The sequence below is a fragment of the Pelagibacterium flavum genome (assembly GCF_025854335.1).
Lineage (GTDB): Bacteria > Pseudomonadota > Alphaproteobacteria > Rhizobiales > Devosiaceae > Pelagibacterium > Pelagibacterium flavum.
Window position 1 is genome coordinate 959,885 of record NZ_CP107716.1, and the last position, 115,343, is coordinate 1,075,227.

Annotated in this window: 108 protein-coding genes, 1 tRNA gene, 2 pseudogenes and 1 other annotated feature (1 of these 112 cut by a window edge); of the genes and pseudogenes, 76 read left to right on the forward strand and 35 right to left on the reverse strand. The window is 60.2% G+C overall.

The genetic code is table 11. The features are described from left to right. On the reverse strand, positions 1–933 hold the 5' portion of the coding sequence (locus OF122_RS04795) for a flagellar hook-length control protein FliK (protein WP_264226674.1). It extends 489 nt beyond the left edge of the window; the window shows 933 of its 1,422 coding nt (coding positions 1–933); it begins with the start codon at positions 931–933; its stop codon lies off the left edge, out of view. Between the two features lie 277 nt (positions 934–1,210). Between OF122_RS04795 and mnmA the strand changes: the two genes are divergently transcribed. Beyond that, positions 1,211–2,359 carry a tRNA 2-thiouridine(34) synthase MnmA gene (gene mnmA, locus OF122_RS04800; RefSeq protein ID WP_264226675.1) on the forward strand — a complete coding sequence of 383 codons (1,149 nt, stop codon included), beginning with the start codon at positions 1,211–1,213 and terminating at the stop codon, positions 2,357–2,359. A 10-nt stretch (positions 2,360–2,369) separates the two neighbouring features. Here mnmA and OF122_RS04805 read toward each other — a convergent pair whose 3' ends face one another. Then, a complete protein-coding gene (locus tag OF122_RS04805) occupies positions 2,370–2,588 on the reverse strand; it encodes a hypothetical protein (protein WP_264226676.1) in 219 nt (72 codons plus the stop codon). A gap of 131 nt (positions 2,589–2,719) precedes the next feature. Between OF122_RS04805 and OF122_RS04810 the strand changes: the two genes are divergently transcribed. Both OF122_RS04810 and OF122_RS04815 read left to right on the forward strand, forming a co-directional pair. After that, positions 2,720–3,247, forward strand: coding sequence for an RNA polymerase sigma factor (locus OF122_RS04810; protein ID WP_264226677.1), 528 nt, complete (start codon positions 2,720–2,722; stop codon positions 3,245–3,247). Between the two features lie 2 nt (positions 3,248–3,249). Then, the gene (locus OF122_RS04815) at positions 3,250–5,181 is read left to right on the forward strand and encodes a vWA domain-containing protein (RefSeq protein ID WP_264226678.1); all 1,932 of its coding nucleotides are present in this window, start codon (positions 3,250–3,252) and stop codon (positions 5,179–5,181) included. A 48-nt stretch (positions 5,182–5,229) separates the two neighbouring features. Here the strand turns inward: OF122_RS04815 and OF122_RS04820 are convergent, their stop codons facing one another. Continuing rightward, positions 5,230–6,183, reverse strand: a complete 954-nt coding sequence (locus tag OF122_RS04820) for a ring-cleaving dioxygenase (RefSeq protein WP_264226679.1) — start codon at positions 6,181–6,183, stop codon at positions 5,230–5,232. Positions 6,184–6,409: 226 nt separating this feature from the next. On the opposite strand from OF122_RS04820, the gene OF122_RS04825 reads away from it, so the two are divergent. From OF122_RS04825 to OF122_RS04915, 19 genes are all read left to right on the forward strand, one after another. Continuing rightward, complete coding sequence (locus OF122_RS04825; protein ID WP_264226680.1) at positions 6,410–7,087, forward strand: UdgX family uracil-DNA binding protein; 678 nt, start codon at positions 6,410–6,412, stop codon at positions 7,085–7,087. Positions 7,088–7,185: 98 nt separating this feature from the next. Then, a tRNA-Met gene (locus OF122_RS04830) sits at positions 7,186–7,262 on the forward strand. 626 nt (positions 7,263–7,888) lie between these two features. Next, positions 7,889–8,643, forward strand: a protein-coding gene (locus OF122_RS04835; RefSeq protein ID WP_408636240.1) for an IS5 family transposase whose coding sequence is annotated in 2 segments (ribosomal slippage) — positions 7,889–8,230 and positions 8,233–8,643 — 753 coding nt in all. Because the reading frame shifts where the segments join, the coding sequence is not laid out codon by codon here. Positions 8,644–9,333: 690 nt separating this feature from the next. Continuing rightward, the gene (locus OF122_RS04840; protein ID WP_264226681.1) at positions 9,334–10,032 is read left to right on the forward strand and encodes a GntR family transcriptional regulator; all 699 of its coding nucleotides are present in this window, start codon (positions 9,334–9,336) and stop codon (positions 10,030–10,032) included. Positions 10,033–10,270: 238 nt separating this feature from the next. Beyond that, positions 10,271–11,464, forward strand: coding sequence for a CaiB/BaiF CoA transferase family protein (locus OF122_RS04845; RefSeq protein ID WP_264226682.1), 1,194 nt, complete (start codon positions 10,271–10,273; stop codon positions 11,462–11,464). Next, positions 11,461–12,234: an enoyl-CoA hydratase/isomerase family protein gene (locus tag OF122_RS04850; protein WP_264226683.1), complete on the forward strand. Its 774-nt coding sequence runs from the start codon at positions 11,461–11,463 to the stop codon at positions 12,232–12,234. The genes OF122_RS04845 and OF122_RS04850 overlap by 4 nt, the downstream gene beginning before the upstream one ends. Positions 12,235–12,302: 68 nt before the next feature. Continuing rightward, the gene (locus tag OF122_RS04855) at positions 12,303–13,376 is read left to right on the forward strand and encodes an ABC transporter substrate-binding protein (RefSeq protein WP_264226684.1); all 1,074 of its coding nucleotides are present in this window, start codon (positions 12,303–12,305) and stop codon (positions 13,374–13,376) included. A gap of 41 nt (positions 13,377–13,417) precedes the next feature. Continuing rightward, entirely contained in the window at positions 13,418–13,876 is a 459-nt protein-coding gene (locus OF122_RS04860; protein WP_264226685.1) for a cupin domain-containing protein, read from the forward strand. 10 nt (positions 13,877–13,886) lie between these two features. After that, complete coding sequence (locus OF122_RS04865; RefSeq protein ID WP_264226686.1) at positions 13,887–14,720, forward strand: ABC transporter ATP-binding protein; 834 nt, start codon at positions 13,887–13,889, stop codon at positions 14,718–14,720. Beyond that, complete coding sequence (locus OF122_RS04870; protein ID WP_264226687.1) at positions 14,717–15,550, forward strand: ABC transporter permease; 834 nt, start codon at positions 14,717–14,719, stop codon at positions 15,548–15,550. The genes OF122_RS04865 and OF122_RS04870 overlap by 4 nt, the downstream gene beginning before the upstream one ends. Then, on the forward strand, positions 15,547–16,368 hold the full coding sequence (locus tag OF122_RS04875; protein ID WP_264226688.1) for an ABC transporter permease: 822 nt from the start codon (positions 15,547–15,549) through the stop codon (positions 16,366–16,368). The genes OF122_RS04870 and OF122_RS04875 overlap by 4 nt, the downstream gene beginning before the upstream one ends. A 3-nt stretch (positions 16,369–16,371) precedes the next feature. Beyond that, a complete protein-coding gene (locus OF122_RS04880) occupies positions 16,372–16,725 on the forward strand; it encodes a hypothetical protein (RefSeq protein WP_264226689.1) in 354 nt (117 codons plus the stop codon). Then, positions 16,722–17,900, forward strand: a complete 1,179-nt coding sequence (locus OF122_RS04885) for an MFS transporter (protein WP_264226690.1) — start codon at positions 16,722–16,724, stop codon at positions 17,898–17,900. Before OF122_RS04880 ends, OF122_RS04885 begins: the two co-directional genes overlap by 4 nt. Then, positions 17,897–18,733: an amidohydrolase family protein gene (locus OF122_RS04890; RefSeq protein WP_264226691.1), complete on the forward strand. Its 837-nt coding sequence runs from the start codon at positions 17,897–17,899 to the stop codon at positions 18,731–18,733. The genes OF122_RS04885 and OF122_RS04890 overlap by 4 nt, the downstream gene beginning before the upstream one ends. A gap of 14 nt (positions 18,734–18,747) precedes the next feature. Beyond that, entirely contained in the window at positions 18,748–19,509 is a 762-nt protein-coding gene (locus OF122_RS04895) for an SDR family NAD(P)-dependent oxidoreductase (RefSeq protein ID WP_264226692.1), read from the forward strand. A 28-nt stretch (positions 19,510–19,537) separates the two neighbouring features. Beyond that, positions 19,538–19,864, forward strand: coding sequence for a Dabb family protein (locus OF122_RS04900; RefSeq protein ID WP_264226693.1), 327 nt, complete (start codon positions 19,538–19,540; stop codon positions 19,862–19,864). A 25-nt stretch (positions 19,865–19,889) separates the two neighbouring features. Then, positions 19,890–20,849, forward strand: coding sequence for a C-terminal binding protein (locus OF122_RS04905; protein ID WP_264226694.1), 960 nt, complete (start codon positions 19,890–19,892; stop codon positions 20,847–20,849). A gap of 25 nt (positions 20,850–20,874) precedes the next feature. Next, entirely contained in the window at positions 20,875–22,071 is a 1,197-nt protein-coding gene (locus OF122_RS04910; protein WP_264226695.1) for a fumarylacetoacetate hydrolase family protein, read from the forward strand. After that, entirely contained in the window at positions 22,068–22,619 is a 552-nt protein-coding gene (locus tag OF122_RS04915) for a gamma carbonic anhydrase family protein (protein ID WP_264226696.1), read from the forward strand. The genes OF122_RS04910 and OF122_RS04915 overlap by 4 nt, the downstream gene beginning before the upstream one ends. A gap of 290 nt (positions 22,620–22,909) precedes the next feature. On the opposite strand, the gene OF122_RS04920 is transcribed toward OF122_RS04915, so the two are convergent. Beyond that, positions 22,910–24,802 (reverse strand): bifunctional sugar phosphate isomerase/epimerase/4-hydroxyphenylpyruvate dioxygenase family protein, encoded by a 1,893-nt coding sequence (locus tag OF122_RS04920; RefSeq protein WP_264226697.1) that lies wholly within the window; start codon positions 24,800–24,802, stop codon positions 22,910–22,912. Positions 24,803–24,904: 102 nt separating this feature from the next. Beyond that, positions 24,905–25,567 carry a TetR family transcriptional regulator gene (locus tag OF122_RS04925; protein WP_264226698.1) on the reverse strand — a complete coding sequence of 221 codons (663 nt, stop codon included), beginning with the start codon at positions 25,565–25,567 and terminating at the stop codon, positions 24,905–24,907. A gap of 176 nt (positions 25,568–25,743) precedes the next feature. Here OF122_RS04925 and OF122_RS04930 point away from each other — a divergent pair, with 176 nt between their 5' ends. Continuing rightward, a complete protein-coding gene (locus tag OF122_RS04930) occupies positions 25,744–26,625 on the forward strand; it encodes a shikimate dehydrogenase (protein WP_264226699.1) in 882 nt (293 codons plus the stop codon). A 10-nt stretch (positions 26,626–26,635) separates the two neighbouring features. Here the strand turns inward: OF122_RS04930 and OF122_RS04935 are convergent, their stop codons facing one another. Then, entirely contained in the window at positions 26,636–27,325 is a 690-nt protein-coding gene (locus OF122_RS04935) for a GntR family transcriptional regulator (RefSeq protein WP_264226700.1), read from the reverse strand. 266 nt (positions 27,326–27,591) lie between these two features. On the opposite strand from OF122_RS04935, the gene dctP reads away from it, so the two are divergent. The 17 genes from dctP (at position 27,592) to OF122_RS05020 (ending at position 43,198) form a co-directional block, all read left to right on the forward strand. Beyond that, positions 27,592–28,578 (forward strand): TRAP transporter substrate-binding protein DctP, encoded by a 987-nt coding sequence (gene dctP, locus OF122_RS04940; RefSeq protein WP_264226701.1) that lies wholly within the window; start codon positions 27,592–27,594, stop codon positions 28,576–28,578. 86 nt (positions 28,579–28,664) lie between these two features. Continuing rightward, the gene (locus OF122_RS04945; RefSeq protein WP_264226702.1) at positions 28,665–29,171 is read left to right on the forward strand and encodes a TRAP transporter small permease; all 507 of its coding nucleotides are present in this window, start codon (positions 28,665–28,667) and stop codon (positions 29,169–29,171) included. Beyond that, complete coding sequence (locus OF122_RS04950; protein WP_264226703.1) at positions 29,168–30,469, forward strand: TRAP transporter large permease; 1,302 nt, start codon at positions 29,168–29,170, stop codon at positions 30,467–30,469. Before OF122_RS04945 ends, OF122_RS04950 begins: the two co-directional genes overlap by 4 nt. Positions 30,470–30,487: 18 nt before the next feature. After that, a complete protein-coding gene (locus tag OF122_RS04955) occupies positions 30,488–30,928 on the forward strand; it encodes a type II 3-dehydroquinate dehydratase (protein ID WP_264226704.1) in 441 nt (146 codons plus the stop codon). A 2-nt stretch (positions 30,929–30,930) separates the two neighbouring features. After that, positions 30,931–31,347, forward strand: a complete 417-nt coding sequence (locus OF122_RS04960; protein ID WP_264226705.1) for a GlcG/HbpS family heme-binding protein — start codon at positions 30,931–30,933, stop codon at positions 31,345–31,347. A gap of 290 nt (positions 31,348–31,637) precedes the next feature. After that, entirely contained in the window at positions 31,638–32,531 is an 894-nt protein-coding gene (locus OF122_RS04965) for a ThuA domain-containing protein (protein ID WP_264226706.1), read from the forward strand. A 91-nt stretch (positions 32,532–32,622) separates the two neighbouring features. Next, complete coding sequence (locus OF122_RS04970; RefSeq protein WP_264226707.1) at positions 32,623–33,066, forward strand: c-type cytochrome; 444 nt, start codon at positions 32,623–32,625, stop codon at positions 33,064–33,066. A 60-nt stretch (positions 33,067–33,126) separates the two neighbouring features. After that, positions 33,127–34,821 (forward strand): pyrroloquinoline quinone-dependent dehydrogenase, encoded by a 1,695-nt coding sequence (locus OF122_RS04975; protein WP_264226708.1) that lies wholly within the window; start codon positions 33,127–33,129, stop codon positions 34,819–34,821. A 98-nt stretch (positions 34,822–34,919) separates the two neighbouring features. Then, positions 34,920–35,708, forward strand: coding sequence for a substrate-binding periplasmic protein (locus tag OF122_RS04980; RefSeq protein WP_264226709.1), 789 nt, complete (start codon positions 34,920–34,922; stop codon positions 35,706–35,708). A 189-nt stretch (positions 35,709–35,897) separates the two neighbouring features. Beyond that, on the forward strand, positions 35,898–36,506 hold the full coding sequence (locus tag OF122_RS04985; protein ID WP_264226710.1) for a zinc metalloprotease: 609 nt from the start codon (positions 35,898–35,900) through the stop codon (positions 36,504–36,506). A 160-nt stretch (positions 36,507–36,666) separates the two neighbouring features. Continuing rightward, positions 36,667–37,632 carry an ABC transporter ATP-binding protein gene (locus tag OF122_RS04990; protein WP_264226711.1) on the forward strand — a complete coding sequence of 322 codons (966 nt, stop codon included), beginning with the start codon at positions 36,667–36,669 and terminating at the stop codon, positions 37,630–37,632. Further along, complete coding sequence (locus OF122_RS04995; protein WP_264226712.1) at positions 37,629–38,423, forward strand: ABC transporter permease; 795 nt, start codon at positions 37,629–37,631, stop codon at positions 38,421–38,423. Before OF122_RS04990 ends, OF122_RS04995 begins: the two co-directional genes overlap by 4 nt. 20 nt (positions 38,424–38,443) lie before the next feature. Continuing rightward, positions 38,444–39,478 (forward strand): ABC transporter substrate-binding protein, encoded by a 1,035-nt coding sequence (locus OF122_RS05000; protein WP_264226713.1) that lies wholly within the window; start codon positions 38,444–38,446, stop codon positions 39,476–39,478. A 29-nt stretch (positions 39,479–39,507) separates the two neighbouring features. After that, on the forward strand, positions 39,508–40,332 hold the full coding sequence (locus tag OF122_RS05005) for an ABC transporter ATP-binding protein (protein WP_264226714.1): 825 nt from the start codon (positions 39,508–39,510) through the stop codon (positions 40,330–40,332). A 9-nt stretch (positions 40,333–40,341) separates the two neighbouring features. After that, positions 40,342–41,154 (forward strand): ABC transporter permease, encoded by an 813-nt coding sequence (locus OF122_RS05010; RefSeq protein WP_264226716.1) that lies wholly within the window; start codon positions 40,342–40,344, stop codon positions 41,152–41,154. Beyond that, positions 41,154–41,987 carry a substrate-binding periplasmic protein gene (locus OF122_RS05015; protein WP_264226717.1) on the forward strand — a complete coding sequence of 278 codons (834 nt, stop codon included), beginning with the start codon at positions 41,154–41,156 and terminating at the stop codon, positions 41,985–41,987. The genes OF122_RS05010 and OF122_RS05015 overlap by 1 nt, the downstream gene beginning before the upstream one ends. Positions 41,988–42,286: 299 nt before the next feature. Then, positions 42,287–43,198, forward strand: a complete 912-nt coding sequence (locus tag OF122_RS05020; protein ID WP_264226718.1) for an agmatinase — start codon at positions 42,287–42,289, stop codon at positions 43,196–43,198. Positions 43,199–43,378: 180 nt separating this feature from the next. Here the strand turns inward: OF122_RS05020 and OF122_RS05025 are convergent, their stop codons facing one another. Then, the gene (locus OF122_RS05025; RefSeq protein WP_264226719.1) at positions 43,379–43,600 is read right to left on the reverse strand and encodes a GyrI-like domain-containing protein; all 222 of its coding nucleotides are present in this window, start codon (positions 43,598–43,600) and stop codon (positions 43,379–43,381) included. A 176-nt stretch (positions 43,601–43,776) separates the two neighbouring features. Between OF122_RS05025 and istA the strand changes: the two genes are divergently transcribed. The 3 genes from istA to OF122_RS05040 all read left to right on the forward strand — a co-directional run bounded on the left by istA (position 43,777) and on the right by OF122_RS05040 (position 47,224). Beyond that, positions 43,777–45,303 carry an IS21 family transposase gene (istA, locus tag OF122_RS05030; RefSeq protein ID WP_264224548.1) on the forward strand — a complete coding sequence of 509 codons (1,527 nt, stop codon included), beginning with the start codon at positions 43,777–43,779 and terminating at the stop codon, positions 45,301–45,303. Continuing rightward, positions 45,293–46,084, forward strand: coding sequence for an IS21-like element helper ATPase IstB (istB, locus tag OF122_RS05035; protein WP_264224549.1), 792 nt, complete (start codon positions 45,293–45,295; stop codon positions 46,082–46,084). The genes istA and istB overlap by 11 nt, the downstream gene beginning before the upstream one ends. Before the next feature lie 420 nt (positions 46,085–46,504). Next, positions 46,505–47,224, forward strand: coding sequence for a polyamine aminopropyltransferase (locus tag OF122_RS05040; RefSeq protein WP_264226720.1), 720 nt, complete (start codon positions 46,505–46,507; stop codon positions 47,222–47,224). A 31-nt stretch (positions 47,225–47,255) separates the two neighbouring features. On the opposite strand, the gene OF122_RS05045 is transcribed toward OF122_RS05040, so the two are convergent. Then, complete coding sequence (locus OF122_RS05045; protein WP_264226721.1) at positions 47,256–48,107, reverse strand: universal stress protein; 852 nt, start codon at positions 48,105–48,107, stop codon at positions 47,256–47,258. A gap of 11 nt (positions 48,108–48,118) precedes the next feature. Next, positions 48,119–49,603, reverse strand: a complete 1,485-nt coding sequence (locus tag OF122_RS05050) for a SulP family inorganic anion transporter (protein ID WP_264226722.1) — start codon at positions 49,601–49,603, stop codon at positions 48,119–48,121. 63 nt (positions 49,604–49,666) lie between these two features. Continuing rightward, positions 49,667–49,723: a sequence feature (sul1 is cis-regulatory element that is thought to sense ions involved in sulfur or methionine metabolism; They are found in Alphaproteobacteria), on the reverse strand. A 228-nt stretch (positions 49,724–49,951) separates the two neighbouring features. Here OF122_RS05050 and OF122_RS05055 point away from each other — a divergent pair. The 4 genes from OF122_RS05055 to OF122_RS05070 are packed head-to-tail and all read left to right on the forward strand — an operon-like array spanning position 49,952 to position 54,879. Then, on the forward strand, positions 49,952–51,010 hold the full coding sequence (locus tag OF122_RS05055) for an ABC transporter ATP-binding protein (protein WP_264226723.1): 1,059 nt from the start codon (positions 49,952–49,954) through the stop codon (positions 51,008–51,010). Then, positions 51,007–52,131 (forward strand): MBL fold metallo-hydrolase, encoded by a 1,125-nt coding sequence (locus OF122_RS05060; RefSeq protein ID WP_264226724.1) that lies wholly within the window; start codon positions 51,007–51,009, stop codon positions 52,129–52,131. The genes OF122_RS05055 and OF122_RS05060 overlap by 4 nt, the downstream gene beginning before the upstream one ends. A gap of 35 nt (positions 52,132–52,166) precedes the next feature. Continuing rightward, entirely contained in the window at positions 52,167–53,156 is a 990-nt protein-coding gene (locus OF122_RS05065; RefSeq protein WP_264226725.1) for an ABC transporter substrate-binding protein, read from the forward strand. Between the two features lie 40 nt (positions 53,157–53,196). Continuing rightward, positions 53,197–54,879, forward strand: coding sequence for an ABC transporter permease (locus tag OF122_RS05070; RefSeq protein WP_264226726.1), 1,683 nt, complete (start codon positions 53,197–53,199; stop codon positions 54,877–54,879). A 57-nt stretch (positions 54,880–54,936) separates the two neighbouring features. Here the strand turns inward: OF122_RS05070 and OF122_RS05075 are convergent, their stop codons facing one another. The 6 genes from OF122_RS05075 to OF122_RS05100 form a co-directional block, all read right to left on the reverse strand. Beyond that, positions 54,937–55,788: a BKACE family enzyme gene (locus OF122_RS05075; RefSeq protein ID WP_264226727.1), complete on the reverse strand. Its 852-nt coding sequence runs from the start codon at positions 55,786–55,788 to the stop codon at positions 54,937–54,939. Between the two features lie 3 nt (positions 55,789–55,791). Beyond that, positions 55,792–57,123, reverse strand: a complete 1,332-nt coding sequence (locus tag OF122_RS05080; protein ID WP_264226728.1) for an aspartate aminotransferase family protein — start codon at positions 57,121–57,123, stop codon at positions 55,792–55,794. A gap of 26 nt (positions 57,124–57,149) precedes the next feature. Further along, positions 57,150–57,584 (reverse strand): universal stress protein, encoded by a 435-nt coding sequence (locus OF122_RS05085; protein WP_264226729.1) that lies wholly within the window; start codon positions 57,582–57,584, stop codon positions 57,150–57,152. A 9-nt stretch (positions 57,585–57,593) separates the two neighbouring features. Continuing rightward, positions 57,594–60,365 carry a TRAP transporter permease gene (locus OF122_RS05090; RefSeq protein WP_264226730.1) on the reverse strand — a complete coding sequence of 924 codons (2,772 nt, stop codon included), beginning with the start codon at positions 60,363–60,365 and terminating at the stop codon, positions 57,594–57,596. 72 nt (positions 60,366–60,437) lie between these two features. Then, complete coding sequence (locus tag OF122_RS05095) at positions 60,438–61,430, reverse strand: TAXI family TRAP transporter solute-binding subunit (RefSeq protein WP_264226731.1); 993 nt, start codon at positions 61,428–61,430, stop codon at positions 60,438–60,440. Positions 61,431–61,618: 188 nt separating this feature from the next. Continuing rightward, positions 61,619–62,176 (reverse strand): alpha-ketoglutarate-dependent dioxygenase AlkB, encoded by a 558-nt coding sequence (locus OF122_RS05100; RefSeq protein WP_264226732.1) that lies wholly within the window; start codon positions 62,174–62,176, stop codon positions 61,619–61,621. Between the two features lie 386 nt (positions 62,177–62,562). On the opposite strand from OF122_RS05100, the gene OF122_RS05105 reads away from it, so the two are divergent. Both OF122_RS05105 and OF122_RS05110 read left to right on the forward strand, forming a co-directional pair. Next, entirely contained in the window at positions 62,563–62,859 is a 297-nt protein-coding gene (locus OF122_RS05105; RefSeq protein ID WP_264226733.1) for an ATP-binding cassette domain-containing protein, read from the forward strand. Between the two features lie 39 nt (positions 62,860–62,898). Beyond that, positions 62,899–63,911, forward strand: a pseudogene (locus OF122_RS05110) (helix-turn-helix domain-containing protein); the annotation flags it as partial. Positions 63,912–64,121: 210 nt separating this feature from the next. On the opposite strand, the gene OF122_RS05115 reads toward OF122_RS05110, so the two are convergent. Continuing rightward, positions 64,122–65,411: an IS110 family RNA-guided transposase gene (locus tag OF122_RS05115; protein ID WP_264225600.1), complete on the reverse strand. Its 1,290-nt coding sequence runs from the start codon at positions 65,409–65,411 to the stop codon at positions 64,122–64,124. A gap of 134 nt (positions 65,412–65,545) precedes the next feature. Between OF122_RS05115 and OF122_RS05120 the strand changes: the two are divergent. The 4 genes and pseudogenes from OF122_RS05120 to OF122_RS05135 form a co-directional block, all read left to right on the forward strand. Next, positions 65,546–65,896 (forward strand): annotated as a pseudogene (locus tag OF122_RS05120) (integrase core domain-containing protein); the annotation flags it as partial. A 95-nt stretch (positions 65,897–65,991) separates the two neighbouring features. Then, positions 65,992–66,501, forward strand: coding sequence for a TroA family protein (locus tag OF122_RS05125; protein ID WP_408636327.1), 510 nt, complete (start codon positions 65,992–65,994; stop codon positions 66,499–66,501). Positions 66,502–66,524: 23 nt separating this feature from the next. Further along, complete coding sequence (locus OF122_RS05130) at positions 66,525–67,484, forward strand: ABC transporter substrate-binding protein (protein WP_264226735.1); 960 nt, start codon at positions 66,525–66,527, stop codon at positions 67,482–67,484. 32 nt (positions 67,485–67,516) lie between these two features. Further along, on the forward strand, positions 67,517–68,488 hold the full coding sequence (locus tag OF122_RS05135; RefSeq protein ID WP_264226736.1) for an ABC transporter substrate-binding protein: 972 nt from the start codon (positions 67,517–67,519) through the stop codon (positions 68,486–68,488). A gap of 40 nt (positions 68,489–68,528) precedes the next feature. Here OF122_RS05135 and arsH read toward each other — a convergent pair whose 3' ends face one another. The 9 genes from arsH to OF122_RS05180 all read right to left on the reverse strand — a co-directional run bounded on the left by arsH (position 68,529) and on the right by OF122_RS05180 (position 76,087). Further along, positions 68,529–69,248: an arsenical resistance protein ArsH gene (gene arsH, locus OF122_RS05140; RefSeq protein ID WP_264226737.1), complete on the reverse strand. Its 720-nt coding sequence runs from the start codon at positions 69,246–69,248 to the stop codon at positions 68,529–68,531. Continuing rightward, positions 69,241–69,663 carry an arsenate reductase (glutaredoxin) gene (gene arsC / locus OF122_RS05145; protein WP_264226738.1) on the reverse strand — a complete coding sequence of 141 codons (423 nt, stop codon included), beginning with the start codon at positions 69,661–69,663 and terminating at the stop codon, positions 69,241–69,243. The genes arsH and arsC overlap by 8 nt, the downstream gene beginning before the upstream one ends. Before the next feature lies 1 nt (position 69,664). Next, positions 69,665–70,732, reverse strand: coding sequence for an ACR3 family arsenite efflux transporter (arsB, locus tag OF122_RS05150; protein ID WP_264226739.1), 1,068 nt, complete (start codon positions 70,730–70,732; stop codon positions 69,665–69,667). A 4-nt stretch (positions 70,733–70,736) separates the two neighbouring features. After that, on the reverse strand, positions 70,737–71,237 hold the full coding sequence (locus tag OF122_RS05155; RefSeq protein ID WP_264226740.1) for an arsenate reductase ArsC: 501 nt from the start codon (positions 71,235–71,237) through the stop codon (positions 70,737–70,739). Then, the gene (locus OF122_RS05160) at positions 71,230–71,589 is read right to left on the reverse strand and encodes an ArsR/SmtB family transcription factor (RefSeq protein ID WP_264226741.1); all 360 of its coding nucleotides are present in this window, start codon (positions 71,587–71,589) and stop codon (positions 71,230–71,232) included. Before OF122_RS05160 ends, OF122_RS05155 begins: the two co-directional genes overlap by 8 nt. Positions 71,590–71,765: 176 nt before the next feature. Next, complete coding sequence (chrA, locus tag OF122_RS05165; protein ID WP_264226742.1) at positions 71,766–73,136, reverse strand: chromate efflux transporter; 1,371 nt, start codon at positions 73,134–73,136, stop codon at positions 71,766–71,768. Positions 73,137–73,310: 174 nt separating this feature from the next. Then, complete coding sequence (locus tag OF122_RS05170) at positions 73,311–74,282, reverse strand: PDR/VanB family oxidoreductase (protein ID WP_264226743.1); 972 nt, start codon at positions 74,280–74,282, stop codon at positions 73,311–73,313. 12 nt (positions 74,283–74,294) lie between these two features. Next, entirely contained in the window at positions 74,295–75,038 is a 744-nt protein-coding gene (locus tag OF122_RS05175; RefSeq protein ID WP_264226745.1) for a GntR family transcriptional regulator, read from the reverse strand. Between the two features lie 2 nt (positions 75,039–75,040). Then, positions 75,041–76,087, reverse strand: a complete 1,047-nt coding sequence (locus OF122_RS05180) for an aromatic ring-hydroxylating dioxygenase subunit alpha (RefSeq protein ID WP_264226746.1) — start codon at positions 76,085–76,087, stop codon at positions 75,041–75,043. A gap of 180 nt (positions 76,088–76,267) precedes the next feature. Between OF122_RS05180 and OF122_RS05185 the strand changes: the two genes are divergently transcribed. The 16 genes from OF122_RS05185 (at position 76,268) to OF122_RS05260 (ending at position 96,788) form a co-directional block, all read left to right on the forward strand. Beyond that, positions 76,268–76,855 carry an ANTAR domain-containing response regulator gene (locus tag OF122_RS05185; RefSeq protein ID WP_264226747.1) on the forward strand — a complete coding sequence of 196 codons (588 nt, stop codon included), beginning with the start codon at positions 76,268–76,270 and terminating at the stop codon, positions 76,853–76,855. A gap of 16 nt (positions 76,856–76,871) precedes the next feature. Then, positions 76,872–78,104: a CmpA/NrtA family ABC transporter substrate-binding protein gene (locus OF122_RS05190; RefSeq protein WP_264226748.1), complete on the forward strand. Its 1,233-nt coding sequence runs from the start codon at positions 76,872–76,874 to the stop codon at positions 78,102–78,104. Between the two features lie 383 nt (positions 78,105–78,487). Beyond that, entirely contained in the window at positions 78,488–79,882 is a 1,395-nt protein-coding gene (locus OF122_RS05195; protein WP_264226749.1) for a CmpA/NrtA family ABC transporter substrate-binding protein, read from the forward strand. 68 nt (positions 79,883–79,950) lie between these two features. Further along, entirely contained in the window at positions 79,951–81,030 is a 1,080-nt protein-coding gene (locus tag OF122_RS05200) for an ABC transporter permease (RefSeq protein WP_264226750.1), read from the forward strand. A gap of 9 nt (positions 81,031–81,039) precedes the next feature. Beyond that, positions 81,040–82,773: an ABC transporter ATP-binding protein gene (locus OF122_RS05205; RefSeq protein ID WP_264226751.1), complete on the forward strand. Its 1,734-nt coding sequence runs from the start codon at positions 81,040–81,042 to the stop codon at positions 82,771–82,773. Between the two features lie 13 nt (positions 82,774–82,786). Continuing rightward, positions 82,787–85,234: a nitrite reductase large subunit NirB gene (nirB, locus tag OF122_RS05210; protein ID WP_264226752.1), complete on the forward strand. Its 2,448-nt coding sequence runs from the start codon at positions 82,787–82,789 to the stop codon at positions 85,232–85,234. A gap of 4 nt (positions 85,235–85,238) precedes the next feature. Beyond that, positions 85,239–85,574, forward strand: coding sequence for a nitrite reductase small subunit NirD (nirD, locus tag OF122_RS05215; protein ID WP_264226753.1), 336 nt, complete (start codon positions 85,239–85,241; stop codon positions 85,572–85,574). A gap of 4 nt (positions 85,575–85,578) precedes the next feature. Continuing rightward, positions 85,579–88,209: a nitrate reductase gene (locus tag OF122_RS05220; RefSeq protein WP_264226754.1), complete on the forward strand. Its 2,631-nt coding sequence runs from the start codon at positions 85,579–85,581 to the stop codon at positions 88,207–88,209. Then, positions 88,181–89,629 (forward strand): siroheme synthase CysG, encoded by a 1,449-nt coding sequence (gene cysG, locus OF122_RS05225; RefSeq protein ID WP_264226755.1) that lies wholly within the window; start codon positions 88,181–88,183, stop codon positions 89,627–89,629. The genes OF122_RS05220 and cysG overlap by 29 nt, the downstream gene beginning before the upstream one ends. Positions 89,630–89,700: 71 nt before the next feature. Continuing rightward, entirely contained in the window at positions 89,701–91,563 is a 1,863-nt protein-coding gene (locus OF122_RS05230; protein WP_264226756.1) for a feruloyl-CoA synthase, read from the forward strand. A gap of 3 nt (positions 91,564–91,566) precedes the next feature. Beyond that, on the forward strand, positions 91,567–92,808 hold the full coding sequence (locus OF122_RS05235; RefSeq protein WP_264226757.1) for a thiolase family protein: 1,242 nt from the start codon (positions 91,567–91,569) through the stop codon (positions 92,806–92,808). Continuing rightward, entirely contained in the window at positions 92,808–93,569 is a 762-nt protein-coding gene (locus OF122_RS05240; RefSeq protein ID WP_264226758.1) for an SDR family NAD(P)-dependent oxidoreductase, read from the forward strand. Before OF122_RS05235 ends, OF122_RS05240 begins: the two co-directional genes overlap by 1 nt. 9 nt (positions 93,570–93,578) lie before the next feature. Continuing rightward, a complete protein-coding gene (locus OF122_RS05245; protein ID WP_264226759.1) occupies positions 93,579–93,995 on the forward strand; it encodes an acyl-CoA thioesterase in 417 nt (138 codons plus the stop codon). 50 nt (positions 93,996–94,045) lie between these two features. After that, the gene (locus OF122_RS05250) at positions 94,046–94,819 is read left to right on the forward strand and encodes a crotonase/enoyl-CoA hydratase family protein (protein WP_264226760.1); all 774 of its coding nucleotides are present in this window, start codon (positions 94,046–94,048) and stop codon (positions 94,817–94,819) included. A 98-nt stretch (positions 94,820–94,917) separates the two neighbouring features. Further along, positions 94,918–95,454, forward strand: coding sequence for a PadR family transcriptional regulator (locus tag OF122_RS05255; RefSeq protein ID WP_264226761.1), 537 nt, complete (start codon positions 94,918–94,920; stop codon positions 95,452–95,454). Between the two features lie 62 nt (positions 95,455–95,516). After that, positions 95,517–96,788 carry a glycerate kinase type-2 family protein gene (locus OF122_RS05260; RefSeq protein ID WP_264226762.1) on the forward strand — a complete coding sequence of 424 codons (1,272 nt, stop codon included), beginning with the start codon at positions 95,517–95,519 and terminating at the stop codon, positions 96,786–96,788. Here the strand turns inward: OF122_RS05260 and OF122_RS05265 are convergent. After that, positions 96,766–97,389 carry a helix-turn-helix transcriptional regulator gene (locus OF122_RS05265; protein ID WP_264226763.1) on the reverse strand — a complete coding sequence of 208 codons (624 nt, stop codon included), beginning with the start codon at positions 97,387–97,389 and terminating at the stop codon, positions 96,766–96,768. The genes OF122_RS05260 and OF122_RS05265 overlap by 23 nt on opposite strands. Before the next feature lie 76 nt (positions 97,390–97,465). On the opposite strand from OF122_RS05265, the gene OF122_RS05270 reads away from it, so the two are divergent. Together OF122_RS05270 and OF122_RS05275 are read left to right on the forward strand one after the other, a co-directional pair. After that, the gene (locus OF122_RS05270; RefSeq protein ID WP_264226764.1) at positions 97,466–98,641 is read left to right on the forward strand and encodes an acetyl-CoA C-acetyltransferase; all 1,176 of its coding nucleotides are present in this window, start codon (positions 97,466–97,468) and stop codon (positions 98,639–98,641) included. A gap of 252 nt (positions 98,642–98,893) precedes the next feature. After that, positions 98,894–100,855 (forward strand): acetoacetate--CoA ligase, encoded by a 1,962-nt coding sequence (locus OF122_RS05275; RefSeq protein WP_264226765.1) that lies wholly within the window; start codon positions 98,894–98,896, stop codon positions 100,853–100,855. Positions 100,856–101,200: 345 nt separating this feature from the next. On the opposite strand, the gene OF122_RS05280 is transcribed toward OF122_RS05275, so the two are convergent. From OF122_RS05280 to OF122_RS05300, 5 genes are all read right to left on the reverse strand, one after another. Next, positions 101,201–101,485, reverse strand: coding sequence for a GIY-YIG nuclease family protein (locus OF122_RS05280; protein WP_264226766.1), 285 nt, complete (start codon positions 101,483–101,485; stop codon positions 101,201–101,203). 402 nt (positions 101,486–101,887) lie between these two features. Continuing rightward, positions 101,888–103,033, reverse strand: coding sequence for a metal ABC transporter permease (locus OF122_RS05285; protein WP_264226767.1), 1,146 nt, complete (start codon positions 103,031–103,033; stop codon positions 101,888–101,890). Further along, positions 103,030–104,151, reverse strand: coding sequence for a metal ABC transporter permease (locus OF122_RS05290; RefSeq protein ID WP_264226768.1), 1,122 nt, complete (start codon positions 104,149–104,151; stop codon positions 103,030–103,032). The genes OF122_RS05285 and OF122_RS05290 overlap by 4 nt, the downstream gene beginning before the upstream one ends. A 1-nt stretch (position 104,152) precedes the next feature. After that, entirely contained in the window at positions 104,153–104,938 is a 786-nt protein-coding gene (locus OF122_RS05295) for a metal ABC transporter ATP-binding protein (RefSeq protein WP_264226769.1), read from the reverse strand. Next, positions 104,923–105,891, reverse strand: coding sequence for a metal ABC transporter solute-binding protein, Zn/Mn family (locus tag OF122_RS05300; protein WP_264226770.1), 969 nt, complete (start codon positions 105,889–105,891; stop codon positions 104,923–104,925). Before OF122_RS05300 ends, OF122_RS05295 begins: the two co-directional genes overlap by 16 nt. Before the next feature lie 634 nt (positions 105,892–106,525). Here OF122_RS05300 and OF122_RS05305 point away from each other — a divergent pair. After that, positions 106,526–107,191, forward strand: coding sequence for a type I restriction enzyme HsdR N-terminal domain-containing protein (locus OF122_RS05305; protein WP_264226771.1), 666 nt, complete (start codon positions 106,526–106,528; stop codon positions 107,189–107,191). Between the two features lie 18 nt (positions 107,192–107,209). On the opposite strand, the gene OF122_RS05310 is transcribed toward OF122_RS05305, so the two are convergent. Then, the gene (locus tag OF122_RS05310) at positions 107,210–107,899 is read right to left on the reverse strand and encodes a winged helix-turn-helix transcriptional regulator (RefSeq protein ID WP_264226772.1); all 690 of its coding nucleotides are present in this window, start codon (positions 107,897–107,899) and stop codon (positions 107,210–107,212) included. A gap of 142 nt (positions 107,900–108,041) precedes the next feature. On the opposite strand from OF122_RS05310, the gene OF122_RS05315 reads away from it, so the two are divergent. From OF122_RS05315 to OF122_RS05330, 4 genes are all read left to right on the forward strand, one after another. Beyond that, a complete protein-coding gene (locus OF122_RS05315) occupies positions 108,042–108,470 on the forward strand; it encodes a GFA family protein (RefSeq protein ID WP_264226773.1) in 429 nt (142 codons plus the stop codon). A gap of 34 nt (positions 108,471–108,504) precedes the next feature. Further along, positions 108,505–109,440 carry a carbon-nitrogen hydrolase family protein gene (locus OF122_RS05320; protein WP_264226774.1) on the forward strand — a complete coding sequence of 312 codons (936 nt, stop codon included), beginning with the start codon at positions 108,505–108,507 and terminating at the stop codon, positions 109,438–109,440. A gap of 365 nt (positions 109,441–109,805) precedes the next feature. Further along, positions 109,806–110,642: an HlyD family efflux transporter periplasmic adaptor subunit gene (locus OF122_RS05325; protein ID WP_264226775.1), complete on the forward strand. Its 837-nt coding sequence runs from the start codon at positions 109,806–109,808 to the stop codon at positions 110,640–110,642. 4 nt (positions 110,643–110,646) lie between these two features. After that, a complete protein-coding gene (locus OF122_RS05330; protein ID WP_264227611.1) occupies positions 110,647–112,620 on the forward strand; it encodes a glycosyltransferase family 2 protein in 1,974 nt (657 codons plus the stop codon). A 1-nt stretch (position 112,621) separates the two neighbouring features. Here the strand turns inward: OF122_RS05330 and OF122_RS05335 are convergent, their stop codons facing one another. From OF122_RS05335 to OF122_RS19735, 3 genes are all read right to left on the reverse strand, one after another. Then, positions 112,622–113,734, reverse strand: a complete 1,113-nt coding sequence (locus OF122_RS05335) for a cache domain-containing protein (RefSeq protein WP_264226776.1) — start codon at positions 113,732–113,734, stop codon at positions 112,622–112,624. 402 nt (positions 113,735–114,136) lie between these two features. Continuing rightward, positions 114,137–114,508: a hypothetical protein gene (locus OF122_RS05340; protein WP_264227612.1), complete on the reverse strand. Its 372-nt coding sequence runs from the start codon at positions 114,506–114,508 to the stop codon at positions 114,137–114,139. A 375-nt stretch (positions 114,509–114,883) separates the two neighbouring features. Beyond that, entirely contained in the window at positions 114,884–115,249 is a 366-nt protein-coding gene (locus OF122_RS19735) for a nitroreductase family protein (protein WP_408636306.1), read from the reverse strand. Between the last annotated feature and the right edge of the window lie 94 nt (positions 115,250–115,343).

Consider the following 115,343-nt stretch of genomic DNA (forward strand, 5'->3'; position numbering starts at 1 on the left):
TGTTGCGGGCTGCGGCTGCCCAGGCTGGATGGTAAGCCCGTCCGGTGTTTCGAGATTGTCCTGCGGAGCAGTTGCGGCCGGGCCGCCTGCGGCACCATTTTGCTGCGTGGTCGATTTTGTCTCGTTGCCGGCGGTCGGCTGAGCGGATGGGCTACTCTGAGCGAGCGAACGTTCGGAATTGCCCGAACCGTCGCTTTTCGGGGCCGCGACCGGTGCTTTTTCGGATGTGTCGGTTGCGCCGCTCTCTTCGGCTTGAGCGGCGATGGTTGCGGCGGGGTTGAGGCGCATTTCGCTTTCAACGTGCTTGAGGGCGATCGTTGCCTGCGACTGCTCATCGGCCATGGCGCTCTGGATGGTCGCAACGTGGCTATCGAGCGTCCTGGCAAGTCCGGTCAGCTGTGCCGCGATTTCGGGTGCGTCATCGCGCAGCGTTTCGGCAATGCGGGACGAGAGCGCCGCAAGGGTATCGAGCGGCTCGAAATCTTCCCCGGTATCCAGCCCAAGTTCGGCAGCGAGATCGGAAAGCGCCGTCAGGGCAGGTGAGCCAAGCGGGGGCAGTGGAGCTCCCTGGTTGAGCAGGTCTTCTATTCCTGCCAGCAGGTTCTCGAGTTCGTCGAGATCTGATTGGTCGATCGGCTCGCCGTCCTTGAGTTTGCCGGACAGCGCAGCCAGATTTTCAAGAAGCACTGATAATTCGGTTCCCAACTCGGCGGCCAGTTCCGTGCCTCCCAGTGGATCGGTCGCTGGGACGGAGGGCGCCAAGCCAGGGCCAATCTGATTGCCAGTGCCGGTGCCGGGCACCGGGCTCTGTTCAAGTGCGATAAGGCTCGAAAAGTCAATTGCGGCACCGGACTGGGTCGCGGATACCGGTTTGGCCGGAATGACGGCGGGCGCGGGGGAAGGTTTTGTTCCGATGCTGATCGCGTTGGTCACTTGGTTCGAACTCTTGTGCGCACAATTGGTCGATTACCGCGTTGCAAGAGGAATGCCAGTTTGAGGTTCTCCGCATTTCCTTTTTAAATCAGTGGCTTGGTTGAGACCGCATGATGCGCTTTTCGGTTCGGGCGGCAGGTTTGACCGGGGAAGCGGCAAAAAATGCCGCTCCGCGTTGCGGTTCAAGCCGCAAGGGAGTAAAAGCCGCCATCTGTGCCGGATGGGAACGCCATCCGGTTTGTCCGCTGGCCCTTGACCCCAACCGGATGAGAGAGAAATGGTGAACTCCCTTGGTTTCGACCGGCCCCCCGGCGAAACACGCGTCGTCGTCGCAATGTCGGGCGGCGTCGATTCTTCAGTCGTTGCCGGACTTCTGGCCCGTGAGGGTTATGAGGTGATTGGCGTTACCCTGCAGCTTTACGATCATGGTGAAGCCACGTTCCGCAAGGGATCGTGTTGTGCGGGGCAGGATATTCATGATGCCCGCCGCGTGTCGGCGACCCTTGGCATTCCCCACTACGTGCTCGATTACGAGGAGCGTTTCCGCAAAGCAGTGATCGAGCCGTTCGCCGAAAGCTACGCACTGGGCGAGACGCCCATTCCGTGCGTTTCGTGCAACCAGTCCGTCAAGTTCGTGGATCTGATGGAAGTGGCCCGCGATCTGGGCGCCGATTGTCTGGCGACCGGTCATTATGTCCGCTCACGCATTGTCGATGGCAAGCGCCAGCTTTTGCGCCCGCTCGATGGCGACAAGGACCAGACCTATTTCCTGTTTGCCACGACAGCGGGCCAGCTCGATTTCCTGCGCTTTCCGCTGGGCAACATGACCAAGGACGAAACGCGGGAATTGGCACGCGACATGGGGCTGGTGGTTGCCGAAAAAAGCGACAGCCAGGACATCTGTTTCGTGCCCAAGGGCTCTTATTCCGATGTGATCAAGAAGCTGATGCCCGAAGCCGAAAAGCCCGGCGATATCGTCGATGCCCATGGCCGCGTACTCGGGCGCCACAAGGGGATCATCCATTACACCATCGGGCAGCGGCGCGGCCTGGGCATTGCTTCGGGCGACCCGCTCTATGTGTTGCGGCTGGACGCCAAAACCCAGCAGGTGGTGGTGGGACCGAAATCTGCGCTCACGGCGCGGACGGTGCGGCTGCGTGACCTCAACTGGCTCGGGCCGCGTCCGCTGGCGGAAATGGCAGATGGCAATGGGCTGGCGCTCGAAGCCAAGGTGCGCTCGACGCGCGCGCCGCAGGAAGCCGTGGTCAATATTCGGGACGGCGAGGTCTATGTCACGCTGATCGCCGGGGAAACCGGCATCGCGCCGGGGCAGGCCTGCGTTCTTTATTCCGACGACAGCGCAGATGCACAGGTTCTGGGCGGCGGGTTCATTGCCGAGGCGGTGCCGTCGGCGCTGGTCGCCTGACATAGCATCGCTATTGGGCGTCCTGAATCTCTTCTGGCGTTTCGGCGGCGGGCTCTGAGCCCGGTTCGATCGTCGAAAGGTCCTCGACTGCTGTCGATCCGGCGACATTGCCTTCGCCCCATTCATTGATGGTTGCGATGATTGTTGCACCAATGGTGATGACGGCCAGGGCGCCAAAGATCAGAAGGATGATGCGATTGCCCCAATTGGGCTTTTCGGTCTCGGCCATGGCGTTCTCCTTGCTGAAGGCAGGTTGGTGCCTCTGACATAAGGCCGTGCGAGAAAAAATTCCAAGGATATTGCCGCGCCAATCGTCACACGTGCAAATAGACGTCGCGCGTGGCAGCTGAAAGGGCAGGGGTGGATCAGATTCTGGCAACAGAGGATACCATCGCCCGCGCGGCGAAGGGCGACCGCGCGGCCTTTGCCGCGCTGGTCTCGCTCCATTACGATTTTCTCTACCGCACGGCGTATAAATGGTGCGGAAATCGCGAAGACGCTGAAGACGTAACCCAGGATGTCTGCATCAAGCTGGCAACGGCGATTTCCGGTTTCGACGGGCGGTCTGCCTTTACCAGTTGGCTCTATCGGATCGTGCTCAACGCGGTGCGGGACCGGCAGCGACAGGGTGTTCGGCGCAGTCGACAGAGCGAAGCCCTCGCGCATGTGACGGCAAGCGAAATGGCGCCCGAACAGGAAAGTGTCGCCACCCAATCGCAAATCTGGGACGCCGTCCGCAAGCTTCCGGAAAAGCAACGTGATGCGGTTCTGCTGGTCTATGGGGAGGATATGGCGCATGCGGAGGCTGCGGCCATCATGGGAACCAGGGAATCCACCGTCTCCTGGTATGTTCATGAGGCCAAAAAGGCCCTGAAAGGCTTGGTTTAGATATGGACGACAAGCTCAAATCCGCACTCGGCGGCGTGACGCCTCCCCCGGCCTCCAGCGACGCGCGCGAACTGGCGCTGGCCGCCGCCATGACCGCCTTCGATGATGCGCAAGAGCAGAAAAATGCGCATGGCGTCCAAGGAATGCGCTCGGGTGAGCGTCTCAGGTCCATCGTTTCCAAGATCAAAGGGACATGGACAATGGATATGCGTATTCCGCTCGGCGCGACATTCGCCGCGCTTTTGGTGCTGCCGCTCGGCGTCGCCATGATGAACCGGACGCCGCTGACGCCTCTCGACCAGCTTTTCGAACGGCCCGAACAGGAAAGCGCCGGACGCGAAAGGGTGCAGGCCGAAGCGCCGCAAGCGGAGACATCGGCTGGCGTGTCATCCGATATGGAGATGGCCGATACCATGATTGCCGAACCGGCGCCCATGCCTGCGGCCGCGCCGGCCCCGGTGATGACGCAGAGACTGTCCAATGTCATGCCCTCGGGCGCCCAGGAATTCGGAGGTGCAGCGAGCGGTGTGTCAGGAGACCGGTTTACCGCGTTCGATGAAGGCGGCGTGCAGATCGTTGCCGACAATCCGGTTTCGACCTTCTCGATCGATGTGGACACCGCCGCCTATGCCTATGTCCGTCGTTCGCTGGAAATGGGGCAAATCCCACCGGCCGACGCGGTGCGGGTCGAGGAACTCGTCAACTATTTCGACTACAATTATCCCGCTCCGGTCGGCGACGCGCCATTCGAGACATCTGTGGCTGTGACGGAATCGCCGTGGAACCCGGAGAACCGGCTGGTTCATATCGGAATACAAGGCGAACCCGTTGATCTTGACGCCGTGCCGCCAGCCAATCTGGTGCTGCTGATCGACACGTCGGGTTCGATGGACGAGGCGAGCAAGCTGCCGTTGCTCAAGCGGGCGTTTGCGCTGCTGGTCAACGAAATGGGAGCCGAGGATTCGATCTCGATCGTGACCTATGCGGGAAGAGCGGGGGTTGTGCTCGAGCCGACGCCGGCGAGCGACAAGGCGACGATCCTGCAAGCGATCGAAGATCTGGTGCCGGGCGGGTCGACCGCGGGGGCGCAAGGGATCGAGGCGGCTTACGATCTGGCTGAAAGAGCGATGATCGACAGCGGAACCAATCGCGTGCTGCTGGCAACTGATGGCGATTTCAACGTGGGGCTGTCCGACCCTGATGGGCTCGAGAGCTTCATCGAGACCAAGCGCGATGAGGGGATTTTCCTTTCGGTCCTGGGGTTCGGCACAGGCAATTACAATGACGCTGTCATGCAATCGCTCGCCCAGGCCGGAAACGGCAACGCTGCCTATATCGACAGTTATTCCGAAGCCCGGAAGGTTCTGGTCGAAGAGATGGGCGGCACGCTTTTGACCATTGCCAAGGACGTTAAAATTCAGGTCGAATTCAATCCACAGACGGTCTCGGAATATCGGCTGATCGGCTATGAAACGAGGGGCCTGGCGCGCGAGGATTTCAATGACGATGCCGTGGACGCAGGCGATATCGGGGCAGGGCACACGGTGACGGCGATCTACGAGATCACTCCGGCCGGCGCACGCGGGTCGGTCGATCCGTTGCGGTATGGCAGCGATGTGGCTGTGGCACCTGACGGCAATGACGACGAGCTGGGGTTCCTGAAGCTGCGCTACAAGGCGCCCGATGGCGATGTGTCCGAACTGATCGAAAAGCCGATCCGGCTCGATACGGGCACGGCCATGGCAAGCGGCGATTTGAACTTTGCAACCGCCGTTGCGGCCTTCGGGCAAAAGCTCAAAGGGTCGACGCATCTGCGCACAATGAGTTGGCCCGAGATCAGGGCACTGGCTGCTTCGGCGATTGAAGACGATCCGACGGGGCGGCGCGCGGAATTTTTAGGGCTGGTCGATATCGCCGAAAGCCTTGCGAACTGAACAAAAGGCCCAGGATTGTCCCGGGCCTTTCTCTGTAATATCCGCACTCTAGTCTATCGGCTTAAGACCCGCTTCGATCTGGGCGCGCTTGGGTTCGAGGAAAGGCGGCAGGGCGAGGTGTTCGCCTAAAGTTTCCATCGGTTCATCGACATCGAATCCGGGGCCGTCGGTTGCGATTTCAAACAGGATGCCATTGGGCTCGCGGAAATAGAGCGAGGTGAAGTAGTATCGCGCGACTTCGCCGGAGGTGCGTAGGCCCGCCTGGGTTGCACGTGCCACCCATTGATCGAACTGTTTTTTGTCCGGTGTGCGGAAGGCGACGTGATGTACGCCACCTGCACCGGGCCGGGCAAAGGGCAGATCGGGCTCGACGGCAACGTGCAGTTCGGCCGAAGCGCCGCCATCGCCCATGGCAAAGACATGCACCTCGCCCTGAATGTCGGTCGCGGGATGGGTGCGGACTTTGCGCATGTTCATGACGGTCGTCAGCACGGCCTCGGAGCGCTTGAGATCGGGCACGCTCATGGTGATCGGGCCCAGCCCCTTGATCTGGCGTTCCATGGGCACCGGGCTTTTGTCCCATGGGTTTGCGCCTCCGGCCCGCGTGTCGTTGACCAGCCGCAAGCGCTGGCCCTCGGGGTCTTCGAAATCGAGAGACATGTGACCGGCCCGTTCAGCGATATCGGAGGTCTTGACGCCATTGGCTTCGAGGCGGGTCTTCCACCAGTCGAGCGCTGTTTCGCCCTCTACCCGGAATGCGGTGCGCACGATGGAATGGGTGCCACGTTGCTCGGGGGCGGCGGGCCAATCAAAGAAGGTGATATCGGAGCCTGGCGAAGCTTTGCCGTCGCCATAAAACAGATGATAGGCGGTCGTATCGTCCTGATTGACGGTGCGCTTGACCAGCCGCAGACCGAGCACCTGCGTGTAGAACCGCAGATTTTCGCGCGCGTTGGCGGTTACGGCGGTCAGATGGTGCAGTCCGGTAAGTTCGAGGGCCATGACGGTCTCCAAAAGCGAGTGTTGTTGCACCTAACATAGATCGCGTCGGGGTTTGCCAAAACGGGTGCAAACCTAATTCATTATTCGACACCGGCGAACGACGTAACCTGCCGATTCTGTCTAGGCGTCCATGCACGAGCGCGCTTTGCCGAGTCTTTGCGCAACCTGTCATGGTTCAAATCGTTCCTGACCTGAACCGCGCGACACAGCAAAGGGAGGCGGCATCATGACAAGCGCGAACGAGCGGCAGGCTGGCTCGAAGGAAACTGACGAGGGGATTGATGCCGAGACGAGCGAGCCCTTCTCGTCTCTCGAGGACGCGGAAAAAGCCGCGCAGAACTGCAGACGCTGTCCGCTGTACAAGAATGCGACCCAGGTTGTTTTCGGAGAGGGGCCTGAGCATGCTCCCATCATGCTGGTGGGAGAACAACCGGGCGATCGCGAGGATATTGAGGGTTATCCCTTCGTGGGGCCGGCTGGAAAATTGCTTGACGAGGTGCTGGCCGAAGCGGGGATCGACCGTACGAAAGTGTTCGTGACCAATGCCGTTAAGCATTTCAAGTTCATGCCACGTGGCAAACGGCGGCTGCACCAAAAACCCAATCGTGGGGAGATATCGGCTTGCCGGTTCTGGCTTGATCGCGAGCGGGCGCTGGTTGGCCCCGAGGTCGTCGTGGCACTTGGAGCGACGGCGGCACAAAGCCTGTTGGGATCGGGCGCGACAATATCGAAACTCCGCGATTCACCGAGCGAAATGGACGATGGAATGATGGTTTTCGTGACCGTACATCCGGCCTATCTGCTGCGTATGCCTGACCGCGCAAAGGCCGCCGAAGAGAGAAAGGCTTTCGCGCGCGATCTCGCTGCGATCAAGCAGTACATGGAAAGCATAAACGAGGGGTAGCGTGGCGCTTGACAGCGCGAACGCCGATCCCTAATAAGCCTCGTGCCGGCAGCCCTTCGCGCAGACGGCACGCCGCCCGCGCGGCCAAGCCTCAATGGGGCGGAGTAGCTCAGCTGGTTAGAGCAGCGGAATCATAATCCGCGTGTCGGGGGTTCAAGTCCCTCCTCCGCTACCAATTCGTACGCGATAGTGCGATAAGGTACTCAAGAAACACGATTTTTTGTGAAAGCGCACTACTACGACGATGTGTCTGTTGGTAGCGGTCGGCGGAGATGAGGAACTGGAATGCATGGTGAATGGCGAGTGGGACGGCAATGCGCTTGGTCGGCCGGCCATTTGGTTAAAGTCCGCTTTGCGCCCTCATGTCGGCCATTCGCGATCCATCGTTTTCATCCCAGAAGCTGCTATTTGCTGCAGGAGATTAATGCCCTAAGAGGGCATCCAAATCCCTAAGGTCTTTGGAACTTGGCAACGCAATTTCGGGCCGACTAGCGTGTAAGCGTAGAGGTTCGTTGAGTACCGCTAGGTCATCGCGTTTGGTCTTGAGTCATTGACATCAAAATGCGTTCGCCTACCCAGTTTACGTGCGGCCAAGTTCAATCGCAATCGGTCATATTTCCGCTTTTCCAGCGGCGTGTTTTGGCGCCAACCTCTTTCAATATTCTGCGGACAACTGGCTGATTGCGAAGCTTGGTCGCTGGAAGGATTGCAAATACGAGTTCTAGGGTCCATACCCAATCAGTTTGTTGAATAGACGCTGCAAATCAGATTCTCTGGCTTTAGATGAGTTCGGAGGTATCGATGAGCAGACTATTTTGGTTGAGTGATGCAGCTTGGGCGGCCATTGAGCCACATCTCCCCAAGAACCAGCCTGGAGCACGTCGAGTGGATGACCGGCGGGTAATTTCGGGGATCGTTCATATGCTCAAGTGCGGCGGACGCTGGGCTGATTGCCCTGCCGAGTATGGCCCCTCGACAACAGTCTACAATCGCTGGAACCGCTGGAGTCGCCGCGGCGTATGGGCACGCATTCTCGCGGCTCTGACCGAACAAGGCTGGATTGCGGAAACCGCCCAGATCGACAGCAGCTATATCAAAGCCCATCGCTGTGCAGGCGGGGGAAAAGGGGGGCGCGAACCAATGCCATTGGCATCTCGCGTGGTGGCCGGACCACCAAGATCCATGCGCTCGTCGACGTTATCGGCAGACCGATCCGCCTCATCCTGACGCCCGGCAATGCCTCGGACATGAAGGGGGCCGATCTGCTCATCGCCCACACGATGGGCATGAAGAGAGTTATTGCTGACCGCGGCTATGATGCCAACCGCCTTCGTTCCACTCTGCGCAACCAGAAGACAATCCCGGTCATCCCTGGCCGCAAGAACCGGAAGCGCAAAATCAAATACGACGAGAAACGCTACAAAGACCGCTGGCGTGTCGAGGCCATGTTCTGCCGGCTCAAGGATTTCCGCCGCGTTGCCACCCGATACGACAAGCTTGCCCGAAACTATCTATCTGCTGTCATGCTCGCAGCGGCAGTCGCATACTGGCTATGAACGAGTCTCGACCCTAGAAAGTTCGGATTGGATCACTGCAAGGTTTAATCGACATTATATTAATGTCATCGGAATAGATCGACGGCCTCGAGAGCCTGAAACGTTGGTACTGCATGATATGCTGCCAGTCTGCGCGATAGGAGCCCAGTGCGATATCGCTAAAGAAGGCAAGAAGACCGGCATTCGAAGCTGCCTGAATGACATTGATCATTAGGTAACACTGGTCAGTTGGATCAGATACTTCATCGCGTCCGATACGCCGACGTTCGCGTCCTAAAAGACCGGAAAAGAAACCATAGCTTCCTTAGCTGTTGCGGCCTGCTTCAGAGACCCAATAATGGCCGGGTCGGCGATGAGCGCTCGGAGCAAGTCGGGTCGAACCAGATCGTTGGACTGTCTGAGGCGATGAAGCAGGGCTCATCATAGCACATGATGGATACTGTAACCTGGTACAGTATGTGAAGTTCGAAGACTCCAACTTTACATCAGAATTTGCGCGCGGATCTGAGCCTGCCGTCGCTCTTCCCTTTGAGAAGTACTGGACGTCAGAAGCTTTCTTTTGTGACGCTCGGCAACATCCATGGTGGCCCACCCGAGTTTTTTGGATGCCTCTAGCTTTGAGGCGGGACGTGATAGGCGTGGACAAGTTCCCTCTTGCAATGAAAGCTGGTAGCGTATACGATAATGAACATGGAAGCGAATTCGATAACTCAGACAAGAACTGAGAAGGCGGGCGGCTCGTCGACGCGGTCGGCCTATGCCACCATCAAGCGCAAGATCATGGACAATGAGTTTGCGCCCGGAATGCAGATGCCCGAGCAGCAGCTCGCCGATTATCTCGGTCTGTCGCGTACGCCGGTGCGGGAAGCACTGATCCGGCTGGCCCAGGAAGGTCTTATCGAAGTTATCCCCCGGCACGGCATGCGCGTTCTGCCCGTGTCGGTGGCGGATATGAAAGAGATTTACGAGGTTCTGGTCAGTCTGGAGCCGATGGCGACCGAACTGCTTGCCAAACGCCGCCCAGACGAAAAGGAGATGTCGCGGCTGATCGAGGCCTGTGCCGAAATGGAAGCGGCGCTTGAAGCCGATGATCTCCAGACCTGGGCCAAGGCCGACGAGAAATTTCATTTCGAGCTCGTTCAGCTTTGCGGCAACAGGCGTCTGGCATCGATGGTGATGGGTGTCTGGGAGCAATCGCACCGGGCGCGGATGATCACGCTCCGGATGCGGCCTAAACCTTATGAATCAACGCGCGAGCATCGCGCGGTTGTAGAAGCAATTCTGGCCGGTGACGCCGCGCAGGCGCGCGAGCTTTACCGGCAGCACAGGAGCAAGGCGGCCAATGCGATGATTTCGATTATCGAGCAGATGGGTATGTCCCAGCTCTAAAGGGTAGCGCCGGGACGGCGCGTTGAGAACGCACAAAAGGAAAACAGTGGATCGCGCGGGAATGTGAGCGGTCCAAGGGAAGAGTGTTGCTGAAATTGGAGTTGGCGCGGGCGGATCGCCTGAGGCGCTGACCTGGGAGAAAGTACGGTATGATCTGGTGCTCAAAAGCGCCGCGGCATCGTCGCGGCGAGCGGAGAGACTTTACGAAAATTCGGGCCCTGCCTGCGGGAGGCGTGCAATGACTTTGCCGCTCGAAGGTATGCGCGTGCTCGATGTCAGCCAGGTTATGGCCGGGCCGTTCTGCTGCATGATGCTCGGTGACATGGGTGCGGACGTTATCAAGATCGAACCGCCCGTCACAGGAGACCAGACGCGCCGTTCGATGGGCTTTCGGCTCAATAGTGACGACAGCCCCGGTTTTCTCGCTCTCAATCGCAACAAGCGCAGCATTGCGATCAATCTCAAATCCAAGGCCGGTCTCGAGATATTCTACCGGCTGGTGGAAACCGCCGATGTCCTTGTCGAGAACAACCGGCCCGGCGTCGCAAAACGCCTCGGCATCGATTACGAGACCGTGCGCAAGATCAACCCGAGGCTGATCTATGCCTCCATTTCGGGCTTCGGCCAAACCGGCCCTTATGCGGACAGGCCCGGATTCGATCTGATCGCGCAGGCCATGTCGGGCGTATTGAGCGTCACGGGATCCCCGGGCGGGGAGCCGGTCAAGTCGAGCGTTCCGGTTGGTGATCTGGGTGCCGGTCTTTTCACAATCTATGGCATTCTCAGCGCTTATATCGGGCGCCAGACGAGCGGGGTCGGTCAATATATCGATTCCTCGCTGATCGAAGCGGCAATGGCGCTTTCGGTCTGGGAAGTCACCGAATTCTGGGGCACGGGCAAGGTGCCCCAGCCACTTGGAACGGCCAATCGCATGAGCGCGCCCTATCAGGCGGTCAAGGCGAGCGATGGCTATATCGTTGTCGGTGCCGCCAACCAAAAACTCTGGAAGGCGTTCTGTGATGTTCTGGGGCGGCCCGAATTGTTCGAAGATCCGCGTTTTGCCTCCAATGTGGAGCGGCTTGCCAACCGCGCCGAGTTGATTGCGGAATTCGAGCCGATCTTTGCAACAAAACCCGCCGAACACTGGGTTTCAGCATTGCTGGCGGCGGGCGTTCCGGCTGCGCCTGTCAACAATTTTGAGGAATCGCTTGGCAGCGAGCACGCCAAGGTGCGCGAGATGGTCATGGAAATCGATCATCCGGCGGAAGGTAAGATCAAGGCGCTCGGCTTTCCGGTCAAGATGCGCGGCACGCCACAGGAAGTCCGCTATCCGCCACCAATGCTGGGCGAGCATCGTGACCAGATCCTCGCTGAAATCGGATTGAGCGGCAAGGTCGAGGACCTTGAGGCGGGGGATGCGTTCTCGAAATGAGCAGCGGAACCGTCAGACTGGATATTGTAGGGTCGGTTGCAAGGGTCACTTTCGACCGCCCCGAAGCGCGCAACGCCATGACCTGGGCGATGTATGAGCAGCTCGAAGCGGCCTGCGACCGCATTGCGGCCGAACCGGCATTGCGTTGCGCAATATTGCGCGGGGCGGGCGGCAAGGCATTCGTCGCCGGCACCGATATTGCCCAGTTCACGGCATTCACAGGCGCCGAGGATGGCATTCGTTACGAGGACGCCATGGAGCCGATATTGTCCAAGCTGGCCGGGCTGCCGGTTCCGACCCTTGCCGTCGTCGAGGGCTGGGCGGTGGGTGGCGGACTGGCGCTGGCGTCGCTCTGCGATCTGCGCATTGCAACAGATGATGCGCGGTTCGGTCTACCCATTGCCCGTACGCTCGGCAATTGCCTTTCAATGCGCAATGTGGCGCGGCTCAATGCCCTGCTCGGACCGGCGCGTATCAAGCGCATCGTCATGCTGGCCGAAATGCTGGGCGCCGAGGAACTCAAGGCCTGCGGCTATCTCGCCGATGTCGCATCACGCGAGACGCTCGATGAGAAGGTATCCGCGCTCGTTGAAAAGATTTTGTCGCACGCGCCGCTCACCTTGCGCGTGACCAAGCAGGCCCTGTTGCGGCTCGAAGGCGAAATGCCTGCCGACCGCGATCTGATCGAGACCTGCTACGGCAGCAATGATTTCAAGCTCGGTGTCGCCGGGTTCGGAACCAAGACGGTTCCGGACTGGACGGGGTCATAGCGGGCGAACGTGCCGATGGCCGCCTTGGGGAAGTCGGCCAAAACGGAGACATCAACAAGGAGGAAACGATGTCCAAGACCAGAATACCAAAGGACTTTCTAATCGCAGGCATGGCCGTAGCGCTCGGCCTTTCCGTCATACCCGCCTTTGCGCAGGACTTCGAGGAAGTGACCTTCGTTGTCGGCAACAATCTGTTCTCGACCCCTGCCTTCATCGCCGTTGAGAACGGATACTGGGTCGATCGCGGTCTCAATGTGCAGCTGCGCCTTGTGGGCAGCGGACGTGAAATCACCCAGGCGCTCAATGCGGGTGAGGCCGAATTGGGCGGCGCCAATATGGGCACGACCACGGCCAGTGCACGTGCCAGCGGCAACATGCTCAAGGGCGTGATCCCCTATTACAACAACGCGCTCTATATCTCGATTGCCGGCGGGCGCGGTATTGTTGGTCGTGCTGACAGCGGCATCACCAGCGATCCTTCCTCATTTGTCGGCAAGACGGTTGGCAGCCTCAATGGCAGCACGCAGGAAGTCTATCTGCGCCAGTTCCTCGCCTCTGGCGGGGTCGCCTATGAGGACGTCGAGGTTATCAATGTTCCGGTGCCGGACATGCCGATCAGCCTCGCGCAGGGACTTGTCGATGCCACGGTGCCCTGGGAGCCCTATCTCAGCCAGAGCCTGCGTGAACTTGGCGACAATGGCGTCGAGGTGAGCCGTGCTGCGCCGGGTTATGTTGCCGACGTTATCGGCGTGCTGGCCAATGAGGAATTCATCGCCGCTAACCCCGAACTGCTCGAGCAGTTTGCGCTCGGCATGCTCGAAGCGACCCGGTTCGTGCGTCAGAACCCCGAGGATGCGGCACAGATCGCCACCTATTATCTCGACGGTCTCAATCTCGATGATGCTTCGTCGGGCATTCGCTACATGTCCTGGGACCCGCGCATTTCGATCTGCACCGATGAAGGTCTGATGCAGACAGGCAATGAGATGATCGAAGACGGGCTAATCGTTGCCGATCCGTTTGTCGCCGAAGATTTCGCGGACCGCGCTGTGCTCGACAAGGTGCTCGGTGAAAATCCGGAATTGACCAGCGATCTGGCGGCTCTGCCGACCGATCTGGCTGATTGTCAGGGCGCGCTCTAGCGCCCTGACTACCCTTCCCCGACCACATCAAGGAGTAGAATATGGTCCCCTATGACAAGCAGGTGGTGACGGTCGTTCGCCAGGGCAATATCGGTACTGATACCGATTACGAGCCGCCCCTGCGCATCGGCTTCGGCATAAATGACAAGACGGTAGACAGTCCGAACGCGACGATGGGCCGGTCAATCCTTGTTCCTGGCGCCGGTCCCAACCCCACGCACTACCATGCCGCCAATGATGTGGTCTGGTACATCCTTTATGGCCAGGTCAAACTCTGGCACGCCAAATCGGACGCGGCCGACCGTCAGGAAGTCATGCTGCAGGCTGGCGATTTCGTTTATGTGCCGGCCGGTGCCATTCATGTGATCTCGAACGCTTCGGAGACCGAAGAGGCTTCGCTGATCTTCTGCTATATCGGTGTACCCAACACCGATGCGGCCAAGACCGTGTGGCTTACCGAAGACGGCACGGCTCCAATCGAGAAAAAAGCCAGCGCCTAAGGAGGCTGCAATGAGCGAGACCCTCGCCCGCGACAAGATCGTCGTTGAAAACTTCCAGCACATCTTCGAGACGGCCGACGGTCCCGTTCAGGCCACCGGCAAGATCGATCTCGAAATTCCCGCGGCCCAGTTCGTGACCCTTGTGGGTCCGAGCGGCTGCGGCAAGACAACACTGCTCAAGGCCATAGCGGGGTTCATAAACCCGACGCATGGCCGAATCCTGTGCAATGGGGAGCCTGTTACCGGTCCCGGCCGCGATCGCGGCGTGGTGTTCCAGGAACTGGCGATACTGCCCTGGCGCACGGTGCGGCGGAACATTGCTCACGGGCTTGAAATCGCACGTGTGCAGCAGACGGAAATCGATACAGCGGTCGACCGGCTGATTTCACTGACCGGGCTGACCGGGTTCGAGGATCGCTATCCTCACGAATTGTCCGGCGGCATGAAGCAGCGCGTGGCGGTTGCGCGGACATGGGCCGCCGACCCCGACATCATCCTGATGGACGAGCCGTTCGCGGCGGTCGATGCGATGACGCGCCTCACCTTGCAGGAAGAGCTCGCCTCGCTGAGCTATTCGACCAAAAAGACGGTATTCTTCATCACCCACTCGGTCGATGAGGCCGTGTTCCTTGCCGACCGAGTCCTTGTCATGAGCCGGCGGCCAGGAACCATCAAGGCCAGCATCGACGTGCCGCGGCGCAAGCCGGGCGGGCGCGACTGGGAAAGCTTTACTACCGACACCGAGATGCAGACCATCGTCGAACGCGTGCTGCGTCTGGTCCGCGAGGAAAAGGCCGAACAGTCCCAGGCGTCCAAACCCAAAACACTGGAGGCGGTGGGATGAGTTCGGTGGGTACATCGAACCCGCGTACGGTCACGGCATTCGATCCGTTCAGGATTGGCGGTTTCAGCCTCGTCGCGGGACGATTCAAATTCCTTTTGCCTTTCGCGGTGCTGATCGCGATCTGGTGGGGCATCAAGATCGCGTTCGGATTGTCCGACCGGGTTCTGGTCTCGCCCCCCGATGTTCTGACGGCGCTCTGGACCCTGTTCTCGCGCGGCATTCTCGCCGACTACGCATCGACAAGTCTTTATGCGATCGGGATTTCGATCGTGATCTCGACGCTGGTCGGGGTGCCTTTGGGCTTTGCGGTGGGCGCCAACAAATATGCGGCGCGATCGCTGGATCTTTTCCTGCGCTTTTTCCAGGGCGTGTCGGGCATTTCCTGGCTGCCGCTGGCCATCATTTGGTTCGGCTTCTCCCAGACCACCGTACTCGTAATCGTCGTCTATACGCTCGTCGTGCCGGTTATCTTCAATACCATGATCGGGGTGCGCTCGATTCCGCGCGAATATGCGCTGGCTCTGCGCACGCTGGGGGCCGGGCGCCTCCGGGTGGTCAAGGATGTCTATCTTCCGGGTGCCTTGCCGAGCATCCTTGTCGGGCTGCGGCTGGGCATGGGCTATGGCTGGCGCGCCCTGATCGCCGCGGAAATGCTGGTGCGTGAAGGCGGCCTTGGCGACCTCATCTTCGGGGCGAGGACCTTTGGCCAGATCGACCGCATCATGGGCGGCATGATCATTATCGGCCTGCTCTACATCATCGTGGACCGACTGATCGTTCAGCCGATCGAGGAATTGACCTTCGCACGCTGGGGGGTAATCCAGAAATGACCAATATCAGCGCAAACCGCCGCGCGGGATTGACTTCGCGCGAAATCGTCTGGTTCCTCTTGCCTGCCTTGCCCTTCGTGCTGCTTGCCCTTGGCTGGACGCTCTACTGGGGTATTGCCAAGCCCAATATCGGGACGCTGCCGCCCATCTGGACGGTGTTCACGACACTCTGGCAGATTACGGCAAGCGGTGAGCTGTTCGCTCATATCATTGCCAGTCTCGGGCGTCTGCTCGCCGGCGTCTCAGTCGGCATCATTTCAGGTGTGCTGCTCGGATTTGTCGTCGGGCTGAACAAGAGGGCATCGGACTTCTTTTATCCGCTGGTCATCTTTTTCAGCGCCATTTCGGGCATTGTCTGGCTGCCGCTTGTGATCGGCTGGCTTGGTCTCGGGGCCTCGCTGTTCATATTCCTGATCTGGAACACGGTGTTTTTCCTCGTGTTCCAGAACACGGTGCTCGGCGTGCAGCTGGTGCCGAATGTTCTCGAGCTTGGCGTCAGAACGCTGGGCGGCAGCCGTTTGCACACCATTCTCAACGTCACGGCCTATGGGGCGCTGCCCTATATCCTTTCGGGCATCCGGTCAGGGATCGGGTTCGGCTGGCGTGCGCTGATCGCTGCGGAACTTGTGGGTGCATCGTCGGGTCTTGGCCAGATGATTTTCCGGGCCGCCGAGTTTCACAGGGCCGATATCATTCTTGCCGGCTGTATCGTCATCGGCCTCCTCAGTCTCCTGATGGACCGCCTTCTGCTCGTGCCGCTGGAACGCCGCACGATCGAGCGCTGGGGCCTCGTTTCCCCGTCTGCAAAAGGAGCATGATCCATGTCTGGCAATAGTGCACAGAAATTGCGGCGCAGGATCTTCAACGTTTCGACCGGCAAACTTGCCATCGGCGTTCTCCTGATCTGGGGGATCATCTCGGGTCAGGGCCTTGCGGGGTACCTCACCAAGGACAGCCGGCTGTCGCCGGGTCTGTTGGGACAGGATGCGGTGGATGTCGTTGTCGTTCTCGATTTTGCGCCCGAACGGTTCCATAACGAGCAGATCGCGCGTTACGGCGTGTTCAGCGGCAGGGATGGCGACGTCACCCGGTTCAGGCTCCGAAACGTATCTCCCGGGCAGCTCGAAGCGCTTTCCAGCCTCGTGTGGATTTCAAGGATCGAGCCTCTGACATGAGCGAGATCGTAGTGGGTGGTCCCGCTGCGCTCGGGTTGGCTCTCGGCGCGCAGACGACGGTGATGCTGCCCGTATTTCTACTCGGATCGCTCTCACCGCTGATTATGGCGGATGTCGGGATTGATGCTTTCGGTCTCGGGATGGGCGTGGGGCTGTTCTATGCCGCCGCCGCGCTCGGTTCGGCGCTGCTTGCGCCGCTGGCCGATCGTGCCGATGCCTGGAAAGTCACTCGGTATTGCCTCCTGGCCGTGGCCATAGCCGGGCTGGCGATTGCAACGCTCGGCAGTGCGGCCTGGATCATCTTTGCCGGCCTTCTGGTCTCGGGATTGACGAACGGCGTCATCCAGCCAGCGACCAATGTCGTCGTCTCCCGTTTCGTGCCGGCTGCCCGGCAGGGGCTGGCGTTCGGGATCAAGCAGTCCTCGATACCGCTCGCCACCATGCTGGGTGGATTTGCCGTGCCGGTCATAGGGGTCAGTCTGGGCTGGAAATGGGCCTATGCCATCGCGGCGCTGACGGCACTGCTCGTTGCCGCATTGCTACCCAAACGCCGTGAGGGAACGAGGAGTTCAAGCAGCACGAAAGGGCGCTTGCTGCCCTGGCATATGCTGATTCTTCTGGCGGTCATGTCCGGGCTTGGCGCCGCAAGTGCCAATTCGATGGCGGCGTTTCTCGCGCCATCAATGGTGGCGGGCGGGCATTCGGCGGAAATCGCAGGGATCGTTCTGGCGCTCGGCAGCGCCGTATCGATCAGCGTAAGGCTGGGCATGGGATATGCCGCGGACAGAGGCGCAGTGCCGCTTCTGCCGAGCGTTGCAATCCTTTTTGCCGGTGGCGCTTTCGCATATGTGCTTTTGACACTCTCGACGGCATTGCCGGTCTTCATCGTCGGTTCGCTGCTTGCCTTCGGGATGGGCTGGGGCTGGTCGGGTATTTCGGTACTTGCCATCGTTCGCGCCAACCTGGGCGCGGCAGGTTCCGCCACCGGGGTCACCCAGGTCGGGGTGTTTTCAGGCGCTGTTCTGGGGCCGATGAGTTTTGGCTGGCTGGCGGTCAATGCCGGCTATCCGGCGGCATGGGCCATGATGGGCATAATGACTTTCGCGGCGGCGTGCTGCGCTGTGGGCAGCGAATATCTGGTTTCGCGACATCTGGCTGCGGGGGCCGCGCAATGATCGACGCGCATCTTCATTTCTGGAATGCCGAGCATGCGGTGCATAACTGGCCCGAAAGCGTCACCGGCAAACTCCGGTGCGCCTTCACGCCCGACGATCTCAAGCCGCAATTGGCAGAAGCGGGCGTCGAGTCCGTCGTTCTGATGCAATCGCGGAACGATTTCGAGGAATCCCTGCATTTTTCGCGTTTGGCGGGCGAGCATGATTTTATCGGTGCATTGGTGGGTTGGGTCGATCTTGCCGATCCCGACAATGTCGATGCGGCGCTCGACCGGCTTGCCCAATGCGGAAAGCTGCGCGGGGTCCGTCACCTTATTAATTTCGAACCCGATCCCGACTGGCTGCGCGCCGATCCGGTTCAGCGCTCGGTGGCGCGGATCGCGGCGCGGGGTCTCGTCTTTGATGTGGTTCCGACAGACGACCGGAAGTTCGCGGCGGTGCTCGATCTGGCGCGCGACCATCCCGGCCTCAAGGTCCTGATCGACCATATGGGGCGGCCGCCGGTGGGGCGGGAGCGCGGCAAATGGTTCGCACAGATCGAAGCGGCCAGCGCACTCGCCAATGTCACGATCAAGCTCTCGGTTGGCCTCGATGTTCTCATTGGCTGGACGTGGTCGACCGGTGCGCTTGAGCCCTATGCGCGGCAAATCTTCGACTGTTTCGGACCCGATCGGGTGCTGGCGGCCAGCAACTGGCCGGTCGTTCTCGCTTCGGCCCCGCGCTACGCCGATCTCTGGCGCGAACTGCCCGGGCTGTTGACGCATCTTGATGACCGGCAGCGGGCTGCGGTGCTGGGCGAGAACGCCCGTGCGCTTTTTTCAATCGGATCGTGAGAGCGGGAATGGCGATGAATTTGTTTGATCTGGCTGGACGCAGCGTACTTGTCACCGGCGGCAGCCGGGGGCTGGGCCGGGAAATGGCGCTGGGCTTGGCGCAGGCCGGTGCACATGTCGCGATTGCCGGGCGCAATCGGGATGAACTCGATGCGACTGTCTCCGATATCGAGGCGGCGGGTGGCAAATGCACAGCCATCAAGGCCGATCTGCTCGATGCGAATGGACCGAAATCGCTGGTAGCCAATGCCGTCTCGGCGCTGGGGTGGCTCGATATCGTTCTGCATGCGGCGGGCCATCAGGTGCGCAAGCCCCTCGCAGAGCTGTCGATCGATGAATGGGACGATATTCAGGCCATCCATCTGCGTGCCGCCTTTCTGCTCGCCCAGGGCGCCATTCGTCATTTCCGCGCCAAGGGCATGCCCGGCAAAATCGTCTTTGTCGGTTCGCTCAATTCCCATATCGGCATTGCCAATGTCGGCGCCTATGCCGCGGCCAAAAGCGGGCTTGCGGGATTGGCGCGGGTATTGTCGGCAGAAAATGCGGAAGCGGGGATTTGCGTCAATACAATCATCCCGGGCTATTTCCACACAGCGCTCACCAATGATCTCTTCGCCGACAAGGCGCGGCACGACTGGGTGATGTCGCGCATACCCATGAAGCGGTTGGGTACGCCACAGGACCTTGTGGGTGCCGCAATCTATTTCTCATCGCCAGCCTCCGACTATGTCACCGGCGCGGAAATCCGCGTCGATGGCGGCTGGCTTGCAACCTGATCCAACATTCAAAACAAAGGAGACGACAATGTTCCGGCACATGGCCATTCTGAGGTTCAAGGACAATGCAGACCCCAAGGCGATCGATGCCTATATGGCGGCCTTTCCCGGCTTTGCCTCGAGCCTCCCCATGATCAATCACTGGTATATCGGCCGCAATGAAGGCGCGGGCGGGGAATCTCATGTCAAGCGTCACAGCCTGAGCGGCAATTACGATGTCGGTCTGGTGCTCGAGTTCGATTCGCCAGCCGATTATCTCAGCTACGCCGAATCCAAGGAGCATCAGGCCTTCTTCGAAGAATATTGCGCGCCGATCTTTGCCGAGCGCGTCGTGGTGCAATTCCACCCCGATTGATTGTGCAGAATTTTTGGAGACTGCCGTGAAGGCCGTAATAACCGATACGGAAATCGAGAACCCTGATATCGAGTTCGGACTGCTCAAGGCGGCAGGATTCGAAGTCGAACGGGCCCAAGCGCGGACACCTGAAGAGGTTATCCGCGCCTGCGCCGGCTCGGATGCTGCGCTCGTGCAATATGCCCCTTTCACACGGGATGTGTTCGAGGCGCTGCCCGACCTCAAGATCATCAGCCGGTACGGGATCGGCGTCGATTCCATCGATCTCAAGGCCGCGCGCGAGCATGGCGTGTGGGTGTCCAATGTTCCGGCCTATGGCACGGACGAAGTGCCAACACATGCGCTGGCCATGCTGCTGTCGCTGATGCGGCATCTGCCTTTCCATGATCGCGCCATCCGCGACGGGGTCTGGCATTTCGCCCATACCGGGGAATTCGAATCCCTTGGCGATACAACCCTCGGGATTATCGGCATGGGGCGGTTGGGCCAGCAGGTCGCGCATCTGGCACGGCCCCTGTTCGGGACTGTGCTTGGCTATGATGCGATGCTGCCCGATACTGCCTGGCTAGATTTCGTCGAGCGGCTCGAGCTCCAAGAGCTCGTTTCCCGTTCGCACGCGCTGACGCTGCATGTTCCGCTGACCGATGAGACCCAGAATCTGGTCGATCGCGATTTTCTGTCCAGTATCCGGTCCGGCGGCGCCTATCTTGTCAATACGGCGCGGGGCGGGCTCGTCGATCTCGATGCGGTGCTCGCGGCATTGGACAGCGGGGTCCTCAAAGGCGTAGGTCTCGACGTGCTGCCGGTCGAGCCGCCGCCGATGGGTCACGCGATCCTCCACCATCCGCGTACGCTCATCAGTCCGCACACGGCCTGGTATTCGCGGGCATCGATGGTCGATCTGCGCACGAAATACACACAAAACATCACACAATGGGCCGCACGCGGTGAGGCGGACAATGCCGTCGTCCGCGGCACGCGGTAATCCGCCAGTCTGGAGACTTCAAGAGATGACAACACTTCACCAATCGAGCAAAGAGGCCCTGCCTGTCGATGCCGACGATGCAACGCTTGTCGGCCGGGTCTGGCTTCCCGATGCCAATGGGCCCGCCGTCGTTAAGATCGAGACTGGCCATGTCATCGATATCTCGACCGTTTTCCCGACGATGAGCGATCTCTGCGAGGCGCAGGAGCCGGCTGGAGCCGTGCGCGCAGCCAAAGGCGAGGCCATCGGTTCGCTCGATGACATTCTGGCCAATACGCCGGACAAGGCGCGCGATGACACAAAGCCACATCTTCTTGCGCCTGTCGATCTGCAGGCGATCAAGGCGGCGGGGGTGACCTTTGCCGTTTCCATGCTTGAGCGCGTGATTGAGGAAAGAGCGCGCGGGGCCGCTGAGGACGCGGCACGGTTCCGGGCCGAGATCGAGTCGCTTGTCGGCACCGATCTCGGCGCGCTCCGGCCCGGCAGCGATGAGGCCATGGCGCTCAAGGCCATGCTGATCGAAAAGGGCGCCTGGAGCCAGTATCTCGAGGTGGGTATCGGCCCCGATGCGGAGATCTTCACCAAATCCCAGCCCATGTCCTCGGTCGGGACCGGGGCGGTGTGCGGTCTGCACCCCAATTCCAAATGGAACAATCCCGAGCCTGAAGTGGCACTGGCGGTATCGTCCAAAGGCCGTGTCGTGGGCGCCATGCTGGGCAATGACGTCAATCTGCGCGATGTCGAAGGGCGTTCGGCGCTGTTGCTGGGCAAGGCCAAGGACAACAATGCCTCATGCTCGCTGGGGCCTCTGCTGCGTCTCTTCGACAAGGAGTTCACGCTCGATGATGTTCGGAAAATGGACATTGAACTCACAATCGAGGGCGAGGACGGCTTCCGGCTCGAAGGCCGGTCCTCGCTGAGCAAGATCAGCCGCGACCCCGAGGATCTGGTGGGGCAGGCGATTGGCGCGCATCACCAATATCCCGATGGGCTGGTGCTGTTCCTTGGGACAATGTTCGCGCCGATCGAGGATCGCCATGAGCCCGGTTCGGGGTTCACCCATGAATATGGAGACATGGTAACCATCGCAACGCCGCTGCTGGGCCGTCTCGTCAATGAGATGCAGGCAACCGATAGCTGTCCGCCCTGGACATACGGAACGCGGGCATTGATGCGCAATCTCGCGCAGCGCGGACTTCTTGAGGGAGTTGGAACGGCATGACGGTACATTCGCTCGGCAATCTCGAACCCCAAATTGCCGCAGATGCGGGTTTTATTGCTCACAATGCAACGATCGTCGGCAATGTGCGGATTGCCGCGCGTGCTAGCGTGTGGTTTGGGGCGGTGATCAGGGGCGACAATGAGCTGATCGAGATCGGTGAGTCGTCAAACGTGCAGGACAATGCCGTCATGCACACCGATCCAGGCTTTCCGTTGACTATCGGGTCGGGTTGTACAATCGGCCATCTCGCTTGTCTGCACGGCTGTACGATAGGAGATGGTAGCTTGGTGGGAATGCGTGCAGTCATTCTTAATGGCGCAAAAATTGGAAAGTACTGCCTGATAGGGGCAGGGTCGTTGGTCACCGAAACCATGCTTGTTCCTGATTGTAGCTTGGTGATCGGCGTCCCAGGAAAAGTTGTCCGTACCCTGTCTGAGGAACAAATCGCCGATCTAGGTAAATCGGCGAGTACCTATCTATCACGATCCGAACGTTTCACGCGTCAATTTGTTGAAAACCCAAAGGAAATTAAATTTTGGCCGGCGTAGATGTTGATCTGGGTCAAGCGGGGCGATGCGGGCCCCGGTCTTGCCACTCTCGCTTACTGATTGAGCGGCAGCTTTGGAAAGATCGAGACATTGGGCGTCTGCCGACACGATATTCCGACCGGAAGGGTTGGAAACGGCCGGATGCCGAATGTCAGCTTTCCCTGATTCCCTGCTACAACCCGACAGGCAGCTAGCGGCCCCCAATCCGCCACCAACGTCATGTTCGAACCCGTCATGGTGGTCCACAAATACCGATGTGGATAGGGTTGCCAGGAAACGAGTGCGATCGCCTACCGCTTTGGCATGCTTTTGCCTCTGAGATCACGTTTCTGTGCTGCTGTCCTGAATTGTGCGTTAGCTGCGCCGTACCCATTGTAGCCATTTCGACGCTCGACAATTTCAAAGAAAAAGCCGTCGCCGTAAAGGCGCGAATAGAGCTGAAGATATTCCCCGCCGGTGTCGTCGCGATCATAGAGGATGTTGCCGGTCCTGAGCTGGTCAACGAACGCGTCATCCAGCCCAAATCTGGCCTGTAGATCGGCAAAGTAGTTGGGGGAGATTTCAAGGAAGGCGAAGCCGGTGGCCCTGAGCGCTTGTGCGGTCTCTAAAATGTCGGAAGAGGCGAACGCGATATGCTGGACTGACGAACCGAAGCTTTCCGAAATGAAATGCCCGGCGAGCGTCGAGCGTTGGTCGGCGCCGTTGAGTGTGAACCGGATAGTGCCGTTATCGTTCTCGATGACCTGCGATCGCACCAGACCCGCGGGGTCGACAACGTCGAGCATCGGGGTTTTGTGTGTGTCGAACAGCGTGGTGTAGAACAGCAGCCAAGTGAGCAGTTCTTCGTAATTCATGGTCTGGCCGACATGATCAACATGCGTAATGCCCATGTCAGGAGCGTCCAGCGTGCCGACCGGAGTGAATTCCGTCTCCCAGACCCTTGCCAGTTCGGTCTTGCCATCCACGAAATGCATGAGCCCGCCGCCTACCCCGCGAATGGCGGGGATTTTGAGCTCGCCCGGCCCCACCGGCTGCTCGAACGGTTCGGCCCCCAGCGCCCGCGCACGTTCGACGGTCGCTCGCGCGTCTTCGACCTTGAGGCCGATATCGCACACACAGGTACCATGCATGAGATAGGCCGAATGGGCAAAGCCCTCGCGCTCTGTGTTTATGACGATATTGACCCCGCCATTGCGGTAGAGATCGACATGCTTGGCGATGTGGCGCCCTTTGTGGGCAAAACCCATCGAGGCCAACATGGCCTTGAGATCTTCTGCCTCGGTCTCGTTGGCGGCAAATTCAATGAACTCCACACCCTGGACGGCAATCGGGGGCGGCATGGGCGCCAGGTCGATTCTGATGGCCGGCTCTGTGCGTCGCACAGCGTCCATAAGCGCTACCAATGAGCGATGGCCGTCGGCGGCGATGGTGCCGGGCGAGCCGCCGCGGAACTGGTCATTAAAGATTTCCAGCGACCACATACCGTCATATCCAGTGGCGGCCACGGCCGCAGCAAACCCTGTGACATCGAGATCGCCCTGTCCGGGCATGGTGCGGAAATGGCGGCTCCAATAGAGCAGATCCATGTCGATCAGCGGGGCGTCGGCAAGCTGGACAAAGAAAATCTTGTCGCCCGGTATCGAGCGGATGGTTTGGGGATCGATCTTTCGCGCTATTGTGTGAAAGCTGTCAACGATCAGCCCGACATTGGCATGATCGGCACGCCGTACGATCTCCCAGGCATCGCGATGGTCGTTGACATGCCGCCCCCAGGCTAGCGCTTCATAACCGATGCGCAAGCCGCGCCGCGCGGCGCGCTCGCCCAGCTGACGCAAATCGGCCGCGGCCCGGTCGATGCCGCCCATCGCGACGGGCGAGACGTTCGAGCAAATGAGCACCAGATCGGTGCCCAGCTCTTCCATCACATCGAACTTGCGCTCGGCTCGATCGAATGCCCGACTGCGCTCGGGCTCGGGCAGCCCTTCGAAATCGCGGAACGGCTGGAACAGCGAAATCTCGAGCCCATGATCCCGCACCATGCGTCCCACTTCGCGCGGGCCGCCATCGAAGGCCAGAAAGTCGTTCTCGAAAATCTCGATTCCGTCAAATCCGGCTCCGGCAATCGCTGCAAGCTTTTCGCGCAGATCGCCGCTGATCGACACCGTCGCGATTGAGGTCTTCATTGCGGCTCCTAAAACATACGAACTGGTTCGTACATTCTACAGATGGCTTAGCCCGCCGGTCAATCCACTGCTGGTCCGCCAGCATAAAGGACAACGGCGAAGCTAGATATATTCTGGCTTGGCCAAATACCTAAATACCATGTCGATGGTGTTCTGGCGCAAACTTGCCTGACTTTGGGCCGAACCCATGTCGCGACCGAAAAGATGAGAGAACGTGGCCCGGTTTGAGACGTTGAAAAAGCACAGCGCGCTGATCTGCCAGTGTATTTCAAGTGGATCGAGCCCCTCTCTGAAGACGCCTTCAGCGACGCCCTTGGCATAGATCGATCCGATCCGTGCGATGGCGGCCTCGTTGACCGCACGCAGTGCGGGCGAGCGCTCCATATAGCGGCCCGAATGGATGTTTTCGATCATCACCATTCGGATGAAATCCTCGTGCTCGGAATGGTGATCAAACGTAAACCCCACAAGGCGGCGGAGCCCCTCGAGCGGCGGCAGGCTTTCGATGTCGAGTTCGGCTTCCCCCTCACGCACCACGCGATAGGCGTTTTCGAGAGCGCTGACGTAAAGGCCTTCCTTGTCCCCGAAATAATAGTAGATCATCCGCTTGCTGGCGCGGGTCTTCTCGGCGATTTCGTCGATACGCGCTCCGGCCAACCCGTTGAGGGCAAATTCACTGGACGCAACTTCAATGATGTTGCGCCGCGTACCCTCGGGGTCCTGCTGGCGACGGCCGGGCCGCTTGCTGTCTTCAGTTTTGCTCAATATCCCGCCCCCGCCACAGCCCATGGCCGATTGACTAAACTAACTAGTTCGTACATTAATCACCTATTGTCGCGCCTGCATTTAGGTCGAGACGCTCAAAAAACACAAGGGCAAGCCAAATTGCTCAAAGGGGAATGCATTTGACCGCGGCTTCAGCATCAACGGGATCTTCAGGCATGGCGAAACTGGGCAGCGGCCTTACGGAATTGCTCAATATTGGCGCCAAGGGTGCGATCCACATCGGACTGCTGGGCCGCGGAATTGGCGCGTCGCTCTCCCCGATCATGCACCGCCAGGAGGGGGAACGACAGGGACTTGATTACCACTACCATCTGATCGATTTCGACGCCCTTGATCTGGGCAACGAGCATTTGGGCGATGTGATCGATCTGCTCGAAAAAGTCGGCTTCCGCGGCGTCAATGTTACCCACCCGTTCAAACAGGCCGTCCTCGATCACCTCAATCAGCTCGCTCCCGATGCGAAAGAGATCGGCGCGGTCAATACGGTGCTGTTTGATGGCGGCCAGCGCAGTGGCCATAACACCGATTGCTGGGGATTTGCCGAAAGCTTCCGGCGCGGCCTGCCAGGTGCCGGGCGCAAACGCGTGCTTCAGATCGGGGCAGGGGGCGCCGGCGCTGCCGTTGCCCGCGCCCTCGTCGAAGTGGGTGTTGAACAGTTGTTGGTGTTCGATACCGATGCCACCCGCAGCCAGGGCCTCGCGACGCGCATGTGCGAGATGGGCTACGGGGTCGCCGCAGTCGCGGACGTCTCATCGGCCGCGTCTTCCGATGGCATCGTCAATGCAACTCCCGTTGGCATGGACAAATATCCCGGCGTGCCGGTCGATATCGAGCTTATGCACCCGGGTCAATGGATCGCCGATATCATCTATTTCCCGCGCGAAACAGTGTTGATCAAGCGCGCGGCAGCGCTCGGATGCGCAACGCTACCAGGGGCCGGGATGGCAATATTTCAGGCGGTCAAAGCGTTCGAACTCTTTACCGGGCGCTCTCCATCGGCCGAGGAAATGACCCGCACTTTCCAGTCGGCGGCCTGATCGGCAGACCTTAGAGCCTGCCGGTACTCAAGATGTGATCGATGCCCGAGTGGATGTGTTGAGCCAATTTGGCCTGCGCCCCGGCAACATCGCGCTCGAGGGCCAGCCGGAACAGCTCCTTGTGGTCCTCGGAAACACCATCCCCACGAAAGCTCACCGCCAGAAGGTGATAGCGCATGAAGCGGTCGAAGATCGATTGGTGGATCGCTAGCAACGACTTTGAGCCGCAGGCCGAGATCAGCGCGTGATGGAAGGCGAAATCATATTTGATCCACTCGAACGTCCGGTTCGCATCCCCGCCGAGCAGCGCCTTTTCGATCGATGACAGCTTGTGATGGGCCGCAACGACATCTGCTTCCCAATCGAGGTCGCCAGCGGCAAAGGACAGAGCAAGGGCATGGTTTTCAAGAACAAGGCGCAGATCGCCCACTTCGCGCAGATTATCCACCGAGGCAGGGCTGACTTCGAACCCGCGTTGACCTTCAGCCACCACCAAATCCTCTGTGGTCAGCCGGTTGAGAATTTCGCGGAGCGTGGAAACACTGACGCCGTACTTGCTTTTCAGCTGCTCGAGCTTGAGCTTCTGCCCAGGCTTGAGATCGCCCGAGACAATATCGCCGCGAATCTTGCGGAAGGCCTGTTCACCTACCGTGTCGGAAATTTCGTCCATTGCGTCGTGTAGCGGTTTTGCGTTTGCCATGCTCGTCTCTTCCCTCATGGGCTGTTCCTGCCACGTCTACGTGCGCTTGTCACCTTCACGTTATCACGGTGGAAAATTGTTTCATATGATATTTTGTAATTTGACATACGTTATTGGGAAAGATAGATGCATTGACAGCAGGTGGAAAGCCGCTTGACATAAACGAACTAGTTCGTACATTTTGACACAGGCGACAGAGAGGGGAGATGTTGCGCGTCGTGACGCTGCGCCAATCATCGCCGGACGTAACAAGGAGGAAGATCGTTATGCTTTTGAATCTCACCCGCCGGGCTCTCATGCTCGGCACGGTTGCAGTCGCGGCCGCTGTGTCGATGCCGGCCGTGGCCCAAGATGCGCCCACGCTCCGGTTTTCGGCAGTGTTTTCCGATCAGGACATTCGTGCCGGCATGATGGGCCAGTTTGCCGATGCCGTGCGCGACATTGCGACCATCGAGCCCTATTACGGCGGCACCCTGTTTCGTCAGGGGACCGAGCTCGTTGCTCTCCAGCGTGGAAACCTCGAAATGGGCAATATCGCCCCTCAGGACATTTCCAACCAGATTCCCGAATGGTCACTTCTGACTTCGGCCTATCTGTTCCGTGACGCCGAACACCTGCGCGCATTCTTCGAGAGCGAAGTGGGCGAAGAGTTCAAGCAGATGGCTGAAGATCAGCTCGGCATCCACATTCTGGGGCCCACCTATTTTGGCGCCCGTCAGGTAGGTCTGCGCATCGACAAGGAAATCCAGACCCCGGCCGATATGGAAGGGGTTCGCCTGCGTATGCCGGGCGGCGATGCGTGGCAGTTCCTGGGCAGCGCGATTGGTGCCAATCCCACTCCGATGGACTATGCCGAGGTCTATACCGGCCTTCAGACCGGAGCCATCGACGGACAGGACAATCCCCTTCCCAACGTCCAGAACATGAAGTTCTACGAGGTTATGGATCAGATCGTTCTTACCTCACACCTGATCGGTTACGATCTTTTGGTGATCTCGTCCGATGCTTGGAATGCAATGTCGGCAGAGGATCAGGAAGCTTTCCAGGCTGCCGCCAGCGAAGCCATCAACTGGAGCCAGGCCGAACACATCGCCATGGAAGAGCAGTTGATCGGCGAGTTCGAAGCTGCCGGCCTTAAGATCTACGAGCCTGACCAGGACGCCTTCCGTGCCTACGCCCAGGAGCAGTACCTGAACTCCGATATCTCGGCCAGCTGGCCCGAAGGTGCGCTCGAAGCTATCAACGCCCTCTAAGGGAATATTGGGCGCCGTGGTTATTGCCGCGGCGCCCTTTCTGTATTTCCCTGATGCCTTAGTGGCTGTGAGGGGAGGAGATTTCCATGTCCGGACTATTGCGCATTGGACGATGGCTTGCCGCGCGGGCCGAGAACATTCTGGCCTTGATGCTAGGCGCCATGTTCGCCCTGTTCATCCTGCAAATCGTGTTCCGTTACGGGTTGCGCATGCAGAGCGGCTGGGCCTACGAGCTCAGCGCAGTTCTGTGGGTATGGATCGTGCTGTTCGGGACGACCTTCGTCTTGCGCTCGCGAGACGATGTGCGGCTCGATATCATCTACAGCGCGGTGAGTTCACGCACGCGCAGGATAATGACCGTCATAACGGCCGTTGCACTTGTAGCATTGTTCGGCCTCGCTTTGCCGGCCATCATTGACTACGTCCTCTTCATGAAGGTGGAAAAGACCGCCTACCTCAAGTTCCGCTACGACTACGTCTATTCCATCTTCATTGTTTTTACCGTCGTGACTATGGCCCGCTACATCTGGCGCGCCGGCGTCGCCGTATGGGGCAAGCAAGCCGATGACGAGATCGAAGGCCCCGCAAAATGATTTTTCTCGACCCCTTCTTTCTGTGCATCGTTTCGATCCTGGCGCTTGCCATTCTCGGTTTGCCAATCGGCCTATCGATGATCGCCGGCTCGATCCTCTATTTGTTCATGTCAGGACTCGACATGGGCATAGCGGCCGAACAATTCCTCAACCGGATGTATTCCAACTACATCATCCTTGCGGTTCCCCTGTTTATTCTTGCTGCCGAGTTCATGAACACCGGGTCGTTGTCCGACAGGCTTTTGGCATGGTGCAACGCGGTCGTCGGTCGTTTCCGGGGCGGGCTGGCCCAGGTGAACGTGCTGCAATCAATGGTATTTGCCGGCATGTCCGGCTCGGCCATTGCCGACGCCGCCGGCACGGGCAAGATGATCTATTCGCTCATGACCCGCGATGGCAAATACCCCGCCTCGTTTGCCGCGGCACTCACCGCCTCTTCTGCCGTGATTGGGCCGATCATTCCCCCCTCGATCCCCATGGTCCTTTACGCGCTCGTTTCTGACGCCTCGATCGGGTACCTTTTTTTGGGCGGCATCGTCCCCGGCGCCATCATGGGCGTTTCGTTGGCAATCATTGTCTATTTCAAGGCCCGCACCAACGACTTTCCGGTCGAAGACCCCGTGCCGCTGCGCGAATTGCCCCGCATCACCTGGACCTCGCTTCCCGCTCTGATGATGCCGGTCGTTCTGCTGTTCTGCATTTATAGCGGCATCACAACGCCAACCGAAGCCGCGGCCGTCGCCGCCGCTTACGCGCTAATCATTTCAATTGTTCTCTATCGTTCGATCAGTCTTAAGAGCTTCTATCGGTCTCTGGTGACTTCGTCGAAAACCACCGTGTCGATCGGAATGCTGATCGCCGGGGCGCTGGTCCTCAATTACGTGGTTACGGTCGAAAATATTCCCGCCACTCTCAGCGTCATACTGACCGAATGGAACCTCGATCCGGTCGCCTTTCTGATCTTCGTCAATGTGGTGCTCCTGCTTCTGGGCTGCATGCTTGAGGGAACCGCAATCATCCTCATCATCGTTCCGGTGCTCGTGCCCTCGGCTGCGGCATTGGGCATCGATCTCGTCCATTTCGGCGTCGTTGTCGTCATCAACGTCATGATTGGCCTGATTACGCCGCCATACGGCATGCTGCTCTTTGTCATGCAGTCCATCTCGCGGGCCAAGCTGCGCCATATCGTGGGCGACACTCTGCCCTTCCTCGGTGCGCTTCTTGTGGCGCTGATGCTCTTCACCTTCGTTCCCGATACCGTCCTGTGGCTACCGCGCATGTTCGGGTACCAGGGTTAGTTTTCGAAAGTTTGCGTAATGACCAAACCCATTTTTGTCCTCAATGGCCCCAATCTCAACCGGCTGGGCTTGCGTGAACCCGACCTTTACGGTGCAACCACTCTGGCTCAGGTCGAGGCGCTGTGCCACGCAAGCGCCGGCGGGCGGACAATAGAGTTCCGGCAAACCAACTCAGAAGAACGTCTGATCGATTGGGTGCATGAAGCAATCGATGCGGCGGCGGGCATCATCATCAATCCGGCGGCCTTCACCTTCACCTCTCTGGCCCTGTTTGATGCGCTAAAGATGTTCCCCGGACCGATCTTTGAATTCCACATCACCAATGTGCACCGGCGCGAGGCCGTATATCACCATTCCTACGTGTCCAAAGTGGCCACGGCCGTCATGGCAGGCATGGGTGCTGATGGCTATGGGATTGCCGTTCAGGCAATGTGCGCCCGCAAGGATTTGCTGGACTGACCATGGAAAAGCGTACCCTCACATTCGCGCAGGCCGAAGAGATCGCCAGGACGGCAATGGACGGCGCGCGGCAAGAGGGGTTCGACCTTGCCGTCGCCGTCGTCGATGATGGCGGCTGGCCCCAAATTCAAACGCGCATGGACGATGCGTTTCCCGCAGCGGTCGATGCGGCGCTGGCCAAGGCCCGCAGCGCAGCCCTGTTTCGCAGGCCCACCTCGGACTTTTCCAGGCGGGTCAAGGAGGGCATGCCTCTGGCCCATCTTCCCCATGTGACACCACTTGGCGGCGGTGTTCTGCTTGAGCGTGACGGCGTCTTCTTCGGCGCTCTGGGGCTGAGCGGTGCCCGTGAGGATACCGAGACGGCGCTGGCCGAACGCATCGCGGCCGAATTCGCGGCGGGCCGCATGGTCCTGGCATAGGGGAAAGCCCGCCGGCGGCTCCCAGCTCAAGGCCTCTGAGCCCGGCAACCGACAAATGAACACGATTTCAGCCGGACGCACCCTTGCGTTCGGACGCTAGGCGTTTGTCCTTTTACCCTCGAAATCAAAAAACAACATATGAAACAGAAAGTCTCATATTAAATCTTGCATGACGGATTTTAACATGCAATCAATCGGCGGGCTGGAGATCAGATTGCTCAGCCGGTGCAGCTGCTGGCCGTCACCAGCGGCACTGCGGCTCGACCGAAGATTTTGGAGGAGATTTAAAAATGACCAAGCTATTCGCGCGCCTCGCCGGCGCGGCCACCGTGATGACCGCCCTCACTACGATGCCCGCTCTGGCGCAACAGCCCGAGCAATACACGACGTTTGAAAAATACGGCTTTTGCGGCAGCATTGACGATAGCTGCTACAACTCATGGTACGATCGTACATCGGGCGAAGAAGAGCCCTGGAAGGTCTTTATCTACTCTCACGTCGCCACGGGCGTGAACCCGCATGACAATCGCGATGCGGGCGTTGAGGCGCTCACTGAACTGCTCGAGGGGCAGGGCTACGAGGTCACCACAAGTCAGGATCCTGCCGACCTCGAAAGCGGATTCGGGCTTCGGCCCTATGATGCCATCGTGTTCTTCAACACCGGCCGCGATGCCGTGACCAGCCTGGGCATGATGGCGCTTCGCATTTACGTCGAAGGCGGTGGCGGTTTTGTGGGTATCCACAACGCGTTCGGCACCAATTTCAACTCGACATGGTTCGAAGGTCTTCTTGGCGCGCAGCTTTATGACCACGGTCCGCGGCAGGCGGGCACTGTCATCGTCGAGAGCGAGAATGACGTCTCGGTGGCGCATCTGGCCGAGGGTACTCAGTTCAGCGATGAAGAGTTCTATAACCTCAACCCCGACCCGCGTTGGCTGAGCGATGTGCGCATTCTGCTCAGCGTCGACAATGCGACGCGCGAGCAGGGACTGGATGGCTATTACGGCAATCCCGGCATGGGCGACACCAACCCCGTGTCCTGGTGCCACTATTACGATGGCGGGCGGGCATGGCTCACCACGCTCGGCCACAGTTTTGAAATTCTAGAGGATGAGAACTGGCGCCAGCACGTGCTCGGCGGCATCGACAGCGTGATGGGCAAAGAGCCCTTCTGTCAGGAGTAATCCTCCCGGGTGTGTCTGCCGGATGCGTCACTTGGCGGTCCGGCAGCGCATCCGCGCCTCGCTCCCCTGTCTGCATCAACGGAGTCCTCCCGTGCAATTTCTCTTAAAGCATCCGCACATCCCGGTCCTTGGTTGCGCGCTCGCATTTGCTGGCTTGGCCGCACTGCCGGCGATTGCGCAGGACCATGCGCTTGAAGGCGGTTCCATTGGCGTCGATCAGGTCGAGCGCGGCCAGCAAGAGTACATGGCGAACTGTTCGATTTGCCATGGCGAGGATCTTCATTCGGTCCTCTCGACGGCGCCCGATCTTACCGGCTCCGTGTTCAAATATGGCTGGGTCGGGCAAACCGTCGGCGCAAAATACAACGTCATTTCGACAACCATGCCTGCAGGCATGGGCGGGTCGCTTTCGGATCAGACCTATGTCGACATCGTCGCCTACATTCTGTCCGCCAACGGCGTTCCGGCGACAGAAGATGGCGAACTGCCGGTCGATCCCGAAGCCCTTCAGGCCATCACCATAACCGCTCCGTGACGCTTGCGAGCCCAGCGCCCCGATCCCGACACCACTTCTGAAAATTCTGGAGGAGATACAATGAAACTGAGATCTATTGTCAGCGTAGCAGCATTGCTTGCCGTACTTGGCGCCTCGGCTCCCGCATGGGCCCAAGACGATGCGTTCACCCCGGTCACCGATGAGATGCTGAGCGCCCCGGCCGATGGCGACTGGCCACTTTGGCGGCGCGCGCTTGACAGCTGGGGCTATTCCCCGCTCGATGAAATCGACCGCGAAAACGTGAGCGATCTGACCCTGGCCTGGGGCTGGTCCATGGAGCCCGGCTGGCAGGAAACGGCGCCGATCGTCTATGACGGCGTTATGTATCTCGCCAATCCTGATGGCATTGCCCAGGCCCTTGATGCGGTGACCGGCGATCTCTTGTGGGAATACCGGCGCGAAATGCCCGAAGGGTTCCGTCCTGGCATGATGAGCCGTGGTTTGGCCATCTATGGTGACAAGGTCTTTTTTGCGACGCCCGATGCGGGACTTGTCGCACTGGACGCGGTCTCGGGTCAGGTCGTCTGGGAAACCGACGTTGCTGGCGACGGCAAGACCGTAACAGCCGCTCCCGTCGTCGCTGATGGCAAGGTCATCGTCGGTTACATGGGGTGCTTCGGGTTCGTGGCGGACAAGTGCGGCGTGGCCGCGTTTGACACCGAAACCGGTGACGAAGTCTGGCGCACCATCACCGTTTCCGATGCCCCCGAAGGCGAGGACAGCTGGGGCGGCATGCCCTACGTCCTGCGCGGCGGTGGTGACATCTGGACGTCGGCATCATACGATCCCGAAGCCGATCTGGTCTATATCGGCTCGTCTCAGGCCAAGCCCTGGGCCCGCGCCAGCCGCGGTCAGGACGATGCCTCGCTCTACACCAGCTCAACCCTGGCGCTCGACCCCGATACCGGGGAAATCGAGTGGTTCCGCCAGTACATTCCGGGCGAAACAAACGATATGGACGAGGCCTTCGAGCACATCCTTGTCGATATCGATGGGGAGCCTTCTTACGTCAACATGGGCAAGCTAGCCATTCTCTGGCGCGGCAACCGCGAGACGGGCGAGCCCTATCCCGCCTTTGACCTCGGCTGGCAGGACCAGATCGACATCACCGAGGAAGGTACATTTGCCAACTATCGCGACGGCAAGATTGCCGAACTGGGTGAGCCCATAACCATGTGCCCGAGCACGACCGGGTTCCGCAGCTGGCGCTCGCTTGCCTATAGCCCGCACACCCGCGCCGTCTACATCCCCATGAGCATCAATTGCGACACTGCCATGACCTATGGCGAAGTGGAGATGGTCGAAGGCGGCGGCGGCAATGGACAGGTTGGCAGCACCCGCGCCATCCACCCCGATAGCCCGGACAATGTCGGTCGCTTCGTTGCCATGAATATCGATACTGGCGAAGTGCTTTGGGAAAACCCCTCGCGCTCTCCGGCCAATACCGCCATGCTCACGACCGCCGGCGGTCTTGTTTTCGGCGGCGATTGGGATCGCCACATGTACGCATGGGACGAGGAAACCGGCGAAGTGCTTTGGGAAACCCGCCTGCCGCAGGCCGCACAGGGCTACCCGATCGCTTATGCCGTCGATGGAAAGCAGTATATTGCAGTCCCTGTAGGGGTGGGGGGGTATTCCTGGTCTTCCAGCGTTCCCAGCCAGTTGACCCCCGAAATCAAGCGTCCCAGTTCGGGCAATGCAGTGCTCGTCTTCGCACTACCCGACCGCGGCTGACGGCCAGGATTAGCGTGCAATGGGCCGGCTCACGCCGGCCCATTTGCCTGTTTGAAGGCGAAACCTGGAAAGAATTCGAGGATCATATGGGTCTTGGCTTGTTGAAACAGATCATCTGCTCCATGAGCCTGCTGGTTGCCGCGCTTCCAGCCGCTCCGGCTGCGTTGGCCCAGCCCTTCGTGCCTGTAGAATCTTATAATCGCACCCGCCCCGACTTCGGAAACCGGCTGCCGCTGTGTGTGATTGCCAATAGCCCCACGCTCGGCCGGGACCGTGAGGTTGCCGCCGAGTTGGCTCATGTCCTGCTGCTCGAGCCCGAAATCGTCGAAATGGATGTCGATGTCGATCTCCTCGACAGTGAAGGCCTCTGGCCCTCAATTCTCCTCCACCTCGCAGAAAAGTGCGTCGGTATCATGGGCGTCCAGATCATTCCCGGCGAAATTGCGCCCGACTGGATGATCCTGTCGCGGCCCTATTTCGAGGCGCCCTATGTCCTGCTGACGCGCGACGACGAGATCGAAAATCTTGCCGATTTGCCGGCCGAAACCCGCGTGGGCGTCCCACTTTATACCCCAATCGATATCGAAATGATGACTGTGATCGCAGCCGGCGGCCAGCTAGGGGAACTGCGACGGCTCCCCTATGACCGGCCCGAACTCATGGCATCACTGATGCGTAGTGGCGAGATGGACGCTGCCATCGTCTGGGAGCCTCATCTTGAACTGCCGACTGTCCAGCCGCTCGATTTCTTCGTGGGTCGGGCCAGCATTGCGCCGCTGCGGCAGGATAGGCGTGCCGTCGCCGTGCTCCTGCGCAGCCAGGACCGGATGCTTCGAACCATGATTGACGATGCCATTGCAGCCCTGTCCATGGAGATCGGGCCATGAGCAATTATGGATTGTCTTCAGATGGTTGGCCGTCCTTCTTGACGCGTCAGATTCTGGTGATTGCTGAAACAGAGTCGACGCGAGCATGACAGATCGAACGTTCGCATTTGATGGCCGGGCGAAAACTGGCGGTTCCAGATCGATCCATGCTGCCGGTATCGGACGGGCGGCGAGCCGAGAGGGTCCATCATGTTGGATTTGAGTTTTCTGCAAATCCTTTCGCGCCTCATTGCAATTATCATCGTATTGGCGGTGATGGGCTTTAGCCTGGCTGGATTTGCGCGGCTCTTGGGCGACAAGGGCATGATCCACGACGGCAAGCTTTCGCTTAACCCGCTAACCCATATAGACATCTTTGCTCTGGTGGCCGGCGTTGCCGGGCGCATAGGCTGGCTTCGCCCCGTAAACATCGATCCGTTGGAATGTCGTGGTCACCGCGTGGCTCCGGTGCTGGCCGCGATTGGCGCTATGACCGCGCTCTTTTTTCTCGGTCGCGTTGCCGGCGTTCTTCAGCCGTGGGTCGCCACATCGTGGCCCACCAGCAGTGCGAGCTTTGCAACTGCTACTCTGCGAGCTATTGGCGATACGGCTGGATGGACGCTTGCCGCCAACGCCATTCCCGTCCCGCCGCTTCTCGGCGGCTATCTTGTTCAGGCTATTGCCCCGGCTACCCACGACTGGCTGGTTAAGCGACATTCCTTTGTTTCATTCGCCCTCTCAGCGCTGGTCATTTTCAGTTACGGGAGTCTGTCTAACACGCCGTTTGGCGGATGGGCCAGTACATTGGGACGAGGTTGATCCTGGTGTTGCAAGCGTTCGCCGCCTTTGCCTCTGTCCTTGTCCGGCCGCATTGCGCCTTGCAAGCGTTCGGCGTCATTACACGTGGCGGCTCGGCGTCGTTGGGCCTATCGGCTTTTGAGGGGTTTGGAACCTGTAGCTCTGCCGAGGGAGTGATCTTATGAGCCGGACTGCCGGCACGCCCGCGATTTTGGTTGAAAGCGTATCCAAGCGCTTTGGTCGTGTTCTGGCGCTTGATGATGTGTCTTTGTCGGTGCGGCAGGGCGAGACATTTGCCTTGCTTGGCCCCAATGGTGCGGGAAAGTCGAGCCTGATCGATATTTTGTGCACGATCAGCAGGCCCGATGGCGGACGGGCCGAGATAACCGGTATCGATGTCGTCAGGCACCCCTTGCAGGCCCGCAAGCGGTTGGGTGTTGTGTTCCAGGAGGCAACGCTGGATACGCGCCTTTCGGTTTATGAGAACCTTAATTTCCACGGCATGGTCTATCAGATGAACCGGGCTGACCGGCGCCGGCGCATCGATGAGATGCTTGCGCTGGTTGAACTTTCCGACTGGCGCGATGCGGTGGTGAGAACCCTCTCTTCGGGTATGCGGCGACGCCTCGAGATCGCACGCGGCCTGATGCACGAGCCCAGAATATTGTTTCTCGATGAGCCCACCATCGGTCTCGACACACAGTCGCGTGCCAAGATCTGGTCCTATCTCGAACAGCTGCGGGCCAGCCAGAATCTCTCCATCATCGTGACAACCCACTATATCGAGGAGGTCGATACCTGCGATACGATCTGCATCATCGATCATGGCAGGATTTTGGTGACCGGCACGCCGGAAACGCTCAAGGCAGCGCATGGCACGAGCCTGTTTCGCGTGACGCCCCGCACGCCTGACGCCCATGCAGCTCTTGTCGCGCGATATCCCGGCACCGTGGAAGGGGCCGAAGGTCAGTTGCTGATCAGGGCAGAAGACGCCGGCAGCGCCGATGCTCTGCTGGCCGAATTCGGAACCCGATTGCGCCAGGTCTCGGTCGATCAGCCGAGCCTTGAAAGCGTGTTCCTGTCACTCACCGGTCGCGACCTGCGCGAGGCGCCGCCTGCCGTCGGCAAGACGCGGGGGCACCCATGAGCCAGCCCCCGCCCAAAGACATGGCCATTCAACCGGGCGAAGACCCGGGCCCATGGCTGGTTGCGGCAACCCGGATCGGGTTTCTCGCCATGCTGATCGTTCTGTGGTGGATCGCGTCGGTCAATGTGGCGCGCAACATCATCCCCTCGCCCTGGGCAACGCTGCAGGCGGCAGGCGGGCTGCTGCAGGAGGGGCGCCTGCAGACCGCTTTTGTCGATTCCCTGTCGGTCTATCTTTCGGGCTATGGCCTTGCGATCCTGTGTGCCATCCCGCTCGGGGTCGCCATGGGCGCGTTCAACCTGCTTGGCCGGACGCTCGAGATCTATGTCTATGCGCTTTCGGCCACCCCCCGCGTCGCGTTCATTCCCCTTATCATCGTACTGCTCGGACTGGGCTCGGAAGCCAAGGTGTTCATCGTCTTTCTTGGCGCCGTAATGCCCATTCTGATCAACACCTATGCCGGCGTGCGCCAGTCCGATCCCGAGCTTGTCGAAATGGCCCGCTCGGTCGGCGCTGGGCGACTTCGGATCTTTACCCGTATCGTGCTACCCGGCGCCGTGCCTTATGTCATTGTCGGCCTGCGCCTTGGCGCTACGATCGGTCTCATCAATACCGTGGTCGCCGAGCTTTATACCGCCGTGCGTGGTCTGGGCGGGCTTCTGGCCATCTATGGCAACACGTTCAGGATGGCGGAGTACTTCGTCATCGTCCTTTCGCTCGCAGCCATCGGGGTCGTCGTGACCGAGGGGCTGCGTTTCGTCGAACTGCGCCTTGCCAGATGGCGGCGCTAAACATCCAAGGGAGAGAGTAAATGACCACCAAATCAATGATGCTGGCTCTGGCCGGATCGGTCGCGAGCCTGGCCCTGATGACCGGCGCCGGGCTGGCGCAATCGAGCGAGCCCTTCCGCCTGATCCTGACCCACCTCGAGCCGCCGCTTGTTCCCAATTCCGTAATGGATCTGGCCGCAGAGCTGGGCTATTTCGAAGCCGAAGGCGTCGATGTCGAACTCGTTCGCGTTCAGCAGACCCCCTCGGCCATCGCCGCGCTGCAATCGGGCGAGGGCGAAATGGCCAATATCGGTGTCGATGCGCTTTTGCAGGTGATCCACAATGGCGCTACCGATTTCCGCGCGGTGACCTCGCCCAACAAATCGTTGCCGTTCCTCATCGCCTCCAAGGACGATATCGCAACGCCTGCCGATCTTGCCGGCCGCAGCTTTGGTGTTGGACGGGTGGGAAGTCTCGACCACTCGCTTTCGACATTGGTGCTGTCGAGCCAGGGCGTTTCAATCGATGATTCCGAAATCGTCTCGCTCGGCCAGCCCGATATCCGCGCCCAGGCGCTCCTGGCCGGGCAGGTCGATGCCACGACCATGTCGATCGGCGTGTGGAGCGAACTGCCCGACACTCAGGGTCTGCATGTTCTGATCGATCAGGACGCCTATTATGAGGGCGCGCCTGTGATCAACAAGGTCAATGCCGTCACCGGCGAGGTTCTGACCGAGCGGCGCGAGGACGTTGAAGCTGTGATCCGGGCTCTGACCAGGCTCTCGCGCGACTTCGCAGAAAACCCCCAGATGTGGGTCGACGCGATGATGGAGGTTCGCCCCGACGTCAGCCCCGAAGTGCTCGAGATGCTTGCGCAGTCCTTTGTTGGCAGCTGGAGCGTCAATGGCGGCATGAGCGTTGAGGAACTGAGCTTTACCAGCGACTGGCTGTATGAGACCGAAGACTTCACCGATTTCGAGCCTCTGGCGCTCGAAGACTGGGTCGATTTCGGGCCTGTTGATGCCGTTCTGGCCGAATTGGGCACTGACGATACCATGGACCCCGCCGATCGATGAGCGTCGTCCATTTCCCGGGAGGTGACCGCGTGGCACCAAAGCCGCAGGCGTCAAAGACCCTGCTCACATTCGCAGATGTCCACAAACGCTTCGTCCAGCCGGACGGGTCGGTCAACACGGCGATCGATGGCGTTTCGCTCGACATCGCCGAACGCGAATTTGTTGCCCTGATCGGCCCCTCGGGATGCGGAAAGACCACAATCCTGCGGCTGGCCAACGGCCTGATCGTTCCCGATGCCGGATCGATCCGGATCGATGGTCGGCCGCCCGAACCTGGACCCGATATGGGCTTTGTCTTTCAGGCCTTCCGCCTGATCCCATGGGCCAATGCGCAGGCCAATATCGAATTCGCTTTGGAAAGCCTCGACCTCTCCAGGGCCGAGCGCGCCGAACGGGCCCGGCATTATCTCGATCTCGTCGGGTTGTCGCGCTCGGCCAAGGCCTATCCGGCCCAGCTTTCGGGCGGCATGAAGCAGCGCGTGGCCCTGGCGCGCGCGCTGGCGGGAGAACCGCGCGTGCTCCTGATGGACGAACCCTTCGCAAGCCTCGACGCGCAAACGCGCGAACTGATGCAGGGCGAATTGCTCTCCATCTGGCGGCGGCTCACCCCCACCGTCGTTTTTGTCACCCACAGCGTCGATGAGGCGCTCGTGCTGGCCGATACCATCGTGGTGATGGGCGCCGGAACGGTGCTCGAAACCATCAGGGTCGATCTGCCGCGACCACGGCTCACCGTCGAAATGCGCGCTGATCCGCGGTTCCTCGAACAGAGGTCCTATTTGTGGAACCGTATCCGCGACCTTGTGCTCACCGACCCCGCCTCTGAATTCTTCGGCCGTAATCTCAACGAATAGGAGCTCCCGATGACCGCCATGTGGGGACAATTGGTCGGCGTCTATGCCATCTGGCTGCGCGAGGTCAAACGCTCGCTGCGCGACAAGGGACAACTGATCGGCGGCGTCAGTCGGCCCCTGCTGTGGGTGCTGATCCTGGGCATCGGTCTCAACCCCTATTTCCGGGGCGAAGTGTATGGCGAAGTGCGGTTCGTGGTGCCCTACACCTATCTCCAGTTCATCTTCCCCGCCGTCATCGTCCTCAACATTCTTTACACCTCCATCCAGTCTGCGGTCTCGCTGATCTGGGACCGCGAGTTCGGGTTTTTGCGCGAGGTTCTGGTCTCACCCATGTCACGCAACATGATCCTTCTGGGCAAGGTCCTGGGCGGCGCCACGACCGCCGTCATCCATGGCTGCATGGTGCTGGTCGTCGCGCGCTTCGTCGGCGTCACCCTGACCTGGGAGACGATCTTTGCAGCTATCGGGCTGATGTTCGCCCTGGCGTTCGGGTTGACCGCCTTCGGCATCGTCATTGCCAATTACGTGCGTGGGTTCGAGAGCTTCGGGGTATTCTCCAATGCCGTGATCCTGCCGCTCTATTTCACCGCCAGTTCCGTCTTCCCGCTCGATCCGGCACTGACCCGCGCCCAGACGCTGGTGACCTACCCCGAATGGCTGGTCATCATCGTCGAGCACAACCCCCTGACCTATGCCGTCGATGCGATGCGCGGCATCCTGATCAAGTTCAATCAGTTCGATCCAGCTCTCGGTTTTCAGGTGGTTGGCATCATGGCCGTCGGCCTGTTCCTTCTGGCCATGTGGGAATTCCGGAAAGTCTGATGTCGGCTCCCGCTCACAAAAGGCCACGCAAGAGCCATTGGCTGTTCGACATGGCCCCTCTGGCGCTCTGCTTTGCGCTGCTGTTTGCCGTGAGCTTCTTGCCGCCCGACAGCGCGCGCTACGAGGTCGACAGGCTCGGTCGGCTCAATGTGTGCATGCCGCCCCTCTACCCGCCGCTTGTGACCGGCAAAGCGGACAGGCCCGGCTTTGAGGTCGAATTGCTCCAGGAAATCACCGAACGGCTTGGCTGGCGGCTCAACATCGTCTCCAACGCGTCGATGGGGCGCGATTTCAATCCACGCAGCTGGCGCATCACCCGTGCCCAGTGCCAGGTCCTGGCCGGAGGCATCGCGGTCAATTCGACGACGCGTTCGTTCCTCGACACCACCGACCCGCATCTCGTGACCGGATGGGCCCTGATCGCACCGCCCGGCACCACCATCGAGACCGTGCAAAGCCCGGTGGGCTTTCTGGCCGGCCTCACGGGTCTCGACCGGATCGGGCTGGGCCAGTATCTGCGCCAGCGCGCCATCACCGCGACCATCGTCAACGACGCCGCCACCCTGCGCGCCCGCCTGGAGGCCGGCGATTACGATGCGGCGATCACCGAAGCCCTGCTGGCCAGCACCACTTTTTCCAACACCAACCTCGCCATCACCGTCCTCGGTCCACCCCTCGAACGCATTCCGCTGGGCATGGGGTTCTGGAAAGGCGATCTGACGCTCAAGCGCGCTGTGCAATCCACGATCGCCAACATCCGCGCAGACGGAACATTGGCCGTCATCGCAGCGCGATATAATCTGAAGAGCGAAGCCGTTTCTTCATCCAAGTAAGGCAGGCACAGGAGCATTCCAGCACCATCTCCCTCCCTCAGCGGTCTTCAACACCTCTACCATAGCACAGAGATGCCCTCGGGGCGTCCAACCTTGGCTATCTCGGCGTGGATATCGAGGATGCATTGCTGCTGGCTGAACGGCCCGAAATATGTTCTGGAGCGGTCGTTTGTTCACAACGAATGACTGCTTCGTGCAGCTGACGCTTAGCCCACATCCGCGAAGAGGCGGGAGGAAGAGGGTCGGTTCTGGTGCCTTGACGCGTTAAGCTGCTATCAGCACCAAACGAGCTCAACTCCATGGCACCTTTCAAAACCTTTCTTAATCTACCAAACCAACTTCAGGCGCAGGATCACCGTCGCATCGCGGTTTTAGGCGTCGAGCATTGTAGCGCCTATCCTGATCAGAGCAGCAGCGGGCATGCGCTGGCCGCTGATGCCATCCGAGCTGCCAGCCAAGAAGATGCGGCCCTGGTGGAGCATTGGGATTTCGATCTTGGCGGCCCCTTGTTCGATGACGGCCCCATTGCCTGTGCAGACTGGGGAAATGTTGAAACGGTGATAGGTGACAGCATCGGAAACCGCGCCCGGATCGAGCAAAAGACCCGAGAGGTTCTCGCCCAATCTGCCGTCCCGATTCTGATTGGAGGCAATGATTCAGTGCCAATCCCGTTTCTCGCGGCTTTTGCAGACCGGGGGCCGATCTGGATCCTCCAGATCGACGCCCACATCGATTGGCGTGATGAACTGCAGGGCGAACGGTACGGCTTTTCCAGCCCGATGCGGCGAGCAAGCGAAATGCCTCATGTTGCCGGCATAGTGCAGGTTGGCATGAGGAGTGTGGGCAGTGCCACGAAGGCAGAGCTCGACGCGGCAATTTCATATGGCAGCAAGATCGTCACCGCCCGCGAAATCCATAGCCAAGGCGTCGAGGCCGCACTGCGCCATCTTCCAGACGGGGCTCGGATCGTTATAACTTTAGATTGTGATGGACTCGATCCTTCCATCATGCCCGGTGTAGCCGCACGAACGCCCGGCGGACTCAGCTACACCCAAACAATTGATCTGATTGCCGGAGCCACGGCACGAGGACGCATCGTCGGCATGGACCTGGTTGAGTTACTGCCGCCAGCCGATCTCGATGGGCTGTCGGCTCTCACCGCTTCGCGTATCCTCGTCAACATGATCGGTGCCATCGTCCGGCAGTGCTAGCCAACTGGCATCTACGGGGTGGTTGGCGGAGAGGCAGGTTGCCGTGACCAGCTTGCGAAAGCTGCCACGCAGCCGGCGCGCACCCTCTACAAGGCGCAAACTGGCGCTCAAGCTGGAGCCTGCCCCTGTGCCGGTGGAAGAAGATCCGGCGCGGGGCTTCTGAGTTTGCCAGGCTGAAGATCATGACAGCCTGGGCTGCTCCGAAGCGAGCGCAACATGCAGCTCGTGCCGGCCTGGAGGAAGTCCGAGGCTGTAGCCGAAATCCAGCTTGAAGTCAGTGGCCTTCAGGCCATGCGCCGCGGCATGGGCGTAGAGGCGCGCATACTGATCCGGGATGGCCTCGAGCGGGCCGTCATGGATGATGCGGAGGTACCGTCCCGGAGGGATGGAAAAACTGACCATTCCGGCAGGAACTTCGGTTGTCTTGGCTGCCAGGTATCCAACAAGCTCGCGATAGACGCCGTCTGTTGATTTCCGCTGAGAAGTGACCCGGTTCAGGGAGATTTTTCCACTGAGAAGTGACCCATGTTTGAACGCTATCCTGCTCGTTTTGGGCGGGAGATTTAGGAGTGTTGGACATGGCGTTTTTGAGCGTTATCCGGCGCTGGCATTTCCGGGACGGTTTATCGATCCGGGAGATTGCGCGGCGCACGGGCCTGTCCCGGAATACCATTCGCAAATACCTTCGGACCGATACGGTTGAGCCGAAGTTCCAGGTTCCAGATCGGCCAAGCAAGATCGATGCTTTTGCCGAGAAGCTGTCAGGCTGGCTGAAGGCCGAGAGCCGCAAGCCGCGCAAGCAGCGGCGCACCATCAAGCAGATCCATGCTGATCTGGTGAGCCTCGGTTTCGAAGGCTCTTATGGTCGTGTGGCGGCCTTTGCCCGTCGATGGAAAGAGGAACGCCAGCGCGAGCAGAATGTGAGCGGCAGGGGCGTTTTCGTTCCTCTTGTTTTTGAGCCTGGCGAAGCTTTCCAGTTTGACTGGAGCGAGGATTGGGCACTGATCGGGGGCGAGCGGATCAAGCTCCAGGTCGCCCATACCAAGCTCTGCTACAGCCGGGCCTTTATTGTGCGGGCCTATCTGCTCCAGACCCACGAGATGCTGTTTGATGCCCACAACCATGCCTTCCGAGTTCTGGGCGGCGTCCCGCGCCGGGGCATTTATGACAACATGAGGACGGCCGTGGACAAGGTTGGCCGTGGCAAGGCACGTCAGGTCAATGCCCGGTTCTCGGCCATGGCCAGCCACTTCCTGTTCGAGCCCGAGTTCTGCAATCCCGCTGCCGGTTGGGAAAAGGGTATGGTGGAAAAGAACGTGCTCGATATGCGGCACCGGCTTTTCCAGCCCTTGCCACGTGCAAACTCGCTCGATGAGTTGAACGTCTGGCTCGAGCAGCGCTGTGTGGCTCTATGGGAAGAGATTGCTCATGGCGCGGAACCGGGTTCGGTTGCCAATTCCTGGTGCATCGAGACGCCGTATCTGATGACCGTGCCGCGGGCCTTTGACGGGTTCATCGAACATACCAAACGGGTCTCGCCCACCTGCCTGGTTCACCTCGAGCGCGTTCGCTATAGCGTTCCGGCCTCGTTCGCCAACAGACCGGTCAGCGTCAGGGTCTATCCGGACCGCATTGTCGTTGTCGCTGAAGGCCAGGCGATCTGCGAGCACAAGAGGATTATCGAGCGGCATCATGGGCAGGGTCACACCGTTTATGACTGGCGCCATTATCTGGCGGTGATCCAGCGCAAGCCCGGTGCCCTGCGCAATGGTGCACCCTTTGCCGACATGCCCGATGGATTCCGGCAACTTCAGCGCCACCTTCTGGGCAAACCCGGTGGCGATCGTGAGATGGTCGAGATCCTGGCTCTGGTTCTCCATCACGACGAACAGGCGGTGCTGGCCGCGGTCGAGATGGCGCTGGAGGCCGGGGTGCCCACCAAGACCCATATCCTCAACCTGTTGCACAGGCTGATCGATGGCAAGCCGGGAACGGTGCCGCCAGTCAGGGCACCGCAGGCCCTTGTGCTGGGCAAGGAACCGCAGGCCAATGTCGAGCGCTACGATACCCTGCGCGCGGACAAGGAGGTGCGCCATGCGTCATGATCCGGCAAGCGCGGCCCTGATCATCATGCTCAAGAGCCTCAAGATGGCAGGCATGGCCCAGGCAATCAGCGAACTCACCGAACAGGGATCTCCGGCCTTTGAATCGGCCGTTCCGATCCTCTCACAATTGCTCAAGGCCGAGATGGCTGAAAGAGAGACGCGATCCATTGCCTATCAGCTCAAGGTGGCGCGCTTTCCAACCTACAAGGACTTGGCTGGCTTTGATTTTGCCAGTAGCGAGATCAATGAGGCCCTGGTGCGCCAGCTTCATGCCGGCGCCTTTATCGACAAGGCCGACAACGTGGTGTTGGTGGGCGGGCCGGGAACCGGCAAGACCCACATCGCCACGGCACTGGGCATTCAGGCCATCGAGCATCACCGCAAGCGGGTTCGCTTCTTTTCGACCGTCGAACTGGTCAATGCGCTGGAGCAGGAAAAGGCCCAGGGCAAGGCCGGGCAGATCGCCAACCGGCTCATCCATTCCGATCTGGTGATCCTTGATGAGCTCGGATATTTGCCCTTCAGCGCTTCAGGAGGAGCATTGCTCTTCCATCTGCTGAGCAAGCTCTATGAGCGCACCAGCGTCATCATCACCACCAATCTCAGCTTTGCCGAATGGGCCAGCGTATTCGGCGACGCCAAGATGACGACCGCGCTGCTCGACCGGCTGACCCATCACTGCCATATCCTCGAGACCGGAAACGACAGCTTCCGGTTCAAAAACAGCTCGGCCCAAACCGTCAAAACCAAAAAGGAGAAAACACCCGGCTTGACCACCTGACCAATCCCAAATCATATCCATGAGGCGGGTCAATTCTCGGTGAAAATACCGGGTCACTTCTCAGCAGAAATCAACACAGCCCGTATTGCCCCGAGGTGAGGGTAAATTCAGCTCGAATCGCAGCCCCGAAAAGAGCGATAAAGAGCGTCTGGCCCGCAAGTGACGAGAACATCGAAATGTAGCCGCCGGCGATCCAGCGGACTTGGTTGCGCGTCAGGTCACGCAAGGGGGGCGAGGGAGCTGTCAGGGACATGGGAAGCTAGGCGTAACCGGAAGGTGAGCGGTCGGAAAGGAATCGGGCGACCATAACGGCCGAACGCCTGGGCGCGCAATGGCAACGTCCAGACTTTGCCGACAGACTTACAAACCCGGCAAATAACGGCCGATAGCAATTGCCCTTCGATCCGGTAAGGTGCGCTTATGAGCAAACTGTTTGAAGAACTCGACTATCGACCCACGCCCATTGGACCGATCAGCTTGCGAAGGCGCCGCGAGCTGGTGACCAACACCGATATCGTGGAGATCAAGCTCGGCGAAGAACACCTGATGTCCAGTCTGTTCACTGCCTCCGAGATCGCCCTGGGGACATTGGGGGTTGCCGCAAGCAAGGGTGCCAGCCTCGATGTGGTCGTCGGCGGCCTTGGACTTGGATATACTGCACAGGCGGTGCTGGACGATCCCCGCATCAATGAGCTTCTGGTGGTGGAATTTCTCGTCCCGGTCATTGAGTGGCACGAGGAAGGACTGCTGCCGCTTGGGGCGCAGCTGAGCGCGGACAGGCGCTGCCGGTTCGTGGAGGGAGATTTCTTTGCGTTGGCCGGTCCAGGGAAAGGATTTGATCTGCAGAGGCTGGGTCGCCGGTTCGACGCGATACTCGTCGACATCGATCACTCTCCCGATGCACTTCTGGACAGCCGCAGCACCAGCTTCTATCGCCCCGAGGGCCTTGCTGGTTTGGCGCGCCACCTAAAACCCGGTGGCATCTTTGGCCTCTGGTCCAATGACCGGCCGGATGCGCGGTTTACCGACAGGCTTTCGGAAGTGTTCTCGACTGCCTGGGCCGAACCCGTGACGTTCGACAACCCGCTGCAGGGCAACAGGGTAACGCAGACCATTTATCTGGCCCAAGCCTCGACTTGAGGATGTGCGAGGTCTGTCGAGCCGCAACCCATCAGCGAAACAGCATGACCGGGATCAAGACCGAACGGATCATCTCGGTGGTCGTCGAGCCGATAATGAAGTTGCGGATACGCGAGTGGCCATAGGCACCCATCACGAGCAAGCCAATATCATGGGCCTTGACGTATTCCGAAATTACCTTCTCGGCTTCACCCGGGATCAGAGACGTCTCGGTCTGGAAACCGGCTTCCGTCAATTTTCGACTGGCACTTTCGAGCCGTGAGCGTGCCTGCTCGGTATCGGCTCCAGCCATGACCAGATGGCACGGCGTTCCCGGAAAAAGTTTACCGTGTGCGATGTGTTCGACGGCTTTGTCGGCGCTTGAACCACCATCGTAAGCGATCATGAAGGCATTGACCGGATTGAAGGCGCGGGACGCCACCATGACCGGCTTCTTGCTGACCCGAGCGACCCGCTCGAGGTTCGACCCCAGGTGCATCTTGGCGAAGTCTGCCGCCTCGCCGCGCTTGCCAAGAACGATGAGGTCGGCTTCGGCCTCGAGTTCCTTGAGGACTTCAACAACGTCCCCCCTTTGCAGCCGGGCTCTGGCCTCGATAACGCCCGCCGACAGGAGGTGTTGTACTCCCGCGTCGACGATCAGCTTGCCACGTTCCTGGGCCAGGCGCGCCTTTTGCGCATCGTGCTCGGCAAGTTCGTGCAGCAGATGGCTGCGAACGCCAAGTTCGAGGCTCCCGCTCCAGTCCATCGGCGTATCGCTCTGGCGTCGCCCAATGACGTGGACCACATCGACGCTAGCCCCCGTTTTCAGCGCGGCCCAGGCCGTGTGGTCGAGGACGCTCTTTGTGTAATCGGAGCCATCCAGCAGCGTTATGATCTTGGTCATGTGTTCCTCCCTTAGTGCCCCATCAGCTTTTCAAGAGCGCCCGGCTTGTCGTGGATTGCAAGTCTGTCGACGATGGTTTCACTGGCTTCGTTCATCCCCAGGATCTCAACTTCGGCCCCCTCCCTGCGGAATTTGAGGATAATCATATCAAGCGCCTGCACGCTCGAAATGTCCCAGATGTGGGAGCGGCCGACATCGATAGTGACTTTTTCAAGCACTTCCTTGAAGTCAAACGCGCCTGCGAACTCTTCCGCCGAGGCAAAAAAGATCTGGCCCTCGACCACATACGTTCTGTGACGTCCATCCTCTGTCACCGTAGAAGTCACACGGAAGATCTGCGAGATCTTCCAGGCAAAGAAGACACCTGAGAGCATTACGCCCACAAGCACGCCGATGGCGAGGTTGTGGGTGTAAACCACGGTCACGACCGTTGCGAGCATCACAATGGACGAACTCTTGGGATGCGTGGTGAGGTTCTTGATCGAGCTCCAGGAGAAAGTCCCGATCGAGACCATGATCATGACCGCGACGAGGGCAGCCATGGGAATCTGGGTCACGAGATCATCGAGCACCAGCACCATGAACAACAGATAGACGCCCGCCAGAAAGCATGAGAGTCGGCCGCGACCTCCGGACTTCACATTGATCATCGACTGCCCAATCATTGCACAACCGGCCATGCCGCCAACAAATCCGGTGGCCGTGTTGGCAATGCCCTGACCAACACACTCCTGGTTCTTATCCGATTTGGTATCGGTAAGGTCGTCCACGATCTGGGCTGTCATCAGCGATTCCAGAAGCCCCACAACGGCAATCGCGGCCGAGTAGGGGAGAATGATCATCAGGGTTTCAAAGGTGAGCGGGATCTGGGGGATAAGGAAAACCGGCAGGGTATCGGGCAATGCCCCCATATCGCCGACCGTCCGCAAATCCATGCCCAAAGCCATGGCCAGCGCCGTCAATACCACGATGCAGACCAGTGGCGATGGAATGGCTTTGGTCACGTAAGGAAAGAGGTAAATGATGGCCAGCCCACCAGCGACCATGACGTAGGTCAGCCAGCTCACATTGGTCAATTCGGGCAATTGCGCCATGAAAATCAGAATGGCCAATGCGTTTACAAAGCCGGTCATCACAGAGCGGGAGACGAACCGCATGACAGCGCCCAGTTTTAGGAGTCCGGCGCCGATCTGAAGTAACCCTGCCAGGACGGTAGCAGCCAATAGATATTCAAGGCCGTGGTCGCGAACCAGCGTGACCATCAAGACGGCAGTGGCCGCGGTGGCCGCTGAAATCATGCCCGGACGTCCGCCGACGAAGGCGATAAGCACGGCGATGGAGAATGACGCATAGAGGCCGACCTTGGGGTCGACACCGGCGATAATGGAGAAAGCGATTGCTTCAGGAATGAGGGCCAGCGCTACGACGATGCCAGCAATGGCATCGCCGCGGATATTGCCGAACCACTCGCGCTTGTACGCGGTGATGAAGTTCATATGAGGATAGTTTCCAACAGGCAGGCGACGGCGCCATTATGGCGCATTCAGGGGTCTGGGTGCTGGTTGCCGGGGGATAGGCGCCCGGAGAAGCCACTCAACGTTTCCGCCGAGTCCAATTTACGCCACATTCTTTGACGGCAAACGGCTCTCAATGCAAGTCATAGCAGCCATGAGCACAGCGAATAATTGCCAAAAAGTACATTCTAGTGCGTTAATGGCCCACCTTTCCGCGTTTCTTGATGCCCTGTCCGGCGCCGGTTGATAGTCGATCGCCCCGAAATCCAGCCGACGTCGTCATAGAACTGTCTTGTGGACCTTCTACTCGAAAGGGGGAAAGGATCACCCATGGCAAACGTCAATCTGCGCGGCGTGCGCAAGAAATTCGGCACGGTTTCCGTCGTCGATGGGGTCTCGATCGACGTGGAGGATGGTGAGTTTATCGCATTGCTTGGGCCATCGGGGTGCGGGAAAACGACCTTGTTGCGCCTGATCGCCGGGCTGGAGCGCTCTGATGCCGGAGAGATCTCCATTGGTGGCAACATCGTTTCTTCAGCCAGCGACCACGTCGATCCCGAAGACCGCAATCTGGGCATGATGTTTCAATCCTATGCTCTGTGGCCAACAATGAGCGTTGCCGGCAATGTTGGTTTTGCGCTCAAGGCCGCCGGTCTCACACGTGAGGACCGGGACAGGCGTGTAAACGCTGCTCTCGAAAAAGTGGGAATGACGGCATTTGCGATGCGTCGTCCCAGCCAGCTATCGGGCGGGCAGCGGCAACGTACCGCTCTGGCCCGGTGTCTTGCGCTTGAGCCGCGCCTCTTGCTGCTCGATGAGCCATTGGCAAATCTCGATGCCCATTTGCGCCACGAGATGCAGACCGAGTTCCGGCGCATCCACCGCGAGACAGGTTCTACTTTCATATTCGTGACCCACGATCAAAATGAAGCCATGGCGTTGGCTCAGCGTATCGCGGTGATGGACAAGGGCCGTCTCCAGCAGGTCGGCACCCCCGAAGAACTTTATACCAGGCCGCAGACGGAAATGGTTGCAAGGTTCCTCGGCGGCGGGATGGTAGTGCCTGGCACCGTGACTCAATCCCACAATGGAGCCGCCCGCGCCCGCCTTGCGGGATACGATTTTTCGGCGCGCGGCGACGCCGCACCGGGCCCAGCACAAATCTGCCTGCGCCCGGAAACCATCGAAATCGGCAACACCAGCCGCTCCGGTGTCAGGGCGCGCGTCGTCGATATCGTCTATCGCGGAGGCAATTATCAGCACAAGCTCGTGCCCGAAGGCGTAGGTGCGACGATGTTCGATGCCAACAGCACCACGCCATTTCCACCCGGTTCGGACGTTTCGCTTCACATCCAGGACGCCTGGATCGTTCCGGGCGCGGCGTCATGAACGTGCAGGCGATTTCGGGGTTCGGCGTTAAGGGCCCGGCCTGTTTTCTGCTTGAGCTGGAAGGGCGTCGTATCCTTCTTGACTTCGGACAGGGGCCAGACGAGGACGCGCATCTAGACCTCGGCGCGATCGGCAGGATCGACGCCGTGCTGATCGGCCATGCACACAAGGATCATGCCGGTGCATTGTCCCGGTTGTGGGAAATCGGTGATCCCCCTGTCTATGCGACAGAATGCGTCCAGATGCTGGTCGGTGGCGGCGCCAATATCCGATCCTTGCCGATGTTTGGAGAGGCAGAGGTTTTGGGTCTTCAGGTGCGCACCGGACGCAACGGTCACGCGCCTGGAGGCGTCTGGATTCGCGTTGGTGGTGAGGATGGCGTGCTTTATGGCGGCGATTTTTCGTTCGAGAGTTTGCTCTATCCGTTTGATCCGTTCCCGACAGCGGCCGTCGCCATTCTTGATGCATCGTACGGCATATGGGACGAACCCTTGATCAATGGGGTCAATCTCATCCTGGACCGAGCCAGCCAAGGACCCATACTGCTACCAGCGCCGGCCGGGGGTAGGGGGCTCGATATGGCCATTGCCTGTTATCGGGCTGGCCTGCCGGTGGCACTGTGCTCCGCGAACCGCATGGTGGCGCAAATGGTGCTTGGCCGGCCCGGGCTCATTGGGGCAGAGGGAACTGAACTGCTGGTCGCGACGCTTGCTGCCGCACGCCCACTCGAAGCCATGACAATCCCTCAAGGTGTGATGATCGCCGCCAAGCCCGATGGAGCCGCCGGAATTTCCGCCGAACTGATCGCCCGCTACGCGGACCGTTCCGAGGTGGCAATCATCTTTACCGGTTACCTGCCAAAGGGCACCCCCGCCCGGGACCTTGTCGAGAGCGGTCGCGCCGAGATCGTGCGATGGAATGTTCATCCCCGGCTCAGCGATTTCAGAGCTGCGATGGAGGCTATCGCCCCCGATAAGGTGATCCCTGCGTTCCTTCCGCAAAACGACATCGAAGCCTTTAGGGCCGCGGTTGGTGATGCGCGGCTCGTTGATGGTCAATGGAAAAATGTTGAGACGGGCGATGGCCACGAGCGTCATGCCAGTGTCATTGCGTCCGCCTAAAGCACGGGCGTCAATTCCCTACTCCAGAGGCTTTCATGACACGCTTGTTTTTCACCTTGGGCGCTGCCCTGATGCTTGGCACTGCCCCTGCGGCCGTTCTGGCGCAAGACAACTCCACCATCATGGTCTACACCTCGCAGCCGACCGAGCAAATGGAGGCGGTGGTGGCCGCTTTCAATCAGGATCATCCTGAAATCACTGTCGAATTGTTCCGCTCGGGTACCACTGAAGTCATGAGCCGCATCCAGGCAGAGGCCGCTGCCGGCGACGTTCAGGCCGACGTCGTGCTCATCGCCGACGCCGTCGCCATGACCCAGCTCAAGAATCAGGGCATGCTCTATGCCTATGAGGACGCCCCGGTCGAAAACCTGCCCTCAAGCGTCGTCGATCCCGACATGACCTTTTTCGGCACCAAGCTGATCACGACCGGCATCATCTACAACACCGAGCTGGTGGAAACCGCCCCCACATCCTGGGCCGATTTGACTGCTCCTGAGGTGGCATCCGGCCTTATCATGCCCAGCCCGCTTTACTCGGGCGCTGCCGTGATCCACGTGGGCACCATGGTTCAACAGGATCAGTTCGGTTGGGACTATTACGAGACCCTTGCAGACAACGGCGCGATTGCCGGTCAGGGCAACGGCACCGTGGTCGAAGCCGTCGCTCGCGGTGAGAAGCCCTACGGCATCATCATCGAATATATAGCGCTCAATGCCAAGGCCGACGGCTCGCCTGTCGAGTTCGTGTTCCCCGAGGAAGGCGTGACCTCGATCACCCAGCCTGTCGCCATTTTCGAAGGCACCGACAATCTCGAGGCCGCCCAGACTTTCGTCGATTGGCAGCTCTCGGAAGTTGCCCAGCAGCAGTCGGTCGAACAGGGATACTTCCCGATCTTTGCCGGCGTTCAGCCTCCTGCCGGTTATCCTGAAGTCGAGACTCTGACGATCATTGAGGCCGATCCGGCAGTGATGCTCGCAGAGGACGAAGCCAACAAGCAGAATTTTGCCGACCTCTTTGGTGGCTGATCCGAACTTGGATACGGCTGCTTCGCGAAAGCGATTTCCAGTGTCCGGCGAGCAGGTTTTGCTCGCCGGGCTCTGCATTTACGTGCTTGTCCTAACCATTCTGCCACTTGGCCGTCTGCTTGTTGAGGGGCTCCAGCCTGGCGATGAGGGGGAAGCGCTGGGGGTGTTGCTCGACACCTGGACCGGGCGCGCCGTCGGGCGTGCGCTGCCCAACACAATTGTTGCGGGGTTGGCCTCGACGCTGGTGTCGGTGGTCATCGGGGCCGTTTTGGCCTTCGTGTTGCGGCTGACCGACCTCTGGGGCAAATCGGCGCTCATCTTTCTGGCCATGCTGCCGATGCTGATCCCGCCGCAGATTTCGGCGCTGGCCTGGATCGAATTGAGTGGGCCGTCCAGCCCCATCCTGCGGGCGTTGGCTCTCGCGCCGCCGCCGGGAACAACAAATCCGCTGTACTCGCTCGGCGGTATCATTTTCGTGATGGGTATCGAACATTCACCGCTCGTATTTCTTGCCGTTGCGGCGGCACTGGGGAGCGTTTCCAACGACCTTGTGGAAGCCGCTCGGGTGAGTGGTATCAGACCGGGCCGCATTGTTGGTGCCATCATCGTACCAGCTGTCGCGCCGGCATTGACCGCGGGCGCCGCTCTCGCCTTTGTGTCTGCGATCGGCAATTTTGGCGTGCCAGCGCTCCTGGGCATTCCGGGGCGCGTCACGCTTCTGACCACTCTGATCTATCAGCGACTAAACGGCTTTGGTCCCAGCGTCCTGGGGCAGGTGGCCGCCATAGCGTTCATTCTGATCGGACTTGCCATTGTCGGACTGGCCGTCCGGGCATTTCTGGTCCGGCAGGTTCCCACTCTTGACCGCACCGGCGAGCCGATCCGGCCCTTTGCGCTTGGGCGTTGGCGCTTGCCGGCCACCCTTGTGGTGTGGCTGGTTATGCTCGTGCTTTCCATCCTGCCCTTAATAGCACTGGTCGCGGGGGCGCTGGTACCCGCGATTGGCGTCAGGCTGAGCCTTGAAACGCTATCCTTGGAGAATTTTCAGTTTGTCTTGTTTGGGAGCGATGCCATCCGCCGGGCTTTTGCCAACTCGATGGCTCTGGCCGGGCTATCGGCGCTGATCTGCGCCGCGGCAGCCGTGCCTCTGAGCTATTTCGCCATTGTGCGCAATCATCCTCTTGCCAAGGCGCTCGATATGGCTGCAGAAGCGCCCTATGCCGTGCCTGGCACCGTGGTCGCACTCGGGATCATCATCGTTTTTCTTCCACCGATCCCGCTGCTGGGCTTTTCGATCTATGGGTCCTTTTTGATCCTGCTCGTCGCCTATCTCGCACGGTTTTTGTTGCTGGCCCTGCGGCCGGTGAGTGCCGCGTTTGCCACGATGGACCCGGCGCTTGATGAGGCTGCACGGGTCTCGGGGATTCGGTCGTTGCGTCGGCTGGCCTTTATTGCCGCGCCCATTGCGCTGCCCTCCGCCATCGCGGGCGCAATGCTGATCTTCATGGCTGCGTTCAACGAGTTGACCCTATCGGCTTTGCTTTGGTCGACGGGCGTCGAAACGCTCGGTGTCGTGGTGTTCTTTCTGCAATACGAAGGTAATTCGCCCGCTGCCGCGGCGTTGGCGAGCGTCGTTGTCGCTGTTACTCTTTTGCTGGCTGCGATTGTCGATCTGGCCGGACGCCGCCTTGCTCCCGGGGCGGTGCCATGGGATGTCCGCTGAAGCGCTCGCAGGAAAAAGCCGACCGATCTCGTTTGGCTGGTTTGCCTTTCAGGATGCTTATTGTGCCGCTGACGGGTGACCAGTCCGGCCCAATATTTCGAGAGCTCTATGTCCCTCAACCCGACTACGTCCTAGCACTTCGGCAATCCCGGCGACCTGCGCCACGGAAATGGAATTGCTGGCAATAGGCCGGCCATGGGGATCAACGATGCTGTTCTCAAACCCGACGCGGGCATGAAGGCCGAGCCCTAGCGCTGTCGCAAGTGCCGCACGCTCTCCCTTACCGAACGCGCATACCATCCCGATTAGGTCGGCATCGCCGGCTTCATGCAGTCGGGCCGCGAAGGCCATGAGTTCGGCCGGATTGCTGGTGTGCTCATCTGCGTAGCGTCCAAGAACCATCAATATAGCTGTTGGGCCGTCAGGCAACGCGCCGGACGTCCGCAGGGCGAGCAAGCGCTCCAGGTCGCCGAGATCGTACAGAATGTGCTGGACGCCGATTTGCTCGAGGCGGCACCAGGCATAGAAATCGCAAGCTTCCGAATACGGTTCCGGATCGGGCAGCATTTCCCTGATGGCTATCGATACGGCATCGGGATGCACCGCATTTACGAGGGAACGTTGTTGGGCGGGCGTATAGCGGCCAACGGCTTCCGTCGTAATCTGCACAGCCAGGTCGGGACCGGCTTCGCGGCCTATTGCGGCGATGAGGTCCTTATAGCCCTCGGGGTCCAGCACGTGCCGGCCGTGTTCGTCGCGGATATGGGCGTGGATGGCACCGGCGCCCGTCGCAAAACACTCGGCAGCGCAACGCGCCGTCTCGGCAATCGATACGGGCAGGGCCGGGTGGTCCTTTTTGGTGCGGCGAGCGCCGTTGGGCGCAACCATGATGAGAACAGGCTCGGCCATCGGTCAGATCAGGCTGTTTTCGATCGCTGCGGCGAGCCGGTCGACGATCAGATCGATTTCCGTGTTCTCGACTATAAACGGTGGTGCAAGAAGGATGTGATCGCCACTCTCGCCGTCTATCGTGCCGCTCATCGGATAACACATCAGCCCCAACGCCATCGCGTTTGCCTTGATCCGGGCCGCCAGCCTGGTCCCGGGTGGAAACGGTGTCTTTGTCTCGCGGTCTGCAACCAGTTCGAGCCCGATGAACAGGCCGCGCCCGCGAATATCGCCAATGTGGGCATGATCGGAGAACTGCTTTGCAAGCCGGTCCGTGAGGTATCGTCCCTTTTCGCGCACTCCCGCCAGCATGTGAGGATGTGAAATCTTTTCTAGAACGGCGAGTCCGGCGGCAGTCGCCATAGCGTGGCCGTTATAGGTATGCCCGTGCTGGAAAAAGCCGGAGCCGGCGGCGACGGCATCATAGATGCGGCCCGACACCATAAGGGCACCGATCGGTTGATAGCCGGCGCCGAGGCCTTTTGCGATAGCGATCATATCGGGGGCAATGCCGTCCTGCTCGCATGCAAACAATGTTCCCGTGCGCCCCATGCCGCACATGACCTCGTCGGCAACAAGCAGAATGTCATATTTGTCGCAAACTGCCTTGATCTTCTGGAAATAGCCCTCGACGGGCGGCACGGCACCCATGGTGGCGCCGACCACTGGCTCGGCAAGGAACGCCGCCACGGTATCGGGGCCGAGTTCGACGATCTTGTCCTCGAGTTCGGCGGCAAGTCGATCGGCATAGGCAGTGTCGGATTCGTTGGGCAGCTTGTCGCGATAGGCGCGGCAGGGCGAGACGTGATGCATCGCCTCGACCATAAAGGGCGCGAACTGGGAGCGACGCCAGCGGTTGCCGCCCGCCGACAAGGCGCCGATCGTGTTGCCGTGGTAGGACTGCCAGCGGGCGATGATGTTGCGCCGCTCGGGTTGATCGATCTCCAGAAAATATTGCCGGGCGAGCTTGATCGCTGCTTCCATCGCCTCCGAGCCCCCGGACACGAAATAAGTGCGCTCGATGCCATCGGGGGCCAGACTCACAAGTTTTTCAGCCAGTGCTTCTGCGGGTTCGCAGGTGAAAAAGCCGCTGTGAGCAAAAGCGAGCGTATCGAGTTGGTCTTGGATGGCGGCGCGGATGTCTAGATCGGAATGGCCGAGACAGGAGACCGCCGCTCCGCCAGAGGCATCGAGATAGCGCTTGCCCTCGGCGTCGATCAGATAGGGGCCGTCCCCGGCAACCGCAACCGGCATGTCGGCCTTGGTGTGGCGGGGGAAAACGAATCGGGATTTCATGGCGATCTCTGAGTTCGGGTTGAATTTCAGTCTTGAGAGCGAACCACGAGAACCGAACACTTTGCATGACGCACCACGCGCGCCGCGTTGGGGCCGAGAAGATAGTCTTCGAGTTCGGGACGCCCTGCCGACATGATGATCAGATCGGTCCCGATTTCGCGCGCATAGTGGAGGATGACCTTGTAAATGACCCCGTGGTCAACGATGTGGCGGTGCCTGACTTCCGGGGGGATCACCTGCCTGGTGAAGGCATGAAGCTGCTGGTTGCCCGCTTCGAGTGCCTTTTTTTCGTGATCAGCGGGAAAAAAACCGCCCACAAATGACAGGCCGAAATCGGGGACCACGGTCAGGATGTGGATCTTGGATCCGAAATCGCGCGCATAGCGTACAGCGGTTTCAACAGCTTCGCGCTCATCGTCGAGATGGGCGAGGTCGATGGCAAGCAGGATATTGTCGTACATGTCGGCCTCTCAAGCTTTCGCCGTATCGGTTGCTGCGAGTTTTCCGCCATTGCGGCGCCGCCGCTGAAGCCAATAGACCAGTCCGAGTATCAAAAGGGCTGGGATGAACATCAGCTCCTTGGGGGGGCGGGACTCATCGACGACCAGTACTTCGGTGATCTGCATGCCGAAATTGACCCCGAAACGTTCGGCTTCCGATCCGAAATCGACAGACGTGATCTGGGCCTGCTCGCCCATGGTCATCACCTGCAATCCGGCCTGTGCCAAGCGCTCCTGGCCCGAGCCCTCCGGACCGAGATTGAGCATTACCGTTTTGGAGACGTTATCGCCCAGCGGCGATAATCCTTCGACACTTAGCCGGATATAGCCGTTCTCGGGCAACTGCTCGGCAATTTCGACGACCTCAGCGGGTGAGCGACTCTCATAGGGCGGATAAATCATATCCATCCAGAATCCGGGGCGGAACAGCGTGAAGCATACGATCAACAGGAGAACGGATTCATAGATGCGGCTGCGTACAATGAAGAACCCTTGCGTCCCGGCTGCGAACAGCAGCATGGCTCCGATTGAAGATACGACGAGGAGGATCAGTTCGAACGGCGAGCCGATGCCGATGAGCAGCAACTGGGTGTTGAAAATAAAGATGAAGGGCAAGAGCATAGTGCGGATGTCGTAGCTGATTGCCTTGAGCCCGGTGCGAATGGGATCGCCCCTCGAGACAGCCGCGGCCGCAAAGGACGCCAGACCTACGGGCGGTGTGACGTCGGCCATCAGCCCGAAATAAAAGACAAACAGGTGCGCGGCGATCAGTGGAATTACCAGCCCTTGTTGCGAACCTAGTTCCACGAGTACTGGCGCCATGAGCGTGGCGACGATGATGTAGTTGGCGGTGGTGGGAAGCCCCAGACCGAGCAGAATGCAAATCGCCGCGGTCAGAATGAGCATGATCAGCAGATTGCCACCCGAGACGTACTGGACCACATCGACCAGAACGCCGCCGATGCCTGTTTGAGCCACAACGCCCACGATGATGCCGGCGGCGGCGGTCGCGACGCCAATTCCAACCATATTGCGCGCGCCGGCGACCAGCCCCTGAAAGAGGTCGATGACCCCCTGTCGGGCTGGCCCGACAATGTCGGACGCCCGGCGCATCAGCGCAATGATGGGCCGTTGAGTGAGGAGAATGAAGATGAGGAAGGCCACGGCGTAAAAAGCCGAAAGACCCGGCGAAAGCCGTTCGACGATCAACGCCCAGACCAGTACGACGACGGGCAGGATGAAATGGAGGCCCGTGCGCAGGGTCTTGCCAACCTCGGGCAACTCGATCACGGGGGCGTTGGGGTCATCGAGTTCGAGATCGTCCTCGCGCGCCGCCACCCAGAGTAGGGCGAGATAAGCGAGAAGGACTCCAATGGCGACAATGTTGGTTGCGATTGGGCCGAAGACGTCGCGCGTCCAGCCAATGCCGTAATAGATGGCGCCTGCGAGAATGATCAGGCTCGCAACGGTGATGCCGAAGTTGATGGCCGAGCGATACCAGACAGTTTGCGTGCGGCGCGGCAGACCTTTGAGGTCATCCTTTACCGCTTCGAGATGCACGAGGTACAGCAGCCCGATATAGGAAATGATGGCCGGAAGAAAGGCGTGTCGAATGACATCGACATAGGGAATGCCGACATATTCGACCATCAGGAACGCTGCGGCGCCCATGACAGGGGGCATGATCTGGCCGTTGGTCGATGCGGCGACCTCTACGGCACCGGCACGTTCGGCGGGGAAGCCGACGCGCTTCATCAGGGGGATGGTGAAGGTGCCTGTGGTCACCACATTGGCAATCGATGAGCCTGAAATAAGCCCGGTCAATCCGGAAGCGACGACGGCGGCCTTGGCCGGGCCGCCGCGGAAGTGGCCGAGCAGCGAAAAGGCGACCTTGATGAAATAATTTCCGGCACCGGCCTTGTCGAGCAACGCACCGAACAGAACAAAGAGAAAGACGAAGCTCGTCGAGACCCCAAGGGCAATGCCGAAAACGCCTTCGGCGGTCAGCCATTGCTGGCTCATGGCGCGCTGAAAGGAGGAGCCGCGATGCGCGATCATGTCGGGCATGATCTGGCCGCCAAACGTATAGAACAGAAAAATGCAGGCGATTACCAACAGGGCCGGGCCGAGCGCGCGACGTGTGGCCTCAAGCAGCAAAACCATGCCAACGCCCGCTGCAATAAGATCGAGCAGAGTGGGCAGGCCGGGACGCGCCGCCAGATCGGTGTAGAATATGTACAGATAGCCAGCGGACACGGCCGCGAGCACTGCCAGGACCCAATCGACGGCGGGGACGACATCGAGCGGCTTGGGGCGGAAGGCGGCAAACGCAACTGCACCGGCCACCAGTGCCATGATTGCGAAAATGGGCCATTGCTCCGAACCGCCGGCAAAGAGCGAGGCCGCATAGAGCAGAAATCCTGCTCCAGCGAGCCCGAAGACGATGGCGAAGACGGGGACGCCGCCAGTGCGCTTCACTATGCCGGGATAGGCCGTAAAGGCAAGAAACAGTGCGAAGGCGAGATGGATTGAGCGCGCCTGGGTATCGTTGAAGATGCCGAAGCGGAACCAGAAGGGGAAGGGCGAAGCGATCCATATCTGGAACAATGACCAGGCCAGAGCGACAAGGAACAAGATTTTGGCTGGCAGGCCCGAAGGGTTGCGCGCGCCGGTATCGGCCTTGGCAACGATGTCCTCGGGATTGTCGCCGCCGACCGCTTGACCGGATGTTTGTTCGCTCATTGAAGCCTCCCGCATGCTCAGCCGAACCAAAACGGCCGGGGCGTTCTCACCCCGGCCGCAAAGCGTATTGGACTATTCGAGGAGACCGGCTTCCCGATAGTAGCGCTCGGCGCCTTCATGAAGAGGGGCCGAATTGCCCGAGCTCACCATGGTTTCAGGATCGAGCACCGCAAAGGCGGGGTGCAAGCCCTGGAACGTGTCGAAGTTTTCAAACACCGCCTTGGTGACCTCATAGACCACATCGGCGCTGGTTTGTGTCGAGCTGACGAGGGTGGCGCCGACACCGAAGGTGTTCACGTCTTCCTCGTTGTTATACATCCCGGCAGGGATGGTGGCGTGGAAGTAGTAGGGGGTTTCTTCCACCAGCGTATCAATGATGTCTCCGGTCACGTTGACCAGAACCGCATCACAGGTTGCAACGGGCTCCGAGATCGAACCCGAAGGATGGCCGACCGTAAAGACGAAGGCGTCGAAATTGTCGTCGCACAGCGCCTGGGCCTGCTCACGGCTGGGCAACTCCGAGGCAAGCTCGAAATCGTCCATGGTCCAGCCGTATTCTTCCATCAGCAATTCCATGGTGTTGCGTTGGCCAGAGCCAGGATTGCCGATATTGACGCGCTTGCCTTTCAGGTCTTCGAAATTCTCGATGCCGGCGTCGGCGCGGGCGACGACGGTAAAGGGTTCAGGGTGAAGAGAAAATACGGCACGCAGCTCCTCGAAGGGGCCGGCGCCGGCGAAGTCAGCTTCACCATTGAGCGCATTGTACTGGACGTCCGATTGGACGACACCCATGTCCAACTCGCCTTCGCGGATGGTATTGAGGTTAAAGACCGAACCACCTGTGGATTCGGCCGAACAGCGGATGCCATGTTCCCCGCGACCCTGATTGACCAGCGAACAGATCGCGCCACCAGCCGGGTAATAGACGCCGGTTACACCGCCCGTCCCGATTGTGACGAACTGTTGCTCCTGGGCGAGGCTTGGCGCCGAAACAAATGCAATCGCTCCGCCCAGCAGGGCGGCTGCTGCCTTGAGTGTCGTTTTGCGCGCAATTAAGGTGCTCATGGAAGTCTCCCTTGTAGATTTTTAGCTTTAGTCTACGAGGGGCAATCCTTTTCCATATTCGACTTTTGATCAACCCTTTGCGTCCGACGTGGTGCAATGAGCGGGCAGTCGGCAGAACGCCATGCTCCGCCGATCGGCTGGTTCTGGTGTCTTTTAGGATACGGCAGTTAAAGAGGCGATGAAGACGCTCACCTAACCGTGACAGTTCGGAATGTCAGTGAGACCCGGCGCCTGCGAGGGACCTTCTTGCCTTCTATCACGTCCGATTTGCGGGCAGGAATGCCATGAGACCAATTGAACCGGGCCTCGCCGCTCAGCACGAGCATGCTGCGAGGTGCAAGGGTATGGGTCAACGAGCGGCCGCAATCAATGTGGGTAAACTCCATCAAACATGTCGAGCCCAGACTGAGGGACGCGATGGTTTCGCCAAAACACGGTTCGCAGTCAACGTGAGAAGCGATGCCTTGGCCGGGCAAATATTCATTGACGATGACTTGGTCGGGTTGCTGGTGGAAAATTCCATCCTTCCGTAGCCGGTCTGCCATCACGGCCAGCCAGTCGGGCAGGGGACCAAGACAGGAGTCCACCGTTACACGTCGAGCCCTGTAGTCATAACGAAAGCCGTAGTGCTGGACGCGCCGTCTGAGATCCCCTAGCCACGTGGACCCATCGATGGTGCTCAAAAGCGCGACTTCGTACGCCTCATCGATATAGTCGGGGATGTAGCGGGATGACGGTGGCAACATCGGCAGGTCTCAGGTTTCACTGCACATTAACAATTGACCATCGCCGCGTCATGGCAGTTGAAACACCGAATTGAGGGATTGCCAATGCTCCGTGAGCCAAAGGGCTGTGCAGTGCTCTGCCCCGTTTGGGAGAGGCCGGCCATGGGAGTTGAGGAACGTTTCGGGAGGGTTCCGGGCGTTGCCGGCAAGCCCAAGACCATTCGATCTCGCAACTTGCAACAGTCGTGCCATAAATATGATTGCAATTGTCATGTTCTGTAATTAAGACTGCGCCGTGAAGATATTTTGCCTTGGGGGTGTGCCGGGGCCGTGCTGAACAGGCATCGGTACCGGTACTTGTTGCACGCTGCCCCGGTCTAAAGGCAAGCAGACAACGAGACGGCGTTATGCCCAGCAATGATCAGCCCGATGCAAGGAAAAATCCCGCGCGTCTTACAACCCAAGCCATTGCTGCCGGCTATGACTCGACGCAGATTCTCTCGGATGTTTCGCTCGCTGTTGCGAACGGGCAGATGACGGTGCTGGTCGGTCCGAACGGGTCGGGAAAATCGACGCTGCTCAAGACGATGGCGCGGATTCTGGCCCCGAATGCCGGGCAGGTCCTTTTAGACGGCAAATCGATCCATGCTGCCAAAAGTGTTCCCCGTCAGCGCCTATGGCACAGATTTGAGGTTGTGATTTAAGGAGGATTTGGGTCTCATCGTAGTGACGAAGGAACGAAGATGAGACCCAAATCCTCCAATGCAAAATCGCGGACCAAGGCCCCTGCGGAAGCCGTGGTAAAGGACATCCGCCGGGCCACCCGGCGGCATTTTTCGGCGGAAGACAAGATCAGGATCGTCCTGGAAGGCTTGCGCGGCGATGACAGCATCGCCGAGTTGTGCCGCAAGGAAGGCATCGCCCAGAGCCTGTATTACACCTGGTCGAAGGAATTCATGGAAGCGGGAAAGCGTCGGCTTTCTGGCGATACAGCCCGGGCCGCCACCAGCGACGAGGTCAAGGATCTGCGCCGTGAGGCCGGAGCGCTCAAGGAATGTGTTGCCGATCTGACGCTGGAAAACCGTCTGCTTAAAAAAAGCATGATCGCGGATGGGGACGACGACGCATGAGGTATCCATCATCCGAGAAGCTCGAGATCATCAGGCTGGTCGAGCAATCCCATCTGCCAGCAACACGAACGCTCGATAAACTGGGAATCCCACGCCGGACCTTCTACCGCTGGTATGACCGCTACCTCGAAGGCGGCCCAGAGGCGCTGAAAGATCGGCCATCGGCACCAAGCCGGGTGTGGAACCGTATCCCGCCTGACATCCGCGACCAGATCATCGAGCTGGCGCTGGAACAGTCCGAGCTGAGCCCGAGAGAACTGGCCGTGCGCTTCACCGATGAGAAGCGCTACTTCGTGTCGGAGGCCACGGTTTACCGCCTGCTGAAGGCCCAGGACCTGATCACCAGCCCGGCCTATGTGGTGATCAAGGCCGCCGATCGCTTCCATACCCAGACCACGCGGCCCAACGAGATGTGGCAGACCGATTTTACCTACTTCAAGATCATCGGCTGGGGTTGGATGTATCTGTCGACTGTGCTCGACGATTACTCGCGCTACATCATCAGCTGGAAGCTGTGCAGCACGATGCGCGCCGAGGACGTCACCGACACGCTGGATCTGGCGCTCGCGGCCTCGGGCTGCGATCAGGCCCATGTGTGCCACAAACCCCGGCTGCTCAGCGACAACGTCCTATGTCGGGAATTTTTTGCAGCGTAGGTCAACAGGTCATGGGGCACCCGGCGTTCCGGGTGCCCTTATAAAGTTGCCCAGACGGGCTCTGCCGTCAAGAAATGATCTCTTCCATAGCAAACACAGGGTACGCGCTGTGGCGGCCCTCACCGTCCTTAATACGAGATCCCAAATCCCAAGCAGAAGGCCCGAACATTATCTACGAGGTCAGCGAACTGCCTCACTGCCTCCACGGCTCCGACAGATGGAGGTCCTTCCGCCTGGGCTCGCCCCCTCAAAAAAGGGGCGATAGGGTTCGCCACGCTTAAGCACGGCGTGAACGGTGCGCGCCATCTTGGCTGCAATGGCAGTATAGGCCTTGCGGCGCAGATGGGCGTTGTGCCGATCCTTGGAGATGTATCGCTCGAATTTATCCCGGAAGCTATTGGTCCGTTTGAGAACTGCGGTTTGGCCAGCCATCCAGAGCGTTCGCCGCAATCGGGCATTACCGTATTTTGAGATGCGGCTGCTTCCACGAAACATGCCCGACTGAACTGTGGCGAGGTCCATGCCGCAGAACTTAAGAAACTGACGGTGGTGACGAAAACGACGCAGATCGCCGGCTTCGGCGAGGATGGTCATTGCGTTGATTGGCCCGATCCCGGGAATGGTCGTCAGCAACTGATAGTCAGGGTTATCCGATAGTAGCGCGACAGCACGGGCTTCAATCTCATCGCGTTGCCGGATCAGGCTACGACCTTCTGCAAGCACGAGCCGGAACATGCGGACAGCATCAGATTCTGGATGGACAGGCAGACCCACCGATCCGGTCGCCGTGGCGTAAATATCGGAAAGCAGGCGTTCTTTGGAGACCTTGCGGCCAACGACCTCCCAGGCATCCGCGATGAATGCATCGCGGTCCATGGCCGTGATCATGGATGGTGAGGGATACTTCTCCAGAAATGCAAGGAACCAATCTGTCCGTGAGCTTCGGTGGAATCGTTCGGCTTCGGGGAAATACAGCGGCAGGTAGTGGGTCAGAATACGGTGCCAGAGCTCAGTCTTGGAGCGGGAAACGATCTCGTGGGTCTTCGACAGTTCCTGGATATCGGCGGTCCCGGACACCAGCGGATCATGGAAGAACTGAACGGCCCCGATCTCGAGCATGTGCAGGATGACCTGGGCATCCTTCGGATCGTTCTTGTCCCAGCTATTGTGCAGCGCCTCACGTGTTCGCGCCAATCCGACAGATGACACAAGCTTGAGCTCGAAACCGGCCCGTCCAAGATGATGGGCCAGGGTCCGATGATAATTACCAGTCGCCTCGAACCCGATTCGCACCGGGAGATCATAAGCCGCAAGAACACCAGTCAGGCGTTCAAAATCTTCGAGCGTATTGGTGACTGTCAAACGACGACGGCGCTTTTTGCAAGGTATCCCGATCAGGACCTCATGGCGATGCTTGGAAATATCGATAGCGACCAACAAGGTGGACGCAATAGGATAGGTAGCGGTCATAGCCGTCTCCTCAGCGGTGTGGTTCAGCAAAACCACTGTTGAGACCTGAGACCGGTTATGGCCACCCGCTGCGCTATGTGGAGGCTACGCGCGTGGCCATAACCTAGCTGCAGCGCTTATTCCTGACGTGCTACGGCCCCAGCTACATCGCCGGCGACCTGGCCGAATATATTGAGGCCCAAGCCATGAGCCATGTGCGCGGCGCTCCAATGCATCCCCAGACCCAGGGCAAGATCGAGCGTTGGCATCAGACGCTGAAGAACCGCATCCTGCTGGAAAACTACTTCCTGCCGGGCGATCTCGAGGCCCAGATCGAGGCGTTCGTCGAGCACTATAACCACCGGCGCTATCACGAGAGCCTGCGCAATGTGACCCCCGCCGACGCCTACTTCGGCAGAGCCGCCGCCATCATCGAACAGCGAGAAAGGATCAAACGCAAGACAATCGAACATCGGCGCTTGCAGCACCGCAAGCTCGCCGCTTAATATTAACCCCCAGATGAGGCCAATGCTCCGCTAATCTACACCGCGAGTTGCGCCAAATGTTCTGACGACGGACAGATTTCAACGTCTACCGGACCATCGCCCAAGTCACCGGCACCACCGATGTGCTCGACAAGCTCGAGACCCGCTATCAGGCGCAGTTGGATATGATCGCGGGCCTGACCGACCCCGCTGAAACGCAAGTCAGCGTCATTCAGGCTTATGGCGGCGAATTGCAGGTTTGGAACACGTACGGTTCGCTGGGCAAGGTACTGCGCGACGCCGGTTTCGCCTTCCCTGCCGCCATTGACGCCATCGAAGGCAATGAGCGCCAGGTTTTTTCGGGCGAATCCTATCCGGAATTCGATGCCGATTTCATCTTCGTCACCTATGCGGTGGAGCGGGGCGAGACCCCGGCCATGGCACGCGCAGCGCTCGATGAGGTTTTGCCGGGCTGGTGCGAGGTAATACACGCCTGCCGCAACGGTCAGATTGTCTATATCCCGCGCGAGATCGCCTCGTCGGCGACCTACGATTCCCTCACCGCGCTCACCCAGATCGTCGCCTCCCATGTGGTGGGCCGCGATTACACGCCGCTCGAACAGTAAAGTCCAAACCGGGGGATCAAATCATGAGCCTGTTGAGATCAATCATTGCAATTGGCGCGATCGTTTTCGCCGCGCCAGTGCTGGCGCAGGAGACGCGCAGCTTTACCGACGATGCCGGGAGGACAGTGAACATCCCGGCCGATCCGCAGCGCATCGCGTCGCTGCAGGATCTTTCGATCACCATTCCGCTGATCGAGCTTGGCGTCCATCCGGTCGCCAGCCACGGACGGACCACCGAGGCGGGCGAGGGGTTCATCCGCTCGTCCAAGGTTTTGACCGGTGTCGATTTCGACAATTCCGACATCGCCTTTGTGGGCAATCTACCGGTCGATATCGAAGCTGTTGCCGCGGCCGAACCGGATCTGATCATCACGACCCCCTGGCAGACCGCTCCCGTGGAGCAGCTCGAATCCATTGCGCCGACCATCGTGCTCGATGACACAGTGCGCGGCGATTTCGGCATGTATGAAGCGCTGGCCGAGATTACCGGAACGACCGATACGCTGGCCATTCTTGAGGGCCGGTATGACAACCAGATCGAACAGATCAAGCGCCTGATCGATACGGGATCAGTGTCGGTGAACGTGATCCAGGGCGTTAACGGCGAGGTGCTGTCCTGGCACACATATGGCGGTTTGGGGCGAGTGTTGCGCGATGCGGGATTTGTATTTCCCGAACGCGTGGACGCCATACCTGAGGGTGAATTCGCGCGCATGAGCGCCGAGGCATTGCCTGAACTCGATGCCGATTTCGTGTTCGTGACCTATCGAACCGATACGCTGGAAACCCCCGAAGATGCTTTCGGGCATCTCGAGCAGGTGGTCCCCAATTTCTGCGATTATCTCCACGCATGCCGGGAAAATCAGATGATCGTCATGCCGCGCGAGGAGGCGTCCGCCAGCTCCTACTATGCACTTGGAGTCATGGCTTACACCGTCATCTCGCACATTTCGGGCCGCGATTTCACGCCCAAGCCTGAATAGTGTCGATCTCACGCTGAAAGAAAACGTCGCTTATGAACGCCATACTCTCTTTGGCCCTCGGGGCCGCATTGGCCCTTTCGTCCTTTCCCGCCATTGCGCAGGAAAGTCGCACCTTCACCGATGGGACAGGCACCGAGATCGCCGTACCCGCGAATCCGCAGCGCATTGTGACGCTGCATGACAGCCGGCTCACCGTGCCTTTGCTCGAACTCGGAGTCGTGCCGGTCGGCAGTCACGGTCGGCTGGCCGAGGACGGAACGCCCTTTATCCGCTCGAGCCTCGAAATCACCGGCTACGATTTCGCCAACACCGATATCACTTTCGTCGGCGAAACACCCATCGACGTCGAACAGGTCGCCGCACTCGAACCCGATCTGATCATCGCCCCCAATTGGGAGGAGGCCGGCATCGACCAGTTGCGCACCATCGCGCCGACCTATGTCTTTGACTATGGCGATATCACGGACGAGTTCGAAATCTACCAAAAACTTGCCGAACTTGCTGGCGTCGAGGATCGCCTCGAGACGCTGGAAGCGCGCTACGCAGAGCAGATTGCCATGATCCGGGCACTGGTTGACGATCCCGCCGACATTACGGTCAACGTCATCCAGCCGCGCCAGGGCCAAATCCGGGTGTGGAATACCTATTTTTCGCTCGGCAAGGTATTGCGCGACGTAGGCTTCTCGTTCCCCGAAGCAGTGGACGGTATCGGACAGACAGATGTTGCCGATTTCAGCGCCGAAGTTCTTCCTGAACTCGATGCCGATTTCATCTTCATCACCTATCCGCTCAAGGCGTTCGGGCAGACGCCCGCCGATACCGATGCGGGCATGGCCGAAGTTCTGCCCGGTTGGTGTGACGTACTCCACGCCTGCCGCAACAGTCAGGTGATCTACCTGCCGCGTTCGGTGGCGTCCTCGACGGCCTATGAGGCCTTGGGACAGATGGCTCAGGCCGTCGGCAGCCATATTGTCGGGCGCAATTTCGTGTCGATGCCAGAATAAATGATCTGGTCCGCCGGGAGTCCAGCGGACCTGTCTTTCGCTAAACTGAGCGCTGATTGACCCGCTTGGCAACCGCCTCAGCGCTCTCGACCCGTTCGGAGTAACGGTCGACCAGATAGTCGGCCCGATCGCGCACCAGGAGAGTGAATTTGACCAGTTCTTCCATCACATCAACGATGCGGTTGTAAAATGGCGACGGGCGCATGCGCCCGGCCTCATCGAATTCGTTGAAGGCCTTGGGTACCGAGGACTGGTTGGGGATAGTGACCATACGCATCCAACGGCCCAGAATACGGAGCTGGTTCACGGCGTTAAACGATTGACTGCCGCCGTTGACCTGCATCACCGCGAGCGTGCGCCCTTGCGTGGGGCGAATACCGCCCATTGAGAGGGGAAGCCAGTCGATCTGCGACTTCATAACGCCGGTCATCGCCCCATGCCGCTCGGGTGAGCACCAGACCATACCCTCTGACCACATCGCGAGTTCGCGCAGTTCGACGACCTTGGGATGATCCTTGGGCGCGCCATCGGGGAGCGGAAGACCCTCGGGGTTGAAGATGCGCGTCTCAGCGCCGAAGCGACGCAGGATGCGGGCGGCTTCAAACGCGGCAAAGCGCGAATAAGAGCGCTCGCGCAGCGAGCCGTACAACAAGAGGATGCGCGGGGCATGTTGCTTGTGTTCCGGCGTGAGCAGGGCCGCTTCGTCGATGGAGTGAAAGTGCTCTTCCGCAAGGGCGGGGAAACTATCGATCTCAGACAATGCGCTTTCCGCTTCCGTCTATGACGACCTTTCCATCTTCCTTGGTGAACGACCCGATATCGGGATTGGGGAGGATATCGAGCACCAATTCGGACGGACGGCATTGACGTACGCCCTTGTCGGTGACCACGAAGGGGCGGTTGATAAGGATGGGGTGGGTCAGCATTGCGTCGATCAGTGCTTCATCGGTGACTGAAGGATCGTCGAGACCGAGTTCGGTGTATGGCGCTTCTTTCTTTCGCATCGCATCGCGGACCGACAGACCCGACCGCACGATGAGATCGACAAGCGTTTCGCGGCTCGGCGGGGTCTTGAGATATTCGACGATTTCGGGCTCTTCGCCGGACTGGCGGATCATGGCGAGCGTGTTGCGCGACGTGCCGCAGTCGGGATTGTGATAGATGGTTATGGCCAAGTCAGACCTCCGTGAAGCGATGGCGGGTGCGGTTGGCGATAGCGACCAGCGAGAGCATGACAGGCACTTCCACCAGCACGCCGACCACCGTGGCGAGCGCGGCGCCCGAATTGAGCCCGAACAGGGATATCGCCACCGCCACTGCGAGCTCGAAGAAGTTCGAAGTGCCGATCAGGGCGCAGGGGGCCGCAATATTGAAGGGAACCTTCCATTTCCACGCGGCCCAATAGGTGATGGCAAAGATGCCGTAGGACTGGATCAGCAGTGGGATGGCGATCAGGACAATGACCAGCGGGTTGGCGAGGATCGTCTGCCCCTGAAAGCCGAACAGCAGGACTACGGTCGCCAGAAGTCCGATAATCGAGGCGGGTTTGATCCGTGCGTTGAACGCGTCGATGCGGCGCGTTTCGGCAGCATGACCACGCAAGAGCATCTGGCGCGTGATGGCGCCGGCGATCAGTGGTAGAATGACGTAGAGCCCAACCGAGAGCAGCAGGGTTTCCCACGGAACGGTGATGTCGGTCAGGCCAAGCAGCACCGCAACGATAGGGGCGAAGGCAACGACCATAATCGCGTCGTTCACTGAAACCTGGACGAGGGTATAGTTGGGATCGCCCTTGGTCAGTTGCGACCAGACAAAGACCATGGCGGTGCAGGGGGCTGCACCCAGAAGGATTAGGCCGGCGATATATTGCTGGGCATCGGTCGGATCGATCAGCGGCGCGAAGAGGAAATTGAAGAAAAGGACCGCCAGTAGCGCCATGGAAAACGGCTTGATGAGCCAATTGACCACGAGTGTGAGCACCAGCCCCTTGGGCTGCCGACCGACCTGACCGATGGCGGTAAAATCTACGGCGACCATCATGGGATAGACCATGGCCCAGATGAGCACGGCGACGACGAAATTGACCGAGGCGTATTCCAGGCCGGCGAGGGCGGCAAACAGATCGGGCATGAGATTGCCGAGCACGACACCGGCAATAATGCAGGCGGCGACCCAAACCGAAAGCCATTTCTCAAAAAAGCCGATGCCGCCCGCCGGGGCGGGAGCGATTGTGTCCAATGTCATCAGATCAGTCCTGCGTTTGGCCGATGGCGTCGAGTTTGGACTTGAGTGCCAACCGATCGAGGCTGGCGATGGGCAAATTGAGGAGCAGGGAGATACGGTTGCCCAATTGGCGCGCAGCCTGGGCGAACGCAAGGTGTCGCTCCGCGTCGGTGCCCTCCGCAGCGGCAGGATCGGGGACGCCCCAATGCGCGGTCATGGGATGACCGGGCCATATCGGGCAGGTCTCATTTGCCGCCGTGTCGCAGACCGTGAAGATGAAGTCGAACTCGGGAGCGCCCGGCTCAGCGAATTCATCCCAGCTTTTCGAACGGGCAAAACCTGTGTCTATCCCCAGGCTCTTGAGCAGATCGAGCGTGAAGGGATGGACCTCGCCCTTGGGCTGACTGCCGGCGGACCAGGCCTTGAAGCGGCCTTTGCCGTCACGATTGAGCAGGGCTTCGGCAATGATCGAGCGCGCGGAATTGCCCGTGCACAGGAAAAGGACGGAATAGGGTGTGTCAGTCACAGCAGGGCTCCGTGGCGGATTGTTGCAGGCAAGAGAGATTGGTAACCAGCGGCGCGCACACTTCGGGACGTCCGCCGCAGCAATCTTCGAGCAGAAACGCCACGAGATCGCCGGCAGCCTTGTAGTTGGCGCTATAGCGAATGGTCCGGCCCTCACGTTGGGAGACGATCAGCCCCGAGCGGGTGAGGGCGGCAAGATGACTGGAAATCGTATTTTGCCGTCCATTGACGGCCTCGGCAACTTCACCCGCGGGCAGACCCTCGGGGCCAATTTTGACCAGACGCCGGAAAATGGCCAGGCGGGTCGGCTGGGAAAGCGCATCAAAAGCGGTAAGAGCATGTTCAGTATCCATATATCGAGAAATATCGATATATGGATACTGCGTCAAGGTGGTTTTGCAGGGGGGATCCATCGGACCCTGAATGCAAGAGCGTGTCCAGTTAAAGTGGAAACCACTCATCCGGTTCGGAAGCGCGACAAGACAAGGTCCTGGATCGTTGCGCCGCTTTAGCGAACCGGTGAACTGATCTAGGCTGCAAGGCCCGCAAGGTTGAAGGCAATTCCGGCTGCGGCGCAGCTTGCCAAAACGGTGACCGGGCCGAGGCCGAACCGGAAGATTGCAATCATCGCCGCCGCGATCAGCAGGGCCGACAGCCAGTCAATCGAGGCGAGCATTGGGATGTCGAGGTTCAGTCCGAAGGCGGAAAATTCCACGACTTCGGAGAACACCACATGCAGCCCGAACCATATCGCCAGATTGAGAATAACCCCGACAACGGCCGCGGTGATGGCGGTCAGGGCGGCGGTCAGAATCTTGTTGTCCCGCAACCGCTCGATGAAGGGTGCGCCCAGGAATATCCATAAGAAACACGGCGCGAAGGTAACCCAGGTGGTCAGCAAGCCGCCGAGTGTTCCTGCAAGCAAGGGCGGCAGCGTACCGGGAGCGCGGAAAGCACCCATGAAGCCGACGAACTGGGTGACCATGATAAGGGGGCCGGGCGTCGTTTCGGCCATGCCCAACCCATCGAGCATTTCGCCGGGGGACAGCCATCCAAAATTCTGAACCGCTTCCTGGGCGACATAGGCAAGAACCGCATAAGCACCGCCAAAAGTGACGATGGCCATAACGCTAAAAAAACCGGCGATTTGCGAGAACACATCATCGGGTCCCAAAAGAGCGAAAAGAAATGCGACCGGGATCAGCCAAAGGGAGAGAATGACAAGGGAAATCCGAAGCGCCCAACCCGCATCGACGTGGGTGTGGGCCGGAGATTCCTGACCGAGCAGCGTGTCGGCATCGGCGATTTGAGTGCCTCCGATCTTGCCGTGATTGAGTTTGGGCTCGAAGGCGGGCATCCCGGCCCGCGCGCCCAGAAATCCGATCAGGCCGGCAGCTAGGATGATGAGTGGAAACGGTACGGCAAAGCCGAAAATGGCGATAAATGCGCCGGCGGCGATGGCCAGCATCGCGCCGTTTTTCAGCGCCCGACCGCCGATGCGGATAACGGCTTGGATGACGATCGCGAGCACGGCGGCCTTGAGCCCGAAAAACAGCCCCTCCACGATCCCGATATTGCCCCAGATGGCATAGATCCAACTCAGGGCCATGATGGCGACGGCCCCGGGCATAACGAACAACACGCCAGCTATGATGCCACCTGCAGTGCGGTGCATCAGCCAGCCTATATAGACGGCGAGTTGCTGCGCCTCGGGTCCGGGCAGGAGCATGCAATAGTTCAGCGCGTGCAAAAACCGCTGTTCGCCGAGCCATTTTTGTTCCTCGACCAGAATGCGGTGCATCATCGCGATCTGGCCGGCCGGCCCGCCAAAGCTCAAGAGCCCGATCCGCGCCCAGATCTTTGTAGCCTCGGCGAGTGTGGGATAAGAGTGATTCTGCATGCGCGTCCAGAATATCAGATTGGTGACGCGCAGTTTAACTACGCAATAGCTTCAAATGTCTATTGCGCCTCAATGACGGTCGGATGAAGATCGGAAATTGCAGCGGTGACTGCAGGCTCCACGCCCGGCTCACCGTGCTGACAGTCAGCCAGCGGTCTATCCCCAAAGTTGGGCCTATGGCCGATATCCCACATCTATCGTCGCCCGCCCGGAGGCGAGCCTGGAAACGCAGGCGCACATGCGCTTGCCTTCCTCTTTTTCTTCGGCGCTGAAAAATACGTCCCGGTGATCGATCTCGCCGGTTCGGTCCACCACATCAACGGCGCACAGGCCGCATTCGCCGCGCTGACAGTCGTAGATCATATCGACCCCGGCCGCCATCAACGCTTCGAGCAGGCTTTGATCGGGTCGCACTGAAACCGTTACACCGCGATTGGCGACGGTGACTTCAAACGCATCCTCGGCAAATGCGCCGCTGTCACCGAAAACCTCGTAACGCAACCGGCCCGGCGGCCGGCCGGCACTCTCCCAGGCGGCCTTGACGGCATTCAGCATGGGGATCGGTCCGCAAACATAGAGTTCGCCATTATCCGGCAGCGCGGCGATTTCGCCTGCGACGTCGATGAACTCCTCCTGTTCTCCGTCGCGGAGCGCGACCGAGGTACCCAATTGCGCCAGAATATCGTCCGCATAGGCCATCAGCGCCTTGCTGCGCGCGCCATAAACCAGCCGGAATGGAACGCCCCGCGCTTGGAGCGCCAACGCCATGCCGTAGATGGGTGTTATCCCGATTCCGCCGGCGAGCAGCAGGTAGTAAGGGGCGCGCCAGGAGAGCTCGAACCGGTTCTCGGGCAAACTCATGGTGATCGGATCGCCAGGGGCCAAGGTCCACATGAACTGCGAACCGCCCCGGCTTTTTTCGTGCAGTTTCACTGCCACCCGGATCTGCCCAGGGTGCGGGGTGGGCACGCAGCTATAAGTGCGTGTCACCGGGGCGCCTGAGATTTGCGTTTGAAAGTTGACGTGGGAGCCGGGATCGAACCGCGGCAGCCTCCCCTCAAGCGCAAAATCGATTTGCCGGACATCGCTCGCGACGTTGCAAACAGCCGCGACGCGCGCCTGGCGCCATTCAAGCTTGCTGCGCATGGGGTCTCCTCCTTATTCGTTGACCAAAGCCAGCGCGGGTACACGCGCCAAAAGGCTCCGGTCTTCCTCCATGACATATTCGAGATTTGCCCGCGCCAGCCGTGCGTGCTCGCGTGCGAGGGCTTCGGCGCGTGTGCCCTCGCCCATTTCGATCGCCTCGACGATGGCGCGATGCTGAGCCTGGCCTGTCACCAGAGACCTGCGGAAGGCGGGGACATCGGCCTGTTTGTCCAGAAACGCGCTGGGTGAGGCAAAGGGCAGATTTTTGACGCGTTCGACTTCCCGCCTTATCGTTTCGCTTCCGGCCAATCCGGCCAGGGCGTCGTGGAACGCTGCGTTAAGCTCAACATAGCGATCGAAATCGAGCGCCTCGGGCCAGTCGGCAACCGCGCCCTCCAGTGCTTCAACGATGTCTTTCAGCGCCGCCAGCCGCTCGGGCAGCGCCCCGCGTTCCGCGGCCAGCCGGGCTGCGGTGCCTTCCAGAACGCCTCGCAATTCGATGGCATCGAGCACCTCGGCGCGCGAAAAGCGCCGCACTGCATATCCACCTGAAGGCAGGATTTTAACGAGCCCTTCCTGTTCCAGCCGCGCCAGTGCCGCCCGGATCGGGGTGCGTGATATCCCCAGTCGCTCGGCGATAGCGACTTCGGAAAGCCGGGTGCCCGGCGTCACTGCACCGCCCAGCACGAGATCGCGGATACCCATCAGCGCCTTGAGCGCTTGGGGTTGCTGATGGAGCGGATGGGTCTGGCTCATCGCTATTCGGCTGCGTTCTGGACGGCCTGCTCTTCGGCGATCATCCGGTCGATCAGTTTGCGTGCCCACATCGATCCGGCGTCGATATTGAGATTGTAGATGACGTGGTCGGGATTGGCGTCGATGGCGATCTGCTGGGCCTCGAGAATCGTTTCATCCTCGCGGAAGATCGAGGCGACACCCTCACGCAGCTCATGGGTGCGACGTTGCTCGTCTAGATTATAGTTGCGCGCGAAGGCCCAGAAATAGTGGCAGGTTTTGTCGGTTTCGGGGGTGATGGTGTTGAGGACGAAGCCGTTCACACCCTCGCTTCTGTCGCCCTCGGGAGCGCCAGTGCCGTGGGGGGCTACTCCCACGTCGATGGCAATGGTCGCGGGCGCCTCGAAATTGATGATCTGCCAGCGATCCACATTGCCCGGCTTGCCCAGTTGCGCGCGCCAGAATGGAGGGGGGTCGATATCGGTCATCCAGCGCGTAATCGTCGCTGTGGTGTTCGAATGGGTGGCGGTGAACGGCGCTTCGGCCACGGCCCGGTTGCCGATGGATGAGCCATGCACGTAGGTCTCGTGGGTCAGGTCCATCAGGTTATCGATCACGAGGCGATAGTCGCACTTGACGTGGATCATCTTGCCATCCGCGGCCCATTCGGGGTCGTCGTTCCAATGCAGATCAGGGACCTTATCGGGGTCAGCGAGCGCCGGGTCACCCATCCACAGCCAGATGAAGCGGTGTTTCTCGACCAGAGGATAGGCTTTGACGCAGGCAGAAGGATTAATCGTGTCTTGGGATGGCATGTATACACATCGGCCCGTGTCGTCGAATTCGAGCCCGTGATAGCCGCAAATGACGTTGTCGCCGTAAAGCTCACCCATGGAGAGCGGTAGCAGTCTGTGCCAACACGCATCGGCGAGCGCAGCCGCCGTTCCATCTTGTCGGCGGTACAAAACCACCGGCTTTCCGCAGATTTTACGGGGAAGCAGCGCGCGCTTGACTTCGACGTCCCACGCCGCTGCATACCATGCATTCAAGGGGAATGTCTGATCGCTCATGTTCGGCCACCTCCACGATGCCATATTGTCTGTTTTATGTTATAATGAAATGTATACATTATGCGACCATGACTGGCAATACGGCCGAAACTCTGGTGAGGTGGCTGTGGCGGCCTGTGCCCAATAATTGTGCATTCTGGTGGATTGCCTAGAACCTAAAGCTGCGCCATAACGCGGCCCATGCCTCACACGCTTTCCATTCTGGTGGTTGACGACAATCGCATCCGGGCCTCGATCATCGAGGACGGCTTGCGTGAGGCCGGTCATGGGCCGGTTCATGTCATCACGGAAATCAATGAGGTTGCGAGCCGGATTGGGGAAATCGCGCCCGATGTGGTGATCATCGATCTCGAGAATCCCAACCGCGACATGCTCGAACACTTCTTTGCTCTTTCGCGCGTCCTGCAGCGGCCGATTGCCATGTTCGTGGATCGGGCCGATCCCGGCTCGATCGAGGCCGCCGTCGAGGCAGGGGTTTCTGCCTATGTCGTCGATGGACTGAAAAAGGAGCGGGTCAAGCCGATCCTCGATATGGCGATTTCGCGCTTCAACGCCTTTTCGCGGTTGAGGGGCGAACTCGCTGCAGCGCGTTCCGAACTCGAGGACCGCAAGACTGTCGAAAAGGCCAAGGGCATATTGATGCGCACCCGCGGGCTGTCCGAGGATGAAGCCTATAGCCTGCTGCGCAAGACGGCCATGAACCAGAACCGCAAGATCGCCGAAATCGCTCAAAGCCTGATTACGGCGGCAGGGTTGCTCGAACCATGAGCAAGGGGACGCAAAAATGGGGCTGACACAGATCACCTTGGGCTATGTGCCGTTGCTAGACAGTGCGGTGTTGATTGCCGCCCAGGAACAGGGGTTTGCCGAGGCTGAAGGGCTCGAGTTCGGGCTCGTGCGCGAAACGTCCTGGGCCAACATCCGAGACCGGGTGGCTGTGGGCCATTTCGACGGCGCGCATATGCTGGCGCCCATGCCGCTGAGTGTAAATCTCGGGCTGACCCCGCTCGATGTGCCGCTTATAGCGCCAATGGCGCTGGGGCTCGGTGGTAACGCCGTCACCGTGGGGCTACCGCTTTGGCGGGCTATGGAGGAGCACGGCGCCAGTTCGGGAGTCAATGCGAGTGCAAGCGGAATGGCGCTCGCCAAGGTCATTGCCGGTCGGCGCGAAAGAGGTCTGCCGCCGCTGCGCTTCGGGGTGGTTCATCCCGAAAGCGGGCATAATTACGAGCTGCGCTACTGGCTGACCGCTTCGGGCGTCGATACGACGCGAGACATCGAGATCGTGGTCGTGCCGCCGCCCTTCCTGCCCGACGCTCTGGGCGCTGGTCGTGTCGATGGCTATTGCGTTGGTGAGCCGTTCAATTCGGTTGCGATCGCGCGCGGCGTTGGGCGTATTGTGACGATCAAATCGTCCATATGGCGCTCCAGTCCGGAAAAGGTGCTTGGCGTGCGCCGTGAATGGGCCGAAAGGTTTCCCGAGCAGATGGCCGCAGTCATTAGGGCCATAACGCGTGCCGCGCGGTGGTGCGGAGACCCTGACAATCACGATACGCTCGCCAGGGTTCTATCCAGAGAGGATAGGCTGGGCATTTCCTCGGCCATCCTCATGCGTGCCCTGACTGGGCGACTGTATATCGGCGACAAGGAAATCATCGATGTGCCGGACTTTTTCCTGCCGTTCGAGCGCGCCGCGAATTTCCCATGGATCAGCCATGCGCTGTGGTTTTATTCCCAGATGGTGCGCTGGCAACAAGTCGGACACAGTACAGAAAACGCGCACAAGGCCGCCGGCACGTATCGCCCTGATATTTATCGTGCGGCACTGGACGGTATGGGCATCGCGGTGCCCTCGGCGAATTCCAAGGTCGAAGGTGCACTGGCTGAGGCTACGGCGCTCGGGGCTCAGGGCGGGCGCCTGATGCTTGGGCCGGATGGCTTTTTTGACGGTGCCCAGTTCGATCCTGAGGCGCTCGACCTCTATATCGCAAGCCAGGCTCTGCCGTCCGGCCAGTAGGGTGGAGCAGCATTGCTATCGCGGTGGGCAATTGCGGGCTCGCGCACAGAAATTGTGCATTCTGCGCGAGACTTGTGCGCCCGACGCTCGGAACTGCGTTGGCGTTCTCGAGCCTGTAGTTTTTAAAACTTTGATTTTCAATAATTTTTTCTTGGATGGTGCAATTGGCATGCTTTGTGCAAAGTCGTTGCCGATGAGCTCCTCCCAAGACGGCTCATAACAGAACTGGCGTCCAAGGGCGGGCGCCGCAAATATGGCAAAGCCGCCAACTGGTGCGTGTGATCGGGCGAAATGTCCCGGTGCGCGTCGGTTGGCGGCTTTTTCGTTTTGCGGTGCGCGGCGTGGTCCATGCCAGACGAATGGTGCAACCGACGGAGACGACAATGAACTGGAACAGGGGCAAGGCCAAAACCGCAGCTTTCGTGCTGCTCGCAACGACGGCACTGAGTGCCGGAGCTGCCAATGCTCAAATGCTTGATCTTGAAAAGGACGAACTGACGTTCGGCTTTATCAAACTCACTGACATGGCCCCGCTCGCGGTCGCTTATGAGAATGGCTATTTCTGGGACGAGGGGCTGTTCGTCACGCTGCAGGCGCAGGCGAACTGGAAGGTTCTGCTCGATGGCGTCATTACTGGCGAACTCGACGGGGCGCACATGCTTGCCGGGCAGCCGTTGGCCGCGACCATCGGCTATGGCACGCCCGCCCATATCGTGACCCCCTTTTCGATGGATCTCAACGGCAATGGGATCACGGTCTCCAACCAGGTCTGGGAGCTGATGAAGCCCCACCTTGAGATGGACGCCGACGGTCGGCCGGTGCATCCGATTTCGGCAGCGGCGCTCGGACCGGTCATCGAGGAATATGAGCTTTCGGGCCGCCCCTTCAACATGGGAATGGTCTTCCCGGTCTCCACCCACAACTATGAACTGCGCTACTGGCTCGCCGCCGGTGGCATCAATCCGGGCTTTTATTCACCCGACGACATCTCGGGTACCATTGCAGCCGATGCCTATCTGTCGGTCACCCCGCCGCCGCAGATGCCCGCCACGCTCGAAGCCGGAACCATCGACGGGTATGCCGTGGGCGAACCCTGGAACCAGGCCGCGGTGTTCAAGGAGATCGGTGTGCCGGTCATCACCGATTACGAAATATGGAAAAACAATCCTGAAAAGGTCTTCGGCATCACCGCTGAATTTGCCGAGCAAAATCCCAATACCACGATCGCCATCACCAAGGCGCTGATCCGCGCTGCCCAATGGCTCGACGAGAACGACAACGCCAACCGTGCCGAAGCCGTCGAAATTCTCTCCCGTTCTGAATATGTCGGTGCCGACGCTGAAGTCATAGCCGCCTCGATGACGGGCACATTCGAATATGAACGCGGCGACGTGCGCGAAATCCCCGATTTCAACGTCTTCTACCGCTATTACGCGACCTATCCGTACTATTCGGATGCAGTCTGGTATCTCACCCAGATGCGGCGCTGGGGACAGATTGCCGACGACAAGCCCGACGATTGGTACGCCGAAATCGCCGAGTCCGTCTATCGCCCTGACATCTACCTCGAAGCAGCGCGTCTGCTCGTCGAGGAAGGGCTGATCTCCGAGGCCGACATTCCCTGGGATACCGACGGCTATCGCGCGCCCACAAACGAGTTCATCGACGGCGTCGTCTATGACGGCACTCAACCCAACGCCTATCTCGACTCCCTCGAAATCGGCCTCAAGTCCGGCGATCGGGTTGAAGGCACCGCCGTCGTGCCGGCCGCAAACTAGCAAAACCTCACACTGGGGGCGGCTGGGTCGGCCCGGCTGCCCGCCAGAAAACAAAGGATGTTTCGACAATGAGCATCGCGACTGACACATCGGAAACCGCGGGTGGCGCGAGCCGCCGCGAAAAGCTCTTTGCAGTCATCAACCGCGCATCGGCCTGGCTGACGGCGCTCGGCTTTGGCTGGCTCACCCCCTTGCTTCGCATCGCAGCCGGTGACGACCCGCGCCAGCAAATGAGCGAGTTGCGGGACAGTCTGCTTTTTCCGCTTATGGGGCTGGTGGTGTTCGTTTCTGGCTGGGCGATCCTTGCGCCGCAGGTCCAGACCTCGCTGGGGGCCATTCCGGGCCCTGTGCAAGTCCTCGAGCAGGCTGGCGGGTTGTGGCAGGATCATCAGGCCGAACGCGAGCGCCAGACGCGGTTCTACCTGATGCAGGAAGAGCGCAATGCCGAGCTTCTGGCCGAGGATCCCGAAGCTGACGTCCGCATCCGCGCCTACACCGGCAACCCGACCTTCATCGACCAGATTTTCACCTCACTCAAGACAGTGGGCCTTGGCTTTGCGTTCGCAACGATCGTCGCGGTGCCGCTGGGCATCGCTTCGGGTCTTTCAAAGCCCTTCAACGGGGCACTCAATCCAATCGTTCAGTTGTTCAAACCCGTGTCGCCTCTTGCCTGGCTGCCCATTGTCACCATGGTCGTGTCGGCGGTTTATGTCGATGCGTCCGAAGCCTTCCCCAAGGCGTTGGTGATTTCAGCAGTAACGGTCACGCTGTGCTCGCTCTGGCCGACATTGATCAACACCACGCTCGGTGTCGCTTCGATCGACAAGGACCTCGTCAACGTTTCCAAGGTACTGCGACTGTCGACCGCCAAGACGGTCACCAAGCTGGTGCTGCCCTCGGCGCTGCCGTTGATTTTCACCGGTCTTCGCCTTTCGCTGGGTGTGGGCTGGATGGTGCTGATCGCCGCGGAAATGCTGGCCCAGAACCCCGGGCTCGGCAAGTTCGTCTGGGATGAATTCCAGAACGGCTCGTCGTCCTCGCTGGCGCGCATCATGGTGGCGGTTCTCACCATCGGCATTATCGGCTTTCTGCTCGACCGGGTGATGTTCACCCTCCAGACCGCCTTCACCTTCTCGTCCGAGCGCTAGGAGGCACCAATGCCGACAATTCTAGAACTCACGGACATTGCCAAGCGCTATGGTGAGGGCGCCAGCCGCACAAGCGTGCTCGAGGGGCTCAATCTCAAGGTCGAGGATGGCGAGTTCGTCGCCATTCTCGGGTTTTCGGGCGCCGGCAAGACGACGCTGATCTCGCTGATGGCCGGTCTGATCGAGCCAGACCGGGGCGGCGTTCTCTACAAAGGCAAGGAGATCGACGGCCCCGGTCCCGAGCGCGGAGTGGTGTTTCAATCCTATTCGCTGATGCCGTGGCTGACGGTTGGCGGCAATGTTGACCTCGCCATCGACGCTGTCCACAAAAGGCTCCCCAAATCCGAGCGCATCGCCCTGCGCAACCGCTATGTGGAAATGGTGGGCCTCTCGCATGCGGTGGACCGGCGTCCGTCCGAGCTCTCGGGCGGCATGCGCCAGCGCGTTGCGGTTGCCCGCGCTCTGGCCATGCAGCCGGAGGTCCTGCTGCTCGACGAGCCGCTTTCGGCGCTCGATGCGCTGACCCGCTCCAAATTGCAGAATGAGTTCGCTGACATCTCACAGGCGGAAAAAAGGACCATCGTGCTCATCACCAATGATGTGGACGAGGCCATCCTCTTGGCGGATCGGGTCATCCCGCTGATGCCGGGACCGGAGGCTACGCTTGGGCCGTCCTTTTCCGTCGATTTCGCCCGCCCCAGGGACCGGGTGGCGCTCAACAGCGATGACAGGTTCATCGCGCTCAGGCGCGAAATAACCGAATATCTCATGGACGTGGGTGCCGGACGGAGCCTATCGGACGAGCGCGATATCACGCTGCCCAATGTCGTGCCGATCACCGTGGGCCGGACCCAGGCGCCAAAGGCCCTCCAGGACGCGGCCCGTGGTTCGGCCAGCGCACGCTATGTGGAATTTTCCGACGTCAAGAAAGTCTATCCCACGCCCAAGGGCCCTCTCACGGTTGTCGATGGGTTCGATCTCAAGATGAAGAAGGGGGAATTTATCACCCTGATCGGGCATTCGGGCTGCGGCAAGTCCACGGTGCTCTCGATGGCTGCCGGGCTCAACGACATATCCTCGGGTGGCATCGTGCTCGATGGCAACGAGGTTGTGGGCGCTGGCCCGGACAGGGCCGTGGTTTTTCAGGCGCCTTCGCTCATGCCGTGGCTCACGACACGCGACAATGTGGCTCTTGGGGTTGATCGCGTCTATCCCAAAGCCAGTGCTGCCGAACGTCGCGACATCGTCGAATATTATCTCGACCGGGTCGGTCTGGGTGATGCGATGGACCGCAGCGCTGCCGATCTTTCCAACGGCATGAAACAGCGGGTCGGCATTGCGCGGGCGTTTGCGCTTTCGCCGAAACTGCTGTTGCTCGACGAGCCGTTCGGCATGCTCGATTCGATCACCCGTTGGGAGCTCCAGGACGTTCTGATGGATGTCTGGGCGCGCACCAAGGTTACGGCCATCTGCGTTACCCACGATGTCGATGAAGCGATCCTTCTGGCCGACCGCGTGGTGATGATGTCGAACGGTCCCAACGCAAAAATCGGCAACATCATGGATGTCGATCTGCCACGCCCACGCTCGCGCAAGGCGCTGCTCGCCCACAAGGACTATTACGCGTACCGCGAGGAGCTTTTCGACTTCCTAGAGGCCTATGAGGGCGGCGCGAACCCCGATCAGGAAACACTCGACCGCATACGCTCCAAGCGCGCCCAACGCGCCGTAGCGGCCGAATAGGAGGACTACAACGATGAAACAGAAGCTTGTCGTTATCGGTGCCGGCATGGCCTCGGGGCGTATGCTCGAGCACCTGTTTGACGCCGATCCCGGCGCCTATGACGTTACGCTCTTTGGCTCCGAACCGCGCGGAAACTACAACCGCATCATGCTCTCCCCGGTCCTTGCGGGCGAGAAAACCTATGAGGAAATCGTCACCCATGACGCGGACTGGTATGAACAACATGGCGTTCAGTGCCAGTTCGGCAAGACGGTCACCAAGATCGATCGTGAGAGCAAGACCGTATTCGCCGATGGTGTCGAAACGCCTTACGACAAACTGGTGATCGCTACGGGGTCAGCCCCGTTCATCATCCCGATCGCCGGCAAGGATTTGCCCGGTGTTATGGCCTTCCGCGACCTCGACGACGTTGAAAAAATGGTTGCAGCGGCTGAAAAGCCAAACGCCAAAGCCGTCGTCATCGGTGGCGGGTTGCTGGGGCTCGAAGCGGCTGCAGCGCTTTCCAACCGCGGCATGGAAGTCGTGGTGCTCCACCTCATGGGGCATCTGATGGAACGTCAGCTCGATCCTGCTGCCGGTTATCTGCTGCAGCGCGAACTCGAAGGGCGTGGCATCAAGATCCACTGCAAGGCGCAGACCAAGGCAATCCTCGGCGAGGACAAGGTCGAGGCCGTCGTTCTCGATGACGGTACGGTTTATGACGCCGATCTGGTGGTGATGGCTGTGGGCATCCGCCCTGAAACGCGCATCGCAACCGATGCCGGCGTCACTGTTGAGCGCGGCATTATCGTTGACGATGCAATGCGGACATCGGACCCTGATATTCTGGCTCTCGGAGAGTGCGTCGAGCACAACGGCATGGTCTATGGTCTGGTTGCACCGCTCTATGACATGGCCAAGGTCGCAGCCAAGACGCTGACTCAAACCGAGGCGGCGTTCAAGCCGGTCCAGACGGCCACGCAGCTCAAAGTAACGGGGGTTAGTCTGTATTCAGCGGGCGACTTCGCCGATGGCGAAGGGCGCGAAGAGATCGTTTTGCGCGACGCAGCGGCCGGGGTTTACAAGCGGCTGGTTCTCGAAGGCGACAAGGTGATCGGCACCGTTCTCTATGGGGAAACCGGCGATGGGGCGTGGTTCTTCGATCTCATCAAGAAAGCTGAGCCGATCAGCACCATGCGCGACACCTTGATTTTTGGCCAGGCCTACCAGGGGGGTGCCGAACTGGACCCTATGGCGGCCGTTGCAGCCTTGCCGGATGATGCAGAAATCTGCGGCTGCAACGGTGTCTGCAAATCCGCGATCACCGGCGCGATCGCATCCAAAGGCCTCAACACTCTCGATGGCGTTCGGGCCCACACCAAAGCATCGGCCAGTTGTGGCTCTTGCACGGGGTTGGTTGAAAAGCTGCTCGCGGCAACCCTCGGGGATTCCTACAATCCGGCCGCGGTGCAGCCGGTTTGCCCGTGTTCGGATCTCGGGCACGATGACGTGCGTCGCCTGATCGTCGCCAAGGAGCTCAAGTCAATTCCGGCGGTCATGCAGGAATTGGAATGGAAAACTTCGTGCGGCTGCGCGAAATGCCGCCCAGCCCTCAATTATTACCTGCTCTCGACATGGCCGGGCGAATATGAGGACGACAACCAGTCGCGCTTCATCAATGAGCGTGTGCACGCCAATATCCAGAAGGACGGCACCTATTCGGTGGTTCCGCGCATGTGGGGTGGCATCACCAATCCGCGCGAATTGCGGGCCATCGCCGATGTCGCCGACAAGTTCGCTATCCCAACCATCAAGGTCACCGGTGGCCAGCGCATCGACCTCTTGGGGGTCAAGAAGGAAGATCTGCCCGCCGTGTGGGGTGACCTCAACGCCGCCGGCATGGTTTCTGGCGCTGCCTACGCCAAAGGACTGCGTACGGTCAAAACCTGCGTCGGGTCGGACTGGTGCCGTTTTGGGACCCAGGATTCGACCGGGCTCGGGGTGCGCATCGAAAAATTCATGTGGGGGAGCTGGACGCCGGCCAAGGTCAAGATGGCCGTTTCGGGCTGCCCGAGAAACTGCGCCGAGGCGACCTGCAAGGACGTTGGCGTTATCTGCGTGGATTCGGGCTACGAAATCCATTTCGCTGGCGCTGCCGGTCTCGACATCAAGGGCACCGAAGTTCTCTGCCATGCCAAGACTGAGGATGAGGCGCTCGAAATCATTGTGGCTCTGACCCAGCTCTATCGCGAGCAGGGGCGGTACCTCGAGCGCATCTACAAATGGGCCAAGCGCGTCGGATCGGCCTCGATCAAGGCGAACATCGTCGATGACCTGGAAAAGCGCCGCCACTATTTCGAGCGCTTTGTCTATTCGCAGAAATTCTCGCAGGTCGATCCATGGGAAGAGCGGGTCAACGGCAAGGACGCGCACGAGTTTGCGGCCATGGCCGAATTCGGCTTTCCCCAGGCAGCGGAGTAGGGCGATGACCGAGTGGATCAAGATCGGACAGCTTTCCGACATTCCCCAGCGCGGTGCGCGGTGCCTCAATACGCCCATCGGCAAGATCGCCGTATTCCGGACCGCTACCGACGATGTCTTTGCGATCGAGGATCGCTGCCCGCACAGGGGCGGGCCGTTGAGCCAGGGCATCGTTCACGGTGCGCAGGTGACCTGTCCTCTACACAATTGGGTGTTTTCGCTCGAAACCGGCGAGGCGCAGGGCGCCGATGAGGGCAAGGTTCAGACGTTTGCGCTTCGCCGCGATGGTGAAACGCTGCTGATCGACGCAAGCTTTGCGCTTGCTGTCGCTGCGGAGTAGCGACTTGACCGAACCCATCCGCACAACCTGTCCCTATTGCGGCGTCGGCTGCGGCGTGCTCGCCACGCCGCAGGACGATGGCTCGGTTCTAATCGCCGGCGATCCCCAGCATCCGGCCAATTTCGGCCGGTTATGCTCGAAGGGTTCGGCGCTGGCCGAAACCATCTCACTGGAAGGTCGTCAGCTCGTTCCCATGATCGATGGCGTTGAAGCCAGCTGGTCCGACGCGCTCGATGCGGCTGCCGGCCGGTTGCGCGCAATTATCGACGCGCACGGGCCGGACGCCGTTGCCCTTTACGGATCGGGACAACTGCTCACCGAGGATTATTACGTCGCCAACAAGCTGATGAAGGGATTTATCGGCACTGCCAATATCGACACCAATTCGCGGCTTTGCATGGCATCCTCGGTTGCCGGGCACAAACGCGCCTTTGGGTCCGATACTGTTCCGGGCACCTATGAGGATCTCGAACTTGCCGATCTGGTCGTGCTGGTCGGATCCAATCTCGCCTGGTGCCACCCGGTTCTCTATCAACGTATCCTCGCGGCCCGGGACGCCAGGCCGGATCTGCGGATCGTGGTGATCGATCCACGCCGCACCAATTGCGCTGAAACCGCCGATTTGCACCTGCCCATCGCTTCCGATGGCGACGTGGCGCTTTTTGCGGGTCTCTTCGCCCACCTTTCAAATGCCGGCGTACTCGATGCCCGCTTTATCGCCGACCACACCACAGGCATTTCCGATGCGCTTGACGCAGCCGACGACTGGACGATCTCTCGCGTTGCAGAGGCAACGGGCCTCTCGACAGCCGATGTAGCGATGTTTTTTGACATGTTCACGGCCACCGAAAGGGTCGTGACCGTCTATTCCCAAGGGGTCAACCAATCGACTTCGGGAACCGACAAGGTCAACGCCATTCTCAACTGCCACCTGGGTACGGGCCGCATCGGGCGGCCGGGTATGGGGCCGTTTTCGATCACCGGCCAACCCAACGCCATGGGCGGGCGCGAGGTGGGCGGTTTGGCCAACATGCTGGCCGCGCATATGGAATTTGACGATGCGGATCGTGTGGCCCGGTTCTGGAATGCGCCCGCCATCGCCACCAAACCGGGGCTCAAGGCCGTCGACATGTTCGATGCCATTGGCGACGGGCGGATTAAGGCCGTGTGGATCATGGCGACCAATCCCGTCGTATCGCTCCCTGACGCCGATGCCGCCCGCAAGGCCCTTGCGGACTGCGACACGGTAATTGTCTCGGACATGTTTGCGACCACCGATACGGCGCGCATGGCTAATATTTTCTTGCCCGCCGCCGGCTGGGGAGAAAAGTCGGGCACCGTGACCAATTCGGAGCGCCGGATTTCACGTCAACGCGCCTTCCGCCCGCTTCCCGGAGACGCGCGTCCCGATTGGTGGATCATTTGCCAGATTGCCAGGCGTCTTGGCTTTTCCGGTTTCGATTACGCTTCGCCTGCCGAAATCTTTGCCGAGCACGCCGAACTTTCGGGGTTTGAGAATCGGGGCAGCCGCGATTTCGATATCTCGGCCCTGGCCGACCGCGATTATGAAACGCTCGCTCCGGCCCAATGGCCGGTGCCACGGTCCGGCAGAGGAGCAACGCGGTTTTTCGGTTCGGGAGGCTTTTTCACGCCGGACGGCAAGGCTCGCATTCTTCCTCTCGCCCCTCCGCCCCCCAAGGATCGCGGGCCGGGCCAATTGATCCTCAACACCGGCCGCGTGCGCGACCATTGGCACACCATGACCCGCACGGGCCGCACGCCGCGCCTTTCAGCGCATTACGCGGAACCCTTCGCCGAAATTCATCCCCACGATGCCGAGCGGCTTTCGATCCGCCGCACCCAGCTCGTCCGGCTCGAGAATGCCTACGGCACCGCTATCGTTCGCGCCCTCGTCACCGACCGGCAGCAGAAGGGCTCGGTCTTTGTGCCCATGCACTGGACGGGGGAAACTGCCGTAACGGGCCGAGCGAATGCACTCCTTGGCCCGTTCACCGACCCGGTTTCCGGGCAACCGGCGCTCAAGATGGGTCGGGTCAGCGCAACGCCGGTCGATGTGGCGCTCTATGGATTCCTCGTGAGCTGCCGCAAGCCCGATCTGAGCACGCTCGACTATTGGGCCGTGGCACCGGCTCGGGAAGGCTGGCGCGCTGAAATCGCGTTCTTTGAGCGTCCCGAGGATATACTTGTCCAGGCCCGCGCCATTCTGGGTCTGCCTGCCAACGCTCAACTGACCACGAGCCTGGATGCCCGAACGGGCCGGATCAACCTTGTCCGCTTTGACGGCGATCGGCTCGATTGCGCGCTTTATCTTTCGCCCGACCCGGTACTCGCCGCCCGCCAATGGATCATCGAACAATTCGCCGGAACACATGACACGCCAATCGCGCGGGCCAGGGTGCTCGCGGGTCGCCCAGGTGCCGATCAGCCCGATCCGGGACCGCTGGTCTGTTCGTGTTTTGGCGTCGGTGCCAACCAGATTGCCGATGCAGTCGTCGGCGGATGCGCCAGCGTGGCGGACATAGGCGATGCCCTGCAAGCGGGCACAAATTGCGGTTCCTGCCGCACAGAAATCGGGAGAATTATCGATGCAAATCGTCTCGCGGCAGCCGAGTAAGGCCGAACCACCCCGGATGGCACGCCTCGACGTGCTTCCGGTTTTCTTCGATCTCAAGGGAAAAAAGGTGCTTGTTGCCGGTGGCGAAGAGCCTGCCGCCTGGAAGGCCGAATTGATGGCCGCCGCCGGTGCGAGAGTGAGCGTTTTTGCTGAACACTTCTGCGAGGAGATGGTCGCGCTCGAAGCGCGTGGAGCCATCCAGTTTGTACAAGGCGATTGGCGGCAGGCGGACTGGGCTGGCCTGGCACTGGCCATAGGGGATTGTTCAGAGGAAGAAGCCGCCGAGTTTGTTGCAATGGCACGAGTGCATGGGGTGCCGGTCAATGTGATCGACAAGCCCGAGCATTGCCAGTTTCAGTTCGGCTCCATCGTCAACCGCTCTCCGCTCGTTGTCGGCATTTCCACCAGCGGAGCGGCGCCGATATTGGGTCAGGCGGTGCGCCGGCGTATCGAGACCCTGTTGCCCAAAACGCTTAGCGCATGGGCGCGGCTTGCACAGTCTGTGCGCTCTATTGTGCTGGATCGGCTCGCCGCCGGCGCGGAGCGCCGCGCTTTCTGGGAGCGGTTCACCGACCTGAGTTTTTCGGGCAAGGAGCCAGTTGGCGACCCGGAGGCGATGATTGCCCACGCGTCGCGGGTACCCTCCGGGCGTGTCACCCTTGTGGGGGCTGGTCCGGGAGACGCGGAATATCTCACCCTCAAAGCCGTCCGCGCGCTGCAGTCCGCCGATGTGATCTTGTTTGACGATCTGGTTTCCGACGATGTTCTTGAACTGGCGCGCCGGGAGGCCAAGCGCATTCTCGTCGGGAAACGCGCTCGCCGGGCGAGTTGCCGTCAGGAAGATATAAATTCGATGATGGCCGACCTTGCCCGCAAGGGCCGGCATGTGGTGCGGCTCAAGTCCGGTGACCCAATGCTGTTCGGACGAGCCGGTGAAGAGATTGCCGCCCTTGAAGCGCAAAATATACCCGTCTCGGTGGTTCCGGGCATTTCGACTGCGTTTGCCCTTGCTGCCGAGTTGGGCATCTCGCTGACCCACCGCGATTGTGCGCAGTCGGTCCGGTTTGTGACCGGCCACGCCCGCAATGGTCAATTGCCCTCAAATCTTGATTGGCGGGCTTTATCCGATCCCGCGACAACTCATGTCTATTACATGTCGGGTGCGACAGCTCCCCAGATTGCCGAGAACCTGCTGGCTCGGGGCATGGACCCGGCCATGCCGGTGCTGATAGCGAGCAATGTCGGTCGTCCGGAGCGACAAATCGTGCGCTGCCGGCTCGATGGGCTCGCCGTGGAAATGAAGGGCCAGCACTTTTCCGGCCCGGTCATCACCGCAATCGGTCAAGCGTTCGGCCGGAGAAGGGCAGAGACTCCCAGGCTCGCAACGGCGTCTGAAGCGGTTGCCGCATACGCCTCATAGGCATTTTGAAAATTACCGACTTGACGACACCTAGTTATGTTTCATAACATAATTCAACTGGGAGGTTGGCCATGTCAAATCTATCGACGCCCATTCGCGAGGTCAGGATGGGCCAAATGTCGGCGCGAGCCGAACGGGCGCAGGACGGAATTGTTCATGTGCGTTCGAGTGAGCAGTTGGCTCCCTATTCGCGCTCCATCCCCGACGCCATCGCGCAATGGGCGGAAAAAACTCCCGATGCACTCATGGTTGCAGATCGCAACAGCGATACGGGCGACTGGCGCAAGTTGAGCTATGCGCAGGTCATGGCGGCCATCAAGCCGCTTGGCCAGGCGCTTCTTGATGCGGGGCTGTCGCAGGACCGTCCGCTGATGATCCTGTCGGGCAATGAAATCGAACATCTCCTGCTTGGGCTGGCCGCCATTTGGGTTGGCATTCCCTACGCGCCGATTTCGCCGGCCTACTCGCTGATCTCCACCGATTTTGGCAAGCTCAAGCATATCGCCGGGCTCCTCACCCCCGGAATGATATATGCGTCCGATGGCGAGAAATTCGGGCCGGCCATCGAAGCGGTGTTCGGCGACAGTGTTCCTCTGGTGGTCAAATCCAATCCGCCATCGGGCCGTAACTCGCGTCTGTTTGATGATCTTGCAGCGACCGGTGTCACAGCAGCGGTGGCTCGGGCCCACGACGCCGTTACGCCCGACACCATTGCCAAGATACTCTTTACCTCGGGCTCGACCGGCATGCCCAAGGGTGTCATCACCACCAACCGCATGATGACCTGCAATCAGGAGATGATCCGCACAGCCCTGGCGTTTCTCAAGGACGAACCGCCGGTGCTTTTGGACTGGATGCCCTGGAACCACGTTGCCGGCTCGAGTCACAATACAGGCATCGCGTTTTACAATGGCGGCAGCTTTTATATCGATGACGGCCAGCCCACCCCCGCAAAAATCGGCAATACGCTGCGCAACCTACGTGATGTTCAGCCCACCATATATCTCACCGTACCCAAGGGGTACGAGTTCCTTGTGGCGGCGTTCGAAGAGGATCACGAGGTTCGGAGCAAGTTCTTCTCGCGCCTGAAATTGATGCAGTATGCGGGCGCCAGCCTGTCCCAGCATGTCTTTGACGGCATGGACAGGGCGGCGCGGGCCGAACTGGGTCAGCGGGTGATGATCATCACCGGCTACGGCTCAACCGAAACCGCTCCCTTTGCCTTCACCACCACCTGGCCGGTTCAGGAGGCGGGACATATCGGGCTGCCGGCGGCGGGTATGGAAATCAAGCTGGTGCCCAATGGCGACAAGATGGAGTTGCGGGTCAAAGGCCCCAATGTCACGCCGGGCTATTGGCGCGACGAAGAAAAAACGCGCGAGGCCTTCGATGAGGAAGGGTTCTATAAAATCGGCGATGCCGTAAGACAGGCCGACGAAAATGATCTGTCCAAAGGCTTCGTTTTTGATGGGCGCGTGAGTGAAGATTTCAAGCTCTCGACCGGCACCTGGGTCAATTTTGCCAGCGTGCGCAAATCGGTAGTCGAGGCGTGCGCGCCTCTGATCCGCGATGTGGTTGTGACCGGCGCGGACCGTAACCATCTGGGCGCGCTGATTTTTCCTGACTTTGAGGCCTGTGCGCGTTTTGCCGGTTTGCCGGCAGGGACGGATCCTGCACAGATTGCGGAACATGCCAGCGTCAAGGACAAGTTTGCGGCTGATCTTGGAGCGCTGGCGAAACGTGCGACCGGCAGTTCCAATCATGTTGCCCGAGCGTATGTGATGACCGCGCTGCCCGATATCGACAAAGGCGAGGTTACTGACAAAGGGTCGATCAACCAGCGTGCCGTTCTGGCGGCCCGCAAGGATCTTGTCGAGGCCCTCTATGCCGAGCCGGTGCCGACCGGCGTTCTAGATCTGCCGAGAAAAGGATAATCCATGACCAAGGGTTTGCGTCTTACATTCGAGGATGCCTGGCTGCTCGGCGGGGCTCGTACGCCGTTCGTTGATTATCGCGGCGCGCTTTCTGACATCTCGCCCATTGATCTAGGTATCAAGGCCGCACGCGCGGCTATCGAAAAAACAGGCGTCGCCGCTTCAGATATCGAAACGACGGTCGCCGGTTCCATGGCTCAGGCATCGTTTGATGCCTATGTCACGCCGCGCCATATCGGGCTCTATGCCGGCGCACCGACCGAGGCACCGGCCCATCTGGTGCAGCGCATTTGCGGCACCGGGCTTGAAGCCATCGCCCAGGCGGCCGATGCGGTCGCGTTGGGCCGCGTCAGTCTCGCGCTCGCGGCCGGTACGGAATCGATGAGTCGTAATCCCATCGCCGCCTATACGCATCGCAACGGCTTTGCCATGGGCAAGGTGGAGTTCAAGGACTTCCTCTGGGAAGCGCTCTATGATCCTGCCGGATGTGTCACCATGGGCGACACCGCCGAAAACCTTGCCAAACAGTACGGCATCGAGCGTGAACGGGTCGACCGCTTCGCTGTTCGCAGTTTCGAGCGGGCAATAGCGGCGCGCGATGGGGGATTGCTGGCCGAGGAAATTGTGCCCGTGGTCAGCGAGACATTCGAAATCGAGGGGATCGATAAGCGATCCATCCGGTTGCCGCGCGGCGTTGAACAGGTGGATACCGACAGCCATATCCGGCCCTCGCCCTACGAGATCCTTTCCAAACTGCGCCCGGCGTTCGGGGGTGTTCAGACAGGCGGCAATTCGTCCGCCATCGTCGATGGCGCCGGTGCGGTGCTTCTAGCGTCTTCGGACTATGCAAAATCCCATAGGCTCACGCCCAAGGCACGCATTCTCGCCTCTGCGGCGGTCGGTGTGCCGCCCCAGATCATGGGTATCGGTCCGGCGCCTGCCATTCGCGCCGTGCTCGAAGCGAGCGGGCTGACGCTGGATCAGATCGGTCGCGTCGAGATCAACGAAGCGTTCGGGGCGCAGATCCTGGCCTGTGTCGATGAGTTGGGCCTCGATGAGGACAAGCTCAACGTCAATGGTGGTGCAATCGCCATTGGCCACCCGCTGGGTGCTACGGGCATTCGGCTCGCGCTCACGCTGGCTCATGAACTGGAGCGTTCGGGCGAACGTTATGGCATCGCTTCGGCCTGCATTGGTGGCGGGCAGGGCATTGCGGTTCTCATCGAAAACCCGAAGGCTGGCTGATGGACATCGCGGGAAAAACAGCAATTGTCACCGGCGGCGCCTCGGGGCTCGGCGCGGCGACGGCCAAGGCTCTGGCTGCGGCGGGCGCGAAAGTCGCCATATTCGACCGCGATGCGGAGAAGGGTGCCATCATCGCCACCGAGATCGGCGGGCGGTTTTTCTCCTGCGACGTTGCGGATGCAGCAAGCGCTGGGGCCGCGATTGCCGACGCGATCGCCGCGCTCGGTACGCCGTCGGTTCTGGTCAATTGCGCGGGCATCGGCACGGCGTCCCGGATTGTCGGCCGCGACGGTCCGATGCCGCTCGATGCGTTCGAGCGGGTGATCCGGGTCAATCTTGTGGGCAGTTTCAACATGATGCGGCTGGCAGCCGATGCCATGCAGGAGCTAGAGCCCGATGCAAATGGCCAGCGCGGCGTCGTGATCTCCACGGCCTCGGTCGCTGCCTTTGAAGGGCAGATCGGGCAGGCGGCTTATGCGGCGTCGAAGGGTGGCATCGTTTCCTTGACGCTGCCGGCGGCGCGTGAGTTCGCCCGGTTCGGGGTGCGTGTTCTGGCTGTCGCGCCGGGGCTGTTCCTCACGCCTCTGCTGGAAGAATTGCCCGCCGAGGCGTTGGATGCGCTGGGGCAATCCATTCCCAATCCGGCTCGACTGGGCAAGCCTGAGGAATTCGCCGATCTGGTTCTGGCAATGGTAGGCAATGACTATTTGAACGGCGAAGTCGTGCGGCTGGACGGTGCGCTGCGCATGGCGCCGAAATAGGACAGGTCCATGTTTTCCAACATCACACGCATCGAAATCCAGTTCGGCGATTGCGACCCGGCAGGCATCGTCTACTACCCCAATTATTTCCGCTTCTTCGACAATGCGACGGCGGCCCTGCTGTCGGCCGCTTTCAAGATGCACAAGCGTCACTGGATCGCCAAGTACGGTATTGCGGGCATTCCGATGGTCGATACGGGCGCGAAATTTTCCAGGCCTTCCCGCTTCGGAGATGTAGTCGAGATTCGCTCGGAAATAACGGCGCTGGGGCGTTCGAGCTTCGGCGTGCGCCATCTCCTCTACAATGAAGGCGAGATCGCCATCGAAGCGCATGAAAAACGCGTCTGGGTCGGCCGCGACCCTGACGATAGCGAAAAGATCGTATCGCTGCCGATACCCGATGATGTACGCGCGGTGCTCGGCTAAGCCGGCACAAACAAACACCGATTTGAACACCAGGCCCGAAGGGAAAGATTATGGCTCAGGACACGGATGTGCTCTCGATTGACCGCAAGGGCACCATTGTCCACCTGACGCTCAATCGCCCCGAAAAGCGTAACGCGCTCAACGATGCGACGATCGCCGCGCTCGATGCGTTCTTTTCGAACGTTCCCGATGCGGCGCGCGCCATCGTTATCGGTGGGGCGGGGGGGCATTTCTCCTCGGGCCTCGATCTTTCCGAACAGGTGCGTCGTGAGCCGCTCGAGGTCATGGCCCATTCGCGCAACTGGCATCGGGTCATGGAGAGTATCCAATACGCTCGCGTGCCGGTGGTTGCCGCCCTGAATGGCGCGGTGATGGGCGGTGGTCTCGAACTGGCTGCGGCCTGTCATGTCCGGGTTGCCGAGGAAAACGTACAGTTCCGCATGCCCGAAGGTATGCGCGGAATTTTCGTTGGCGGCGGTGGCTCGGTGCGGATCGCAAAGCTCATCGGGGATGATCGTCTGATGGAAATGATGCTGACCGGACGCATCTATTCGAGCGCGGAGGGTGAGCGGATCGGTCTCGCCCATTACGCCCTTTCCGAGGGTAGTGCCATCGACAAAGCGTTCGAGTTGGCCGAGCGGATCGCCGAAAATTCTCCCACGATCAACCAATTCATCATCCACGCCATGTCCCGCATTTCCACCATGCCGCCCGAGGCAGGGCTTTATGCGGAGAGTCTTGCTGCGGCGCTGAGCCAGACGGGGCCGGACGCTGAAGAAGGCCTCAACGCGTTTCTTCAGAAGCGCAAGCCGGTGTTCCGATAGGGGAGCCGAGATGCTGGCCGGAATAAAATGACTGCTTTCCCTTGAATTTAAGATGCAGTCAAAATATATCTTACTCCTAACTGAACAGGAGTTTGAAAATGCGTGAGCATGATTTTGGCAGACGTGGTTCCTTTGGCCGTGGCGGGCCTTCCCCCGAGCGCCTGCGTGGGCGCCGTGGCCGGGTATTTGATTCCGCCGAACTGCAGTTGGTGGTGCTTGATCTCATCACCGACCAACCCCGGCACGGCTATGAGTTGATCCGTGAGATCGAGGCGCTGTCGGGCGGGCTCTATGCCCCCAGCCCCGGCATGATCTATCCAACGCTGTCTCTGCTGCTCGAAATGGGCCTCGTGGAGGAAGTCAGCACCGATGGAGCCCGCAAGAGCTTTGCGATCACCGAAGCGGGCAAGGCCCATCTGGCTGAAAACGAAAAGCCGCTTGCCGCCGCGCGTTCTCGGCTGGCGGCGTTGGCCGAAGCCAAGGATCGTGCCGATCCGGCGCCGCTGCGGCGCGCCATGGGCAATTTGCGCGAAGTGCTGATCATTGCATCGCGCAAGCCAGGGTTTGACGAGAAGAAGATTCTCGAGAGTGCCCGATTGATCGACGAGTTGGCAGGAACGATCGAGCGCCTGTAGGGGCTTGAGTTCGGGAGCACTGTGGGGCACACCCATTATGTCTGTGATCGATGGGTGCTCCAATGACAATTACCGATCCGCGCGGCTTTCTGAGCGAATTGTTCGATTGTGCGGTTCGGGCTGCCGATCCAGGCGATGCGATAGCGGCGCATTTGCCCGAACGGCCGCGCGGCCGCACCATCGTCATCGGGGCCGGCAAGGCCGCCAGTGCCATGGCTGCCGCTTTAGAGGCGCTATGGGACGGCCCGCTTGAGGGCATCGTCATTGACCGGCACGGAGAGATCACCCCCACCCGACAGATCAAGGTTTTGCAGGCCGCCCATCCCGTGCCCGACAGCGCCGGTCTCGCCGGGGCGAGAGCCCTGCTCGACAGAGTACAGGGATTGACGGCTGACGATCTTGTCATTGCGCTGATTTCGGGGGGGGGGTCGTCGCTGTTGCCGATGCCGGGTGGCGATCTGACGCTGGACGACGAAATTGCCGTCAACCGGGCCCTTCTCGAGTCCGGCGCGCCCGTCGGGGCGATGAATGTGGTGAGAAAGCACATCTCGGGGATCAAGGGCGGGCGGCTGGCCAGGGCCGCGGCGCCGGCCCGGGTCGTTTCGCTGATCATTTCGGATGTGGCCGGGGATGATCCCGCCGAAATCGCTTCCGGCCCAACCGTGCCGAGCAGATCCACTGCCGGCGATGCGCTTGATATTGTTACACAATATCGCCTGAAGGTGCCTGATGCGGTTTTGGCGCATTTGCGCTCGTCTGCCGCCGTGGCGCCATCGCCCGACGATCCCGACTTTGCCCGCAATAGTGTTTCGGTGATCGCTTCGGCGCGTACCTCGCTTGAAGCGGCGGCGCGCCATGCGCGGGAAAGCGGTGTTCCGGCGGTGATTTTGTCCGACGCCATCGAGGGTGAAGCGCGCGATATCGGGGGAATGCACGGGCTGATGGCGCGGGAAATATCGGCGTTTGATCAACCGTTTACGCGGCCCGTGGTGATGCTTTCGGGAGGTGAGACAACGGTTACCCTGGCCGGCGGGGCTTTCGGAAGAGGCGGACGAAATACTGAATTTCTTCTTGCATTTGCCAAGGCAATTCAAGGGGTTGAAGGGATTGATGCGCTGGCTGCGGATACCGACGGCATCGACGGATCGGAAAACAACGCCGGGGCGTTCGCGGATGGGGGAACATTTGCGCGCATGCGGGCCGCGGGACTTGATCCCAACAGGGTGCTGGCGGGGCATGATGCCTGGAGCGGGTTTTCGGCTATCGGCGATTTGTTCGTGACCGGGCCGACCGGAACAAATGTCAATGATTTCAGGGCGATACTGGTTCGCTAGAGCCTGTTTGTCGTGCAGTCGAACCGGAAAAGTCTTCAACTTTTCCTGACTGCACTCCAGCGACGAACCAGCCAACGAGTTCGGCGGTATTCTTGAGACCCAGCTGGCGTGTCATGCGGTAGCGGTGGGTCTCGACGCTGCGCGGCGAAAGCCCCAGTTCCTGGGCGATTTCGGCATTTGTCTTGCCCTGCGCGACGAGGGTGAGGACCTGGTTCTGGCGTGGTGTGAGGGCTTGCCGGTGGACATCGACCGGGCGTGGAAGGGGATCGAAACAATAGACGGCGCGGGCGAAAGGATCGTTTAAAATCATGGACTTACCGCGTGCCCGGCACCAGAAGCGGGTGCCGTCGCGGTGGGCCATGATGCGCTCGTCGGTATAGGTGCGGCCGCCCGAAAAATTGGTGCGCCAGAGATCGCCCACCATCACGAAATCGGCGACGCCGGGATAGAGAACCTTGAAGCTCCGGTCGGCCAGTTCCTCGGGTAAATACCCGAAAAGACTGGCAAAAGCGGAATTGACCTGCCGGATGATCCGATGGGTCGCATAGACCATGGGAACGGGGAGGTCGTCGAGGGTGAAGTGCAGGCCGGTGTGATCCATGACGTATAAATACGTCTTTGGACGCCCAATGTACACCCGGTACACTGACCCCCTACGCCCAATGGAGGAGACCGTCATGGCGCCCCAAGTCCACATCACCGCCGCGCGGCGCACGCCCATCGGATCGCTCAATGGAAGCCTGTCGGCGCTTGCCGCCCACGAGTTGGGAGCGGCAGCGGCCAAGGCGGCAATCGCCGATGCCGGGATCGCGCCCGAGCACATCGAGGAGGCGATCATGGGGCAGGTGCTGACGGCAGCGGCGGGGATGAACCCGGCGCGCCAGATGGCACGGCTGGCCGGAATGGCTGATGCCACAACGGCGTTCGTTGTCAATCAGGTGTGCGGATCGGGCCTGCGTGCCGTGGCGCTGGGCGCCCAGCAGATCGGAATGGGCGATGCGAATGTGGTGCTGGCCGGCGGGCAGGAATCGATGAGCCGGGCCCCCCACGCCGCTTATCTGCGCTCGGGGACCAAGCTGGGCGATGTCAGTTTCATCGACACCGTGATGAGCGACGGGCTGACCGATGCTTTCGGGAAAATGGCCATGGGGGTGACGGCGGAAAATGTGGTGCGCCAATGCGGGCTGACCCGCGAGCAGCAGGACCAGTTTGCGCTGCGGTCGCAGCAACGCGCCTCGGCGGCGCAAAGGGACGGGAAATTTGCCGGTGAAATCGTGCCCGTCACCATAGCAGGGCGCAAGGGTGAGACGGTTGTCGATCAGGACGAGTTCATCCGGCACGATGCAAGTCTTGAAAGCATGGAAAAGCTGCGCCCGGCCTTTGAAAAGGACGGAACAGTAACGGCGGCAAATTCCTCGGGGATAAATGACGGCGCTGCAGCTCTTGTCCTGATGTCGGACGCGGCGCTCAGGGATCATGGTGCGACATCGCTGGCGCGGATCGTGAGCTGGGCGACGGCGGGTCTTGATCCCAATGTCATGGGCCTGGGGCCGATTCCCGCTTCGCGCAAGGCGCTGGAGAAGGCAGGATGGAGCGTTGGCGATGTCGATCTGTGGGAAGCCAATGAGGCGTTCGCCGCGCAGAGCCTTGCAGTGGTCGGCGAACTCGAGGTCGATCCCGAAAGGGTCAACGTCAATGGTGGCGCTATCGCGCTGGGTCATCCCATCGGCGCTTCGGGTGCGCGGGTTCTGGTGACGCTGGTCCATGAGATGGCGCGGCGGGACGTAAAGCGGGGCGTTGCAACGCTGTGCATCGGCGGTGGCATGGGTATTGCGATGTGCGTGGAGCGGTGAGGTGCCGTATGTCGGAGCGCCGCGGAAGGGATTTTCGGCGCTTCAGGTACTGGGGCCCGGGTCTTCGCCCGGGATGACAATAGAGGGTGGGCCGGCGTTTGGGGATCAGTTCGAGGGCAAGGGCATTTGTCTTGGCCCTGCCCATTAACCGTCGTCACCCCGGCCACCGAGCCGGGGTCCAGCACACCCGGTGCCTGAGGTGTCAGCACAGTTTTGGCTTTGGTTGCCGGAATGGCGTGAGGGAGGGAAACAATGTCTGGATCCAATGACGCAGGGATCGGCGATATCGTCTGGGAGGCCGATGCGGCCCGGAAAGAAGGCTCGGCCTTGTGGCGGTTTGCCGAGGCAACGCGCCATTGCCATGGGGCCGATCCGTCCGATTATGGGGCGCTGCTGGACTGGTCGATCCGCGAGCCGAACGCGTTTCATGATGCGTTGTGGGATTTTCTGGGCGTTGTGGGGAGCAAGGGTGAGACCGCATTTGTGGCGGGCGAAACCATAAGGGACGCGAAATTTTATCCCGGCGCGCGGCTCAACTATGCCGAGAACCTTCTGACCCGGCGCGACGATGGGGTGGCGATCATCGCCCATCGCGATGACGGCACGCGACGCGAGATGAGTTGGGGTGGGCTTTATGATCGGGTGTCGCAGGTCGAACAGGCGTTACGAGCCGAAGGCGTGGCCGAAGGCGACCGGGTGGGAGCGATCGTTACCCACGATATCGAGGCGATCGTCTTCTATCTGGCGACGTCCGCCATCGGAGCGATCTGGTCGTCGTGCTCGCCCGATTTCGGCCCTGCCGGGGCCAGCGACAGGCTGGGGCAGATCGACCCCAAGGTGCTGGTCGCGGTGCCCGGCTATGGATATGCAGGCAAGGCCATCGACGTTTCGGCCACGATCCGGGCGGTTGCCGAGGCAACCAAGCTCAAAAAGATCGTGCTTTTAGGGGCGGTGCCGGAAAGCCTTGTTGATCTCGATTGCGTGGCGCTGGACGATTGGATCGAACCGTTTGTGCCGCAAGAGATCGCCTTCAACCGCATGGAGTTTTCCGCGCCGCTGGTCATTCTTTATTCCTCGGGCACGACGGGCAAACCCAAGTGCATCGTCCATTCGGGCGCCGGGCTTTTAATCCAGCACAAAAAAGAGCAGATGCTCCATTGCGACATCAGCGAAGGCGAGCGGTTCTTCTATTTCACCACCTGCGGATGGATGATGTGGAACTGGCAGGTGTCCGGGCTGGCGCTGGGGGCGACGCTTGTCACCTATGACGGCAACCCGTTCCATCCCGAGCCGGGACGGCTTATCGACCTGATCGACGAGGACGGGATCGCCATTTTCGGCACCAGCGCCAAATATATCGACGCCTGCGCCAAGGCAGGACTAAAACCGAAAGACACGCATCGGCTTTCGCAATTGCGGCTGATCCTTTCGACGGGATCGCCGCTGATCGCGCCGAGTTTCGATTACATTTATGCCGACTGGAAACCGGATTTGCATCTGGCTTCAATTTCGGGCGGGACCGACATCTGCGCGTGCTTTATCGGCGGCAACCCGCTGTTGCCGGTGCGGCGCGGCGAATTGCAGTGCGCGCTGTTGGGCATGGATCTCGATACGCTCGACGATGTGGGACGGCCGGTCTCAGGCGTGCCAGGGGAATTTGTGTGCCGCAACGCGCATGTTTCGATGCCCGTCTCGTTCTGGGGCGACGCTGACGGATCGCGCTACACCGAAGCTTATTTCGCGCGCTTTCCCGGCATCTGGGCGCATGGAGATTTCGTGGAGAAGCGGCCTTCTGGCGGGTTCATCATTCACGGACGATCCGACACCACGCTCAATCCGGGCGGCGTGCGGATCGGCACGGCGGAGATTTACCGGCAGGTGGAAACCATTGCCGCGATCGAGGAAGCGATTGCCGTGGGCCAGGATTTCGACGGGGATCAGCGGGTGATCCTGTTCGTCAAATTGCGGGAGGGGCAGGTGCTCGATGCGGCACTGGAAAAGGAGATCCGGACGCGCATCCGGTCAGGCGCCAGCCCGCGGCACGTGCCGGCAAAGATTATTGCCGTCACCGCGATCCCCCGGACACGCTCGGGCAAGATTTCCGAGACCGCCGTACGCGACGTGATCCATGGGCGGGTGGTCAAGAACACCACGGCGCTGGCCAACCCCGAGGCGCTGGAGCAGTACAGGGACATCGCGGCGCTGCGCGAGTAGCTGCCGGTTTTTGGCGACGAGAGGCCTTTAGATGGACCCCGGGAATAAATCCCGGGGTGACAGGGGGAGGGGTGGCATGGGCGTTCTTGCATCCGCCGCCTTGTCATTCCGGAAGTTAGTGGCGGTAGGAGCGACTTCTGCGGCTGTGCGCTGATAAAACGGTTCAAACCTGTGGGAGTAGCTGCCGGTTTTTGAGGCGGACAGGCCTTTAGATGGACCCCGGGAACAAGTCCCGGGGTGACAGGGGGAGGGGAGGGAGGTGCGTGTCAAAACCAATATTGTCATTCCGGGAACAGTTCCGGGAATCCAGCTAGCGGCGGCGCCGTGAAATCGGGCAGTTGTGGATCAGATCAGCCGTTCGTAGAGATCGTCCCAATCGGGATTGTCCTTTTCGATCTGTTTGATCTTCCAGGTGCGCGGCCATTCCTTGAGCGTTTTTTCCCGCTGGATGGCGATTGTCACATCCTCGTGGATCTCGGCATAGACCAGGCGGTGAACCTTGTAGAGACGGGTAAACTTTCCGCCTTTTCCCTGCCGATGTTCCCATACCCGACGCGCGATGTCGTTGGTGACCCCGATATAGAGGGTGCCGTTGCGCCGATTGCACAGGATGTAGGTGTAATAGGGCATTGGAGGAAATTGTCCACGCAGGGCGGGCTTGGCAAGTGTTTTGACTCCCCAGCGATCAACTGCCGGTTTTTGGCGACGAGAGGCCTTTAGATGGACCCCGGGAATAAATCCCGGGGTGACAGGGGGAGGGGGTAAGGCATTAATAAAAAACGCTCTGTCATCCGGCCCTGAGCCGGGATCCAGTACACTCAGCGCTCGCGACAGAACCGCCGCCTCTGCCGCTTACTGGTTCCCGGGTCTTCGCCCGGGATGACAGGGGGTGGAGGCGGCACCGCTACAACAACCACCGTCATTCCGGTATGTTCCGCAGGGCAATCGGTTCCCGGATCGATTGCTGATCCTGCTCCAATCCCGGAATCCATCTAAAGGCGGGAGCGGCGGGCGGGCGGAGACGATTTCGCCTCAGCCCGCACGTGCCCATGGCTCCAGCACCTCGCGGGCGGCGGTGCGGCCCTTGTCGGTGAGGAGGAGGCTTTCGCCTGAGCGGGTGACAAGGCCGTCGGCGAGGGATTTGGCGAGGATGGCGTCGGATTTGGCCTGGCTCCAGTGCAGGTGCTCGCGCAGGGCGGCGGTGACGTTCTCTTCCTTGGCCGTGGGGTCGTCTTCGTGGTTGAACAGATGGACGGCCAGGGTGCGCGCCGCGTTTTCAGCGACACGGGCGCGGCGGCGTGCGTTCTGGGCAACCAAGCCATAGCGAGGGCCGAAGGCGAGGGCGGCAACAAAGCACGCGCCGGTCATCATGGCCATCATGCCGCCGATGGACACGTTGAACCATACGGCCAGCCAGTACCCGGCAATCGAGGAAATGATGGCGATGGCTGCGCCGAAGGCCAGCATGAGCGAAAGACGATCGGTCATGAGGTAGGCCGCCGAAGGCGGCACGATGACGAAGGCGATGAACAAGATTGCGCCCACGGAATCGAACGCGGCGACCGCGGTTCCCGAGAGCAGCGCCAGAAGCGCGTAGGACAGCAGGACGGGGGCAAAGCCCAGCGCCTTGGCCAGCGCCGCATCGAAGGTTGCGAGCTTGAGTTCCTTGTAGAGCATGGTGACGAAGGCGAGGTTGAGAAGCGCCATCACGCCCATCCAGACGACCGCCTGGGGCACAAGATAGCCGCCGATGTCGTAGGTGTTGAGCCAGACGAAGCCGATCTCGCCCAACAGGACGGTGTGCTGGTCGATATGGACGTCGCGGGCGTAGATGTTAATGAGCAGCACGCCGATGGAAAACAGGGCGGGAAAGACCAGCCCGATGGCGGCGTCGGCCTTGACGCGACGGGTGGCGGTCAAAAGCTCGGTCAGCGCCACGGTCAGAAGCCCGGTCAACGCCGCACCGATGATCTGGACGGGGCCGCTGGCCTGTCCGGTCAGCATCCAGACGACGATGATGCCGAAGACGATGGAATGGGAAATGGCGTCCGACAGCATCGAGGCGCCGCGCAGGATGAGGAAGGTGCCCAGCAGCGATGCGGCGATGCCGACCAGCGCTCCGGTGAGCATGATCATGGCGTCGGGGGAGTTGAAAAAGGCGGACAGCATGGCACTCATTGCGGTCCACCTCCCAGATCCGCGCGGGCCTCGGCGAGACCGGCTTGCGTCAATGTCCAATGGGGCGTCGGCTCGGGGTGGTGGCGGGTGGCGGTGACCAGCCCGCGTGATTGCAGGCGCTTGAGCGCGGAGGCCGTGCCGGTGCCGTGATAGGCATCGAGCATGGCCTGTTCTGCGGGATAGGCGGGGTCGTTGTGTTCAGCGGCGAGGCGATAAAGCGTTGCCAGAACGCGGCGGCCGCGCAGGCTCTTGCTGTTTTCGCGCTGGCGCAGCAGGGCGGGAAGCAGCCCGCGTTCGGGGGAAAAAAGCAGCGAGATGACAACGATGGCCGATACGGCGAGGACGATCAGCGGGCCGGTGGCCAGGCCCCTGCCTGTGGCGCTGACCAGGGCGCCGAAGACGCCCGAGATCATGCCGAACAGGGCGGCGAGGCTGACCATGGTGCCCAGCCGGTTGGTCCATTGGCGCGCCGCGACGGCGGGGGCGATGATCATGGCCGCCATGAGCACGACGCCGACCATCTGCAGGCCGATGACCACGGCCAGCGCGATCATCGTGGTCAGGCCCGCTTCGAGCGCGAGGACCGGCAGGCCCAGCGTTCTGCCATAGCTCGGATCGAAGGTTATGAGCTTGAATTCCTTCCAGAACAGGGCGACCAGACCAAGCGCAAAAAGGGCGATGGCGCCCATGACGAAAAGATCGGAGCGCAGGATGGCGGCGGCCTGACCAAAAAGGAAGGATTCAAGCCCGCCCTGGGCGGCGTTGCCGGCGTTCTGGATAAAGGTCAAAAGCGCGATGCCGAGGGCAAAAAAGATCGAGAGCACGATGCCGAGACTCGCGTCGGTCTTGAGCCTTGTGGTGCGGCTGAGCGCCAGGACGATCAGCGCGGCGAGGGCGCCGGTGACCAGCGCACCAACCAGAATGGCGGGCAGGCTGCGCGTGCCGGCGATGAGGAACCCCAGGCAGATGCCGGGCAGGGCGGCGTGCGAGAGCGTGTCGCCAAGCAGCGACTGTTTGCGCAGCACCGCGAAACTGCCCAATACGCCCGAAACGATGCCGAGCAGGGCGGCGCCGATCAGGACGTTCTGGATGGTGTAATCGGAGAGCAGGGCGAACATTTCAGGCGGTGGCCTCGAGCGTGGCGTCGCGGTCGATCAGCGCGATCTGGCCGCCATAGGCCTTGCGCAGGTTTTCCGGGGTATAGACCTCGGACACCGGGCCCTGGGCGATAACGCGGACGTTCAAAATGACCATCCAGTCGAAATAGTCGCGCACGGTCTGGAGATCGTGGTGGACGACGATCACGGTCTTGCCGGCATCGCGCAGGGCGTGGAGGATTTTGACGATGGCCCGTTCGGTGGTGGCGTCCACCCCGGCCATGGGCTCGTCGAGGAAATAGACGTCGGCATCCTGAACCAGCGCGCGGGCGATGAACACACGCTGCTGCTGGCCGCCCGAAAGCTGGCTGATCTGGCGGTCGGCGAAATCTTCCATGCCGACGCGGGTGAGCGCTTCGAGGGCGCGCTGGTGTTCGGCGCGTCCGGGACGGCGCAGCCAGCCGAGCTGGCCGTAGAGCCCCATGGTCACCACATCGAGCGCGGTCGTGGGGAAGTCCCAATCCACACTGGAGCGCTGGGGGACATAGCCGACCTTGCGGCGCTGGTCGGAATAGGGGCGGCCGTGAATGGTGACGTGGCCGGCGGTGGGTTTTATCAGATCGAGGATCGATTTGATCAGCGTTGATTTGCCGGCCCCGTTGGGGCCGACGATTGCCGCCATGACGCCGGGCGGGATATCGAAATCGATATCCCAAAGCACCGGCTTTGACTGGTAGGAGACGGTAAGATCCTCCACATGCACGGCGAGGCCGGGTTCGTGGAGGTCGGCGGTCAGTCGATCGACCATTGATGTGCCCAATCTGCAAGTGCATCGGGGAGTGGTGCGGGAGTGCCGCCAAGCGCTTCGGCGATGGCGACGGTATTGGAATGGATCATGCCGATATAGGTTCCGCCGGCGGTTTCGGGGGCGCCCATGGCGTCAGAGAACAATTCGCCGCCGATCTCGACCGGCTGGCCGGCCTCGTTGGCGGCTTCGACGACGGCCTGGATGGTGCGCGGGTTGATCGTCGATTCAACGAAGATGGCGGGCACCTGGCGCTCGACGATCAGGTCGGCGGTTTGCCGTATATCGGCGATGGCCGCTTCGGACTGGGTGGAAATCCCCTGAATACCCGCCACCTCAATGCCATAGGCGCGGCCATAATAGGCGAAGGCATCGTGGGCGGTGACGAGGATGCGCTGGGTTTGGGGGATCGAGGCGATCGTCTGGGCCGTCCATTCATCGAGCGCTGCGAGTTCGGCCCCGTAAGTCTGGGCATTGGCGTTTATCGTGGCAGCGCAATCGGGCGCGCTTTCGGACAATTGGTCGGCGATGACGGGGACAATTTTGGCCCAGAGCGAGACATCCATCCACAGGTGCGGATCGACGCCATAGGCGTCGTCGGTGGTGATCAGGTCTTCGCGCGCGACGCCCGCTTCGGAGACGGCGAGCGTGGGCACGCGCTCGGCATAGCGGGCAAAGACATCGCCGAGCTGACCTTCGAGGCTGTAGCCGGAATAGAGGATCAGATCGGCGCGGTTAAGGGTCTGCACGTCCTGGGCGGTGGCCTGATAAAGGTGCGGATCGATGCCCGGCCCCATCATGGTTTGAACGGCGACGCAATCGCCGCCCAGGGTTTCGGCGATATCACCGATCATGCCCACTGTGGCGACGACGGAAACCGGCTCCTGCGCTGAGGCGCTGAGCGGGGCGAACGAGAAGAGGGCGACGGTGGCGAGGAGGAAGGATCGGGAAAGCATGAGAACCATTATTGCACGTTGGTGGGAATATGCAATTGAATATGACAATCATTCGCATGAAGTCAATTGCAAATGCGAATGATTTGCAAAGTAGGGTCGGTGGAGGTGCTTTGGGATAAGTGGGTGGTGTTGGGGGGCGCTGCTTGGGGGTGCGGTAGGGATTGGGGGCAAGAGTGGTGCTTGGAGCAGGGTGGCGCTTGGAGCGGGATGGCACGTACGGGCAGGCGGCGCCTGCGGGCAGGGTGGCGCTTGGGGGCGGCGGTGATTGGGGGGCGGTGGTGATTGGGGCGCAAGAGTGGTGCGCGACCGGTACGGGCGTTGAGATCGGCAAGATAGTCGTTGAGATTGGTGCGTCACATCGATTGCGATGAGCGGTGTTCCAGCCATTGGAGTTGACTGTGAGATCGCCCAAGTTGCGTGGCGTATGGGCAGGACCAGCATTGTGCCGGCCTTTGGCTTGACCGGTGGGAATTCCTCAACCGCGATGCATGTTCAAGTTTGGGGGGATTACATGAGTATCGAGCAGACACTCGCGCGGCTTTCCGATCGCGTGAAATCTCATTCGAGTACAATGCTGACCGAGGAGGCCGTGAAGACGACCGTGGTCCCGTTCTTTCAAGCACTTGGCTAAGACGTGTTCAACCCGGAGGAGGTTGTTCCCGAGTTCACCGCGGACGCCGTAGGAAAGAAAGGGGAGAAGGTCGATTACGCCATCAAGATCGACGACCAGATCCGCATACTTGTCGAGTGCAAACCGATAACAACTCAACTGGACAAGGTCCACTTGGCGCAACTCTTCCGCTATTTCACTGTCACCAGTGCCAAGTTCGCCGTCCTGACCAATGGCAGAACATTCCATTTTCATAGCGACCTAGAAGAGCCCAACAAGCTCGATACGCGGCCATTCTTGAACTTCGATTTGTCGGACGTCCAACCGCATCCCTTGTCGGAGCTCAAGAAGTTTGAGCGGGCCGGATTTGACGTCGAGAGGATTCTGGCAACAGCCGAACGTCTGAAATACACTTCGCTGTTGAAGGCCGAAATTGCAAAGATGATCGAGAATCCTTCCGACGATTTGGTGAAGCTGGTCGCTGGGAAAGTGCACGAAGAGCGTGTTACCGCAGCGGTAATGGAGCAGTTCACCGGATTGGTCCGGAGTGCCTTGAGAGCTTATCAAGCCCCTCAAGAGTGGTCATGCGCGATCAGAAGCCCTATTGCGTCATCCCTGACGAAAGTCCGGCCAGATATGCCCGCACCTTCGCTGAGCTCAGACGCAGGCAGGCGCACGCAATTGGGGTAATTGCCAAATGGCAATGATCTAGGACGTCATCCGCTCCTCACGAGCAAACGGGCTGAGGCCAAGCCACTCCTGCATTCGGGCGGCGATCTCAGGTGGGCCGGTCAACTCGAGCCTTCCATCATTTACCGCTTTTTCGACCGAGTCCAAACCCATCCAGATCGCGGTCATGGTGCGCAAGCTGCATTCAGAGTAGAGATCAACCGCGTAGCCTGGATCAGCATAACAGGCCTCGATGCCGGACTGCGGATCGGCCAGCAACCAATAGTTCTGCCGCGCGGTCGGGAGATTGTTGAACACGAACTGGAGGCAAACCCGACGCTCCGGCAGCGGGTCGACGTTCAGGAAGCGATGCATGTCCCATATCAGCAATTCAGGATCGAGATTGTTGAGGGAAATTTCGCTTTCCACCCATCTTTGTCCCCATGCGCCGATCCCCATGACAAGCGGGCGAAGCTCTTTTCCGGCCTTTGTCAGGCGGTACTCCCTTGCACCCGAGTTGCCGCTGAAACATTGAACAACTCCTACCGCCTCCAATTCTCCCAGCCGTTTTGACAACAGCGTTGGCGACATTCGCGGCAGGCCACGCCGGAGATCGTTAAACCGCGTGCTGCCGCACAGAAGCTCGCGGATCAAAAGCGGCGTCCAGCGTGCACATAAGATCTCCGAAGCCATCGAAATCGGACAGAACTGACCGTAGCTGCCACGCATGGAATGCCTTCCTTTCCCCGGAAGCACTGATCCGTCGAGCCTAAGGGGCGCGTCCGACCCGGTCCAGTACAGTTTCAGGACTATCGCAACTCCAGTATTGCGCCGACCCTGGTGGTGCGCATGGAACCAGGGGAGAGAGTTTATGGTCACGGCACACAAAGGCACCTGCTTCTGTGGCAGCGTTGAAATCGAGGTTTCCGGCGCTCCGGAAGGGATGGGCTATTGCCACTGCACCTCCTGCCGGGCCTGGTCGGGCGGGCCGGTGAACGCGTTCAGCCTGTGGAAGCCCGAAAATGTGCGAGTCACCAAGGGGCAGGACCTCGTTGGCGAATATGCCGGCGTGCCAAACTCGAAGCGCCGTTTCTGCAAGCAATGCGGCGGGCACATCATGACGGATCACCCCGAATGGGGCGTCACCGATGTCTTCGCAGCCGCGATCCCCAGCTTGATCTTCGAACCGGGCGTACATGTGAACTACGCAGAGACCGTGCTGCCGATGCGGGACGGCCTGCCCAAGTACAGGGACTTTCCGGCCGAAATTGGCGGGTCCGGGAAGAAAGTGGCGGAATAGTGCCTATTCATGGGCCCAGCACGAGGAGAATCCGATGACTAAAATCGCAATTGTTCAGGAGCCGCCAGTCTATCTAGACCTTGCCGCCAGCATGGAGCGTGCCGTCGGACTGGTCGCACAAGCCGCCAGCAAGGGCGCCCGGCTGTTGGTCTTTCCCGAGGCCTGGTTTCCCGGTTATCCGACCTTCGCCTGGCGCCTCTCACCCGGTGCCGACATGGGAAAAACAGACGAATTGTTCGCCTTGCTGCAAGCCAACTCCATCGACTTGAGCCGCAATGGCATGGCTCCGTTGCAGGAAGCCGCCGCCGAGCATGAGATGGTGATCGTGGCCGGTTATCAGGAAGTTGATGGCGAGGTGTCGGGTTCGACCCTGTTCAATTCCTGCATCACCATCGATGCCGACGGCACCATCGCGAACAATCACCGCAAACTGATGCCAACAAACCCGGAGCGCATGATCTGGGGTTTTGGTGACGGGGCGGGCCTCAATGTCGTCGAAACAGCGGTGGGACGGATCGGTGCGCTCATCTGCTGGGAGAGCTACATGCCACTGGCGCGTTTTGCCCTGTATGCCCAGAGCATCGACATCTATGTCGCGCCGACATGGGACAGCGGCGCCACGTGGATGGCCACGATGCAGCATATCGCCCGCGAAGGCGGCTGTTGGGTGATCGGATGCGCGACGGCGCTCGAGGCTTCTGACATTCCCACTGACATCCCGCATCACGACACTTTATTTCCAAACAAGGATGAATGGGTGAACTCCGGCGATGCCGTGGTCTACAAGCCCTTCGGCGGGATCGTCGCCGGGCCCATGCACCGCGAGAAAGGGCTGCTTTCGGTCGAGATCGACGTCTCGGAAGCTCGAGCCTCCCGCCGGAAGTTCGACGTCAGCGGCCACTATTCCCGCCCTGACGTGTTTTCGCTCTCGGTCGACAGAAGGCACAAGCGGCCGATATCGTTCAGTTGACTGGAGGCCAGCGACTGGTGCCCGGCTTCGATCAAGGAGCCGGGCGAGAACCAGTATCGGGGTGGTCAGAGAGTCCGTCAGGTGTCAGTACCGCCGGAATCGGTCCGGTTGTCCGGCAGGCTTTGCGGATCTGGACCTCACCGCAGAGCGGTGACTTCACGGCGCAAAGCGCATGGGCCGGAACCGCACGGAGTTCTCGAACCTTTGTCATTCTACACAGCCATTCTGGCCCGTTTGGAAAAAGGCCGTCCTTGGGCCTAAGTTCCTGTTCACCTTGTGGCGGGCCGGCTTTGTGCAATCGGGGAGGTGCCGGGCTAGTGTGAAAAGGACCTGACGCGAACTCTTTGAGCATAAGGGGACAGAGCATGAAATATCTCCTGCGGGCCCTCGGCGTTCTCGCCATAGTCGTTGCCCTTTACATCATGGTCGGCGAACAGCTCGTCGGGTCGAGCGGCAGCGCCTTTGTCAACGCCCGTCTGGCCACCATTCGCACCCCGATCGAGGGGCGAGTCGAGATGGCGCCACTTGCCATCGGTGCCCGCGTTGCCGCCAATCAGTCGATTGCCGCCGTCAACGCGCGCCACAGCCAAACCGACCGCACGCTCGACTATGCCCGTGACCTTGCAATCGCCCGAGCAGAACGCGATGCGCTCGCCGGTGAGGATGGGGATGCCGCGGGGGCGGACGGTGATGACGAGAGCCTTCGTCTCAGCGCCCGCGTCCAGGCGATGCAATCGCTTCTGGAAGAACAGCAGACGGCCCAATCGCGTGATGTCTCGGCCAGTATCACATCGCCCGTCCCCGGCCTTGTCTGGTCGATCGCCGAGGGCAATGCCAGCCAGGTCGCCGCCGGCGCCACCATCGCATCGGTCGCCCGCTGCGACAGCGCCTTTATCCACGCCAGTGTCGATGAAAATCTCTACAACCGCCTCGCCATCGGCGACGCCGCCCAGTTCCGCACCGCGAACGGGCAAACCATCGACGCTACAATCAGCCTTCTCGCAGGCACCGGGCCACGCACGCTGATCGAAACCCTTGCCATCGCGCCTCGCGCCCGCCAGACCGACGGCTTCACCGTCCTGCTCAATGCTCCGGCGCTGACGGAGGACACCGCTTGCCCCCTCGGCCAGACCGGACGCGTGATCTTCAGCCGTGGCCCCCTCGCCGTGGTCGGCGACTGGCTCGACACCGTCGGGCTCTGATCTGATGCTTGCGGTGTCCGAAACCGTTTCGGCCTGGGCCCCAACCCTTTTGATGCTCGGGCTCGCGCTTGCGGTCATTCCGCTGCTCGACCGGTTCAATGGCTGGCATCGGGCCGTTCTTGCCGCCGTCGCGGTCTTTCTGTCCCTGCGCTATATCCACTGGCGCGCCACCGATACGCTTGCGCCTGCCGGCTTCACGTTCGACGCTCTTGCCAGCTGGAGCTTTTTCCTGGTCGAGGCCGTAGCGATGGTTTCCAGCATCTCGGCCTTCGTGCTTCTCTCCCGCCACCGCAACCGCTCCCCTGACGCGGATGCCAATGCCGGCTGGTGGGGCGAAAATCGTCCCACAGTCGCGGTGCTGATTGCCACATATAACGAGGAGTGGCCGATCCTCGAGCGCACCATCGCCGGTGCCAAAGCCCTGCGCTGGCAAGAAAAGACGATCTACGTTCTCGATGATGGCCGCCGGGAGTGGCTGGGCGAGCGGTGCGCCGAACTCGGGGTCGTCCATGTCACCCGCGACAGCAACGCCCACGGCAAGGCCGGCAACATCAACAATGCGCTCGACAGGCTTCGCGCATCAGGTCAGCCGCCCGATTTCGTGGCGGTGCTCGACGCCGATTTCGTGCCGCATCTGGGCTTCATCTCGAGGTCCTTGTCGTTGTTCAAGGACGAAACGATCGGTCTGGTCCAGACCCCGCAGCACTTCTTCAACGCCGACCCCATCCAGCACAATCTGGGCATAAGCCGCGCGTATCCCGATGAACAGCGCTTCTTTTTCGATCATCTGCAGCCGGCCCGCGATGCCTGGGGGATACCGGTGTGTTGCGGCACGTCCTCGATCGTGCGCTGGACGGCGCTCGATGCCATCGGCGGTTTTCCCACCGACAGCGTGACCGAGGACTACCTTCTCACGGTCCGCCTGCAGGACAATGGATATAGCACGGCATATCTCAACGAACCGCTGAGCGAGGGCCTCGCCCCCGAAGGGCTCAAGGAATACATCACGCAGCGCGCCCGCTGGGGCATGGGATTCATGCAGATCGTGCGTGGCCCGTACGGCCCATTCAAAGCCAACCGCCTGCGCCTGCGCGACCGCTGGGGGCTGATCGATTCCTTTCTGTACTGGGCCTCGATCTTCCCGTTCAAGATCGCCTGCATCATCTATCCGCTGTTCTACTGGTATTTCGGGATCATCGTCGTCGACACCGATTTCGACGCAATCGTTGCCAATTTCGGCCCCTATTACATCATGACAATGGCGTTCATGAACTTCGCCTCCAAGGGCCTGTTCGTGCCTCTCGTCCACGACGTCAGCCAACTCGTCGGCGCCCGCGACATTACCCGTGGGGTCTTTACCGGACTGTTCCGCCCGCACGGCCAGAAATTCAAGGTCACAATGAAAGGTGGCGATCGCACCAAGGCCACTGTCCAGTGGCCCATTCTGCGCGGCTTTCTCATCCTGTTCGGCCTCACCATCGGCGGCTTGCTGATCGGTCTGGTTTACGAGCCGGCCTTTGACGGACTGGCCGGCGACGGCAAGTTGGTCATCCTGTTCTGGACGCTCTACAATCTGGTCAGCCTCGCCCTGACCATTCTCGTGTGTGTCGAGCTGCCGCGCACCGCTTCGCTTCTCCGCCGCGACCCCGAGCGCGTCTTTGTCGCCTCTTCAGGCCGGCGGCTGGAGGTCTGGCTGGCCGATATCAATCAGGATGCCGCACGCCTTCGCGGCGTCACCTTGCCCGTCAACGCTCCCGCATCCGTGGAGATGGCCGGCATCGGCCTGATGCGCGGCACCGTGGCCCAATCGATCGGCGGTACTGTCGATATCGCGCTCGAGTTGACCGAGGAGCAGCGTCAGGATCTCTATGAAAAGCTCCATACACGCGAGGGCGAGCCGGGCACCGGATTTGTGGCAACCGCCGATCTTCTGTCAGGCGTCGCCCGTCGCATCTTCAGCACTGCAAGGCCGGGATGAATCATTCCGGCGGCGTGTCCGGCCGGCGGTTCTTGCGCCTGTCTGCATCCCTGGTCTGGAACCGCGCCAGCGCGTTGCTCAGGCGCGTCACTTCCCGATAGCTCATCAGTCCGGGCACAAATCCGATGTCCTCGCCCTTCGAGAGCCGGCTCGTTGCATCGATCAGCCCGCTCAGCGGACGCAGAAGCAGCGTCAGCACCAGTATTATCGCGAGAATACCCGCCAGTCCGATGAGCCCGCCCCCCATCAGCATGAACCGGGCAAACCGCGATTGCGCCTCCGCAAACGGCGCAGGGTCAAGCCGCAACACCAGGGACCAGCCAAAGCTGGGCACGTCGGCAAACCCGACCTCAGGCATGATGAAGCTGTAATAATCCGCACCGTCGGGCCATTGTTCGATGTAGGCGCCCGAGTTGACAAGATTGGCGGCCCGAAAGCTCGCCAGCGTCTGCACGCTCTGTGCGTCGACCGCCGGATCGGTCGACATCACAATATCGCCCGAACGATCGACGAGAAACGCGTCGAGATCGAGTGAGCCAGCCATTTCGGCCAGCAGATTGCGCACCCATTCCAAATCGATGTGAATGCCGAAGACGCCGCGCACCTGGCCCTGCATATTGGTCACCGGCAGCGAAAAATCCACGAACCTTGGGGGAATCTCAGCTTCGGGCGCAATCAGGTCGGCCAGCAGCACCGCTTCATGCGCGTCCCCGGCGAACGGCCCTTCCAAACCCCGCTGGAACCAGGGCCGCTGGCCGACGCTCTCGCCCACCAGCATGCCATCACTCGCGGCCACCACGGTGCCATCGGTCCGCGCCAGCCCTGCCCAGGAAATCTTGTTTTCGGGGTCCCGATAGCCATCGATGGCAGCCTGGAGGTCCTCTGCACTCTGACCCGGATCGACCCTGTCGGCAAACCCGGCGACATAGGTCCATTCCTCGGCCAATGCACGCCCGAGCGAGTCGGCGAGTGCCGCGCCGCGCACCTTTACCGCCATGGCCGACATTGTCTGCGAATATTGGGAGAGGCCGCGGTTGAACTGAATGGCTCCAACGCCAAGGGCGAGGAGCAGGATCGCGACGATGCAGCCGGTCAGAAGGGTGCGCAGGGACATGGCCGTACTCCAAATTCTCCCAGCGACAAATACTAGCCAATATCACCATTCGGGCCAACCGCTGCCCCGGCGCGGCAGTCGGGGCAGTTCAAAGGCGTGGCGAGGCGGGAGTGCCCGCATGGCCGGCGGGACGTGCTGGCGTTAGATCCCGAGGCGGTTTGGCTCACCCGTGTAAACGAACCCTGGCGTCGTTGTGTCTAGTTTCCCCGCTTGTCGTAGATCGAACGCCAAGGCTGATGTCCGTGCCAGCCACAGCGCTTCAACGGCAGATTTTGACATTTAGACGGTCAAGAGGGGCGTCGGATACGGGAGAAGGGCCAAGGATTGAAGCAGGGCCTATCGGTGTTCGACAGGCCCAAACTCACTGCTTTGGAGCCGGAACCGCCGGCCTCCGATGGAGCATCAGGATGGGTTTTCTTCGGTATCGGGCATCTCTGATTGCATGCTCGCATCGGCCTCGACGGCCACCGGTTCAACCGGTTCGGGCAGCTCGACCTCGATGAGCCGCTCTGCACACAGTTCCGCAGCGCCATCGACCGGATCTTCAGCGTTAGCAAATGTAGTCCAGCCGGCATCGGAAATGAAATTGTCCTGCGAGAAGCTGCTCTCCTCTGCAAGGGCGGCGAGATTGGTGCGGACATCAGGGGCTGCGAGGAACCGCTCTACACAGAGGTCAGCTGCAAGCGATGCACGCGCCTCTTGCGCGCTTGTCTCGGCCATTTCCGCAGCTGAACCACCTGTAACCCAGCCACCCCAGGCAAAGCCTACAACCATGGTCAACACAGCTGTTCCTGCGCAGGACCAGAAGAGTGCCACTTTTGAGGGACGATAGTTCGCCACTTTCTCTCGAATGTCTGCCAATTATAATTCCTCCGATTAACATGATTGCGCAGCGTAGGTGGCGGTGCCCCCGATGTCGAGCGCCGTGGCAACGAATCTCTGAATAGAAATACAATAACAACGAGTAACAATACTATATTGAGCTCAATATTAAGCGTAATTCTTCGCTATTATATTTATAGATCTTCGAAACACAATTATGTGATTTGGAGGATTAATTGGATTTGGCGTTGATGTCGGTTCGTTTTTCAAAAGATTTTTTAATCTTTTCGATTGTTCAAGAGCCTGTTTCTCCTGCAAATTGCGCCTTCAATTTGGGTTTTGGGACGATTTCCAGAACACGCTATCTAAGCCCGGTTGGGAAACTAAGGCCGGTGAAGTAATGTAAATTGAACCGCGATCACTCTGTGAACAACCTTCTGTTCGGAAAGCGAAGCGTAGGTGCCACCTGCGGGCTGTTGTTTGAGACAAGCCCTCTATGCGGTTTGGAAGGCAAAACAGTTCAAGGGGATGGAGCGCATGGGCCGAGGGGGCCGTCCGCTTGCCGTCCAAGGATGTGATGCCTTGTGCTGCCCAAGCCAGCCGCTTCAAGGCATCGAGAGGAATTTGCTCGTCGCTGAAGTCCCGAACGGTGCGGCGGCGGGCGAGGGCATCATTGATGGTAAGGTCGGTCATCGATCCGCATAATGACCATCGCGCTGCCCGATACAACCTCTGCCTCGAACATCGGCGCGAACGGTTCAAATCGACAACGTTGATGCCGTCGAAC

Coding starts and splice junctions, on each gene's coding strand:
- OF122_RS04965 (WP_264226706.1), top strand. CDS start 31,638: ATGACCAAGCTATTCGCGCGCCTCGCCGGCGCGGCCACCGTGATGACC.
- OF122_RS05000 (WP_264226713.1), top strand. CDS start 38,444: ATGACCACCAAATCAATGATGCTGGCTCTGGCCGGATCGGTCGCGAGC.
- mnmA (WP_264226675.1), top strand. CDS start 1,211: ATGGTGAACTCCCTTGGTTTCGACCGGCCCCCCGGCGAAACACGCGTC.
- OF122_RS05280 (WP_264226766.1), bottom strand. CDS start 101,485: ATGCCCTATTACACCTACATCCTGTGCAATCGGCGCAACGGCACCCTC.
- nirB (WP_264226752.1), top strand. CDS start 82,787: ATGAAACAGAAGCTTGTCGTTATCGGTGCCGGCATGGCCTCGGGGCGT.
- OF122_RS05025 (WP_264226719.1), bottom strand. CDS start 43,600: ATGGTCAGTTTTTCCATCCCTCCGGGACGGTACCTCCGCATCATCCAT.
- OF122_RS05290 (WP_264226768.1), bottom strand. CDS start 104,151: ATGTTCGCCCTGCTCTCCGATTACACCATCCAGAACGTCCTGATCGGC.
- OF122_RS05170 (WP_264226743.1), bottom strand. CDS start 74,282: ATGCGCAGCAAGCTTGAATGGCGCCAGGCGCGCGTCGCGGCTGTTTGC.
- OF122_RS04840 (WP_264226681.1), top strand. CDS start 9,334: ATGGAAGCGAATTCGATAACTCAGACAAGAACTGAGAAGGCGGGCGGC.
- OF122_RS05200 (WP_264226750.1), top strand. CDS start 79,951: ATGAGCATCGCGACTGACACATCGGAAACCGCGGGTGGCGCGAGCCGC.
- OF122_RS05195 (WP_264226749.1), top strand. CDS start 78,488: ATGAACTGGAACAGGGGCAAGGCCAAAACCGCAGCTTTCGTGCTGCTC.
- OF122_RS04885 (WP_264226690.1), top strand. CDS start 16,722: ATGAGCGAGATCGTAGTGGGTGGTCCCGCTGCGCTCGGGTTGGCTCTC.
- OF122_RS04875 (WP_264226688.1), top strand. CDS start 15,547: ATGACCAATATCAGCGCAAACCGCCGCGCGGGATTGACTTCGCGCGAA.
- OF122_RS05315 (WP_264226773.1), top strand. CDS start 108,042: ATGGTCACGGCACACAAAGGCACCTGCTTCTGTGGCAGCGTTGAAATC.
- OF122_RS05135 (WP_264226736.1), top strand. CDS start 67,517: ATGAACGCCATACTCTCTTTGGCCCTCGGGGCCGCATTGGCCCTTTCG.
- OF122_RS05240 (WP_264226758.1), top strand. CDS start 92,808: ATGGACATCGCGGGAAAAACAGCAATTGTCACCGGCGGCGCCTCGGGG.
- OF122_RS04920 (WP_264226697.1), bottom strand. CDS start 24,802: ATGAAGACCTCAATCGCGACGGTGTCGATCAGCGGCGATCTGCGCGAA.
- OF122_RS05275 (WP_264226765.1), top strand. CDS start 98,894: ATGTCTGGATCCAATGACGCAGGGATCGGCGATATCGTCTGGGAGGCC.
- OF122_RS05100 (WP_264226732.1), bottom strand. CDS start 62,176: ATGTTGCCACCGTCATCCCGCTACATCCCCGACTATATCGATGAGGCG.
- OF122_RS05255 (WP_264226761.1), top strand. CDS start 94,918: ATGCGTGAGCATGATTTTGGCAGACGTGGTTCCTTTGGCCGTGGCGGG.
- OF122_RS05095 (WP_264226731.1), bottom strand. CDS start 61,430: ATGAGCACCTTAATTGCGCGCAAAACGACACTCAAGGCAGCAGCCGCC.
- OF122_RS04880 (WP_264226689.1), top strand. CDS start 16,372: ATGTCTGGCAATAGTGCACAGAAATTGCGGCGCAGGATCTTCAACGTT.
- OF122_RS04995 (WP_264226712.1), top strand. CDS start 37,629: ATGAGCCAGCCCCCGCCCAAAGACATGGCCATTCAACCGGGCGAAGAC.
- OF122_RS05250 (WP_264226760.1), top strand. CDS start 94,046: ATGGCTCAGGACACGGATGTGCTCTCGATTGACCGCAAGGGCACCATT.
- OF122_RS04855 (WP_264226684.1), top strand. CDS start 12,303: ATGTCCAAGACCAGAATACCAAAGGACTTTCTAATCGCAGGCATGGCC.
- OF122_RS04845 (WP_264226682.1), top strand. CDS start 10,271: ATGACTTTGCCGCTCGAAGGTATGCGCGTGCTCGATGTCAGCCAGGTT.
- OF122_RS04935 (WP_264226700.1), bottom strand. CDS start 27,325: ATGGCAAACGCAAAACCGCTACACGACGCAATGGACGAAATTTCCGAC.
- OF122_RS04870 (WP_264226687.1), top strand. CDS start 14,717: ATGAGTTCGGTGGGTACATCGAACCCGCGTACGGTCACGGCATTCGAT.
- OF122_RS04985 (WP_264226710.1), top strand. CDS start 35,898: ATGTTGGATTTGAGTTTTCTGCAAATCCTTTCGCGCCTCATTGCAATT.
- OF122_RS05060 (WP_264226724.1), top strand. CDS start 51,007: ATGAACGTGCAGGCGATTTCGGGGTTCGGCGTTAAGGGCCCGGCCTGT.
- OF122_RS04960 (WP_264226705.1), top strand. CDS start 30,931: ATGGAAAAGCGTACCCTCACATTCGCGCAGGCCGAAGAGATCGCCAGG.
- OF122_RS04850 (WP_264226683.1), top strand. CDS start 11,461: ATGAGCAGCGGAACCGTCAGACTGGATATTGTAGGGTCGGTTGCAAGG.
- OF122_RS05065 (WP_264226725.1), top strand. CDS start 52,167: ATGACACGCTTGTTTTTCACCTTGGGCGCTGCCCTGATGCTTGGCACT.
- OF122_RS04975 (WP_264226708.1), top strand. CDS start 33,127: ATGAAACTGAGATCTATTGTCAGCGTAGCAGCATTGCTTGCCGTACTT.
- OF122_RS05310 (WP_264226772.1), bottom strand. CDS start 107,899: ATGCGTGGCAGCTACGGTCAGTTCTGTCCGATTTCGATGGCTTCGGAG.
- OF122_RS04815 (WP_264226678.1), top strand. CDS start 3,250: ATGGACGACAAGCTCAAATCCGCACTCGGCGGCGTGACGCCTCCCCCG.
- OF122_RS05045 (WP_264226721.1), bottom strand. CDS start 48,107: ATGACCAAGATCATAACGCTGCTGGATGGCTCCGATTACACAAAGAGC.
- OF122_RS04945 (WP_264226702.1), top strand. CDS start 28,665: ATGTCCGGACTATTGCGCATTGGACGATGGCTTGCCGCGCGGGCCGAG.
- OF122_RS04865 (WP_264226686.1), top strand. CDS start 13,887: ATGAGCGAGACCCTCGCCCGCGACAAGATCGTCGTTGAAAACTTCCAG.
- OF122_RS04825 (WP_264226680.1), top strand. CDS start 6,410: ATGACAAGCGCGAACGAGCGGCAGGCTGGCTCGAAGGAAACTGACGAG.
- OF122_RS05340 (WP_264227612.1), bottom strand. CDS start 114,508: ATGGTTGTAGGCTTTGCCTGGGGTGGCTGGGTTACAGGTGGTTCAGCT.
- OF122_RS05040 (WP_264226720.1), top strand. CDS start 46,505: ATGAGCAAACTGTTTGAAGAACTCGACTATCGACCCACGCCCATTGGA.
- dctP (WP_264226701.1), top strand. CDS start 27,592: ATGCTTTTGAATCTCACCCGCCGGGCTCTCATGCTCGGCACGGTTGCA.
- OF122_RS05265 (WP_264226763.1), bottom strand. CDS start 97,389: ATGGATCACACCGGCCTGCACTTCACCCTCGACGACCTCCCCGTTCCC.
- OF122_RS04860 (WP_264226685.1), top strand. CDS start 13,418: ATGGTCCCCTATGACAAGCAGGTGGTGACGGTCGTTCGCCAGGGCAAT.
- OF122_RS05050 (WP_264226722.1), bottom strand. CDS start 49,603: ATGAACTTCATCACCGCGTACAAGCGCGAGTGGTTCGGCAATATCCGC.
- OF122_RS04820 (WP_264226679.1), bottom strand. CDS start 6,183: ATGGCCCTCGAACTTACCGGACTGCACCATCTGACCGCCGTAACCGCC.
- OF122_RS05085 (WP_264226729.1), bottom strand. CDS start 57,584: ATGTACGACAATATCCTGCTTGCCATCGACCTCGCCCATCTCGACGAT.
- OF122_RS05260 (WP_264226762.1), top strand. CDS start 95,517: ATGACAATTACCGATCCGCGCGGCTTTCTGAGCGAATTGTTCGATTGT.
- OF122_RS05300 (WP_264226770.1), bottom strand. CDS start 105,891: ATGCTTTCCCGATCCTTCCTCCTCGCCACCGTCGCCCTCTTCTCGTTC.
- OF122_RS05130 (WP_264226735.1), top strand. CDS start 66,525: ATGAGCCTGTTGAGATCAATCATTGCAATTGGCGCGATCGTTTTCGCC.
- OF122_RS05020 (WP_264226718.1), top strand. CDS start 42,287: ATGGCACCTTTCAAAACCTTTCTTAATCTACCAAACCAACTTCAGGCG.
- OF122_RS05075 (WP_264226727.1), bottom strand. CDS start 55,788: ATGGCCGAGCCTGTTCTCATCATGGTTGCGCCCAACGGCGCTCGCCGC.
- OF122_RS05185 (WP_264226747.1), top strand. CDS start 76,268: ATGCCTCACACGCTTTCCATTCTGGTGGTTGACGACAATCGCATCCGG.
- OF122_RS05115 (WP_264225600.1), bottom strand. CDS start 65,411: ATGACCGCTACCTATCCTATTGCGTCCACCTTGTTGGTCGCTATCGAT.
- istB (WP_264224549.1), top strand. CDS start 45,293: ATGCGTCATGATCCGGCAAGCGCGGCCCTGATCATCATGCTCAAGAGC.
- OF122_RS04890 (WP_264226691.1), top strand. CDS start 17,897: ATGATCGACGCGCATCTTCATTTCTGGAATGCCGAGCATGCGGTGCAT.
- OF122_RS04895 (WP_264226692.1), top strand. CDS start 18,748: ATGAATTTGTTTGATCTGGCTGGACGCAGCGTACTTGTCACCGGCGGC.
- OF122_RS05295 (WP_264226769.1), bottom strand. CDS start 104,938: ATGGTCGATCGACTGACCGCCGACCTCCACGAACCCGGCCTCGCCGTG.
- OF122_RS04910 (WP_264226695.1), top strand. CDS start 20,875: ATGACAACACTTCACCAATCGAGCAAAGAGGCCCTGCCTGTCGATGCC.
- OF122_RS04955 (WP_264226704.1), top strand. CDS start 30,488: ATGACCAAACCCATTTTTGTCCTCAATGGCCCCAATCTCAACCGGCTG.
- OF122_RS19735 (WP_408636306.1), bottom strand. CDS start 115,249: ATGACCGACCTTACCATCAATGATGCCCTCGCCCGCCGCCGCACCGTT.
- OF122_RS04930 (WP_264226699.1), top strand. CDS start 25,744: ATGGCGAAACTGGGCAGCGGCCTTACGGAATTGCTCAATATTGGCGCC.
- OF122_RS04805 (WP_264226676.1), bottom strand. CDS start 2,588: ATGGCCGAGACCGAAAAGCCCAATTGGGGCAATCGCATCATCCTTCTG.
- OF122_RS05080 (WP_264226728.1), bottom strand. CDS start 57,123: ATGAAATCCCGATTCGTTTTCCCCCGCCACACCAAGGCCGACATGCCG.
- OF122_RS05175 (WP_264226745.1), bottom strand. CDS start 75,038: ATGAGCCAGACCCATCCGCTCCATCAGCAACCCCAAGCGCTCAAGGCG.
- OF122_RS05190 (WP_264226748.1), top strand. CDS start 76,872: ATGGGGCTGACACAGATCACCTTGGGCTATGTGCCGTTGCTAGACAGT.
- OF122_RS05205 (WP_264226751.1), top strand. CDS start 81,040: ATGCCGACAATTCTAGAACTCACGGACATTGCCAAGCGCTATGGTGAG.
- OF122_RS04950 (WP_264226703.1), top strand. CDS start 29,168: ATGATTTTTCTCGACCCCTTCTTTCTGTGCATCGTTTCGATCCTGGCG.
- OF122_RS04990 (WP_264226711.1), top strand. CDS start 36,667: ATGAGCCGGACTGCCGGCACGCCCGCGATTTTGGTTGAAAGCGTATCC.
- nirD (WP_264226753.1), top strand. CDS start 85,239: ATGACCGAGTGGATCAAGATCGGACAGCTTTCCGACATTCCCCAGCGC.
- OF122_RS05335 (WP_264226776.1), bottom strand. CDS start 113,734: ATGTCCCTGCGCACCCTTCTGACCGGCTGCATCGTCGCGATCCTGCTC.
- OF122_RS05245 (WP_264226759.1), top strand. CDS start 93,579: ATGTTTTCCAACATCACACGCATCGAAATCCAGTTCGGCGATTGCGAC.
- OF122_RS05270 (WP_264226764.1), top strand. CDS start 97,466: ATGGCGCCCCAAGTCCACATCACCGCCGCGCGGCGCACGCCCATCGGA.
- OF122_RS04900 (WP_264226693.1), top strand. CDS start 19,538: ATGTTCCGGCACATGGCCATTCTGAGGTTCAAGGACAATGCAGACCCC.
- OF122_RS05010 (WP_264226716.1), top strand. CDS start 40,342: ATGACCGCCATGTGGGGACAATTGGTCGGCGTCTATGCCATCTGGCTG.
- chrA (WP_264226742.1), bottom strand. CDS start 73,136: ATGCAGAATCACTCTTATCCCACACTCGCCGAGGCTACAAAGATCTGG.
- OF122_RS05160 (WP_264226741.1), bottom strand. CDS start 71,589: ATGGATACTGAACATGCTCTTACCGCTTTTGATGCGCTTTCCCAGCCG.
- arsB (WP_264226739.1), bottom strand. CDS start 70,732: ATGACATTGGACACAATCGCTCCCGCCCCGGCGGGCGGCATCGGCTTT.
- OF122_RS05180 (WP_264226746.1), bottom strand. CDS start 76,087: ATGAGCGATCAGACATTCCCCTTGAATGCATGGTATGCAGCGGCGTGG.
- OF122_RS05230 (WP_264226756.1), top strand. CDS start 89,701: ATGTCAAATCTATCGACGCCCATTCGCGAGGTCAGGATGGGCCAAATG.
- cysG (WP_264226755.1), top strand. CDS start 88,181: ATGCAAATCGTCTCGCGGCAGCCGAGTAAGGCCGAACCACCCCGGATG.
- OF122_RS05325 (WP_264226775.1), top strand. CDS start 109,806: ATGAAATATCTCCTGCGGGCCCTCGGCGTTCTCGCCATAGTCGTTGCC.
- istA (WP_264224548.1), top strand. CDS start 43,777: ATGGCGTTTTTGAGCGTTATCCGGCGCTGGCATTTCCGGGACGGTTTA.
- OF122_RS05330 (WP_264227611.1), top strand. CDS start 110,647: ATGCTTGCGGTGTCCGAAACCGTTTCGGCCTGGGCCCCAACCCTTTTG.
- OF122_RS05015 (WP_264226717.1), top strand. CDS start 41,154: ATGTCGGCTCCCGCTCACAAAAGGCCACGCAAGAGCCATTGGCTGTTC.
- OF122_RS05235 (WP_264226757.1), top strand. CDS start 91,567: ATGACCAAGGGTTTGCGTCTTACATTCGAGGATGCCTGGCTGCTCGGC.
- OF122_RS05055 (WP_264226723.1), top strand. CDS start 49,952: ATGGCAAACGTCAATCTGCGCGGCGTGCGCAAGAAATTCGGCACGGTT.
- OF122_RS05105 (WP_264226733.1), top strand. CDS start 62,563: ATGCCCAGCAATGATCAGCCCGATGCAAGGAAAAATCCCGCGCGTCTT.
- OF122_RS05320 (WP_264226774.1), top strand. CDS start 108,505: ATGACTAAAATCGCAATTGTTCAGGAGCCGCCAGTCTATCTAGACCTT.
- OF122_RS04915 (WP_264226696.1), top strand. CDS start 22,068: ATGACGGTACATTCGCTCGGCAATCTCGAACCCCAAATTGCCGCAGAT.
- OF122_RS05090 (WP_264226730.1), bottom strand. CDS start 60,365: ATGAGCGAACAAACATCCGGTCAAGCGGTCGGCGGCGACAATCCCGAG.
- OF122_RS05285 (WP_264226767.1), bottom strand. CDS start 103,033: ATGAGTGCCATGCTGTCCGCCTTTTTCAACTCCCCCGACGCCATGATC.